This is a genomic window from Pseudomonas sp. CC120222-01a (assembly GCF_003097235.1).
Taxonomy (GTDB): domain Bacteria; phylum Pseudomonadota; class Gammaproteobacteria; order Pseudomonadales; family Pseudomonadaceae; genus Aquipseudomonas.
In genome coordinates, this window is the sequence record NZ_QEQQ01000023.1 from 1 (window position 1) to 85934 (window position 85934).

The 85934-nt window shown below is 62.8% G+C and carries 75 protein-coding genes, 1 tRNA gene and 1 pseudogene; 36 read left to right on the forward strand and 41 right to left on the reverse strand.

Annotated features, from left to right (window positions below):
- Positions 1–198: pseudogene (locus N430_RS23425) on the forward strand (IS110 family transposase); the annotation flags it as partial.
- A 225-nt stretch (positions 199–423) separates the two neighbouring features.
- On the opposite strand, the gene N430_RS23430 reads toward N430_RS23425, so the two are convergent.
- Both N430_RS23430 and N430_RS23435 read right to left on the reverse strand, forming a co-directional pair.
- On the reverse strand, positions 424–1188 hold the full coding sequence (locus N430_RS23430; RefSeq protein ID WP_110639219.1) for a TOBE domain-containing protein: 765 nt from the start codon (positions 1186–1188) through the stop codon (positions 424–426).
- Between the two features lie 27 nt (positions 1189–1215).
- Entirely contained in the window at positions 1216–1953 is a 738-nt protein-coding gene (locus N430_RS23435; protein WP_110639220.1) for a ComF family protein, read from the reverse strand.
- An 89-nt stretch (positions 1954–2042) separates the two neighbouring features.
- Here N430_RS23435 and bioB point away from each other — a divergent pair, with 89 nt between their 5' ends.
- From bioB to N430_RS23495, 10 genes are all read left to right on the forward strand, one after another.
- A complete protein-coding gene (bioB, locus tag N430_RS23440; protein WP_110639221.1) occupies positions 2043–3101 on the forward strand; it encodes a biotin synthase BioB in 1059 nt (352 codons plus the stop codon).
- A gap of 1 nt (position 3102) precedes the next feature.
- On the forward strand, positions 3103–4275 hold the full coding sequence (gene bioF, locus N430_RS23445; protein WP_110639222.1) for an 8-amino-7-oxononanoate synthase: 1173 nt from the start codon (positions 3103–3105) through the stop codon (positions 4273–4275).
- A complete protein-coding gene (locus N430_RS23450; protein WP_103448694.1) occupies positions 4268–4999 on the forward strand; it encodes an alpha/beta fold hydrolase in 732 nt (243 codons plus the stop codon). The genes bioF and N430_RS23450 overlap by 8 nt, the downstream gene beginning before the upstream one ends.
- On the forward strand, positions 4992–5810 hold the full coding sequence (bioC, locus tag N430_RS23455) for a malonyl-ACP O-methyltransferase BioC (protein ID WP_110639223.1): 819 nt from the start codon (positions 4992–4994) through the stop codon (positions 5808–5810). The genes N430_RS23450 and bioC overlap by 8 nt, the downstream gene beginning before the upstream one ends.
- A 10-nt stretch (positions 5811–5820) precedes the next feature.
- Positions 5821–6501, forward strand: coding sequence for a dethiobiotin synthase (gene bioD, locus N430_RS23460; protein ID WP_110639224.1), 681 nt, complete (start codon positions 5821–5823; stop codon positions 6499–6501).
- Positions 6502–6625: 124 nt separating this feature from the next.
- Positions 6626–6922: a pyrroloquinoline quinone biosynthesis protein PqqE gene (locus tag N430_RS23465; RefSeq protein WP_103448697.1), complete on the forward strand. Its 297-nt coding sequence runs from the start codon at positions 6626–6628 to the stop codon at positions 6920–6922.
- A gap of 302 nt (positions 6923–7224) precedes the next feature.
- Positions 7225–9030 carry a phenylacyl-CoA dehydrogenase gene (locus N430_RS23475; RefSeq protein ID WP_110639226.1) on the forward strand — a complete coding sequence of 602 codons (1806 nt, stop codon included), beginning with the start codon at positions 7225–7227 and terminating at the stop codon, positions 9028–9030.
- Positions 9031–9561: 531 nt separating this feature from the next.
- The gene (locus N430_RS23480) at positions 9562–11691 is read left to right on the forward strand and encodes a cytochrome-c peroxidase (RefSeq protein WP_110639227.1); all 2130 of its coding nucleotides are present in this window, start codon (positions 9562–9564) and stop codon (positions 11689–11691) included.
- 276 nt (positions 11692–11967) lie between these two features.
- The gene (locus tag N430_RS23490; RefSeq protein ID WP_110639228.1) at positions 11968–13251 is read left to right on the forward strand and encodes a diguanylate cyclase; all 1284 of its coding nucleotides are present in this window, start codon (positions 11968–11970) and stop codon (positions 13249–13251) included.
- A 123-nt stretch (positions 13252–13374) separates the two neighbouring features.
- Positions 13375–15153 (forward strand): acyl-CoA dehydrogenase C-terminal domain-containing protein, encoded by a 1779-nt coding sequence (locus N430_RS23495; RefSeq protein WP_110639229.1) that lies wholly within the window; start codon positions 13375–13377, stop codon positions 15151–15153.
- Positions 15154–15391: 238 nt separating this feature from the next.
- Here N430_RS23495 and N430_RS23500 read toward each other — a convergent pair whose 3' ends face one another.
- Positions 15392–16315: a LysR family transcriptional regulator gene (locus tag N430_RS23500; protein ID WP_110639230.1), complete on the reverse strand. Its 924-nt coding sequence runs from the start codon at positions 16313–16315 to the stop codon at positions 15392–15394.
- 212 nt (positions 16316–16527) lie between these two features.
- On the opposite strand from N430_RS23500, the gene N430_RS23505 reads away from it, so the two are divergent.
- Together N430_RS23505 and N430_RS23510 are read left to right on the forward strand one after the other, a co-directional pair.
- Entirely contained in the window at positions 16528–17808 is a 1281-nt protein-coding gene (locus N430_RS23505; protein WP_110639231.1) for an aspartate aminotransferase family protein, read from the forward strand.
- A 140-nt stretch (positions 17809–17948) separates the two neighbouring features.
- Complete coding sequence (locus tag N430_RS23510; protein WP_009681539.1) at positions 17949–18107, forward strand: YqaE/Pmp3 family membrane protein; 159 nt, start codon at positions 17949–17951, stop codon at positions 18105–18107.
- 32 nt (positions 18108–18139) lie between these two features.
- Here the strand turns inward: N430_RS23510 and N430_RS23515 are convergent, their stop codons facing one another.
- From N430_RS23515 to rpsU, 15 genes are all read right to left on the reverse strand, one after another.
- Positions 18140–19963, reverse strand: coding sequence for a S9 family peptidase (locus tag N430_RS23515; RefSeq protein WP_110639232.1), 1824 nt, complete (start codon positions 19961–19963; stop codon positions 18140–18142).
- A complete protein-coding gene (pqqE, locus tag N430_RS23520; RefSeq protein WP_110639233.1) occupies positions 19929–21077 on the reverse strand; it encodes a pyrroloquinoline quinone biosynthesis protein PqqE in 1149 nt (382 codons plus the stop codon). Before pqqE ends, N430_RS23515 begins: the two co-directional genes overlap by 35 nt.
- On the reverse strand, positions 21049–21324 hold the full coding sequence (gene pqqD / locus N430_RS23525) for a pyrroloquinoline quinone biosynthesis peptide chaperone PqqD (RefSeq protein ID WP_110639234.1): 276 nt from the start codon (positions 21322–21324) through the stop codon (positions 21049–21051). The genes pqqE and pqqD overlap by 29 nt, the downstream gene beginning before the upstream one ends.
- Positions 21321–22058, reverse strand: a complete 738-nt coding sequence (pqqC, locus tag N430_RS23530; RefSeq protein WP_178083405.1) for a pyrroloquinoline-quinone synthase PqqC — start codon at positions 22056–22058, stop codon at positions 21321–21323. Before pqqC ends, pqqD begins: the two co-directional genes overlap by 4 nt.
- A 27-nt stretch (positions 22059–22085) precedes the next feature.
- On the reverse strand, positions 22086–22997 hold the full coding sequence (gene pqqB / locus N430_RS23535) for a pyrroloquinoline quinone biosynthesis protein PqqB (RefSeq protein WP_110639236.1): 912 nt from the start codon (positions 22995–22997) through the stop codon (positions 22086–22088).
- An 80-nt stretch (positions 22998–23077) separates the two neighbouring features.
- Positions 23078–23149 carry a pyrroloquinoline quinone precursor peptide PqqA gene (pqqA, locus tag N430_RS23540; protein WP_008365141.1) on the reverse strand — a complete coding sequence of 24 codons (72 nt, stop codon included), beginning with the start codon at positions 23147–23149 and terminating at the stop codon, positions 23078–23080.
- A 169-nt stretch (positions 23150–23318) separates the two neighbouring features.
- Positions 23319–25598 carry a pyrroloquinoline quinone biosynthesis protein PqqF gene (gene pqqF, locus N430_RS23545; protein WP_110639237.1) on the reverse strand — a complete coding sequence of 760 codons (2280 nt, stop codon included), beginning with the start codon at positions 25596–25598 and terminating at the stop codon, positions 23319–23321.
- 157 nt (positions 25599–25755) lie between these two features.
- Positions 25756–26550, reverse strand: a complete 795-nt coding sequence (locus N430_RS23550; protein WP_110639238.1) for a carbon-nitrogen hydrolase family protein — start codon at positions 26548–26550, stop codon at positions 25756–25758.
- A gap of 15 nt (positions 26551–26565) precedes the next feature.
- Entirely contained in the window at positions 26566–28248 is a 1683-nt protein-coding gene (locus N430_RS23555; protein WP_110639239.1) for an NAD(P)/FAD-dependent oxidoreductase, read from the reverse strand.
- Between the two features lie 172 nt (positions 28249–28420).
- The gene (locus N430_RS23560; protein WP_110639240.1) at positions 28421–28882 is read right to left on the reverse strand and encodes an Lrp/AsnC family transcriptional regulator; all 462 of its coding nucleotides are present in this window, start codon (positions 28880–28882) and stop codon (positions 28421–28423) included.
- A gap of 119 nt (positions 28883–29001) precedes the next feature.
- A tRNA-Ile gene (locus N430_RS23565) sits at positions 29002–29078 on the reverse strand.
- Between the two features lie 16 nt (positions 29079–29094).
- Complete coding sequence (locus tag N430_RS23570; protein ID WP_110639241.1) at positions 29095–32838, reverse strand: bifunctional diguanylate cyclase/phosphodiesterase; 3744 nt, start codon at positions 32836–32838, stop codon at positions 29095–29097.
- Between the two features lie 118 nt (positions 32839–32956).
- On the reverse strand, positions 32957–34807 hold the full coding sequence (rpoD, locus tag N430_RS23575; protein ID WP_110639242.1) for an RNA polymerase sigma factor RpoD: 1851 nt from the start codon (positions 34805–34807) through the stop codon (positions 32957–32959).
- Between the two features lie 67 nt (positions 34808–34874).
- Positions 34875–36857: a DNA primase gene (dnaG, locus tag N430_RS23580; RefSeq protein WP_110639243.1), complete on the reverse strand. Its 1983-nt coding sequence runs from the start codon at positions 36855–36857 to the stop codon at positions 34875–34877.
- A gap of 288 nt (positions 36858–37145) precedes the next feature.
- Positions 37146–37361, reverse strand: coding sequence for a 30S ribosomal protein S21 (gene rpsU, locus N430_RS23585; protein WP_003255575.1), 216 nt, complete (start codon positions 37359–37361; stop codon positions 37146–37148).
- Positions 37362–37566: 205 nt separating this feature from the next.
- Between rpsU and tsaD the strand changes: the two genes are divergently transcribed.
- Positions 37567–38592, forward strand: coding sequence for a tRNA (adenosine(37)-N6)-threonylcarbamoyltransferase complex transferase subunit TsaD (tsaD, locus tag N430_RS23590; RefSeq protein WP_110639244.1), 1026 nt, complete (start codon positions 37567–37569; stop codon positions 38590–38592).
- A gap of 15 nt (positions 38593–38607) precedes the next feature.
- Here tsaD and plsY read toward each other — a convergent pair whose 3' ends face one another.
- Positions 38608–39177, reverse strand: coding sequence for a glycerol-3-phosphate 1-O-acyltransferase PlsY (plsY, locus tag N430_RS23595; protein ID WP_054885227.1), 570 nt, complete (start codon positions 39175–39177; stop codon positions 38608–38610).
- Between the two features lie 74 nt (positions 39178–39251).
- On the opposite strand from plsY, the gene folB reads away from it, so the two are divergent.
- Together folB and folK are read left to right on the forward strand one after the other, a co-directional pair.
- Positions 39252–39608 (forward strand): dihydroneopterin aldolase, encoded by a 357-nt coding sequence (gene folB, locus N430_RS23600; protein ID WP_027917471.1) that lies wholly within the window; start codon positions 39252–39254, stop codon positions 39606–39608.
- Positions 39599–40108, forward strand: a complete 510-nt coding sequence (gene folK, locus N430_RS23605; RefSeq protein WP_110639245.1) for a 2-amino-4-hydroxy-6-hydroxymethyldihydropteridine diphosphokinase — start codon at positions 39599–39601, stop codon at positions 40106–40108. The genes folB and folK overlap by 10 nt, the downstream gene beginning before the upstream one ends.
- Before the next feature lie 48 nt (positions 40109–40156).
- On the opposite strand, the gene N430_RS23610 is transcribed toward folK, so the two are convergent.
- From N430_RS23610 to N430_RS23660, 11 genes are all read right to left on the reverse strand, one after another.
- The gene (locus tag N430_RS23610; RefSeq protein WP_110639246.1) at positions 40157–41251 is read right to left on the reverse strand and encodes a multifunctional CCA addition/repair protein; all 1095 of its coding nucleotides are present in this window, start codon (positions 41249–41251) and stop codon (positions 40157–40159) included.
- Between the two features lie 54 nt (positions 41252–41305).
- A complete protein-coding gene (locus tag N430_RS23615) occupies positions 41306–42874 on the reverse strand; it encodes a SpoVR family protein (RefSeq protein WP_110639247.1) in 1569 nt (522 codons plus the stop codon).
- Complete coding sequence (locus tag N430_RS23620; RefSeq protein ID WP_110639248.1) at positions 42871–44142, reverse strand: YeaH/YhbH family protein; 1272 nt, start codon at positions 44140–44142, stop codon at positions 42871–42873. Before N430_RS23620 ends, N430_RS23615 begins: the two co-directional genes overlap by 4 nt.
- 141 nt (positions 44143–44283) lie before the next feature.
- Positions 44284–46206 carry a PrkA family serine protein kinase gene (locus N430_RS23625; protein ID WP_085676236.1) on the reverse strand — a complete coding sequence of 641 codons (1923 nt, stop codon included), beginning with the start codon at positions 46204–46206 and terminating at the stop codon, positions 44284–44286.
- A gap of 284 nt (positions 46207–46490) precedes the next feature.
- Positions 46491–46820 carry a thiosulfate sulfurtransferase GlpE gene (glpE, locus tag N430_RS23630; protein ID WP_110639249.1) on the reverse strand — a complete coding sequence of 110 codons (330 nt, stop codon included), beginning with the start codon at positions 46818–46820 and terminating at the stop codon, positions 46491–46493.
- A 14-nt stretch (positions 46821–46834) separates the two neighbouring features.
- Positions 46835–47701 (reverse strand): symmetrical bis(5'-nucleosyl)-tetraphosphatase, encoded by an 867-nt coding sequence (locus N430_RS23635; protein ID WP_110639250.1) that lies wholly within the window; start codon positions 47699–47701, stop codon positions 46835–46837.
- Positions 47701–48081 carry a Co2+/Mg2+ efflux protein ApaG gene (gene apaG, locus N430_RS23640; RefSeq protein ID WP_110639251.1) on the reverse strand — a complete coding sequence of 127 codons (381 nt, stop codon included), beginning with the start codon at positions 48079–48081 and terminating at the stop codon, positions 47701–47703. The genes N430_RS23635 and apaG overlap by 1 nt, the downstream gene beginning before the upstream one ends.
- 208 nt (positions 48082–48289) lie before the next feature.
- The gene (gene rsmA, locus N430_RS23645) at positions 48290–49090 is read right to left on the reverse strand and encodes a 16S rRNA (adenine(1518)-N(6)/adenine(1519)-N(6))-dimethyltransferase RsmA (RefSeq protein ID WP_110639252.1); all 801 of its coding nucleotides are present in this window, start codon (positions 49088–49090) and stop codon (positions 48290–48292) included.
- Positions 49087–50076, reverse strand: a complete 990-nt coding sequence (pdxA, locus tag N430_RS23650; protein ID WP_110639253.1) for a 4-hydroxythreonine-4-phosphate dehydrogenase PdxA — start codon at positions 50074–50076, stop codon at positions 49087–49089. Before pdxA ends, rsmA begins: the two co-directional genes overlap by 4 nt.
- Positions 50073–51392: a peptidylprolyl isomerase gene (locus N430_RS23655; RefSeq protein WP_110639254.1), complete on the reverse strand. Its 1320-nt coding sequence runs from the start codon at positions 51390–51392 to the stop codon at positions 50073–50075. The genes pdxA and N430_RS23655 overlap by 4 nt, the downstream gene beginning before the upstream one ends.
- Positions 51373–54171 carry an LPS-assembly protein LptD gene (locus N430_RS23660; RefSeq protein WP_110639255.1) on the reverse strand — a complete coding sequence of 933 codons (2799 nt, stop codon included), beginning with the start codon at positions 54169–54171 and terminating at the stop codon, positions 51373–51375. Before N430_RS23660 ends, N430_RS23655 begins: the two co-directional genes overlap by 20 nt.
- A gap of 130 nt (positions 54172–54301) precedes the next feature.
- Here N430_RS23660 and N430_RS23665 point away from each other — a divergent pair, with 130 nt between their 5' ends.
- The 3 genes from N430_RS23665 to N430_RS23675 are packed head-to-tail and all read left to right on the forward strand — an operon-like array spanning position 54302 to position 56755.
- Complete coding sequence (locus tag N430_RS23665; protein WP_110639256.1) at positions 54302–55321, forward strand: aminoglycoside phosphotransferase family protein; 1020 nt, start codon at positions 54302–54304, stop codon at positions 55319–55321.
- Positions 55318–55989: an N-acetylmuramate alpha-1-phosphate uridylyltransferase MurU gene (gene murU, locus N430_RS23670; protein WP_110639257.1), complete on the forward strand. Its 672-nt coding sequence runs from the start codon at positions 55318–55320 to the stop codon at positions 55987–55989. The genes N430_RS23665 and murU overlap by 4 nt, the downstream gene beginning before the upstream one ends.
- A gap of 1 nt (position 55990) precedes the next feature.
- Entirely contained in the window at positions 55991–56755 is a 765-nt protein-coding gene (locus N430_RS23675; RefSeq protein ID WP_110639258.1) for a TerB family tellurite resistance protein, read from the forward strand.
- Positions 56756–56787: 32 nt separating this feature from the next.
- Here N430_RS23675 and N430_RS23680 read toward each other — a convergent pair whose 3' ends face one another.
- Positions 56788–57786 carry an alpha/beta hydrolase family protein gene (locus tag N430_RS23680; protein ID WP_110639259.1) on the reverse strand — a complete coding sequence of 333 codons (999 nt, stop codon included), beginning with the start codon at positions 57784–57786 and terminating at the stop codon, positions 56788–56790.
- Between the two features lie 95 nt (positions 57787–57881).
- Here N430_RS23680 and N430_RS23685 point away from each other — a divergent pair, with 95 nt between their 5' ends.
- The 9 genes from N430_RS23685 (at position 57882) to trpE (ending at position 68614) form a co-directional block, all read left to right on the forward strand.
- The gene (locus N430_RS23685; protein WP_110639260.1) at positions 57882–60269 is read left to right on the forward strand and encodes a PAS domain S-box protein; all 2388 of its coding nucleotides are present in this window, start codon (positions 57882–57884) and stop codon (positions 60267–60269) included.
- A 10-nt stretch (positions 60270–60279) separates the two neighbouring features.
- A complete protein-coding gene (locus tag N430_RS23690; protein WP_103448734.1) occupies positions 60280–60909 on the forward strand; it encodes a response regulator transcription factor in 630 nt (209 codons plus the stop codon).
- Positions 60910–61049: 140 nt separating this feature from the next.
- Positions 61050–62174 (forward strand): ABC transporter ATP-binding protein, encoded by a 1125-nt coding sequence (locus tag N430_RS23695; RefSeq protein WP_110639261.1) that lies wholly within the window; start codon positions 61050–61052, stop codon positions 62172–62174.
- Between the two features lie 40 nt (positions 62175–62214).
- Positions 62215–63249, forward strand: a complete 1035-nt coding sequence (locus tag N430_RS23700) for an ABC transporter substrate-binding protein (protein ID WP_110639262.1) — start codon at positions 62215–62217, stop codon at positions 63247–63249.
- A gap of 60 nt (positions 63250–63309) precedes the next feature.
- Positions 63310–64557 (forward strand): ABC transporter permease, encoded by a 1248-nt coding sequence (locus N430_RS23705; RefSeq protein WP_103448737.1) that lies wholly within the window; start codon positions 63310–63312, stop codon positions 64555–64557.
- A gap of 11 nt (positions 64558–64568) precedes the next feature.
- Entirely contained in the window at positions 64569–65396 is an 828-nt protein-coding gene (locus N430_RS23710; RefSeq protein WP_079226329.1) for an ABC transporter permease, read from the forward strand.
- Positions 65397–65572: 176 nt separating this feature from the next.
- Positions 65573–66247: a ribulose-phosphate 3-epimerase gene (gene rpe, locus N430_RS23715; RefSeq protein WP_027917448.1), complete on the forward strand. Its 675-nt coding sequence runs from the start codon at positions 65573–65575 to the stop codon at positions 66245–66247.
- Entirely contained in the window at positions 66244–67062 is an 819-nt protein-coding gene (locus N430_RS23720; RefSeq protein ID WP_110639263.1) for a phosphoglycolate phosphatase, read from the forward strand. The genes rpe and N430_RS23720 overlap by 4 nt, the downstream gene beginning before the upstream one ends.
- A gap of 70 nt (positions 67063–67132) precedes the next feature.
- A complete protein-coding gene (gene trpE / locus N430_RS23725; RefSeq protein WP_110639264.1) occupies positions 67133–68614 on the forward strand; it encodes an anthranilate synthase component I in 1482 nt (493 codons plus the stop codon).
- 131 nt (positions 68615–68745) lie between these two features.
- Here trpE and estP read toward each other — a convergent pair whose 3' ends face one another.
- Positions 68746–70626, reverse strand: coding sequence for an esterase EstP (gene estP, locus N430_RS23735; protein ID WP_110639265.1), 1881 nt, complete (start codon positions 70624–70626; stop codon positions 68746–68748).
- 375 nt (positions 70627–71001) lie between these two features.
- On the opposite strand from estP, the gene N430_RS23740 reads away from it, so the two are divergent.
- The 4 genes from N430_RS23740 (at position 71002) to N430_RS23755 (ending at position 74356) form a co-directional block, all read left to right on the forward strand.
- Complete coding sequence (locus N430_RS23740; protein WP_054885201.1) at positions 71002–71595, forward strand: aminodeoxychorismate/anthranilate synthase component II; 594 nt, start codon at positions 71002–71004, stop codon at positions 71593–71595.
- Between the two features lie 9 nt (positions 71596–71604).
- Positions 71605–72654: an anthranilate phosphoribosyltransferase gene (trpD, locus tag N430_RS23745; RefSeq protein ID WP_110639266.1), complete on the forward strand. Its 1050-nt coding sequence runs from the start codon at positions 71605–71607 to the stop codon at positions 72652–72654.
- Complete coding sequence (trpC, locus tag N430_RS23750) at positions 72651–73484, forward strand: indole-3-glycerol phosphate synthase TrpC (protein WP_110639267.1); 834 nt, start codon at positions 72651–72653, stop codon at positions 73482–73484. Before trpD ends, trpC begins: the two co-directional genes overlap by 4 nt.
- Positions 73485–73651: 167 nt before the next feature.
- On the forward strand, positions 73652–74356 hold the full coding sequence (locus N430_RS23755; RefSeq protein ID WP_110639268.1) for a lipoate--protein ligase family protein: 705 nt from the start codon (positions 73652–73654) through the stop codon (positions 74354–74356).
- On the opposite strand, the gene crp is transcribed toward N430_RS23755, so the two are convergent.
- The gene (crp, locus tag N430_RS23760; RefSeq protein ID WP_054885258.1) at positions 74353–74997 is read right to left on the reverse strand and encodes a cAMP-activated global transcriptional regulator CRP; all 645 of its coding nucleotides are present in this window, start codon (positions 74995–74997) and stop codon (positions 74353–74355) included. The genes N430_RS23755 and crp overlap by 4 nt on opposite strands.
- A 191-nt stretch (positions 74998–75188) precedes the next feature.
- Between crp and N430_RS23765 the strand changes: the two genes are divergently transcribed.
- Entirely contained in the window at positions 75189–75611 is a 423-nt protein-coding gene (locus tag N430_RS23765) for an OsmC family protein (protein WP_004376171.1), read from the forward strand.
- 43 nt (positions 75612–75654) lie between these two features.
- On the opposite strand, the gene N430_RS23770 is transcribed toward N430_RS23765, so the two are convergent.
- From N430_RS23770 to hemJ, 6 genes are all read right to left on the reverse strand, one after another.
- Entirely contained in the window at positions 75655–76695 is a 1041-nt protein-coding gene (locus N430_RS23770; RefSeq protein WP_110639269.1) for a DUF2157 domain-containing protein, read from the reverse strand.
- Positions 76696–76708: 13 nt separating this feature from the next.
- The gene (gene coq7, locus N430_RS23775) at positions 76709–77356 is read right to left on the reverse strand and encodes a 2-polyprenyl-3-methyl-6-methoxy-1,4-benzoquinone monooxygenase (protein WP_110639270.1); all 648 of its coding nucleotides are present in this window, start codon (positions 77354–77356) and stop codon (positions 76709–76711) included.
- A gap of 66 nt (positions 77357–77422) precedes the next feature.
- Complete coding sequence (locus N430_RS23780) at positions 77423–77761, reverse strand: histidine triad nucleotide-binding protein (RefSeq protein WP_003255518.1); 339 nt, start codon at positions 77759–77761, stop codon at positions 77423–77425.
- A gap of 62 nt (positions 77762–77823) precedes the next feature.
- The gene (locus tag N430_RS23785; RefSeq protein ID WP_110639271.1) at positions 77824–78606 is read right to left on the reverse strand and encodes an SDR family oxidoreductase; all 783 of its coding nucleotides are present in this window, start codon (positions 78604–78606) and stop codon (positions 77824–77826) included.
- Between the two features lie 67 nt (positions 78607–78673).
- Positions 78674–79630 (reverse strand): nitronate monooxygenase family protein, encoded by a 957-nt coding sequence (locus N430_RS23790; protein WP_110639272.1) that lies wholly within the window; start codon positions 79628–79630, stop codon positions 78674–78676.
- Positions 79631–79653: 23 nt separating this feature from the next.
- Positions 79654–80079, reverse strand: a complete 426-nt coding sequence (gene hemJ / locus N430_RS23795) for a protoporphyrinogen oxidase HemJ (protein ID WP_054885191.1) — start codon at positions 80077–80079, stop codon at positions 79654–79656.
- Between the two features lie 142 nt (positions 80080–80221).
- On the opposite strand from hemJ, the gene argC reads away from it, so the two are divergent.
- Both argC and erpA read left to right on the forward strand, forming a co-directional pair.
- A complete protein-coding gene (gene argC / locus N430_RS23800; protein ID WP_060484764.1) occupies positions 80222–81256 on the forward strand; it encodes an N-acetyl-gamma-glutamyl-phosphate reductase in 1035 nt (344 codons plus the stop codon).
- Between the two features lie 145 nt (positions 81257–81401).
- Complete coding sequence (gene erpA / locus N430_RS23805) at positions 81402–81752, forward strand: iron-sulfur cluster insertion protein ErpA (RefSeq protein WP_027917433.1); 351 nt, start codon at positions 81402–81404, stop codon at positions 81750–81752.
- A 58-nt stretch (positions 81753–81810) separates the two neighbouring features.
- On the opposite strand, the gene N430_RS23810 is transcribed toward erpA, so the two are convergent.
- Positions 81811–82902 (reverse strand): anhydro-N-acetylmuramic acid kinase, encoded by a 1092-nt coding sequence (locus N430_RS23810; protein ID WP_110639273.1) that lies wholly within the window; start codon positions 82900–82902, stop codon positions 81811–81813.
- A gap of 3 nt (positions 82903–82905) precedes the next feature.
- The gene (locus tag N430_RS23815; protein ID WP_110639274.1) at positions 82906–84324 is read right to left on the reverse strand and encodes a peptidoglycan DD-metalloendopeptidase family protein; all 1419 of its coding nucleotides are present in this window, start codon (positions 84322–84324) and stop codon (positions 82906–82908) included.
- 215 nt (positions 84325–84539) lie between these two features.
- On the opposite strand from N430_RS23815, the gene tyrS reads away from it, so the two are divergent.
- Positions 84540–85739 carry a tyrosine--tRNA ligase gene (gene tyrS, locus N430_RS23820; protein WP_110639275.1) on the forward strand — a complete coding sequence of 400 codons (1200 nt, stop codon included), beginning with the start codon at positions 84540–84542 and terminating at the stop codon, positions 85737–85739.
- Positions 85740–85934: the final 195 nt, after the last annotated feature.

Genomic DNA, 85934 nt, shown 5'->3' on the forward strand with positions numbered 1-85934 from the left:
TACAACGCCTCGATGAGCGGAAGCCGAACCAAGACTTGGTCGCAGTTTTACGCCCATCATCAAGCACGCGGGAAGAAAACCACCCAAGCCTTGGTGATCCTTGCGCGTCGCTTGGCTCGGCTGGCCTTCGGCCTGATGAGGCATCAGGCCGACTGGAAGCCCGAGGTATATACCGGAGGTGCTAAGCCGGCCAACTGAGGCCGGGGCTGCTGCGCAGCCCAACCAAACTGACGGATAGCACCCAACGCCGAAGAGAAATTCTCTGGCGCACTGACTTGTGCCTGGAGATTGCTGAAAGAGGCCGAAGGCGGTTCAACTGAGAAATTGCCTTCGGCCATAGAATCTCCCACAGGATTTGTACAACACCTGAGTAGGGTGCAGTACCTGTGGGAGCGGGTTCACCCGCGAAGAGGCCGGCACAGGTTAAACTGGTACCCCGAGCAGTACGTAGGAAGGATGAAACTGCACCCGCAGTCTGCTCCCTTCATCGACAGCCTTTCCGGCCAGCCATTGCGCTCCGGCAAACGCACACAACGTCTGCCCGTTGCCCAGTGCCAGGCGCACTTCGCTGTCACCCTGTGCATCCGCCAGTACTTCTTCCACGGTGACGTTCAGCACATTGCTGCCGGCCTCGGCTTCATCCTCGGCGCCGAGCAACTGCACCCACCCGGCCTTGAGCAGCGCCATCACTGTGGTCCCCAAGGTCAGCTCCAGCCGCGCCGTGCTGTCATGGGTGATCAACGCATCGATCTCCAGCCCGCCGCCCAACACCAGGCTGACCCGATCATGCCGGCCCTCCCTGCGCAGCCCGCTGACCTGCCCCTGCAGCTGATTGCGCGCGCTGGTGCGCAGCATCAGGCGCCCGAGCAGATCCAGGTCGCTGGACTCTTCTGCAGCTTCGAGAATCTGTGCCTGCAGTGCCTGCACTTTCTGGTAAAGGCGCAGCACTCGCTCACCTTCTACCGAAAGCCTTGCGCCGCCACCGCCACGTCCGCCGGTGCTGCGCTCGACCAAGGGCTGGCTGGCGAGGTTGTTGAGTTCATCGATTGCGTCCCAGGCAGCCTTGTAGCTGATACCGGCTGCCTTGGCCGCGCGGGTGATCGAGCCTTGCTCGGCGATGTGCTGGAGCAGGGTGATGCGCTGCGGGCGGCGGGCGATGTGCTGGGTGAGGAGTGCGGGCAGGGACATGGGTGGCGCCTATCGGGAACTGACCCGTCAAGCTTGCCCCGGTTTTGCCGTGCGTGCCAGGCAATACACATCGATCCTGCGTGCACCGGCCTGTCGCAGCAGTTGCGCGATGGCCTGCGTGGTAGCGCCGGTGGTCAGCACATCATCGACCACGGCAATGTGGCAGCCCTTGAGTGATGGCTCGCTGGCCAGTGCGAACGCCTGGCGCAGATTGCGCCGGCGAGCTCGGGCATCCAGGCTCTGTTGTGCCGGTGTTTCACGGGTGCGCAGCAACTGCCGCTCATCGCATTCGATGACCAGTGCTTTCGACAGCCAGCGCCCGAGCATGCCGGCCTGGTTGAAGCCGCGCTCGCGCAGCCGACGCCGGGCCAGCGGTACCGGCAACAGCAGATCTGGCCTGGGCAGGCCCTCCTGATAGCGATGGTGCACGTTGAGGGCGAGCATTTCGGCCATCAGCCGGCCCAGTGGCCATTGGCTGTTGTGCTTGAAGCGGCTGATCAGCGTGTCCAGCGGAAACCCATAGTGCCAGGGCGCTACGACCTGGTCGAAGGCGGGTGGGCGGCGACTGCACTGGCCGCAAGTCAGGCCGGCCATCGGCAAGGGTAGTGCGCAGCGCAGGCAATGCTCATCGAGCCAGGGCAGTTCCTGCTCGCAGGCGACACACAACGGATAGCGCTGTTCGGCCGGTTCGCTGCAGAGCAAGCAGGCGTGATTAGTATTTGTACAGTTGTAAACCAGTGCTTTTAACCAAGGTTGACAGTTCATAGGCCTTCCATGACTATGCGAGCTATCCGTGATGCGCTGGCGGGCACTTGTGCCTCGGCGCCAGCTACAGCCTAAACAAGGAAACGCCGATGAGCGCCAGCACAACTGCAACAACACGTCACGACTGGTCCCTGCCTGAGGTCAAGGCACTGTTCCAGCAGCCCTTCAATGACCTGCTGTTCCAGGCGCAGACCGTGCACCGCGCGCATTTCGACCCCAACCGTGTACAGGTTTCGACGCTGCTGTCGATCAAGACCGGCGCCTGCCCGGAAGATTGCAAATATTGTCCGCAGTCCGGCCACTACAACACCGGGCTGGAAAAACAGAAGCTGATGGAAGTGCAGAAGGTGCTCGAGGAAGCTGCTCGCGCCAAAGCCATCGGTTCCACCCGCTTCTGCATGGGGGCGGCCTGGAAGCACCCGTCGGCCAAAGACATGCCCTATGTGCTGGAGATGGTCAAAGGCGTGAAGGCCATGGGCCTGGAAACCTGCATGACCCTCGGCAAGCTCGACCAGGATCAGACCGTGGCCTTGGCCCAGGCCGGTCTGGACTACTACAACCACAACCTCGACACCTCGCCAGAGTTCTACGGCAGCATCATCACCACCCGCACCTACAGCGAGCGCCTGCAGACCCTGGCCTACGTGCGCGATGCCGGCATGAAGATCTGCTCTGGCGGCATCCTCGGCATGGGCGAGTCGTTGGACGACCGCGCTGGCCTGTTGATCCAGCTGGCCAACCTGCCCGAGCACCCGGAGTCGGTGCCGATCAACATGCTGGTCAAGGTTGCTGGCACCCCACTGGCCGAAGAAGAAGACGTCGACCCGTTCGACTTTATCCGCATGCTGGCCGTCGCCCGTATTCTCATGCCCAAGTCGCACGTGCGCTTGTCCGCCGGCCGTGAGCAGATGAACGAGCAGATGCAGGCCCTGGCCTTCATGGCTGGCGCCAACTCGATCTTCTACGGCGAGAAACTGCTGACCACCGCCAACCCGCAGGCCGACAAGGACATGCAACTGTTCGCCCGCCTGGGCATCCAGCCTGAAGCGCGCGAAGAGCATGCCGACGAAGTGCACCAGGCGGCCATCGAGCAGGCCTTGGTCGAGCAACGCAGCAGCGAGCTGTTCTACGACGCCGCGTCGGCCTGAGATGGCCTTTGACTTGGCGGCGCGCCTGGCCGAACGGCGCGCCGCAGACCTGTATCGGCAGCGGCCATTGCTGGAAAGCCCGCAGGGGCCGGAAGTCGTGGTCGATGGCCAGCGCCTGCTGGCCTTCTGCAGCAATGACTACCTGGGGCTGGCCAACCACCCTGAAGTGATCGCCGCCTGGCAGGCTGGCGCCGAGCGCTGGGGTGTCGGTGGCGGAGCTTCGCACCTGGTGATTGGCCACAGCGCGCCACATCATGCCGTCGAAGAGGCGCTGGCCGAATTGACCGGCCGCCCGCGCGCGCTGCTGTTTTCCACAGGCTACATGGCCAACCTTGGTGCCATTACCGCGCTGGTGGGGCAAGGCGACACCGTGCTGCAGGACCGCCTCAACCATGCGTCGCTGCTCGACGGTGGGCTGCTCAGTGGTGCCCGTTTCAGCCGCTACTTGCATAACGACGCTGCCAGCCTGGCCAGCCGCCTGGGCAAGGCCACCGGCAATGCCCTGGTGGTCACCGACGGCGTGTTCAGCATGGACGGTGACCTTGCCGACCTCCCGGCGTTGGCCGCCGTGGCCCGCGCCCGCGGTGCCTGGCTGATGGTCGATGATGCCCATGGCCTGGGCACCTTGGGTGAGCAGGGCGGCGGCATCGTCGAGCACTTCGGCCTGGGCATCGACGACGTGCCGGTGCTGATCGGCACCTTGGGCAAGGCCTGCGGCACGGCTGGCGCTTTTGTCGCCGGCAGCGAAGAATTGATTGAGGCGTTGGTACAGTTCGCCAGGCCCTACATCTACACCACCAGCCAGCCACCAGCCCTGGCCTGCGCCACGCTCAAGAGCCTGGAGTTGCTGCGCCGCGAAACCTGGCGCCGCGAGCACCTGGCCGCGCTGATCCGCCAGTTCCGCCGGGGCGCCGAGCAAATCGGCCTGCAGCTGATGGACAGCCCGACGCCGATTCAGCCGATCCTGATCGGTGACAGTGCCCAGGCCCTCAAGCTGTCGCGCATGCTGCGTGACCGCGGCCTGTTGGTGACTGCCATTCGCCCACCAACCGTGCCTGCCGGCAGTGCCCGCCTGCGGGTCACCCTGAGCGCGGCACACAGCGAGGCGCAGGTACAGCTATTGTTGAATGCATTGGCCGAGTGTTATCCACAGCTGGAGGCCGCCGATGCGTAACCGTTTGATCCTTCTTCCCGGCTGGGGGCTGGGCACCGCCGCCCTAGAGCCGCTCGCCGCCAGCCTGCGGGCCCAGGACGCACGCCTGCAGGTTGAACTGATGCCCCTGCCCGAACTGGCCGATGCCGATGTGCAGGCGTGGGTGGACTACCTCGACCGCAAGTTGCCCAGCGATACCTGGCTGGGTGGCTGGTCGCTGGGCGGCATGCTCGCCAGCGAACTGGCGCGCAAGCGTGGCGATCACTGCTGCGGCTTGCTGACGTTGGGCAGCAACCCCAGTTTCGTGGCCCGCGCCGATTGGCCACATGGCATGGCCGAGGACACCTTCGGCACGTTTCTCGATGGTTGCCGCAGCCATACTTCGGTGACCCTCAAGCGCTTTCGCACCCTGTGCAGCGACGGCGCCCTGCAACCTCGCACGCTGCTGCGCCAACTGGGTGTCGGTGTGCCGGATACCGACCCGCTGTACCTGGCCACCGGCCTGGAAGTGCTGGCCAGGCTCGATACCCGTGAGGCCTTGCAGGCCTATGGTGGCCCGCAGTTGCACCTGTTCGCCGGCAGCGATGCGCTGGTGCCGGCCGAAGCGGCCAAAGCGCTGAGCGAGCTGCTGCCCGACGTCGAAGTCGGCCTGGTCGAAGACAGTTCCCACGCCTTCCTGCTGGAATATCCACAGGAGCTGGCGGCGGGCATCAAGAGTTTCCTGCATGAGAGTGGCGATGACTGACCTTTCCCGTCCAACCCTGCCCGGCGCGCTGCCGGACAAGCGCCAGGTGGCCGCCTCGTTCTCCCGTGCGGCGGCCAGCTACGACAGCGTCGCGGCGCTGCAGCGTGCGGTGGGCGTGAGCCTGCTGGACCAGTTGCCGGATGACGTGGCGCCGACGCGCTGGCTGGACCTTGGCAGTGGCACGGGGCATTTCAGCCGGGTGTTGGGCGAGCGTTTTGCCCAGGCCACCGGCGTGGCGGTGGATATCGCCGAAGGCATGCTGTGCCACGCACGTGGCGAACAGGGCGGGGCGCATTTCCATGTAGCCGGCGATGCCGAACGCCTGCCGCTGCGTGATGACTGTGTCGACCTGGTGTTCACCAGCCTGGCGGTGCAGTGGTGCGGTCAGTTCGCCAGTGTGCTGGACGAGGCTCGGCGAGTATTGCGCCCGGGTGGGGTGCTGGCCTTCAGCAGCCTGTGCGTCGGTACCCTCGATGAGTTGCGCGCCAGCTGGCAGGCCGTTGATGGCATGGTGCATGTCAATCGCTTCCGCCGGTTCGAAGATTACCAGCGCTTGTGTGCAGCCAGTGGCCTCGCCCAGGTCAGCCTGCAGCGCCAGGCCCACGTGCTGCACTACCCCGATGTGCGTAGCCTGACCCATGAACTCAAGGCGCTTGGGGCGCACAACCTCAACCCCGGGAGGCCTTCCGGCCTGACCGGTCGTGCGCGCATGCAAGGCCTGTTGCAGGCCTACGAAGCGTATCGCCAGCCCCAGGGGCTGCCCGCCACCTATCAGGTGGTCTATGGTGTGTTGCGCAAGCCACAGGCATGAGAGGAGCGACATGAGCCAGGCCTATTTCATTGCCGGGACCGACACCGATGTCGGCAAGACCACCATCGCCGCCGGGCTGCTGCATGCGGCACGGTTGCAGGGGCTGAGTACCTTGGGCGCGAAGCCGGTGGCTTCGGGTTGCACGATGACGCCCAAAGGCCTGCGCAACAGTGATGCCCAGGCGCTGATCGACGAAAGCTCCATCAAGCTCGCCTACGAAGAGGTCAATCCGTTTGCCTTCGAACCGGCCATTGCGCCGCATGTGGCGGCCCGGGAGGCGGGTGTAGCGCTGGAAGTGCCCGTACTCGCAAAGGCCATGCGCAACGTGCTGGACCAGGGGGCAGACTTCACCCTGGTCGAAGGTGCGGGCGGTTGGCGCGTGCCATTGTCCGACCACGCCAACCTGTCGGACCTGGCGATTGCCCTCAAGCTGCCGGTGATTCTGGTCGTCGGGGTGCGCCTGGGTTGCATCAACCATGCGCTGCTCAGTGCCGAAGCCATTGCCCGGGACGGGCTGCAGCTGGCAGGTTGGGTGGCGAACATCATCGAACCGCGGACTTCGCGGCTGGAGGAAAACCTGGCCAGCCTGGCGGAGCGTTTGCCAGCGCCGTGCCTGGGGCGGGTGCCGAAGCTCAAGCAGGCAACGGCGGATGCGGTGGCGGAGCATTTGCAGCTCGACTTGCTGGATTGAGCGTTGCCAGGTATGCCCATGGCCTATCAAGTAGCACTGGGCCATTAGGGATTTAAACGGGCCTTTTCGCGCCCGGCCTGCTTTAATTGGCCCTGTTCATATCCAGCGTCATTGGAGTTCTGACATGGAAATCACCGGCAGCACCGCGTACTACGCGGGCCTCAACGCCATCTACAACGGCCAGAACCGCGTCGATCAGGCCGCCGGCCAGATCGCCAATGCTTCGGTCGAGCGCGCCGCTACCAGCCAGTCCAGCGACTTCCAGGCCGAGCGCCTGCGCGGGGTCGACCGCAGCCAGCAGATGGACCTGGCAACCAGCACCGTGCAATTGAACCTGGGCAAGACCGAGGTCGAACTGGGTGCAAAGGTGGCCAAGGCGTCCGACGAAATGCTCGGGCGGTTCATCGATACCTACGCCTGATCGGCCACTTTCTCCGAGTTATACACAGCCCCTGTGGGAGCGGGCGTGCCCGCGAATGCGTTGGATCAGGCAGCTCTGTTGCCTGCCCTGGCCCTTTCGCGGGCACGCCCGCTCCCACAGGGGCATTGTTTTTTCTGGGGTTGGCATAAACGCCATCTTTCGCGGCGTAAATGGCACTATAGTCCCTCCTTGACATCGGGCGGTCCTAAACGTAAGTTTCAAACAACTGTTTGACCGAAAGCCGACAAGAGCTGGTCGGTATCAGCGGTCCCCTACCGAACTCATCACAGAGGTTCATCGCAATGCCTGATTACAAAGCCCCCTTGCGTGATATTCGTTTCGTCCGCGACGAGCTGCTCGGCTACGAGGCGCACTATCAGAGCCTGCCGGGTTGCCAGGACGCAACGCCTGACATGGTCGACGCGATCCTGGAAGAAGGCGCGAAGTTCTGTGAGCAGGTGCTGTCGCCGCTGAACCGTGTCGGTGACCAGGAAGGCTGTACCTGGAGCGAGTCGGGCGTGAAGACCCCGACCGGCTTCAAGGCGGCCTACGAGCAGTTCGTGGAAGGTGGCTGGCCGAGCCTGGCGCACGACGTCGAGCACGGCGGCCAGGGCCTGCCAGAGTCGCTGGGCCTGGCGCTGAGCGAAATGGTCGGTGGTTCCAACTGGTCGTGGGGCATGTACCCAGGCCTGTCCCACGGCGCGATGAACACCATCTCCGCCCACGGCACCGCCGAGCAGCAGCACACCTACCTGACCAAGCTGGTATCCGGCGAGTGGACCGGCACCATGTGCCTGACCGAGCCACACTGCGGTACCGACCTGGGCATGCTGCGCACCAAGGCCGAGCCACAGGCCGATGGCAGCTACAAAGTCTCCGGCACCAAGATCTTCATCTCGGCCGGCGAACACGACATGGCCGACAACATCGTCCACATCGTGCTGGCACGTCTGCCAGATGCTCCGGCGGGCACCAAAGGTATCTCGCTGTTCATCGTGCCGAAGTTCCTGCCCAACGCCGAAGGCGGCGTGGGTGAGCGCAACGGCGTGAGCTGTGGTTCGATCGAACACAAGATGGGCATCCACGGCAACGCCACCTGCGTGATGAACTTCGACGCTGCCACCGGCTACCTGATCGGCCCGGCCAACAAAGGCCTGAACTGCATGTTCACCTTCATGAACACCGCACGCCTGGGCACCGCGCTGCAGGGCCTGGCCCACGCCGAAGTGGCCTTCCAGGGCGGCCTGAAATACGCCCGTGAGCGCCTGCAGATGCGTTCCCTGACCGGCCCGAAAGCACCGGACAAAGCCGCTGACCCGATCATCGTCCATCCGGACGTGCGTCGCATGCTGCTGACCATGAAGGCCTTCGCGGAAGGCAACCGCGCGATGGTGTACTTCACCGCCAAGCAGGTGGACATCGTCAAGTACAGCCAGGACGAGGAAGAGCGCAAGAAGGCCGACGCCCTGCTGGCCTTCCTGACCCCGATCGCCAAGGCGTTCATGACCGAAGTCGGCTTCGAAGCCGCCAACCATGGCGTGCAGATCTACGGTGGCCACGGCTTCATCGCCGAGTGGGGCATGGAGCAGAACGTGCGCGACAGCCGCATCTCCATGCTGTACGAAGGCACCACCGGCATCCAGGCTCTCGACCTGCTGGGCCGCAAGGTGCTGATGACCCAGGGCGAAGCGCTCAAGGGCTTCACCAAGATCGTGCACAAGTTCTGCCAGGCGCAGGAAGGCAATGACGCGGTCAAGGAGTTCGTCGAGCCATTGGCTGCGCTGAACAAGGAGTGGGGCGAGCTGACCATGAAAGTGGGCATGGCCGCGATGAAGGACCGCGAGGAAGTCGGTGCTGCGTCGGTGGATTACCTGATGTATTCCGGCTATGCGTGCCTGGCCTACTTCTGGGCTGACATCGCCCGCCTGGCGGCTGAAAAGCTGGCAGCCGGCACCAGCGAAGAAGGCTTCTACACCGCCAAGCTGCAGACCGCGCGCTTCTACTTCCAGCGCATCCTGCCGCGAACCCGTGCTCACGTGGCCACCATGCTGTCGGGTGCCAACAACCTGATGGACATGAAGGAAGAAGACTTCTCGCTGGGTTACTAAGCCCGGGTGAGGTACTGAAGAAAGCGCCGCTCCTAGTGAGCGGCGTTTTTTTTGGCGTTAAATTTTAATTAGACCTCTTCGGGCCTATCTGCATTGTTTCAATGCTTTTAAATAAGCATGGCTGGCGCAGCGCAACTTACGTGCGCGTGCTGCTCTAATGTTTTTTCAAATTTCAGTTGGGTCTTGTTCCGCACTTCTCCAACTATTGGTCAGCAGTTGAATACGAAATAGCAAATACGTTGCCAGGTTTTACCTAAGCGCAGGATGCCGGTTGGCTTGGCGTTTCTGGGCGCCTGTGAACACTTCGTGAAGGCAGTGTGGGGAATGCCACCCACTAGTGGGGGCGAATTTACACCGGAACTGAGTAAGTTGGGTGATCAGTATTTATTGGTATGAGTGCCTAAATAAACCGGTATAAAAAATCACTGAATGTTTTCTACCGAAATACTTTGTTACAGCTATGGTGGCATTAAGCGCACTTAGTTGCGTGAACGATCAGCCTGAAAAACCTGAGCCGTCGGGAAGTCCATCATGGTCGACTATCTGAGTAACTTGCGAATCCCCCGTCTGGCCTGTGCGATAGCGATGACGTTCGCCGCCGGCCTCCCTTTGACCAGCGCTCGGGCTGCAGACCCGGCCGGGACCGCTCCGGTGGTACCGGATGTGCCCAGCCTGCAGTCTCTGCGTGGCATGACGCCACCGGACCCCTCCGGTACCGAAGGTGGCCGCAAGGTCGACCTGATGTCCGATTACGTAATCAATCGCGGGGCGGTGGTGCTGTTGGGCAAGGCCCTGTTCTGGGACATGGCGATCGGCAGTGACGGCGCCACCGCCTGCGCTTCCTGCCATTACCACGCAGGTGTCGATCACCGGGTCACCAACCAGATCAACCCCGGCCAGGCCAATACCAATGCCAACGTCGCCTCGATCTTCAACAAACCGTTTACGGCTGGCGACATCCCCGGCGACGTGCCGAGCTACGCCACACGCTCTGGTGGCAAGGGCGGCCCGAACTACACGTTGAAAAAAGGCGACTTCCCGACCCACGTGCTGGCCAACCCTCTGGATCGCAACTCGGCGATCGTCTATTCGAGCGATGACGTCATCGGCTCGCAAGGTGTGTTCGACGCCAACTTCGTCAAACCCCGCCAATCGCGCTTCGACAAGTGCACCCAGCAAGCGGACGGCATCTTCCAGGTAGGCGGCATCAACGTGCGCCGCGCCACCGGGCGCAATGCACCGTCGGTGATCAACGCGGCTTTCAACGTGCGCAACTTCTGGGATGGCCGGGCCAACAACGTGTTCAACGGCCTTTCACCGTTCGGTAACCGCGACCCTGACGCGGGGATCTTCGTGACCAAGGATGCCAGTGGCGTGGCGGTCAAGGTGCGGCTGGCCCTCAAGGATGCCTCGGCCGCCTCGCAAGCCGTCGGGCCTCCCGGCAGTGCAGTGGAAATGTCCTGTGGCGGGCGTACCTTCGCCGACATTGGCCGGCGCATGCTCGACACCATGATGCTCAAGGGGCAGAAGATCTCGCCGACCGACTCGGTACTCGGGCCTGTCTCCAGCGCCCGTCGGCCGACCTATCGCGAACTCATCAAGAACGCCTTCCAGCCCCGCCTGTGGAATGCCACGCAGCAGGTTCTGCTGGGCAGTGAGCCCTACACCCAGATGGAAGCGAACTTCCCGTTGTTCTTCGGGCTGGCGATCCAGATGTACGAGTCCACGCTGATCTCCGACCAGGCGCCCCTGGATGCCTATCTGCAGGGCGACCACACCGCCATGAACGCTCAGCAGGTACAAGGCATGGAGCTGTTCCTGGGCAAGGGCAAGTGCGTCGCCTGCCATGGGGGCGCGGAGTTGACCAACGCCGGCAGCCGGTTGCTGTTCCAGCCTCGGGAGCGCATCGAGCGCATGATCATGGCCGACGGCCTGACCACGCTCTACGACAACGGCTTCTACAACACCGGTGTGCGCCCGACCTCTGAGGACCTGGCGCTGGGGGGCTCGGACGCCTGGGGCAACCCTCTGTCCTTCACCCGTCAGTACAACACCCAGCTGCAAGGCGGGAATATTCCTGACCCACTGGATGTCGATGTGTGCACCTTCGAAGTGCCGCTGAGCGCAGCGGTCCCCTGCGACCCGACACTCAAGCCCAGTGTCGGTTTCCGCGACTCGGTCGATGGCGCCTTCAAAACCCCGACCCTGCGCAACATCGCCTTGACCGGGCCGTACTTCCACAACGGCAGCCGGGCAACGCTGCAGCAGGTGATGGAGTTCTACAACCGCGGCGGCGACCGGCGTGGCGAGGACGCCAGCAACACCAGCGGCTTCGAGCACCCGGCCGTCAATCAGCACAACGGCTCCAACCTCGATCCGGACATGACCGCGCTGAACCTGACCCCGGATGAAGTCGATGCCCTGGTCAAGTTCATGGAAGTCGGCTTGACCGACCCGCGCGTCGCCTGGGAGCGGGCACCGTTCGATCACCCTTCACTGGTGCTGCCACAGGGTGAGAAGGGCGATGAAAACGCGGTTACGCAAAAGCCAGGCAATAGCTCACGGCAAGCATTGGACGCCGAGTTCCAGCTCAATGCTGTGGGTGCCTCAGGGCGCTCCACTGCGCAGGGGCCACTGCTGCCATTCAACAACGACCTGTAACGCTACCTCCTGTGGGAGCGGCCTTGTGTCGCGAAAGGGCCGCGTGGCGGCCCCACCAATATCTGCCTAAATGCAGAAATCCTGGGGCTGCTTCGCAGCCCTTTCGCGACACAAGGCCGCTCCCACACTGATCGCGGTGGCTTTCAGTTACAAGAAAAGCTCAAGCCTTCCACCCCCGCTGCCGTTAACCCCACCGGTGTACTCATCTATTCACGTGTGCTGCCGATGAAGTAGAGGCACAATGCTATTATTGATCTGCCGGGTCGGAGATTGCCCTTGTTTCGTCTAAACGCTGTTCGCGCGAGCCATTTCCTGCCTTCGCTGTTTTTGCTGCTGGCCGGGCTTGCGGCGGCTTATGTAAGAGACCTCAGCGTCTTCTTCACCTCACTGTTCAACGTCCTCCCCACCTTGGTCCTGCTGCTGGGCGGTGCCTACTGCGCCGTATATCGCCGCCAGCGTGAGCTGTTCCTGATGGTCACGGTGTACATCGCCTATTTCCTGCTCGACACGCAGACCGACTTCTATCGTGACAACGGCCGCGTGCGCGAGGACGCGGCGGTGATCTTCCACTTGGTGTGCCTGCTGTTGCCCGCCTTGTACGGGCTGTTCGGGGCCTGGCAGGAGCGTACCCACCTGGCCCAGGACCTGCTGGCCCGCTTCGCCGTGCTGTTCGCCGTCGGCAGCGTGGCCGTGGCCCTGGAACAAAGCTTCCCACAGGCGCTGCTGGCCTGGTTGGCGGAGATCCGCTGGCCGTCGCTGCATGGCCAGTGGATGAGCCTGATCCAGATGGTCTACCCAGTGTTCTTCGTGGTGTTCGTCCTGCTGGTCGTGCAATACCTGCGCGAGCCCCGGCCCTTGCATGCGGCGCAGCTGATCGGCCTGGTTGGTATCTTCTGGATGCTGCCCAAGACCTTCATCCTGCCCTTCACCCTGAACATCATGTGCAGCCAGGTGATGCTGATGATTGCCGCCGCGGTATCGCACGAGGCTTACCAGATGGCCTTCCGTGACGAACTGACCGGTTTGCCTGGGCGCCGAGCGTTGAACGAGCGCATGCAGCGTCTGGGTCGCAATTACGTCATCGCGATGACCGACGTCGACCACTTCAAGAAATTCAACGACACCCACGGCCATGATGTTGGTGACCAGGTGCTGCGGCTGGTCGCCAGCCGGTTGTCCAAGGTCACCGGCGGTGGCCGCGCCTATCGCTATGGTGGCGAGGAATTCGCCCTGGTGTTTGCCGGCAAGACCGCTGAAGAGTGCGTGCCGCACGTGGAAGCGGTACGCGAAATGATCGCCAACTACACCATGCACCTGCGTGACCAGAACAGCCGCCCGCAGGACGATTCCGCCGGGCGGCAACGCCGCAGTGGCAGCGCTGGCGGCACGGTTTCGGTAACCATCAGCATCGGTGTCGCCGAGCGGCTGGTCGACCATCGCAACCCGGAAGAAGTGCTCAAGTCCGCCGACCAGGCGCTTTACAGTGCCAAAGGAGCCGGGCGTAACTGTGTCATGGTCTATGGTCAACAATCCCAGCGCGGGGCAGTGCGGATGGCGTGACCAAAATAGACTATATGGTCGCGTGATGACCCTATGTCTCGCAAAAGTTGTTCGGTTACACTGGATTCATCCCCGGGTTGCTTTTTTTACGAGCCGCCCCGACCCGACCAGCGAGAGGTTGTCATGGCTGACTATAAAGCGCCCCTGCGCGACATGCGCTTCGTACTGAATGAAGTCTTCAACGTGGCCGAGCTGTGGGCGCAATTGCCCGAACTGGCCGAGGCGGTCGACGCGGACACTGCCATGGCTGTGCTGGAAGAAGCCGGCAAGGTCACCAGCAAGACCATTGCCCCCCTCAGCCGCGCCGCCGACGAAGAAGGCTGCCACTGGGACAACGGCGCCGTGCGTACGCCAGCCGGCTTCATCGAGGCCTACAACACCTACGCCGAAGGCGGTTGGGTGGGCGTGGGTGGTGATCCGCAATTCGGTGGCATGGGCATGCCCAAGGCGATCTCGGCCCAGGTCGAGGAAATGGTCAACGCCTCGAGCCTGGCCTTCGGCCTGTACCCGATGCTGACCGCTGGCGCCTGCCTGTCGATCAACGCCCATGCCAGTGAAGCGCTGAAGGAAAAGTACCTGCCGAACATGTACGCCGGTGTCTGGGCCGGCTCCATGTGCCTGACCGAACCGCATGCCGGTACCGACCTGGGCATCATCCGCACCAAGGCCGAGCCCCAAGCCGATGGCAGCTACAAGGTCAGCGGCACCAAGATCTTCATTACCGGCGGCGAGCATGACCTGACCGAGAACATCATCCACCTGGTGCTGGCCAAGCTGCCGGATGCACCGGCGGGGCCGAAAGGCATCTCGCTGTTCCTGGTGCCGAAGTTTCTGGTCAACGAAGACGGCAGCCTCGGCGCACGCAACCCGGCCACCTGCGGCTCGATCGAGCACAAGATGGGTATCCAGGCTTCGGCGACTTGCGTGATGAACTTCGATGAGGCCGTCGGCTATATCGTCGGCGAGCCGAACAAGGGCCTGGCGGCCATGTTCACCATGATGAACTACGAACGCCTGGGCGTAGGTATCCAGGGCCTGGCGTCGGCCGAGCGTTCCTACCAGAACGCTGTGGAGTACGCCCGTGATCGCCTGCAGAGCCGCGCCCCGACCGGGCCGCAGGCCAAGGACAAGGCCGCCGACCCGATCATCGTCCACCCGGATGTGCGGCGCATGCTGCTGACCATGAAGGCGCTGATCGAGGGCGGTCGTGCCTTCTCCACTTATGTGGCGATGCAGCTCGACAGCGCCAAGTACAGCGAAGACCCGGTCACGCGCAAACGCAGCGAAGAGCTGGTGGCGCTGCTGACTCCGGTGGCCAAGGCCTTCCTCACCGACCTCGGCCTTGAGTGCACGGTGCACGGCCAGCAGGTCTTCGGTGGCCACGGCTACATTCGCGAGTGGGGCCAGGAGCAACTGGTGCGCGATGTGCGTATCACCCAGATCTACGAAGGCACCAACGGTATCCAGGCGCTGGACCTCATGGGGCGCAAGGTGGTGGCCAGCGGTGGTGCGTACTACAAGCTCTTCTCTGACGAGATTCGCCAGTTCATTGCCAGTGCTGATGGCCAGCTGGGCGAATTTACCAAGCCGCTGGGCGCCTACCTGGATCAGCTCGACGGGCTGACCGAGTGGGTAATGGAGCAGGCCAAGGGCAATCCGAATGAGATCGGTGCCGCGTCGGTCGAGTACCTCCAGGCCTTCGGCTATGTAGCCTATGCCTACATGTGGGCACTGATGGCGCGGGCAGCCAAGGCCGGTGAGGGCGACGAGGCCTTCTATGCAGCCAAGCTGGGCACGGCGCGGTTCTACTTTGCGCGCTTGCTGCCACGGGTTAATTCGTTGGTGGCCTCGGTGAAGGCGGGCAGTGAATCGCTGTACCTGCTGGATGCCGAACAGTTTTGAAGTGTTTGCGAAAGATTACTTCTTGTAAGCCTTTTCCTACATGACGTGGTGACTTTTCGCCACTGGTGTCAGATTGGATCCACGGTTAATCTTTCTACATGGACGTTGCGCAGGAAGCGCAAAGGACAGAACAGGGACAACGAAGGATTTCCTGCCAGGATGGCGGGGCGATAGGGATGTCACAGGGAAACAGTCTAGAGAACCCCGCTTCGGCGGGGTTTTCTTTGTCTGCGTTTTTTCAGCCGAGCACATCCAGCGGCGTGGCACCCAATTGCCGGGCGTCAGCCTCCCCCTCCAGCAACGTGCGCAGCAGTTCCACCGACGCCTGTTGGCGCTGGGCATCACGGAACACCAGGCCGACCTTGAGCGGCACGCGCGGCTCGCTCAGCGGCTTCCACAGCAAACCCTGGTCATCCTCGGCAGCATCCTTGGCCCGCCCAGGCAGGATGGTCGCCAGCGAAGTGTGTGCCAGGCTGTCGAGAATCCCCGCCATGTTGTTCATCTCGGCTTGCACCTGCGGCCGGCGGCCCTGTGCGGCCAGTTGTTCCTTCCAGATCTGGCGGATCTGGAACTCCTCACCGAGCATCAGCATGGGCAGTTCGGCGGCCTGCTTGATCGAGACTTTCTTGAAGTCCTTCAAAGGGTGGGTATCCGGGATGACAACCTGCAACTCGTCTTCGTACAGCAGTGAGCCGTGCAGCCCTGGCTGGCGCGGTGGCAAGTAGCTGATGCCGATGTCCAGGTTGCCATTGAGCAGCCGCCGTTCGATCTCCAGCCCCGACAACTCGTAGATCTGTACCACGAGATGCGGCTGGGCCTTTCGCACCCGCTCCAGCAACTGTGGCACCAGGCTTGGTCGCACGGTCTGCAGCACGCCGATGGCCAGGGTGCGCAGCGACTGGCCCTTGAAGTTGCGCATGGCCTCATGGGCCCGCTGCAGGCCATCGAGCAGTGGCAGGGCATGGTTGTACAGGGTGTGTGCAGCCAGGGTCGGCAGCAGGCGCTTGTTGCTGCGTTCGAACAGGCTCAGGTCGAGACTGTGCTCAAGCTGGCGAATCTGTTGTGACAGTGCCGGTTGCGACAGTGACAGGCGTTCGGCGGCGCGGCCGACATGGCCCTCTTCATACACCGCGACGAAATAACGCAGTTGGCGAAAATCCATAAGTAACACTTATCGAAAAAGCTGGGAAAACGAAATGGCCGCAAACGCTGCCGAAGCCTAGTCTATCGCCGTATTCCAACGGGTTACAGCGATCAATCAGCTCATTGTTACCGCGTTTGAAAAACACTTTTGATAGGCAAGGCAAAATTATCCAGTGCCGGCAGCAAGACCGGACCCCTGGCCGCCCTTTACCGTGATTGGTTGGAGCCCCGATGAACCTGTTCAACCTGCGCCGTTCGGCCCCTGCCGCAGTTGCCGAGCCCAAGCGTGCGCCGGTGATCGTGGCGGATGCGCCGCAGCTGTCCCGCGAGCGTCTGATGCCGAGCACCGAGCGTGCGACGCAAGTGTTCGTGCGTGGCCAAGGCTCGTGGTTATGGGACAACGAAGGGCATGCCTACCTGGACTTCACCCAGGGCGGCGCGGTCAACAGCCTCGGGCACAGCCCGACGGCGCTGGTCAAGGCGCTGGGCAACCAGGCCCAGGCGCTGATCAACCCGGGTGCGGGCTACCACAGCCGGGGTCTGCTGGCGCTGGTCAACCGCCTGTGCCAGAGCACTGGCAGCGACCAGGCCTACCTGCTAAACAGCGGTGCCGAGGCCTGCGAAGGGGCGATCAAGCTGGCGCGCAAGTGGGGCCAGCTGAACCGTAACGGCGCCTACCACATCATCACCGCCAGCCAGGCTTGCCATGGCCGCAGCCTGGGCGCCCTGTCGGCCTCCGACCCGTTGCCGTGCAACCGCTGCGAACCGGGCCTGCCGGGGTTCAGCAAGGTGCCGTTCAACGACCTGGCGGCGCTGCATGCCGAGGTCGATTCGCGCACCGTGGCGATCATGCTCGAGCCGATCCAGGGCGAGGCGGGGGTGATCCCGGCAACGCGTGAATACCTGCAGGGCGTGGAAAAGCTCTGTCGGGAACTGGGCATCCTGCTGATTCTCGATGAAGTGCAGACGGGTATTGGCCGCTGTGGGGCATTGCTGGCAGAACAGACTTACGGTGTGCGCGCCGACATCATCACCCTCGGCAAGGGCCTGGGCGGTGGGGTACCACTGGCAGCCTTGCTGGCTCGCGGAACAGCCTGCTGCGCGGAACCTGGCGAACTGGAGGGTAGCCATCACGGCAATGCGCTGATGAGCGCCGCCGGCCTGGCCGTACTGGAGACCGTGCTGGAGCCTGGCTTCTTCGAGCAGGTGCAAGACAGCGGTCGCCACCTGCGCGACGGCCTGAGCCGCCTGGCTGGCCGCTATGGCCAGGGCGAAGTGCGTGGCCAGGGCCTGCTGTGGGCCTTGCAGCTGCAGGAAAGCCTGGCCAGGGAACTGGTCGAGGCGGCCTTGCACGAAGGTTTGCTGCTGAACGCGCCGCAGGCCGATGTCGTGCGCTTCTCGCCAGCGCTGACCGTGAGCAAGGGCAACATCGACGAAATGCTCCTGCGCCTGGCTCGGGCCTTTGCCCGCCTGCATGCGCAACAACAGGCCCGCCGCGAAATGCCGGCCTGATCAAGAATTCTACGAACCGTCTGGCGTTCCTGCGCATCGCCCCGTGCCTGTTTCATTTGGCCCGGGGCGTTTTTTTTGGCCTGTGGAACCTCCAGCAAGCGCAACGGGTCTTCCTTGTAACCCCTTCAGGAGATACCCGCATGGACTTCATTCGCATCATCATCGCCATCATCTTGCCGCCGCTGGGTGTGTTTCTGCAGGTGGGGTTTGGCGGGGCGTTCTGGCTGAACATACTGCTGACGCTGTTGGGCTACATTCCTGGGATCGTGCATGCGGTGTATATCATCGCCAAGCGTTGAGGATGCTGGGGCCGCCAAGCGGCCCCAGGCCTTCAGCTCTCCAACACTCGGCAATAGAACTTCCACTCTTCCTCCAGCGCATGCGCCAGGTTCTCGGCCTTGCGAAAGCCGTGCCGTTCGCCTGCATAGAAATGCCCTTCAGCCTCGATGCCATTGGCCTGCAACGCGGCCAGCATCGAGCGCGTCTGCTCCGGCACCACCACTGCATCCAGCTCGCCCTGGAAGAAGATCACCGGCACCTTGATTTGTGAGGCATGCAGCAGTGGTGTGCGCTGGCGATAACGCTCGGCATCCTGCTGCGGGTCACCGATCAGCCAGTCCAGGTAATCACCTTCGAACTTGTGCGTGGCCTGGCCCAGGGCAATCGGATCGCTGACCCCGTAAAGGCTGGCCCCGGCGCGGAATACGTCGTTGAACGCCAGGGCGCACAGCGTGGTGTAGCCACCGGCACTGCCGCCACGAATGAAGGCCTTGGCAGGGTCGATCAGCCCTTTTTCCGCCAGATGCTCGACAGCGGCACAGGCATCCTGCACATCGCTTTCGCCCCAACGCAGATGCAGCGCCTGGCGGTACTCCCGGCCATAGCCCGTGCTGCCCCGGTAATTCAGGTCGGCCACGGCGAAACCGCGTTGGGTCCAGTACTGGATACGTGGGTCGAGCACCGGGTAGCAGGCCGAAGTCGGGCCACCGTGGATAAATACCAGCAATGGGGCAGGGCCATTGGTGCCGTTTGCCGGGTAGAAGAAGCCATGGGCAAACGCGCCGCCACTCTTGTAATGGATCGATTGCGGCAGGCTGATGTGCGCTGCAGGCAGCACTTCGGCGCCGCCGGCCAGCACGCTGACCTCATGGTTGGCACGGGCAATGGCGATCACTGCTGGCGGGCTGATCGGTGAGGCTGCCACGGCATAGAGGTAGTTGGCATCCATGGCCAGGTTGCGGAACCGGGTATAGGCGCTGGCGAAGTGTTCCATGTGCCCCAGTTCATCGTGCAGGCCGAGTTGCCCAATACCCCCTTCGAACCAGGTGGCCAGATAGCGTTGCGCAGTTACCGGTAACCAGGTGCAGGTGCCCAGCTGCCATGGGGCGGCGGCATGGTCGGCGGGCTCGGCCGGCAGTGCCTGCCAGTGGCCATCGACCTCGCCCCACGGTTGCCAGAAGCCATTGCGGTCAGACAAACAGTACAAGCGGCCTTCGGCGTCGAAGCGCGGTTGTTGCAGTGATTCATCCTCGGCAGCGATACAGCGCGCCAGCCCCCAGTCGCCGTGGGTGTCGCGTTCGCGGCACAACAGCCGGGTAACGGTCCAGGGCTGTGCCGGGCGGTCCCATTCGACCCAGGCCAGGCGTTGGCCATCAGCGCTGACCGTCGGCGAGGCATAGAAGTCAGCACCCTCGGCGAGCACCTCGCGGGAGGTTTCGGCCAAGGCCACCAGGCGATGTTCGACGCTTTCGCCATGGCGCTCTTCGACTGCCAGCACCTTGCCGTCGTGCCACTGCACATCGCCATAGCGGCAATCGGCCTCGGCGGTCAGGGCGCGTGGTGCAGTGCCGTCGAGGCGCTGGGTATAGACTTGCTGGTCCTTTTCGTTGACGAACAGCAGCCCGTCACCGCCCAGGCAGAAGCTACCGCCACCGTATTCGTAGACCCGGCTGCGCACGCTGAAACCATCGGGCGTGAGGCAGCGTGCCTGATGGTCACGCCACTGCCAGATACGGCAGGCGCCATCGGCCGGGCGGAACTCGTTCCAGAACAGCCCCTCGGCGCTGACCTTGAGTTCGGCAAAGTCGGTGCCGGCAGCGACGGCCTGGGCGGCACTGAAGTCAGCCGCGGACGATGACACGGGAGTTGCGCTCATTGCGGAAGGTCATCTCTTCGATGGCGAGTTGGGCGGTTTCCGCCTCCTCGCGGGCCTTGAGGATGATGCCGTGGTCGGCCGACTTGGCACACACCGGGTCGGCCTTGCTGGCATCGCCGGTCAGCATGAAGGCCTGGCAACGGCAGCCGCCGAAGTCCTTTTCCTTTTCGTCGCACGAACGGCACGGCTCGGGCATCCAGTCGTAACCGCGGAAGCGGTTGAAGCCGAACGAGTCGTACCAGATGTGGTGCAGGTCATGGTCGCGCACGTTGGGGAACTGCACCGGCAATTGCCGGGCACCGTGGCAGGGCAGGGCAGTGCCGTCCGGGGTGATGGTCAGGAACAGGCTGCCCCAACCGTTCATGCAGGCCTTGGGGCGTTCTTCGTAATAGTCCGGAGTGACGAAGATCAGCTTGCACGGGCTGCCCGCGGCCTTGAGCTTTGCCCGGTACTCGTTGGTGATGCGTTCGGCACGTTCGAGCTGCGCGCGGGTCGGCAGCAGGCCCAGGCGGTTGAGGTGCGCCCAGCCGTAGAACTGGCAGGTGGCAAGCTCGACGAAGTCGGCTTCAAGGGCGATGCACAGCTCGATGATGCGGTCGATCTTGTCGATGTTGTGCCGATGGGTAACGAAGTTGAGCACCATCGGATAACCGTGGGCCTTCACCGCACGGGCCATTTCCAGCTTCTGCGCGAAGGCCTTCTTCGAGCCGGCCAGCAGGTTGTTGACCTGCTCGTCACTGGCCTGGAAGCTGATCTGGATATGGTCCAGCCCGGCCTCTTTGAAGGCGGCGATGCGCGCTTCGGTCAGGCCGATGCCGGAGGTGATCAGGTTGGTGTAGTAGCCCAGCCGACGGGCCTCGCCGATCAGCTCGGCGAGGTCTTGGCGCACCAGTGGTTCACCCCCGGAGAAGCCGATCTGCGCAGCGCCCATCTCGCGGGCTTCGGCCATCACCTTGAACCACTGCGCGGTGCTCAGCTCCTGACCTTGGGCGGCGAAGTCCAGCGGGTTGGAGCAGTACGGGCACTGCAGCGGGCAGCGGTAGGTCAGTTCGGCCAGCAGCCACAGCGGCAGGCCGACCGGCACCTCAGGCGAGGGTGATCCAGTGTTCGCCACGGGCCACCTCCATGAATTGCTCGATATCGTCGGCGACTTCGGGCACACCAGGGAACTGTTGTTCAAGGTCGGCGATGATCGTCGCCACGTCACGTTTGCCGTCGATCAGCCCGCCGATCAGGCCGGCGCTGTCGTTGAGCTTGATCATGCCTTCGGGGTACAGCAGTACATGGCCTTTCTGCGCTGGCTCGTACTGGAAGCGGTAGCCGGGGCGCCAGCTCGGCACTTGCTTGCGGTCGAAACTCATAGGGCAATCCCCTTGTGCCAGACACGTTGCTGGGTGACGGTGTGGTAAGGCGGGCGGTTCAGCTCGTAGGCCATGCTCATGGCGTCGAGCATGCTCCAGAGGATATCCAGCTTGAACTGCAGGATTTCCAGCATACGCTCCTGGCCCGCACGGCTGGTGTAGTGCTGCAAGGTGATCGCCAGGCCGTGTTCCACGTCGCGCCGAGCCTGGCCCAGGCGAGTACGGAAGTACTCGTAGCCGGCGGGGTCGATCCACGGGTAGTGCTGCGGCCAGCTGTCCAGGCGCGACTGGTGGATCTGCGGGGCGAACAGCTCGGTCAGCGAGCTGCTGGCCGCTTCCTGCCAGCTGGCGCGGCGGGCGAAGTTGACGTAGGCATCGACGGCGAAACGCACGCCGGGCAGCACCAGTTCCTGGGAACGCAGCTGGTCGGGGTCGAGGCCGACCGCCTGACCCAGGCGCAGCCAGGCTTCGATACCTCCGTCCTCGCCGGGCGCGCCGTCATGGTCGAGCAGGCGCTGGATCCACTCACGGCGAATTTCGCGGTCCGGGCAATTGGCCAGGATCGCGGCATCCTTCATCGGGATGTTGACCTGGTAATAGAAGCGGTTGGCCACCCAGCCCTGGATCTGTTCGCGGCTGGCACGGCCTTCATACATCGCCACGTGGTACGGGTGGTGGATGTGGTAGTAGGCGCCCTTGGCGCGCAGGGCCTGCTCGAACTCGGCAGGTGACATTGGCAGTGCGTCGCTCACGGGGCCTCCTTACAACTCGATGCTCATGCCATCGAAGGCGACTTCGACGCCGCGGCGCTGGACTTCGGCGCGCTCGGGGGAATCTTCGTCGAGGATCGGGTTGGTGTTATTGATGTGGATAAGCACCTTGCGCTGGCGCGGGAAGCCGTCGAGCACTTCGAGCATGCCGCCCGGGCCATTTTGCGCCAGGTGGCCCATCTCGCGGCCAGTGCGGGTGCCAACACCGCGGCGCTGCATTTCATCATCCTCCCACAGCGTGCCGTCGACCAGCAGGCAGTCGGCGCCGTGCATCATCTGCAGCAGCTTGGCATCGACCTGGCCGAGGCCGGGAGCGTAGAACAGCTTGCCGCCGGTGCGCGTGTCCTCGACCAGCAGGCCGAGGTTGTCGCCCGGGTGCGGGTCGAAGCGGTGCGGCGAGTAGGGCGGCGCGGCGCTGCGCAGGGGGAAGGGGGTGAACGTGAGGTTGGGGCAGGCGTCGATGACGAAACTGCCTTCAAGCTCGATGCGGTTCCACTGCAGGCCACCGTTCCAGTGGCTGAGCATGTTGAACAGCGGGAAGCCGGTGGTCAGGTCCTGATGGACCATGTCGGTGCACCAGACTTGATGCGGGCAGCCTTCGCGCAGGCTGAGCAGGCCGGTGGTGTGGTCGATCTGGCTGTCGAGCAGGACGATGGCGTTGATGCCGGTGTCGCGCAGGGCACGCGCCGGCTGCATCGGCGTGAAGGCCTGGAGCTGGGCGCGGATGTCGGGTGAGGCATTGCACAGGATCCAGTGCTCACCGTCGTCGGACAGGGCGATGGACGACTGGGTGCGCGCCGTGGCGCGCAGGCTGCCGTCGCGATAGCCCTTGCAGTTGACGCAGTTGCAGTTCCACTGCGGGAAACCACCGCCGGCGGCGGAACCGAGAATCTGGATGTACATGGCCACTCCTTCTGCGAAAAGCCGTATCCGGAAAACGACGACGCCCCGGCGGGCCGAGGCGTCATGCCGCAAAGCAGGGCTTAGCGGCTGGCGAAGTACATGGTCACTTCGAAGCCGATACGCAGGTCAGTGTATGCAGGTTTGGTCCACATGGGCGTTCTCCTTCCGGATGGGGTTGGGGTGCTTCAGCTACTCATTGGGTGCCACCTGGAGCTGGAGGTTCCATTCGCTGAGATAGCGTTATCTTACAAGAAAACGTTGTACTGAAAGGTTAATTCTTTGATAAGCGCCCTTGCAGTAAACGTAACAATCCCCGCGAGATCAGTGCCAGGACGCATCGGGCGCGGCGCTGTTGGCCAGGCAAAGCCAGGGCCAATCGGAGCCGAGCAGGCCGCGTAGCAGGTCGTCCAGATCCGCTTGTTGCGTCATCAGAATAGACCGCTGCAGCGCAAGCAGGTCGCCGGGTTGTGTGGCCAGGTGTGTCTGCCATGCCCATTCGGCGACCTCGGCGTTGGCCATGGCAGGCTCGTCGAACTGCTCCGCCAGTGCCTGGCGGGCATGGCTGTCGAGGGTGACGCCCTGGCCCAGAAGCTCGCGCAGGTGATCGAGGATTTCGCCCTGGCTGGCATGTGGCGACTGCACACCGAACAGCAGGCCACCGATGCCTTCGATCTGACGGAAGGTACTGAAAACGGCATAGCCAAGTTGCAGCTCGACCCGCAGTCGTTGATACACCGCGCCTTGCAGCAGCTGGGCCAGCAGACGACCACTGGCTTGCTGCGCGGCTGATAGTGGGCAGAACAGCAGCAGGGCATGTTCACTGCCCGGCACCTCGGCATGCTGCCAGCGATGGCCGGTCCAGAGGGCGGCAGGCGTGGGCACCGTGCCTTGTCCTGGGCAGCCTTGCAGCACTGCGCCTAATGCCTGAGCGGCGCTGGTGCCGAAGCCGACGGCCAGGCCTTGCCAGTGGCTGTGCTTCCAGGCGTCGTCGAGCAGCGCCTGATCGAGGGTGCAGGGCGGCGTTTCGGCGGGGCGAGTACAGAGCACGGCGTCAGGTAGCTGATTGATCAATGCCCTGATCGGTATCAGGGCGGGCGCCTCAGGTGGCGAGGGTTGCCAGTTGGAGGGCACTTGCATCAGCGCCAGTGCCTGGCCTGCGGCGCTTACCACGGCTGTCGGATGGCCAGCGCAACGTAGCTGCCAGTATTCGCCTGAAGCGTTGAACTGCAGTTGCACGCAGGCCTGCTCGCAACGTGCCTGCAGGGGGTGCAGGGCGCGTTCAAGTACACCTTGTAGAGGCTGGCGCACTGCCGACGGCATGTGCCAGCGCAGATACAGTGCAGCGTATTGCCTGGCGGGGGGCAGCAGGTCGCTGATGGCCAGCGCAGGTGGCAGCTCTGCAATTCGAGCAGTGGGCAATTCATCGAGCAACAGGGGCTCGGCCACCGGCAGTTGCCATTGCCCGTAAGTGTGACGTGGCAGCTGTTCAATCAGCGCTTCGAACGCAATCAGCGCCAGTGTATCCAAGGCGGCAAACGGCTGGTCGGCGCTGTCGCGGCGGGCCAGTTCCAGTGCGCTGGCGCCGCGTTCACGACGTTGTTGCAGGCGGCCGAAGGCATTGTTGAGTTGGGCGAGGTCTGTGTGGCGGATGAAGTCGAACCAGCCGTGCAACAGCTTCAGCGCTTCATCGGTGTCGGCATCCGCGCCGAGCTTCAGATCGATGTGCCAGAGCAGTTGCCCGGCAAAGGCATACAGCTTCTCGGCCTTGAACCCCTTGAGCCAGCCCCGTCTCTCCAGTGCATCCAGCCAACTGCCGGGGCGGTTGTCGACGAGGTTGGCGATCAGCATTTCCAGCGCCTGCTCTGCACCTGAGGGCAGGCTCTCGTGGGCGAACAGCAGCGGCTTATTGGCGGCCAAGGCGGGTGGCAAGGCTTGTGGCACAAGGTCTCCCGTTTCGAAGACCCCGGCGTATTGCCTGCCGAGTTGTTCCAGTTCATCCAGTGGCTGCGGGCCGCAGAGACTCAGGGTGATCTGGCCGCCCTGGTAGAAGCGCTGGTGGAAGCCCGAGAGCGCTTGCTGGAAAGCAATATTGCGCAAAACGAGGGAATAGCGGTTGCCTGCATGAAAGCCGACCAGCGGATGATTGCCAACCACCGATTGCAGCAAGGCAAATTGCTGCTGCGCCTGCGGGTTGCGTGACCAGGCAATGAACTCGGCGTGGATGACTTCCCGCTCGCGGCGTTGCCGTTCGATGCCCAGGTCCGGTTCGGCAAGCATCTGGCACAGGCGCTCCAGGCCACCGGCCAATGCGGCGGGTGGGACTTCGAAGAAGAAGTCGGTGGTGCGCTCGCGGGTGCTGGCGTTGACTTGGCCACCCAGAGCCTGGACATAGCGCATCAGGCCGTCTTCCAGAGGGAAGCGTGCGCTGCCGAGGAAGAACAGGTGTTCCAGGAAGTGGGCCAGGCCCGGCCATGCGGCTGGGGCGTCGTGGCTGCCCGCATGTACCCTCAAGGCGGCCGCCGAGCGCTTCAGGCGTGGTGCATGGCGCAGGGTCAGCTGCAAGCCGTTGGCGAGGGTGAGGTGGCGGGTGGTGTCAGGCATGGGAACTCCGGGGCAGGTGTTCATGCTAACCCATTTGCAAGGCAGGCCCGGCCCATTCGCGGGCGTGCCTGCTCCCACAGGAGTAGCGTTGACCACACGATCACGCGGTCCCTGTGGGAGCGGGCACGCCCGCGAATGGGCCGCAAAACGGCCCCTGTCAGCCCTGACGCAGGTGCAACTCCTGACGCAGATCGGTCAGGTAGGGAAACGCCTCGCGCCCCCGCACCACCCGCTCATGCTCCAGCTCGGCCAGCAACTGGCACTCATCGCGCCCGGCCATGGCCAGCAGGCTGCCATCGGGCCCGATGATGCTGCTCTGCCCGCAATACTGGATCTCGTCCTCGGCCCCGCAGTAGTTGGCATACACCAGGTAGCACTGGTTCTCCTGCGCCCGCGAGCGCACGGTCACCTGACAGACGAAATCGTATGGCGTCATGTTCGCCGTCGGCACCAGGATCAGCTCGGCACCTGCCAGCGCCAGGCGCCGGGCGTTCTCCGGGAACTCGATGTCGTAACAGATCAGCATGCCGACCTTCCAGCCCTCCAGCTCGACTACCGGGAAATGGTCGGCGCCGGGGCTGAACATCGCCCGGTCCAGCTCGCCGAACAAGTGAGTCTTGCGGTAATTGCACAGGCTGCGGCCATGGGCATCGATCAACTGCACACTGTTGTAGATTGCCCCGTCATCGGCGCGCTCCGGGTAGCCGTAGACGATGGCGATGCGGTGCGCCTGGGCAATCTCCACCACCTCCATGGCCGAGGGGCCATCGTTGGCTTCGGCCAGCCGTTCGACCTGCGCCAGGCCGATGTTGTAGCCGCTCAGGAACATCTCCGGGCACACCAGCAATTGCGCGCCACGCTCGGCCGCCAGCTGCGCCTGGTGACGCAGCCGTTGCAGGTTGCCGGGCACGTCCAGCGGGTTGGGTGCGCCCTGGAACAGAGCGATGCGCATGCTGCCTCCTTGGTTTCAGTCAGCCAGGGCGATCGGCCCGATCTCGTCGAACACGTCGCCGGGGCCTGGGTTGTCTGGGTGGGTGCGGCCACCGAAGTGGTTCATGATACCCCACACCGCATTCAGCGACGTCTGCACCGCGCCTTCGACCCAGGCCGGGGTCCACGACACATCGTCACCGGCAATGAACATGCCGCGCTGTTCGGCGGGCATGTCCTGCTGCATGAAGTGCGCATACATGCGCTGGTTGTAGCGGTAGTGGCCCGGCAGCGCGCCCTTGAAGGCGCCGAGGAAATGCGGGTCGGCCTCCCAGGAAATGGTGATCGGGTCGCCGATGATGTGCCCGGCGATGTCGGTCTTGGGGTAGATCTTCTTCAGTGCGTCGAGGGCCAACTGCACGCGCTTTTCCACCGGGTGCGGGAGCATCTTCAGGGCATCGCTCATCCAGGCGTAGGACAGGCAGATCACGCCCGGCTTGTCGTCACCGTTGTCGAACAGGTAGGTGCCGCGGGTGAGGCGGTCGGTGAGGGTCATGCTCATCAGGTCGCGGCCGGTCTGCGGGTCCTTGTCCTTCCAGAATGGCCGGTCGACCATGACGAAGGTCTTCGACGATTGCATGTAGCGGGTGCGGTCCAGGGCCATCCACATCTTCTGCGAGAACAGCGACTCTTCGCAGTCGATCTGGGTGGTCAGCAGCCAGCTCTGACAGGTGGCGAGCACTGCACCGTAGTGGCGGGTGTCACCCCAGTTGTCGGTGACCGCCAGGCGCCCGTCGGCAGCGCGGGCGATGCGTTTTACCCCGGTGCGCGGTGCGCCGCCATGCAGCGAACTGAGGCTGGTGCCTTCCGGCCAATGGGCGCAGCGCTCCGGTACATGGCGCCAGATGCCCTGCGGCACCTGTTCCACACCACCGACGATCAGGTGCTGATGGTCGTCGCAGTTGGTCATTACCACGCGGAAGATTTCCAGCATCGAGTTGGGGAAGTCCGAGTCCCAGCCGCCAGTGCCGAAACCGACCTGGCCGAATACTTCGCGGTGCTGGAAACTCAACTGGGCGAACGAGCGCGAGGTGGCGACGAAGTCGTAGAAGGTGCGGTCGTCCCACAGCGGTACCAGCTTGTTCCACAGCGCTTTGAGCCGAGGTACGTCGCGGTCACGGATCGCCTGCTGGATATCGGCAAACTGCGCACCGCTTTCCAGCGCATCCGCCCAGGCGTCGGCCACTTCATGGAACAGTTTCGGCAGGTCACTGGCTTTTTCGGCGTAGTAGGTCTGGCCTTCGAGGTCGATCACCGTGCTGCCCGATGCGGACGTCAGCGGGTTGGGGAAGGGCTTGGTTTCCAGGCCCAGCTTGTCGACGTAGTGGTAGAAGGCGGTGGAGGACACCGGAAAGCGCATGCCGCCGAGCTCGGCGATGATGCCGTCGGTGCCGTTGAAGGCCTGCGAACGCAGCCGCCCGCCAAGCTTCGAAGCCTCGTACACCACCGGCTTGAGGCCCAGCTTCATCAATTCGTAGGCCGCGACCAGGCCGGCGATGCCTGCGCCAACGATGGCGACTTCTTCACCATGGCGTTCGGCTGGGATGCTGCCCAGGCCAGCCGGGTGTTCCAGCCAGTCATCGAAGGCGAAGGGGAAGTCCGGGCCGAAGATGGTGATGGGCTGTTTGCCGTCGGCGGGGTGGCGGTTTTTCTTGTTCATGAAGTGACCTTGCCAGAGCGGCTGCGCGGGGGGGCGGAGCCTGAGTATAGGAGATGGCTGGTGGTCATTTTATGAAGCGGGGTATTCGTAATTAAGATGCAGAATGATGGCGAAATTGATGTTTAATTGTCATTACGTCGACAGCTACATGAATTATGACGCCAATCCGGCTTTAGTCAGGCTGCCCGCGATCGACCTTGCTGCTGAGGATGATCGACGTGGTGGTCTTCTCCACCCCCTCGACGCTGCCAATCTGGTCCAGCAGCTGGTCGAGTTGCTCCGGCGAATCGCTGCGCAGCCAGGCCACGTAATCGAACTCGCCACTCACTGCGCATAGCTGCTGTACCTGCCCCATGGCACTCAGGCGACGCACCACTTCCTTGCCGGAGCGTGGCTGCACCTTGATTCCGACATAGGCCTGCAGGCCGCCGCCAATCAGGCGCTGACCAAGGCGCACGCCGTAGCCGGTGATGACCTTGTTCTTTTCCAGCCGTTCCAGGCGCGAGTTGACCGTGGTGCGGGCGATGCCGAGCTGGCGGGCGAGGGTGGCGACGCTTTCGCGGGCGTTGATCTGCAGCAGTGCGATCAGCTGGCGGTCGATTGCGTCGAGGGTGATGGGGCGGGAGTCCGACATGGTAAGTCTCTACGGAGGGTCCGTTAGCCTAGCTAGCTGCAGATGAGCAGGGCAAGCCCCTGAACTGTTACCAATCGAGCACAAAAAAGCCGCGCATCAGCGCGGCTTTTCGTCGTATCTGGTGGGCCCACACGGACTCGAACCGTGGACCAAAGGATTATGAGTCCTCTGCTCTAACCAACTGAGCTATAGGCCCTCAGTAAGTGCCCGGATTATAACGAGGGTTTTGAAAGCGTGCCATCCGAAAGATCGGATAGTGCTATACGAAGAAACGTCGCTGCGAATTCATCCGGCGGCAGTGGCAGGCTGACGATGTAGCCTTGGATCTGCTCGCAACCCTCGGCTGCAAGGAAGCGTTGCTGCGCCTGGTTCTCCACACCCTCGGCAATGATCGTCAGTTGCATGCTGCGCCCCAGCGCGATGATCGCACGGGCGATGGCGGCGTCGTGCGGGTCGTCCGGCAGGCCGCGGATGAACGACTTGTCGATCTTGAGAATGTCCAGCGGCAGGCGTTTCAGGTAGCTCAGTGACGAGTAGCCAGTGCCGAAGTCGTCGATTGCCAGCTGCACACCCAGCTGCTTGAGCTGGTGCAACACGGCCAGGGCCTCTTCAGCCTGGCTCATGATGAAGTTCTCGGTGATTTCCAGCTGCAGGTCGCCCGCTTTCAGCTGGTAGACCTTCAACAGGTGCTCAATGCGCTTGGCCAGGTTGGGGTGGCGCAGCTGTGCACCAGCCAGGTTGATCGACAGCGGCCCAAAGGGCTCGAAATCCTTTTTCCAACGGTGCATCTGCTGGCAAGCCTGTTCCAGCACCCAGTCGCCCAGTTGGAGAATGGTGCCGTTCTCTTCGGCCAGGTGGATGAAATGCTCGGGTGGTACTTCGCCGAACGTTGGGTGGCTCCAACGGATCAGCGCCTCGGCGCCGACCAGGGCCTGGGTCTTGAGGCTCAGCTTGGGCTGGAAGCTCAGGCTCATCTCGTTACGCTCGATGGCACGACGCAGTTCGTGCTCCATGGCGATGCGTTCGCTGGCCTGTACGGTCAGGTCTCGGGTGTAGGCCTCCACGCGGTTGCGGCCTTTGGCCTTGGAGCGGTACATGGCGGCGTCAGCGTTGCGGATCAGTGTGGCAACGTCGGTACCGTCCTGTGGATAGAGGCTGATGCCGATGCTCGCACTGGTGAAGAATTCGTGCTCGCCTGCCTGGAACGGCGCAACGAAGCAGGCCAGCAATTTGTTGGCGATGGCATGGGCGTCGCTGGGTTTGTGCAGGCCGGGCAGCAGGATGATGAACTCGTCGCCACCCAGACGGGCCACGGTGTCGACGTCGCGTACCTGCTCCTTGAGGCGCTGGGCGATACCTTTGAGCAGCAGGTCGCCGACCGGGTGGCCGAGGCTGTCGTTGATATGTTTGAAACGGTCCAGGTCGAGGAACAGCACCGCGCCCTGGCGGTTGGAGACCTGCGAGCAGGTCAGCACGGCCTGCAGCCGGTTTTCGAAGAGGGCGCGGTTGGGCAGGCCGGTCAGTGGGTCGTGGTGGGCCTGGTAATCGAGTTTGGCCTGGGCATGCTTGAGGCTGGAAATGTCGGCGAACACGGCGACGAAATGGGTGACTTCGCGCTCGCTGTTGCGTACGGCGCTGATGGTCAGCCAGCCGGGATACAGCTCGCCATTCTTGCGCTTGTTGTAGATTTCGCCCTGCCAGTGACCTTCAGCCGTGAGCTGGTGCCACATGGCAGCGTAGAAAGCGCTGTCATGCTGACCGGAGGCGAGCAGGCGCGGGGTCTGGCCGAGTGCTTCGATCTCGCTGTAGCCGGTGATCTCGCTGAAGGCACGGTTGACTGCGCTGATGCGCTGGTCGGTGTCGGTAATCAGCACGCCTTCAGCGGTATTCTCGAACACGGTGGCAGCCAGTTGCAGTTTTTCCTGCATCAGGTGGCGTTCGGTGATGTCGCGGGCGATGGTCAGCATGCAGTCGACACCACCGATCGGCAGTGGACGAGCCGACAGCTCACAGAGGCGAATCTGCCCATCGCTGCGGCGCAGGTGGCAGCTGAAGTCACGCACGAAGCCATCGCGGCCAAGCTGGTCGATCAAGCGCTTTCGTTCGTTGAGGTCGACCCAGATCCCCAGGTCGAACGAGGTCTGGTCGATAGGCGGGTTGAATTCGTAACCGGTCAGGCGGCAGAAACCCTCGTTGACCTCCAGCAGCAGGCCATCGCTCTGGCGCGACAACAGCAGGCCGTCAGGTGAGGCGTGGAAGGCCTTGGCGAACTTTTCCTCGGAGGTCTGCAACTGTTGCTGGGTTTCCTTGAGCTGGTTGATGTCGCGAACGGCCACGACAATCGCCAGGGTGCCATCAAGCTCGAAGGTTTCGGCTGAGGTCAGGCCGGTGAACAACTGGCCGTTGCTGCGGCGGAAGGTCATTTCGATGTTGCGGATGCCGCCTTGGTGCAGGCGTTCGAGCAGCCTCGGGCCCATGCCTTCGATGCCCCACAAGTTGAGCTCGGTGGCGGTGCGGCCGATCACTTCGCCCGGCGTCAGGCCAATCTGCTCTTCAAAGGCTTCATTGACCTCGAGCAGCACGCCATCGCTGTGCCGTGCAATCAGCAGAATGTCCGGGCACTGCTCGAACACCGAGGCAAACTTCTGTTCCGACAGGCGCAGGGCGTCTTCAGTGCGCTTGGTCTCGCTGATGTCGATCATCAGGCCGCGCATCACGGGCCGGTGGCCGTGTTCGATCATGCTGACGATGTTGCGTATCCAAAGCGGTTGGCCGTCGGCGCGCATCACGCGGTAATCAAGGCTGTGATCACGCCCTGCGGCGGTTTCACTCTCGCAGAAGGCCTGGGCCCAGAGCGCATCGTCGGGATGCAGGATGCTGCGCCAGAAACCGGGCTTGAGCCAGTCGTGCAGGGGGTAGCCCAACAGGTCTTCGGCGTGCGGCGAGACATAGCTGTAGGTGAAGTCGTTGGCGTCGGCCTCCCAGGCGATTGCTGACAGGCTCTCGATCAGGCCGCGGTAATGGTATTCGCTGCTGCGCAGCTCCTGCTCCAGGGCGATGCGCCGGGAAATTTCCGAGCTGAGCCGGCGATTGATACGGATGACCACGGCGAGAATGGCGATCAGCAGCAGGACGGCGGGCAGACCATAGAGCAGCGTGTCGCGCCAGAAACTGCGCTGGTCGACCACGTTGCCGACCCAGCGCTGCTGGATATGGCTGATTTCATCGCTGGACATGTCGGCCATCACCTTGTCGAGGATACCGACCAATACCTGCTGGTCACGGGGCGCGGCCATTGCCAATTGATAGCGATAGGGCGTTTCGCCGCTCACATACAGCCCTTCGAGCTTGAGTTGGCGCAGGCTCCAGATGCTTGAGGCGAGGTCGCCGACCACGGCGTCCACCGCATCGGTGGCCAGCGCCTGCAGGGTCGAGCTGACATTCGGCATCGCCACCAGGTTGAGATCCGGGTGATGGGTGCGCAGCAGTTCATGGGGCGCGTAGTTCTCGACGACGGCGATCTTCAGCCCGTACAAGTCCTTGAGCGTGCGCGGTTGCGGGCCGCCTTCATGGGCCAGGATGACGATGGGGAAATCGAGGTAGGGGCGGGTGAACGCCAGGTAGCCCTGGCGTTCCGGCGTCGACATGATGCCGGGCAGCAGGTCTATGTGGCCTTCGCGCGCCTGCTGCAGCACTTCGGTCCAGCTGCTGGGCTCGACCGGTTTCAGTGATACTCCCAGGCGATCCTGGAGCAAGGCGATGTAATCGGCGGCCAATCCCTGGTACCGGCCCTCCTGGTCACGAAACTCGAATGGTGGCCAGGAAGCGTCGACGCCCAGTCTCAACTGCGGGTGGGCAGCGAGCCAGGTTTTTTCCTCGTCTGTCAGGGTCAGGGCGCCGGCCGTTGTGTTCCACAGCATCAGGAGCAACAACAGAATGGCCGGCATCGGCAGCATAGCGGCCTCGCATTCAGTTGGTCTGAATTCGAGTGTAGACGGGCATTCAGCCAGCCGAGTAGCCGATCACAACTATTTGTCGGATAAGAAAAACCCCGGCCTGGGCCGGGGTTTGTCATCACTCGTCGAGGAAGGAGCGCAGGTGCTCGCTGCGAGTCGGGTGGCGCAGTTTGCGCAACGCCTTCGCTTCGATCTGACGGATCCGCTCACGGGTCACGTCGAACTGCTTGCCCACCTCTTCGAGGGTGTGGTCGGTGTTCATGTCGATACCGAAGCGCATGCGCAGCACCTTGGCTTCGCGTGCGGTCAGGCCCGAGAGCACGTCACGGGTCGCTTCCTTGAGGCTTTCGACCGTGGCCACGTCGATCGGGGACTGCATGGTCGAGTCCTCGATGAAGTCGCCCAGGTGCGAGTCTTCGTCGTCACCGATCGGGGTTTCCATGGAGATCGGCTCTTTGGCGATCTTCAATACCTTGCGGATCTTGTCCTCAGGCATTTCCATGCGCTCACCGAGCTCTTCCGGGGTCGGTTCACGGCCCATTTCCTGCAGCATCTGGCGGGAAATACGGTTGAGCTTGTTGATCGTCTCGATCATGTGCACCGGAATACGGATGGTGCGCGCCTGGTCGGCGATCGAGCGGGTGATCGCCTGGCGGATCCACCAGGTAGCGTACGTCGAGAACTTGTAGCCGCGACGGTATTCGAACTTGTCCACCGCCTTCATCAAGCCGATGTTGCCTTCCTGGATCAGGTCGAGGAACTGCAGGCCACGGTTGGTGTACTTCTTGGCGATGGAGATCACCAGACGCAGGTTCGCCTCGACCATTTCTTTCTTGGCGCGGCGGGCTTTCGCCTCACCGATGGACATGCGGCGGTTGATTTCCTTGATCTCGGCGACAGTCAGGCCGGTCTCGGTTTCAAGGTCGATCAGCTTCTGCTGGCAGGCAACGATGGCGGCGTCCTTTTCACCCAGGGCAGCAGCCCACTTGGTGCTGCGCTTGGCCAGGTCACCAGACCAGGTCTGGTCGGTTTCGTTGCTCGGGAACAGGCGCAGGAAGTCGGCACGCGGCATGCGGGCGTCACGCACACACAGCTGCATGATCGCACGCTCTTGCTGACGCAGGCGGTTCAGGGCATCGCGCACGCGCTCGACCAGAACGTCGAACTGCTTTGGCACCAGCTTGATCGGCATGAACAGATCAGCCAGGGCCTGCAGGGCCTCGATGCTTTCCTTGACGTTGCGGCCGCCCTTCTTCAGGACCTTGTTGGTGGCCTGAAGCTGATCGGCAACGGCGCCGAAGCGCTGGGCTGCGACGACCGGATCTGGACCGCTTTCGGTCTCTTCCTCGTCGTCACCGCCTTCACTTTCTTCGTCTTCGTCGTCCGACTCTTCCTTGGCCGCAGGGGCCTTGGCACCAGGAACTGGCACTTCGTCGGTCGGCGCGGCAATGTTGTCGTCAGGGTCGATGTAACCGCTGAGAACGTCGGACAGGCGGCCGCCTTCGGCGGTGACGCGGTCGTATTCGCCGAGGATGTAGTCGACAGTACCCGGGAAGTGGGCTATGGCGCCCATGACTTCACGGATGCCTTCCTCGATCCGCTTGGCGATTTCGATCTCGCCTTCACGGGTCAGCAGCTCGACGGTACCCATTTCGCGCATGTACATGCGCACCGGGTCGGTCGTGCGGCCGATATCGGTTTCAACTGCCGCCAACGCAGCAGCGGCTTCTTCGGCCGCGGCTTCGTCGGTGTCGGCTTCCGCCAACAGAAGGGCATCCGCATCCGGAGCACTCTCGAATACGTTGATCCCCATGTCGTTGATCATGCGGATGATGTCTTCCACCTGTTCCGGATCTGAAATATCCTCAGGCAGGTGGTCGTTGACCTCCGCGTAAGTCAGGTAGCCCTGCTCACGACCGCGGGTGATCAACTCTTTGATACGAGACTGCTGTTGCGCTTTTCCGGACATAACACCCTATCCACTGAAGGTCTTGGCGGGCAAAAAACAAGCCGAGGATTATACCCGAGCATGGGCCTCACGCGCCAGATGAGGTCGGCGTTTGTGCGGGAACATTCCGGCTCAGCAGGGCGAGGAGCTGTGATTTTTCCTCGCTGGTCAATTCGCTTTGACGTGATTTCCTGAGCAGTTGTTCCAGGCTGCGCTCGCGTTGGCGGGCGGACAAGCTAGTTATAGTGTCGAAAAACTGTTGTTCAAGGTTGTCAGCCACGATCAACCATTCCTTTTCGGCCAGGGCCCGCAGCAGGCGGCCTTGTTCAGTGCCGTGCCAACGTGCGATCAGCTGCATTGAGCTTAGCCCAGGATTCTTCTGCGCAGCTTCGATCAGGGCCACCAGCAGCTGGCTGTACAGGTGTTCTTCGTCGGCGAAGTGGCTGGCGTCCTCGACCTTGCCGGCCAGCAGCGGGTGGTGCAGCAAGGTGCGCAGGGCAGCCAGGGTCGGTGGTTCTACCGGTGCCGGTACCCGCGGCGGCGCTTCGTCGCGCTGCTGCCATGGCTTGCCGCCCTTGCGATTCTTGTCCCAGGGCTTGTCGCTCCACTGCTTTTTGCCCCCGCCTTTGTTCGGCTTCCACTCCGGTTCCTGATGAACGGGGGCGTAGTCGTGCTGTGGCATGTCGCCGTAGTCGGGGGTGAAGCTGGCCATGGCATCGTAGTCATAGCCAGGGTCGTAGTCCGGCACACTGCTGGCCGCCGGAGCCTGTTGCGCCAGTTGCTCGACCTGCTGCGGGTCAAGGCCGGTGATTTCCTTCAGGCGGTTGCGCATCAGCTGGCGCAGGTTGGCGCCTGGGATCTTTTCGATCAACGGCGCGGCCAAGGTCGCCATGTGTGCCTTGCCTTCCAGCGATCGCGGGTCTGCTTCGTTGCTCAGCTGTTCGAAGAAATAGTCGGCCAGTGGCTGCGCGTGCTGGTTGATCCGGGCCATGAAGGCATCGGTGCCTTCGGCGCGCACCAGGCTGTCCGGGTCTTCGCCTTCGGGCAGGAACAGGAAACGCGCGCGGCGGCCATCCTGCAGGGCCGAGAGGGTCGATTCGAGTGCGCGCCAGGCGGCCTTGCGCCCGGCCTGGTCGCCGTCGAAGCAGAACAGCACGCTGGGTACCACGCGGAACAGGCGCTTGAGGTGCTCTTCGCTGGTGGCGGTGCCAAGGGTGGCCACGGCGTTGCGCAGGCCCTGCTGGGCCAGGGCGATCACGTCCATGTAGCCCTCGACGACGATGATCTCGTCGAGGTTGCGGTTGTGCTTGCGTGCCTCGTACAGCCCGTAGAGTTCCTGGCCTTTGTGGAAGACCGGGGTTTCCGGGGAGTTGAGGTACTTGGGCTTGTCGTCGCCCAATACCCGGCCGCCAAAGGCAATGATTCGCCCGCGGCTGTCACGGATCGGGAACATCACCCGGTCGCGGAAGCGGTCGTAGCGTTTGCCGCTTTCGGCGTTCTCGATCAGCAGGCCGGCGTCGATCATCACCTTTTGTTGCAGGGTGTCGGCGCCCAGGTGCTTGAGCAGGTTGTCCCAGCCAGGTGGCGCGAAGCCCAGGCCAAAGTCGCGGGCGATTTCGCCCGACAGGCCGCGGCCCTTGAGGTAGTCCACTGCCGCCTTGCGCGTTGGGTGGCCGCGCAGGGCCTGGCGGTAGAACTCCGAGGCGGCATCCAGTAATGGGTACAGCGGCGAATCGGTCGGCTGGCGCGGCTTGTTGTCGCGACGCCCTTGTTCCCTGGGCACTTCCATGCCGGCCGCGCGGGCCAGCTCCTCGACAGCCTGCGGGAAGTCCAGGTTGTCGTGGTCCATGACGAAGCCAAGGGCGTTACCGCCGGCGCCGCAGCCGAAGCAGTAGTAGAACTGCTTGTCAGGGCTGACCGTGAAGGAAGGGGTCTTTTCCTTGTGGAACGGGCAGCAGGCGGAGTAGTTCTTGCCGGTTTTTTTCAGCTGAACGCGCGAACTCACCACGTCGACAATGTCGAGGCGGTTGATCAGGTCGTCGATGAAGCTTTGGGGAATCAGCCCGGCCATGGCAGTCTCGTCATCTGGCAACTGGCAAGTCTAATCGCTAACGCGCCACAGAGGGGCGAATGCTGAGTAGGGGAAGTGCGAGGGAGTGTGTGCTCGTCGGTAGCCGCTAGGGCCCGTCAGTCATGACGTGCACGCCTGGCCGAAGCCAGATCTGACGCTTTGATGCATTTGCCCACTGCAGGTTGCGACGGGCGCCTTGGGCTAGCTGCTCAAGGTTTGAAACAAGCCGCTGCCATCGGCCCGGCGGTGAGCCGGGCAGGGCAGAAGCTCTAGCGTAGAACGTCTGTATTAGTACAGACGAACGGCGCGGCGCTGTTCGCGCTGAACTTTCTTGGCGTGACGCTTAACAGCAGCAGCTGCTTTGCGCTTACGCTCGGCGGTCGGCTTCTCGTAAAACTCGCGGCTACGAACTTCAGCCAGTACACCGGCTTTTTCGCAGGAGCGCTTGAAACGACGCAGAGCTACGTCGAAGGGTTCGTTCTCTTTAACTTTGACGGCTGGCATCCAGGGCTACCTTAATTCATTACCGGGGTAGACGTGCTCCTGGCAAAACAAAAGGTGTGCTGGAGAACGTCGGTTTTCAAGGGTTGCGGATGTTAACCCTTAGTACGCCGGAATGCAAAGCCTCTGATCGAAAACCGCTGGTCGGCACCCGGCACGGGGACTATCATGCGCGGCTTCGAATTCAGCCCCCACAAGGGACGAGCCCATGCTAGTACTGGGATTGGAAACATCCTGCGACGAAACCGGCGTCGCATTATACGACAGTGAGCGCGGTTTGTTAGCCGACGCGCTGTTCAGTCAGATCGACCTGCATCGCGTGTTCGGTGGCGTGGTGCCCGAGCTTGCCTCGCGTGACCACGTCAAGCGCATGCTGCCGCTCATCCGCCAGGTGCTGGAGGAGGCTGGCTGCGTCGCCACCGAGATCGACGCCATCGCCTACACCGCGGGTCCTGGCCTGGTCGGTGCGCTGCTGGTCGGTGCCTCGTGCGCCCAGGCCCTGGCCTTCGCCTGGGATATTCCAGCGATCGGTGTGCACCATATGGAAGGCCACCTGCTGGCGCCGATGCTGGAGGAAAACCCGCCCGAGTTTCCGTTCGTCGCTTTGTTGGTTTCCGGCGGCCATACCCAGCTGGTGCGGGTGGATGGCATCGGCCAATACGAACTGCTGGGCGAGAGCCTCGACGATGCTGCTGGCGAAGCGTTCGACAAGACTGCCAAGCTGATTGGCCTCAACTACCCAGGGGGCCCGGAAATCGCGCGCCTGGCTGAGCGGGGCGTGCCTGGACGCTTCGTGTTCCCGCGGCCGATGACCGATCGGCCGGGCCTGGAGTTCAGCTTCAGCGGCCTCAAGACCTTCGCCTTGAACACCTGGCAGCAATGCAAGAATGCTGGCGACGACAACGAGCAAACCCGTTGCGACGTATCCCTGGCGTTCCAGCAGGCGGTGGTGGAGACTCTGACCATCAAGTGCAAGCGCGCCCTCAAGCAGACCGGCCTCAAGCGCTTGGTCATCGCCGGTGGCGTGAGTGCCAACAAGGCGTTGCGCGCCTCGCTGGAAGACATGCTGGCCGGTCTCAAGGGCAACGTGTACTACGCGCGTCCGCAGTTCTGCACCGACAACGGCGCGATGATCGCCTATGCCGGTTGCCAGCGCCTGTTGGCCGGGCAGCAGCAGGACCTGGCGATCAGCGTGCAGGCGCGCTGGCCGATGGAGCAGTTGCCGCCGGTGTGAAGGCTTGCGGGCGTGTCAGAAATGCCTCTCGCGCCCGGCAAACAAGTCGCGCAGATTGTTGCGGTGGCGCCAGACGATCATCACTGTGAGCACGGCGATCGGCAGCAGCGCCTCCGGCTCGCGCCAGGCCAGCAGTGGCAAGGTCAGCGGGGTTGCGACAAGCGCTGCCAGCGAGCTGGTGCGGGTGAGGTAGAAGGTCAGCAGCCAGGCGCCGATGGCCAGCAATGCGGCCGGGAAATACAGGCCCATGAGCATGCCGGCGGCGGTGGCGACGCCTTTGCCGCCGCGAAAGCGGAAGTACAGCGGGAACAGGTGGCCGAGCACTGCGCAGACACCGACCCAGGCTTGCTCCTGCAGGCCAAGGCCGGCTGCGCGGGCGAGCAAAACCGGCAGCAGGCCCTTGCACAGGTCGCCAAGCAGGGTCAGGATCGCCAGTTTACGGCCCGCCAGGCGTAGCATGTTGGTGGCGCCGGCATTGCCCGAACCGCTGGAACGCGGGTCCGGGCTGCCCGAAAGGCGGCTGAGGACGATGGCGAAGGACAGCGAGCCGAGCAGGTAGGCGAGCAGCGCCAATAACCAAAACATGCTAACTATTCCGGGCGAGGACGCCCTGATTCTAACGGCGCCAGTCGCCCTTGTCGTGCTGTGGAGAGAAGTGCTTGGACAGAGTGTTCATCGAAGGCCTGGAAGTCGATACCGTCATCGGTGCCTATGACTGGGAACGGGATATTCGCCAGTGCCTGCGCCTGGACCTGAGTTTCGCCTGGGACAACCGCCCGGCGGCGGCGGGTGATGACCTGAACCTGGCGCTCGACTACGCCAGCGTCTCGGCACGGGTGCAGGCCTTTGCCGAGCAGGCGCGTTTCGAACTGGTGGAAACCTTTGCCGAACGCCTGGTGGCGACGCTGATGGAAGAGTTCCACATTCCCTGGGTGCGGTTGAAGCTGACCAAGCCGGGTGCTGTTCCCGCCGCCCGGGGCGGTGTTGGCGTGGAGATCGAGCGCGGATGTCTCTGAGCACGGTTTACCTGGGCCTTGGCAGCAACATCGGTCGCCACCAGCACCTGTGTGCGGGGCTCGATGCACTGGCGGCCATTCTCAGCGACATGCAATGTTCCCCGGCGTTCGAGAGCCAGGCGGTGGGGATCAAGAGCGGGCCGTTCATCAACTTCGTGGTCACCGGCAAGACCGAGCTGCCCCTGATGGAGCTGGATCGCCGGCTCAAGTTCATCGAGGCGGACAACGGCCGCTATGCGCCGGACCGCAAGGGCCTGCCGCTGGATATCGATGTGCTCATGTATGACGACTTGCATGGCACGTTCGATGGTCTGGTACTGCCCCGGGCAGAGATCCTGAAGAATGCCTTCGTACTGTGGCCGTTGTCGCTGCTGGCGCCTGAGCTTGTGCATCCAGGTGCGGGCAAGAGCATGGCGCAGTTGTGGCAGGAGGCGCAGATCGACCAGGTGCTGGCGCCTGTTGCCTTCGACTGGCGCGGTTTGCAGCTGACTCAGGCGTGAGCCTGTAACGGCCCTTTCGCGGCTAAAGCCGCGAAAGGGCCGGTGTGGTCAGCCCGGCTTGTAAGCCTCGAGCGCTTTTAGCCGCTCACCTTTGAGGGCCTCGCCCAGGCCTTGCCCGGTCAGCCCGGCTTCAACCAGCGGCTTGACATCTACCCCCCGGGCCGCTGCCGCCGCTCCACGCAGATAATCGCCCTGTGGATAACCTTCACAGGTGGCCATCTCACACGCCGCGATGAAATACTCAAAACGCTCTGGCCGGCGATAAACGTCGAACTTCTGCAGCATTTCCAGCAAGTTTGCAGGCGTTAACCGCAACGCGTCATCAGCGTGCCCGGCAAACTCACCCACCAGCACAGCCAGTTCCTGGCATTCACGCGGCGCCTTGAAACGCTGGTTGAGCGCCTTGATCGCCACTGGCTCCAGCCCTCGCAGCAAGCACGCCCAGCGCACAGCCAATGGCTGTTGGTGCTCTGCCGAACGCTGCAGTGCTGCCAGCGTATCCACGCTGTTTTCCAGTTCCGGCATCAACTCCTTCAGAGCGCCACATGCGTCCAGTACCCGGATGAACACGTGCGGCTGGTTTTCCATCAGCGCCCGCTCGATCTCCTTCCAGCTACGTTCGGCTGTCAGCGCCTGCAACTCGCCCGATTCGGCGATCTGGCGCATCAGAGCCAGTGTTTCATCGGCGACCTGAAAACCCAGTGGGGCATAGCGCGCGGCAAAGCGGGCTACGCGCAGTACGCGCAGTGGGTCTTCGGCGAACGCGGGGGAGACATGGCGCAGGATGCGTTGTTCAAGGTCGGACTGGCCGTGGTAGGGGTCGTAGACCACACCCTGTTCATCTTCGGCCATCGCATTGATGGTCAGGTCGCGGCGGATCAGGTCTTCTTCCAGCGTCACGTCGGGGCTAGCGTGAAAAGTGAACCCGCCATAACCGCGCCCGCTCTTGCGCTCGGTGCGCGCCAGGGCATATTCCTCGCCCGTCTTCGGATGCAGGAAAACCGGGAAGTCAGCGCCGACCGGGCGAAAACCCTGGGCGTGCATTTCCTCGACCGTGGCGCCGACCACCAGCCAGTCGATATCGCTGACCGGGCGCCCGAGCAGGCGGTCGCGTACTGCGCCGCCGACTTTGTAGATGTGCATGTGCAGCCTCCATTACTGCCCACAGGATACCCTGTCGGCAGCAATGGCGGTGCATCAGAGGTGGTGGATGACGGCGAGGTCCATGCGCCCGTAGTCGCCGCTCTCGGCATGCTCCCCACGCGGCGGCATGTGATGGGTCTTGACCACCTGGTCGCCCTGTACGGTCTCCAGATGGATATCGAAGCCCCACAGCCGGTGCAGGTGCTTGAGCACTTCCTCGGTGGAGTCGCCCAGCGGTTTGCGGTTGTGCTGCTGGTGGCGCAAGGTCAGCGAGCGATCGCCACGGCGGTCGATGCTCCATATCTGCACGTTGGGCTCGCGATTGCCGAGGTTGTACTGCGCTGCCAGTTGCTCGCGAATGATCCGGTAGCCGGCCTCGTCATGGATGGCCGGCACCAGCAGGTCATCGCGCTGGTCGTCATCGAGGATGCTGAACAACTTCAGGTCACGCATCACCTTGGGTGACAGATACTGCAGGATGAAACTCTCGTCCTTGAAGCTGCTCATGGCGAACTTGATGGTAGAAAGCCAGTCGCTGCCGGCAATGTCGGGGAACCAGCGGCGATCTTCCTCCGTCGGGTTTTCGCACATGCGGCGGATGTCGGTGTACATGGCAAAGCCCAGTGCATACGGGTTGATGCCGCTGTAGTACGGGCTGTCGAAGCCGGGCTGGAACACCACGCTGGTGTGCGACTGCAGGAACTCCATCATGAAGCCTTCGGTAATCAGGCCTTCGTCGTACAGGTCGTTCATCAGGGTGTAGTGCCAGAAGGTAGCCCAACCTTCGTTCATCACCTGGGTCTGGCGCTGCGGGTAGAAGTACTGGGCAATCTTACGCACGATGCGCACCACCTCGCGTTGCCAGGGTTCGAGCAGCGGGGCGTTCTTCTCGATGAAGTAAAGGATGTTTTCCTGCGGTTCGGAGGGGAAGCGTGCATCGTCGCGCTCGCCGCCTTTTTCGGCACTCTTGGGAATCGTGCGCCACAGGTCGTTGATCTGCCGCTGCAGGTGTTCTTCACGGTCCTTCTGGCGCCTGCGTTCTTCTTCGGCAGAGATCGGATAGGGGCGTTTGTAGCGATCCACGCCGTAGTTCATCAATGCGTGGCAGGAGTCGATCAAGTCTTCCACGGCATCGATGCCGTGGCGTTCCTCGCACTGGGCGATGTACTGCTTGGCGAACACCAGGTAGTCGATGATCGACGTGGCGTCGGTCCAGGTGCGGAACAGGTAGTTGCCCTTGAAGAAGCTATTGTGGCCATAGCAGGCGTGGGCGATCACCAGTGCCTGCATGCACATGGTGTTTTCTTCCATCAGGTAGGCGATGCACGGATCAGAGTTGATCACGATCTCGTAGGCCAGGCCCATCTGGCCCCGGCTGTAGGACTTCTCGGTACTGAGGAACTGCTTGCCGTAGGACCAGTGGTGATAACCCAGCGGCATGCCGACGGAAGCGTAGGCATCCATCATCTGCTCGGCGGTGATCACCTCGATCTGGTTGGGGTAGGTGTCCAGGGCGTAACGCTCGGCCAGCCGGCTGATTTCCCGATCGTAGGTCTGGATCAGCTCGAACGTCCACTCGGACCCGGTGGAAATGGGTTGGCGTCTCTGTGCTCTGGCGGTCATGTGGCTAACCTGCGCTGGAAGAGTTCACGGAAGACCGGGTAGATATCGCCGGCCGATACCAACTGCTGCTGGGCGAATGTGTCAGGGAATGCCTCGCCGATTCGCTCGTACTCGTACCACAACGCCTGGTGCTCACGTGGGGTGATCTCAACGTAAGTGTAGTACTGCACATGCGGCATGATCTGCTTGGAGAGGATCTCGCGGCAGATCGGCGAGTCGTCGTTCCAGTTGTCCCCGTCGGAGGCCTGGGCGGCATAGATGTTCCAGTCAGCGGCCGGGTAACGCTCGGCCATGATCTCCTGCATCATCTTCAGCGCGCTGGAGACGATGGTGCCGCCGGTTTCCCGGGAGTAGAAGAACTCTTCCTCGTCGACTTCGCGGGCGCTGGTGTGGTGGCGGATGAACACCACCTCGATGCGGTCGTAGTTACGCTTGAGGAACAGGTACAGCAGGATGAAGAAGCGTTTGGCGATGTCCTTGGTGGCCTGGGTCATTGAGCCGGACACGTCCATCAGGCAGAACATCACCGCCTTGGAACTGGGGTTGGGCTGCTTGACCAGCAGGTTGTACTTGAGGTCGAAGGTGTCGAGGAAGGGCAGGCGGTTGATGCGCGCCTTGAGTCGATCGATTTCCTGTTCGACTTCCTGGATGTCGGTGAAGTTGTCGGGTTCCTCGACTTTCAGCCGGTCCAGTTCCTTTTGTGCTTCGCGCAGCAGCGCACGGCTGCTGCCGGTCAGGGCGATGCGCCGGGCGTGGGCCGAGCGCAGGGTGCGGACAATGTTGATGCGTGACGGGTTGCCTTCGTTGGCGATACCGGCTCGTACGGTCTTGAAGGTGTCGGCGCCGGTCAGGTGACGTTTGACCAGATTGGGCAGTTCGAGGTCTTCGAACATGAATTCGAGGAACTCTTCCTGGGTAATCTGGAAGACGAAATCGTCCATGCCCTCGCCGGAGTTGCCGGCCTTGCCGCGACCACTGCCGCCTCCGCCGCCTTGCGGCCGAGGGATGTGCTCGCCAGCGGTGAACTCCTTGTTGCCTGGGTGCACGATGGTCTGCTTGCCGCCACGACCATGGTGCAGCACGGGTTCATCGATGTCCCGTCCCGGAATGCTGATCTGTTCACCGTGTTCCATGTCCATGATGGAACGGCGGCTCACGGCCTCTTCGACCGCCTTCTTGATGTGTTCACGGTAACGCCGCAGGAAACGCTGGCGGTTGACCGTGCTCTTGTTCTTGCCGTTCAGGCGTCGGTCGATAACGTAGCTCATGGTCCCTCCGGTAGCTGGGAGCAGCTGCAAGCCACAAGCTTCAGGCTGCAGGAAAGAGCAGCCACCGCTGCTGCAAGCTACGGCGCCGGGCTTGCGCCCGGCGCTGGGCAGCTTGAAGCGTGCGGCTTGTAGCTTGCCGCTTTATTGCGATTTCCTGACCCGCAGGTACCATTCCGACAGCAGGCGCACCTGTTTGTCGGTGTAGCCACGCTCCACCATCCGCGTGACGAAGTCGTTGTGCTTCTGTTGGTCCTCCTTGCTGGCCTTGGCGTTGAAGCTGATGACCGGCAGCAGGTCCTCGGTGTTGGAGAACATTTTCTTCTCGATCACCACCCGCAGCTTCTCGTAGCTGAGCCAGCTCGGGTTCTTGCCATTGTTGTTGGCACGGGCGCGCAGCACGAAGTTGACGATTTCGTTGCGGAAGTCCTTCGGATTGCTGATGCCTGCCGGTTTCTCGATCTTTTCCAGCTCTTCGTTGAGGGCGATGCGGTTGAGGATCTCGCCGGTCTCCGGGTCGCGGTATTCCTGGTCCTGGATCCAGAAGTCGGCGTACAGCACATAGCGGTCGAAGATGTTCTGGCCGTATTCGCTGTAGGACTCGAGGTAGGCAGTCTGGATCTCCTTGCCGATGAACTCGATGTAGCGCGGTGCCAGGTACTCCTTCAGGTAGCGCAGGTAGCGCTCGCGCACTTCGGCCGGGAACTGTTCCTGCTCGATCTGCTGTTCCAGCACATACAGCAGGTGCACCGGGTTGGCTGCCACTTCATGTGGGTCGAAGTTGAACACCTTGGAGAGGATCTTGAAGGCGAAGCGGGTCGACAGGCCGTTCATGCCTTCGTCGACGCCGGCCGCATCGCGGTACTCCTGGATCGACTTGGCTTTCGGGTCGGTGTCCTTGAGATTTTCGCCGTCGTAGACGCGCATCTTCGAGTAGATGTTGGAGTTTTCCGGCTCTTTGAGGCGCGACAGCACGGTGAACTGGGCAAGCATCTTCAGTGTGTCGGGCGCGCAATGGGCCTTGGCCAGCGAGCTGTTGACCAGCAACTTGTCGTAGATCTTGATCTCATCGCTGACGCGCAGGCAGTACGGTACCTTGACGATGTAGATCCGGTCGATGAACGCCTCGTTGTTCTTGTTGTTGCGGAAGGTGTGCCACTCCGATTCGTTGGAGTGGGCCAGCAGGATACCGGTGTAGGGAATGGCCCCAAGGCCCTCGGTGCTGTTGTAGTTGCCTTCCTGGGTAGCGGTGAGCAAGGGGTGCAAGACCTTGATCGGCGCCTTGAACATTTCGACGAACTCCATCAGGCCCTGGTTGGCCCGGCACAGTGCGCCCGAGTAGCTGTAGGCATCGGCGTCGTTCTGCGGGAATTCTTCGAGCTTGCGGATATCGACCTTACCGACCAGCGCAGAGATGTCCTGGTTGTTCTCGTCACCTGGTTCGGTCTTGGCGATGGCAATCTGGTTGAGGATCGAGGGGTACAGCTTCACTACCCTGAACTTGCTGATATCACCGCCGAATTCCTGCAGGCGCTTGGTGGCCCAGGGCGACATGATGGTGTTCAGGTAGCGCCGCGAGATGCCGTACTCTTCCTCGAGAATGGCCCCGTCTTCAGTGGCATTGAACAAGCCCAAGGGTGACTCGAATACCGGCGAGCCCTTGATGGCGTAGAAAGGTACCTTCTCCATCAGCTGCTTGAGTTTCTCGGCCAGCGACGATTTACCGCCGCCTACCGGGCCCAGCAGATAGAGGATCTGTTTCTTCTCTTCCAGGCCTTGGGCGGCATGGCGGAAGTACGAAACGATCTGGTCGATGCACTCTTCCATGCCATGGAAGTCGGCAAAGGCCGGATACCGGCGAATGACCTTGTTGGAGAATATTCGCGACAGCCTGGAGTTGGTAGAGGTGTCGATCAGTTCTGGCTCACCGATGGCCAGCAACAGCCGTTCAGCCGCCGATGCGTAGGCACTGCGATCCTCTTTGCACAGCTCGAGGTACTCCTGCAGCGAGAGTTCTTCCTGGCGCGTAGACTCGAAGCGTTGTTGGAAGTGGCTAAAAATACTCATGACGTCACCTCGCTCGATACGTGGAGACGACGCCGGATCAGTCAGCTGATGCTGGCATGCAACCGGGTTCGCCGATTGCTGTATACCCCCCAGAACACCCTGTAACGCTACCGATGACCCGCACGCCGGTGTACCGGCTCTCCCCTTTTTCTGGATGGCCTGCGCTTAAGAATAGTTGGTTATCCGCAAGATCAAGGGCGGGCGGCGGAGAAGTTGCGAACGACCGTTCGTCAGGTGGGGTGCGAGCCCGCGTGGGGCGCGGGCTGCAGTAAAAATGAAAAAAATTATTCGGCGGTGCCCTGGGCGGTCTCGGCCGGGTAGGTGGTACGCCACAGTTCGAAGCCGCCATCGACGCTGTACACGTCGGAGAAGCCCTGGCCGACCAGGTAGGCGGCTGCGCTCTGGCTGGAATTGCCGTGGTAGCAGACCACCAGGGTCGGGGCATCCAGGTCGGCATTGCGGATGAACTCGGCGACCGAGTGGTTATCCAGATGCTTGGCGCCGGTGATGTGGCCGGCGGCGAAGGCTTGCGAGTCGCGAATGTCGACGACTACCGCACCTTGCGCGCGCAGGGCCAGGGCCTGCTCGGGAGGGATGCGCTTGAATTCGCTCATGGGTACGGTTCTCTTCAGGGTTGATCGATCAGTGTAGTGGCTTGTGGCGGCGGGCGGACATGACCGTCGTCGGTGCAGTCACAGCGGTGGTATTCGCCGCTATCGACGTTGTACAGGGTCATGGCACCGCCCCACACGCAGCCGGTGTCGAGGGCGATGATGCCGGGTTCGTTGACCTGGCCTTGGAGAGCAGCCCAGTGGCCGAAGATGATCTTCACGTGGCGCGAGCGGCGGTCCTTGTGTGCATACCAGGGCTTGTAGCCTTTGGGTGCGGTGTCCAGGCCTTCCTTGCTCTTGAGGTCGAGCTTGCCTGCCGCGGTGCAGAAGCGCATGCGCGTGAGGTAGTTGGTGATCACTCGCAAACGTTCCACGCCAGTGAGGCTCTTGCTCCACTTGTTCGGCTCGTTGCCGTACATGCCATCCAGAAAAGGTTGCAGGCGATTGTCGTCACGCAGTACCTGTTCGACTTCGCCGGCCAGCTGGAGTGCTTGGCCAAGGGTCCACTGAGGCGGAATGCCGGCATGGACCAGGGCGATGCCACGAGGCTCGTCGTAATGCAGCAGCTTCTGCTGGCGCAGCCAGTCGAACAGTTGGTCAGCATCCGGTGCTTCGATGATCTCGCGCAGCGTGTCGCTTTTCTTCAGACGCTCGACGTTGTGCCAGACGGCCAGCAGGTGCAGGTCGTGGTTACCCAGCACGCACACCAGCGATTGGCGGATCGAATAGAGGTAACGCAGCGTTTCCAGCGACTCGGGGCCACGGTTGACCAGGTCGCCGACCAGCCACAGGCGGTCGACCGCCGGGTTGAAGTTGACTCGTTCGAGCAGGCACTTGAGCGGCCCCAGGCAGCCTTGCAGGTCTCCGACGGCATAGGTGGCCATCAGTGCAGCGCTCCAGGGACCGCAAGGCGGAAGGGTGCGATGTCGGCGTCGAAACGCTTGCCGTCTTCGGCGAACATTTCGTAGCTGCCCTGCATGGTGCCGACGCGTGTGCTGATCACCGCGCCGCTGCTGTAGGTATGGCTCTGGCCGGGCTCGATGGTCGGCTGCTGGCCAACTACGCCGGCACCGCGCACTTCCTCGACTTCGCCATCACCGTTGGTGATCAACCAGTGGCGTGACAGCAGCTTGGCTTTGACCGAGCCATTGTTTTGCACGGTGATGGTGTAGGCGAAGGCGAAGCGACTGCTTTCTGGGTCGGATTGGTCTTTCAGGTAACGGGTCACGACGCTGACGTCGATCTGATAGCGAGGGTCGGACATGCAAGGGCCTTGGGCGAACTGACGCAATAATGCAGTCTAGGCCATTGGGAGGGGGGAGGGCCAGCGGTGTGGGGGATCGGGAGATTTGTGCTGTCAGTGCCGGCCCCTTCGCGAGCAAGCCCGCTCCCACAAGGACCGCACAGATTTCTGGGGTTGTGCAATTTCTGTGGGAGCGAGCTTGCCCGCGAAAGGGCCAGTGCAGGCGAAATCAGGCTTGCTGGTCGGCCAGCTTATCAGCCAGGCGCACGAAGGCCGCGAGGTCGAGCTGTTCAGGGCGCAGGCTGCCATCCACGCCAGCGGCTTCGATGGCGGCGCTGTCGAGCAGCCCCTTCATCGTGTTGCGCAGGGTCTTGCGACGCTGGTTGAACGCTTCGCGCACTACCTGCTCCAGCAACCGTGCATCCTTGGCCGGGTGCGGTAGCACTTCGTGCGGCACCAGGCGCACGATCGCCGAGTCGACCTTCGGTGGCGGGTTGAACGCGCCCGGGCCGACGTTGAACAGGTGTTCCACACGGCAGTGGTACTGCACCATGATCGACAGGCGACCCCAATCACCACCGCCTGGGCCTGCCGCCATGCGCTCGACCACTTCCTTCTGCAGCATGAAGTGCATGTCCCGGATCAGCCCGGCGTGGCTGAGCAGGTGGAAGATCAGCGGGGTGGAGATGTTGTAAGGCAGGTTGCCGACCACCTTCAGGCTGCGCGGCGGTACGCCCAGCTGGTTGAAGTCGAATTTCAGCGCATCACCCTGGTGCAGGCGGAAATTGCTGCGGCCAGCGAACTTGTGCTGGAGGATCGGTACCAGGTCCTTGTCCAGTTCGACGACGTCCAGTTGTGCGCCGCTGCCCAGCAGGCCCTCGGTGAGGGCGCCCTGGCCCGGGCCGATTTCCAGCAGGTGTTCGCCAGCCTTGGCGTTGATGGCGCGCAGGATGCGGTCGATGATGCCCGCATCGTGCAGGAAGTTCTGGCCGAAGCGCTTGCGCGCCCGGTGTTGGTATTGCTCGTTCATGGTCGGTTCTCGGCCATCTGGTAGGCGGTTTCCAGGGCGACGCGCAGGCTGCCGGTGTCGACCTTGCCGCTGCCGGCCAGGTCAAGGGCGGTGCCGTGGTCGACCGATGTGCGGATGATCGGCAGGCCCAGGGTCACGTTGACGGCAGCGCCAAAGCCTTTGTACTTGAGTACGGGCAGGCCCTGGTCATGGTACATCGCCAGCACCGCGTCGCAGTGCTCCAGATATTTGGGGGTAAACAGGGTATCGGCCGGCAGCGGGCCGCGCAGGTCCATGCCTTCGTTACGCAGGCGGGCCAGCGTTGGCTCGATGATGTCGATTTCTTCGCGGCCAAGATGGCCGCCTTCTCCGGCATGCGGGTTAAGGCCGCAGACCAGGATGCGCGGGTTGGCGATGCCGAACTTGTCGCGCATGTCGGCGTGCAGGATACGGGTGACCCGCTCTACGCGCTCGGCAGTGATGGCGTCGGCAATGTCCCGCAGCGGCAGGTGCGTGGTCACCAAGGCTACGCGCAGGCCACGGGTGGCCAGCATCATCACGACTTGGGCGGTGCTGGTCAGGTCGGCAAGGAATTCGGTATGGCCGGAGAAGGCGATACCGCTTTCGTTGATCACACCCTTGTGCACCGGCGCGGTGATCATCCCGGCAAATTGCCCGTCGAGGCAGCCTTGGCCGGCACGGGTCAGCGTTTCCAGCACGAATGCCGCATTGTCCTTGTCCAGCTGGCCTGGCACCACTGGCGCGGCCAAGGGGGTATCCCAGACGTACAGGCTGCCGGCAGGCGCAGGCTGGTCGGGCCATTGGCCTGGCATAACCGGCAGCAGGCTGACGGCCAGCCCCAGCTGCGTGGCCCGCTCGGCGAGCAGGTCACGGCTGGTGATGGCAATCAGGGGATGGGGCTGGGCGTCGGCGGCGAGCAGCAGGCACAGGTCGGGGCCTATGCCGGCTGGTTCGCCGGGGGTGACGGCGAAGCGCAGGGGCTTCACTGTGCGGCCTGGTCAGCGCCAGGCAGCTTGATTTCAACGTAGGCTTCGTCGCGGATCTGGCGCAGCCAGGTCTGCAGCTCTTCGTCGTACTTGCGGTTGCGCAGCACGTTCATGGCCTGTTGCTCACGCGCCTGCTCGGTGCTGTCGGTGGCACGGCGGCCCAGCACTTCAAGGACGTGCCAGCCGTACTGGGTCTTGAACGGTTTGGTCACCACACCTTGCTGGGCGTTGGCCATCTGCTCGCGGAACTCCGGTACCAGGCTGTTCGGGTCGACCCAGTTGAGGTCGCCGCCGTTGAGTGCAGAACCTGGGTCTTCCGAGAAGCTCTTCGCCAGCTCGCCGAAGTCTTCGCCGTTCTGGATGCGGTCGTACAGGCGCTCGGCCAGCTGTTTGGTGGCTGCTTCGCTGCGAATTTCGCTCGGCTTGATCAGGATGTGGCGGACATGCACTTCGTCACGCAGCACGTTCTCGCCGCCACCGCGCTTCTCCTCGAGCTTGAGGAGGATGAAGCCGTTGGGGATGCGAATTGGCTGGGTGATGTCGCCGACTGCCATGCTGCTGAGCATCTTGGCGAAGTCTGGTGGCAGCTGGGCCGCTTTACGCCAGCCCATTTCACCACCCTCAAGGGCGTTTTCGCTGGCCGAGTTGGCAATCGCTACCTGGCCGAAGTCGGCACCCTGGCGCAGTTGCTGGTACAGGTCGCCGACCTTGCGCGCAGCTTTCTGGATGTCGTCCGAGTTGGCGGCTTCCGGGGTCGGGATGAGGATGTTGGCCAGGCGGTACTCTTCCGACATCTGCATCTTGCCCATGTCCGAGGCGAGGAAGTTCTTCACTTCCTGCTCGGAAACCTGGATGCGCTCGGCAACGCGGCGCTGACGCACGCGGCTGATGATCATCTCGCGCTTGACCTGCTCACGGGCGTCGTCGAACGACAGGCCATCATGGGCGAGGGCGGCGCGGAACTGCTCCAGGGACATGCCATTGCGCTGGGCAATGGTGCCGATGGCCTGGTTCAGCTCTTCGTCGGTGATGCGGATGCCCGAACGTTCGCCAATCTGCAGCTGCAGGTTCTCGACGATCAGGCGTTCCAGTACCTGCTGCTCCAGCGCGCCGGACGGCGGCACACCGCCGCCGCGCTTGGCGATGGTCTGCTGCACCTCGTGGACACGCTGGTCCAGTTGGCTCTGCATGACCACGTCGTTGTCGACGATGGCCACCACGCGGTCGATGGGTTGTACCGCGGCATGCACCGCGCCACTCAGCAATGCAGCGCCCAGCAACACCGGGCGCAGTCGATCAATAAGCTTGGTCTTCACGTGTACGGTAACCTTGGATGCCTTGGTCGAGGAACGATTCCACCTTGTTGCCCACTACGCCGCCGAGGCCTTTCAGGACGATTTGCAGGAAGATGCCGTGGTCGCCTTTTTCGTTTGCAGGGGTAGCCTGGCTGAAGTCGTCGTAGTCGATCCAGTAACGGTTGATCAGGCGCAGCTTCCAGCAGCAGTTGTCGTACTCGAAACCGCCCATGGCTTCCAGGGTACGGTTGCGGTTGTAGTCATGCTGCCAGCGGGCAATCACGTTCCATTGCGGTACGACTGGCCAGATGACCGAGAAGTCGTGCTGCTGGATCTTGTAGTAATCCTTGATGTAGTTGTCGGTGCCCGGGGTGCCATAGTCGCCGCCACCCACTTTCCAGGTACCGGTAGTGGAGTCGTAGGCGATCGTGTCGTTGCGGTAGCGATAACCGAAGTTGACGATCTTGTTCGGGTTGTCTTCAGGCTGGTAGTGGAACATCGCGCTGCCCGAGCGGGTGCTGCGGCTGTCCGGGTCCCAGTTGAAGTCCGAATTGAAGCGCCAGTCGCGGTTGAAGTAGTAGTTGTACAGCAACGCGTACGGCGACACATCCGACTGCGAGTCTTTGCGGGTACGGTAGTCGATGCCTGGCAGCTGGACCTTGCGGTCCTTGAAGTAGTAAGCCTGGCCGATGCTGAAATTCTGACGCTCGAAGCCGTTGTCCTCGATCCAGCGGGTGGTCACGCCCAGCGACAGTTTGTTCTCGTCACCGATACGGTCGGTGCCGGAGAAGCGGTTGTCGCGGAACAGCGAGTCGTAGCTGAACAAGGTTTCACCCGTATCGAACAGCGGGATGTCCTTCTGGTCCTTGTACGGGACGTAGAGGTAGTACATGCGCGGTTCGAGGGTCTGCCGGTAGTTGGTACCGAACAGCGACGTGTTGCGGTCGAAATACAGGCCGCTGTCGACCGAGGCGATCGGAATGTCCCGGTTCAGCGTGCTGTTGTAGCTGCCGTATGCCGGGTTGGCCGATTGCGCAATCGCTTGTGCCTGGCCTTGACTGTCCAGATCGAGGTCATAGTGCGTGTACGCATACTTCAGCTTGGGCGTGATGTAGCCATAGCTGGCTTGCATCGGCAGGCTGATCGACGGCGCGACATTCAGGCGTGTGCCGTTGGCCCGCGCAATACCACTGATGTTCTGGTCCAGGCGGCGACCATCGGGACCGGCGGTTGTGTCGAGGTTGCCGTCCTTGTCGAATACCGTGTCGTTCTTCAGGTCACGGTCGAAGCGTACCGCTTCGGTTTCGTAACCCATGTCCAGGCCACCTGGATGGAACGGCAGCGCACCGTTGAGGGTGATCTGCGGCAGCTTGTTGTACGGCGTGATCTGCGACAATGTCGCCATTTCGTAGGCTTGCGCATTCAGGCGAGCGGTGTAGCTGTCGCCACGCCAGGTCAGGGCACCCTGCTGGTTGACCACGTCGCGGCTTTCTACGCCAATCTGGTCAGATTCCAAGTCCTGGAAATAGAACGGATCGCTGATATCGGTGTAGTCCACTTCAGCCAACAGGCGCTCATCCAAGCCACCTTTGTGCTGCCAGTTGATCATCCAGCGTTCTTTCTTGTAGTCCGTCTGCAGCTTGCGATCGTCGTTCTCGTCGTTGAGGTACGCGCCACCGAACTGCCCTTCGCTGGACTTGGTCAGGTAGCGGAACTCGCCTTCCATCAGCAGGCCGCGCTTGGCCATGTAGCGCGGGTACAACGTGGCGTCATAGTTGGGCGCCAGGTTGAAGTAGTAAGGCGTGACCAGCATGAAGCCGGTGTCGCTGGTGCTGCTGAACGACGGCGGCAGGAAGCCGGACTGGCGACGGTCGTCGATCGGGAAGTAGATGTACGGTGTGTAGAGCACCGGGAAATCTTTGACCCGCAGGGTAACGTTGGTCGCGGTACCGAAACCGGTCGCCGGGTTCAGGGTGATGTTGTTGCCCTTCAACTGCCAGGCGTTGCTGCCGGGTTCGCACGTGGTGTACGTACCGTCCTTGAGACGGATGATGGCGTTTTCGCCACGCTTGGCGTACAGGGCGTTGCCGCGAATGTGCGACTTGTGCATCACGTATTCGGCGTTGTCGACCTGGGCTTCGCCGGTATCGAGCTGAATCTGGGCCTCGTCACCGACCACCAGCGAGCCGTTGTCGCGGATCTTGACGTTACCCTTGAGCTCGCCACGGTTCTCGGCCTGGTACAGGTTGGCCTCGTCGGCTTCGGCCTGCATGCTGCCCTGGCGCATGACCACGTCACCGGCGAGGGTAGCAATCTGCTGCTCCTGCTGGTATTTGGAGACCTTGGCGTTGATGTAGGTCGGCGACTCGTCCTTCGGCGTGGAGTCAGCCATGCCTGGGCGAGTGGGCTCGATATACGCGCCACCGCAGTACGGGCCGGTTTCGGCCAGCTGGGCGGCAGTGAGCTTCTCGCGTGGAACCCAGTCGAGGTGGCTGTAGTCTTCACTGCGCGACTTCAGGCCACGGCCTTTGGCCTCGGTGACCAGCATCGGCTTGTCAGCGGACTCGGTCGGCTCGGCTTCGGTGCCCGAAGTGAGCGCGGCGCCTTCATGCACTGGGCGCGGAGGCAGGTTGTTGGCTGGGGTCTTGGGCTTGCAGTCCCAACCACCGGAGGCGGACACTTGGCAGTCGAACTGCTCGGCAGCCACCGCATAGGAGGTGGCCAGAGGTTGCATGGCCAGCAGACCGCCGGTCACCAGCAACGGAAACTTTCTACGAAACGCGGGGGATTTCAATGCCATCTTATTAGTCCGGGCTTCCTGCGTGCCATCTGCCCGCGTGTGGGGCCGCACGCCTCTCGATGGTCTGAAAAAGATGCTGGATAATAAAGCATGACCCGCTTGACGGCTAGGGCCGTCGGAGACCCTTGTAATGCCTGAACACGATGTACGCCTGCAACAACTGACTGTCTGGCTCCATGAGCAGCTCGATCAGCTTTTCCGCGACAACGCCTGGGGCGAGGTGCCCGAGGGCAGCCTGACCGCTGCCAGCAGCGATGCCAGCTTCCGCCGCTACTTCCGCTGGCAGGGCGCAGGCCACAGCTTCGTGATCATGGACGCGCCACCACCACAGGAAAACTGCCGGCCATTCGTCGCCATTGACCATCTGCTGGCCAGCGCAGGCGTGCATGTGCCGCAGATTCATGCGCAGGACCTGGAGCGCGGTTTCCTGTTGCTGGGTGATCTGGGCCACCAGACATACCTGGACATCATTCAGGCCGACAACGCCGATGCACTGTTCGCGGATGCCATCGACGCGCTCTTGGCCTTCCAACGCCTGCCGATGGACGCACCGTTGCCCAGCTACGACGACGCCTTGCTACGCCGTGAAGTCGAACTGTTCCCGGAATGGTACGTAGGCCGTGAGCTCGGCCTGGCCTTCACTGAAGCGCAGAGGGCCAGCTGGCAGCGTATCAGCCAGCAGCTGATCGACAGCGCCCTGGCCCAGCCCAAGGTACTGGTGCACCGTGACTACATGCCGCGCAACCTGATGCAGAGCACCCCGAACCCAGGGGTACTGGACTTCCAGGACGCGGTTTATGGCCCGGTCACCTACGATATCACCTGCCTGTTCAAGGATGCGTTCCTCAGCTGGCCGCAGGCGCAGGTCGAAGGCTGGCTGCGCAACTACTGGAACCAGGCGCAGGCTGCGGGCATTCCGGTGCAGCCGGCATTCGACGATTTCCAGCGCGCCAGCGACCTGATGGGCGTGCAGCGCCACCTCAAGGTGATCGGTATCTTCGCGCGAATCTGCCATCGTGACGGAAAACCGCGTTATCTGGCCGACGTCCCGCGATTCTTCGCCTATATAGATGAAGTGGTCAGCCGTCGCCCGGAGCTTGCCGAACTGGGCCAGCTGATCGCCGAGTTGCAAGCCGGAGCGCGTGCATGAAGGCGATGATTCTTGCAGCAGGCAAAGGCGAGCGCATGCGCCCGCTGACCCTGCATACCCCCAAACCGCTGGTGCCAGTCGCGGGTCAGCCACTGATCGAGTATCACCTGCGCGCGCTGGCAGCGGCCGGGTTTACCGAGGTGGTGATCAACCACGCCTGGCTTGGCCAGCAGATCGAAGACCATCTGGGCGATGGCAGCCGGTTCGGCCTGCGCATCCGCTACTCGGCCGAAGGTGAGCCGCTGGAAACCGGCGGCGGAATCTTCAAGGCTCTGCCATTGCTGGGGAATGAACCGTTCGCCTTGATCAACGGCGATGTCTGGACCGACTATGACTTCAGCCTCTTGCGCGCTCCGCTGCGCGGGCTGGCGCACCTGGTGCTGGTCGACAACCCCGGCCATCACGGGATTGGTGACTTCCGTCTGAGCGAGGGTCGGGTGGTCGATGGTGACGACGCCCCAGGTACGCTGACTTTCAGCGGCCTCTCGGTGCTGCACCCGGCCTTGTTCGAAGGCTGTCAGGCGGGCGCCTTCAAACTGGCACCGTTGCTGCGCCAGGCGATGGCGTCAGGCCAGGTGAGCGGTGAGCATTTCCGCGGCCACTGGGTGGATGTCGGTACCTTGGAGCGCCTGGCCGAGGTCGAGCGCTTGATCGGCGAGCGCGCCTGACATGTGGTGGCCAGGCACGGTGATCGGGCTGGGTGCAGGCTTTGCGGTCGCCAGTATTCCGGGCGCGCTACTCGGTGCCTTGCTGGGCCAGGCGATGGACCGGCGCATCCGCTTGCAGGGCTGGGATGACATGCGCGAGCGGCTGGGCGGTCGCCCGGTCCTGCAAGACGATGAGTTGCTGTTCGTGCTGCTCGGGCGTCTAGCCAAGAGCGATGGCCGTGTAGCTGAGCAGCATATCCAGCAGGCGCGGCAGGAAATGGTCCGCCTGGACATGGCCGAGGCGGCGCGGTTGCGGGCGATAGCCGCGTTCAACCGGGGCAAGACAGGCAAAGACCGGCTGTCCAGCCACCTGCGGCGCATCCGCCTGCAACCGCATGCCGCGGAGGGCACCTTGCGGGCCTGCTGGCGCATGGCCTGGGCCGACGGCAAGGCTGGGCGGCACGAGCGTGAGCTGCTGCTGGAGTGGGGGCACAAGCTAGGCCTGAGCCGGCGCCAGGTGCAGGCAATGTCGCTGGAGTACGAGCCGCGCAAGGCGCCGGTGTCAGCCGGTGTGATGAACTACGCGGCAGCACTGCGCTTGCTGGGCGTCGAGGCCGACACTGAAGGCGACCAGGTCAAGCAGGCTTACCGGCGCCTGGTCAGCAAGCATCATCCGGACAAACTGGCGGGCAGCGGGGCAAGCGAGGCGCAAGTACGCGAAGCGACCGAGCGGACCCGCGAACTGCACCAGGCCTATGCGATCGTTCGCAAGCGGGGCGGGTTCTAGAAGGGGCGCACAGCGCCCCTGGCAACCTGGAACTACTGTTGCGGGCTCATCCAGCCCCGAACCCTGCGGAACAGCTGCTCCTGCTCGCCGTCCTTGTTGGCCGGCATGGCAATCAGCGACAGTTGCTTGTATTGGCTGCCCTTCTGCCGCTTGCTGGCCTGCAAACGCTGCACTGCAGCATTGCGGTCGCCGGTACGGGTGGCGTAGTAGAGGTCGGCCGTCGGCACCTTGAGGGTAGGCGTCAGGCTTTCCAGGTCGTGCTCGACCCTGGCCGGCGTCTGTGCGGCTACCATCACCAGTTTCTGCACCTGCGGCGGTTGCTTCTCGCTCAGGTAGCGCGCTGCCCAATAGGCGCCGCTGCCGTGGCCGATCAGCACGATGCTGCGCGAATTGTGTTGCTGGGCATAGGCCACGGCAGCATCCAGCCGGGCGAAGATGCGTTCGGCGTCGGCCACGTCGTTCTGTTCGCTGGCTTGCTCGGCATCGGTGCTTTCTGCAGTATCGGCGTCGCCGGCGGTGGCCTGGGCGACGTTGGCGTTGGCGTCGGCGGGGGTATCCTTGGCCGGTGCGCTTTCGCCTGCTTTCTTCTCAGGCGCTGGCGCTGGCTTGGCCTCGACCCGCGCCTGCGGGGCGTCGGCGAGCAAGTCGGGCAGGCTCACGCTCAGGCTGTGCCAGCCTATATCCGGGAACTTGCGCCGCAGCGGGCCGACAGCGTCGGGCCAGTCGGCATTCTCGCCAGCGCCGGGGACGATGATTACGGCACCCTTCGGATCACTGTCGTTGGCCGGCTTCCACAGGGCCAGGAAGCTGTCCGCTCCGGCCTGCAGGGTCTGTTGTTCGGCTTTCGGTACCAGGCGCTCCAGGGCTTGCGCGTCTTCCTGGCTACGCTCCAGCAGCGGCGGGCGTGGCGCCGGGGCGGCGGGCGCCTCGGCTGCTGCCTCCGGCTTGGCGGCGTCAGCGGCCAGGGCGCCGAGTGGTAGGAGCGAGGCCAGGCAGCACATTGCCAGCGTCGTGCGATAAAGTGTGGACATGAATCAACCCAAGGCCAGAATGATACCGGCAGCCTAATAGTATTTGCCCGCGGCGGCCATGCTGTATGGTCGCCCTTGCCAAGACGAGCGTGTAGATGAAGCGATTGCATCGCCTGTTGGTTATCGGCTGGTTGTGCCTGCCCTTGATCGCCTTGGCGCGGCCGCAAGTGCCGCCAACGGTGACGTTGGAGCCGGCCCAGCAGCAATGGCTCGATAGCCATCGCAACTTGCGTGTCGGCCTGGTGCTGCAGGCGCCTTACGCGCAATTCGACCGCCGCCTGCAGCAGCTTTATGGCGCCAATGTCGAGCTGGTGAATTGGCTGGGGCAAGCACTCGGCCTGGACCTCACCTGGCGCAACTTCACCGACCAGGGCAGCCTGGAGCATGCCTTGCAAGCGGGGGAGATCGATTTCGCCCCGGGTCTGACGCAAACACCGGCCAGCCTGCGCCTGTGGCTGTTCAGCGACCCTTACATGCGCGTACCGCAGTTGGTGGTGGGGCCGCGTACTGGGGCGATGGCGGTAGAGCTGGAAAAGCTCGATGCGCAAACCCGCGTCGCGGTGCGCATGCCCAGTGCCCTTGCCGACTATTTGCGCGGCAATTACAGCGGCCTCAATCTGCAGGGCGTGCCCAGCGAGCGCGAGGCCTTGCAACTGGTAGTCGGTGGCCAGTCCAGTTACGCCGTGCTAGATGAGGCACAGCTGAGTCGGCTGTCACGGGAAAGTGAGTTCGCCGAGCTGGTGGTGGTGGGTGATATCGGCTTGCCGCAATTGCTGCGGGTGGGTTCGCGACGCGATTGGCCGGTGCTTGCCGATGTGCTCGAACGCGGGCTGCAGGCCATGCCGGCCAAGGAGCTGGAGCAACTTCACCAGCGTTGGTTGCAGCCCAAATACCCACGCTTGAGCGAGTCGCCGGGCTTCTGGCAGAACCTGGCCTTGCTGTTCGGCATGTTGCTGCTGTGTGCCCTGGCCACGCTGGTGTGGCAGCGTCGGCAGCAACGCCAGCTGGAACGCAGCCTCCTGGCCACGCGGGAAAGCCTGACCGAGCGGCAGGGGCGCGAAGAGGCGCTGCGCCTGAGCCAGTTCGCCATCGATCAAAGCACGGTGGGTATTCTCTGGGTCAACTGGGACAGCCATGTGCGCTACGCCAACCATGCGGTAGAGGGCATGCTTGGCTATGCCGAGGCCGAGCTGCTGGAGCGCCCGCTGATCGACTTCGAGCCGAACCTGACCATGGACCGCTGGCTCGAACTGTGGAAGGGCGCCCGTGCTGGCGATGGCGGTGCTCGGCAATTCGAAACCCAATGTCGGCGCGCCGATGGCAGCTTGCTCCCGGTGGAACTGTCGCTCAGCTTCCTGCGTTTTCGCGATGCCGAATACCTGGTGGTGTACCTCGCCGATGTCACCGAACGCCATCGCGCCCTGGCGGCCTTGCGCGAAAGCGAGGCGCGGCTCAAGGGCATCGCCGGCAACGTCCCGGGCCTGGTGTTCCGCCTTGAACCGGCGCCTGCAGAAGGTGAACCGGAATTTCCCTACATCAGCGAGGGCAGCGAGGCACTGGTCGGCTACACGCCCGCGCAGATCCAGCACCCGCTGATGGGTTTGCGCAATCTCGTTCACCCAGACGATCGGGCCGACTATCACCAGGTGCAGGATCTGGCCATTGCCAGCGATCAGGACTGGTCGTGGCAAGGGCGCATCCTTACCCGCCAGGGTGAGCAACGCTGGGCCGACATCAAGGCCAGTGCCCGGCGTTTGCCCAATGGCCGGGTGGCCTGGGACGGTATCGTCTGGGACATCACCCAAGGCAAGCGCGCCGAGCTGGCGTTGGCCCAGTCGCAGGAGCAACTGCGCGAGCTGTCGGCACACCTGGAGAGCGTGCGCGAAGAAGAAAAGGCCCGCATCGCCCGCGAAGTGCACGATGAACTGGGGCAGATGCTGACCGTGCTCAAACTGGAAGTGTCGATGTGCGAGCTGGCCTTTGCCGAGCTGGATCCTGGCCTGCACGAGCGCCTGGGCAGCATGAAGCGCCTGATCGCCCAGCTGTTCCAGCTGGTGCGCGACGTTGCCACCGCGCTGCGTCCACCGATCCTCGACGCGGGCATCGCCTCGGCCATCGAATGGCAGGCGCGGCGCTTCGAAGCGCGCACGCAGATACCCTGTCTGGTACAGGTACCGGATAATCTGCCAGCATTGAGCGATGCCAAGGCCACCGGCCTGTTCCGCATCCTGCAGGAGGCGTTGACCAACGTGATGCGCCATGCGCAGGCGCACAGCGTGGAGATCGAGCTGGTGCGTGAGGACGGGCAACTGCGCATGACCGTCAGCGACGATGGCAGCGGATTTTGCCGGGACCAGCCCAGGCCCACATCATTCGGCCTGGTCGGCGTGCGTGAGCGGGTGCTGATGCTCGGTGGCAGCATGGCGTTGGACAGTGAACCAGGCGAGGGCACCAGCCTGAGCGTGGCCATTCCCTTGGAGTAGGAGAGCGAGCGTGATTCGAGTGCTGGTGGCCGAAGACCACACCATTGTCCGGGAAGGCATCAAGCAGTTGATCGGCCTGGCCAAGGACATGCAGGTGGCGGGGGAGGCCGGGAATGGCGAGCAATTGCTCGAGACCTTGCGCCATACACCTTGCGAGGTGGTGTTGCTGGATATCTCCATGCCGGGGGTGAATGGCCTGGAGGCGATCCCGCGCATACGCGCGCTGAACGATGCCCCGGCGATCCTGATGCTGTCGATGCACGATGAGGCGCAGATGGCGGCCCGTGCGCTGAAAGCTGGCGCTGCGGGCTATGCGACCAAGGACAGCGACCCGGCCCTGTTGCTCACGGCGATTCGCCGGGTGGCAGGTGGCGGGCGCTATATCGACCCGGCACTGGCCGACCGCATGGTTTTCGAGGTGGGCCTGACCGAGAGCCGGCCACTGCACACGCTGCTGTCGGAACGCGAGTTCTCGGTGTTCGAGCGCCTGGCCCAGGGCGCCAACGTCAACGACATCGCCCAACAGCTGGCACTGTCGAGCAAGACCATCAGCACCCACAAGGCCAGGCTGATGCAGAAGCTCAAGGTCAATTCGCTGGCGGAGCTGGTGAAGTACGCCATGGAGCACAAGCTGGTCTGATTGCGACATCCTTGTAGGGATTGCCCTACAACAAATCTTCCAGCGGGATGATGGCATTCTCTCAGCACTGCCGATTTCCGGGCGCTTGCGGCTCTTCTACTCTTTTGCCTACGCAGTCATTCCAACAAGAAGGTGCAGGCATGAGCGAGGCGAATACGAACGCTGCCACCAGCGAGACGCTGGTCAGCTTCCGTGGTGTGCAGAAGAGCTACGACGGCGAATCGCTGATCGTCAAAGACCTCAACCTGGATATTCGCAAGGGTGAATTCCTCACCCTGCTCGGCCCCTCCGGCTCGGGCAAGACCACCAGCCTGATGATGCTGGCAGGCTTCGAAACTCCCACCGCCGGTGAGATCCAGCTGGCCGGGCGCTCGATCAACAACGTGCCGCCGCACAAACGCGACATCGGCATGGTGTTCCAGAACTACGCGCTGTTCCCGCACATGACCGTGGCCGAGAACCTGGCATTCCCGCTGACCGTACGCGGCCTGAGCAAGACCGACATCAGCGAGCGGGTCAAGCGGGTGCTGAACATGGTCCAGCTCGATGCCTTCGCCAAGCGCTACCCTGGCCAGCTTTCCGGTGGCCAGCAGCAGCGTGTGGCCCTGGCACGGGCACTGGTGTTCGAACCTCAGCTGGTGCTGATGGACGAACCGCTGGGCGCCCTCGACAAGCAGCTGCGTGAACACATGCAGATGGAGATCAAGCACATCCACCAGCGCCTGGGGGTGACCGTGGTCTACGTGACCCACGACCAGGGCGAGGCGCTGACCATGTCCGACCGCGTGGCGGTGTTCCACCAGGGCGAGATCCAGCAGATCGCCGACCCGCGCACCCTCTATGAAGAACCCTGCAACACCTTCGTCGCCAACTTCATCGGCGAGAACAACCGCATCAACGGCACCCTGCTGGCCAGCGATGGCAAGCGTTGCCAGGTGCAACTGGCCCGCGGCGAGCGGGTCGAGGCGCTGGCAGTGAACGTCGGCCAGGCCGGCGAGCCGGTGACCCTGTCGGTGCGCCCCGAGCGCGTGCGCCTCAACGGCCATAGCGAAAGCTGCGTCAACCGCTTCTCCGGCCGCGTGGCCGAGTTCATCTACCTGGGCGACCACGTACGGGTTCGCCTGGAAGTCTGCGGCAAGGCTGACTTCTTCGTGAAGCAGCCGATCGCCGAGCTCGATCCGGCGCTGGCCGTGGGCGATGTGGTACCGCTGGGCTGGGAGGTGGAGCACGCCCGCGCGCTCGATCCGATTGCCGAAGCCCACTGATGGATTGCTTCACCAACCCTGTACTGTGGAGAGAATAATAATGCGCAAGCAGTTGAAACTGACCGCCCTGGCCCTCGGCCTGTGCGTCGCTGGCCAGGCCATGGCGGCGGACCTGACCGTGGTTTCCTTCGGCGGTGCCAACAAGGCGGCCCAGGTCAAGGCGTTCTACGAACCATGGGAGAAGGCCGGCAAGGGCAAGATCGTCGCTGGCGAGTACAACGGTGAAATGGCCAAGGTCAAAGCCATGGTCGACACCAACAGCGTGTCGTGGAACCTGGTGGAGGTGGAGTCGCCAGAGCTGGCACGTGGTTGCGACGAAGGCATGTTCGAAGAGCTCGACCCGGCGCTGTTCGGCAACGAGTCCGATTACGTGAAGGGCGCCATCCAGCCATGCGGCGTGGGTTTCTTCGTCTGGTCCACGGTATTGGCCTACAACGCCGACAAGCTCAACACTGCACCCACCAGCTGGGCTGACTTCTGGGACACCAAGAAATTCCCGGGCAAGCGTGGCCTGCGCAAGGGCGCCAAGTACACCCTGGAGTTCGCCCTGATGGCCGACGGCGTTGCGCCGAAGGATGTGTATCAGGTGCTGGGCACCAAGGAGGGCGTGGACCGCGCCTTCAAGAAGCTCGACGAACTCAAGCCGAGCATCCAGTGGTGGGAAGCCGGCGCCCAGCCGCCACAGTACCTGGCCTCGGGTGACGTGGTCATGAGCTCGGCCTACAACGGCCGCATCGCTGCAGTGCAGAAAGAGAGCAACCTCAAGGTGGTTTGGAACGGCGGTATCTACGACTTCGACGCCTGGGCGATCCCGAAAGGCGCCAAGGATGTGGAAGAAGCGAAGAAGTTCATCGCCTACACCGTGCAGCCGGAGCAACAGAAGACCTACTCCGAGAACATCGCCTACGGCCCGGCCAACTCCAAGGCCGTACCGCTGCTGGCCGATGCGGTGAAGAAGGACATGCCGACCACGCCTGAGAACATCGCCAACCAGGTGCAGATCGACGTGGCCTTCTGGGCCGACAACAGCGAGCAGCTGGAGCAACGCTTCAACGCCTGGGCGGCGAAGAAGTAAGAAACCGGGAAGCGGGGCCGCCATGCGGCCCCAATTTCAGCCTGTATCGCGGAGTTCGCCATGGCCATTGCAGTGCCCCTCAACGAAGGCGCAGGTCCAAGCCTCAAGCAGCGCCTCAAGCATGCCGAGCGGGTCAACCGCTGGAAGGCGCAGGCGTTGATCGCGCCGCTGGCGCTGTTTCTTCTGCTGGTATTCCTGGTGCCGATCGCGGCGCTGCTGTACAAGAGCGTCGGCAACCCGGAAGTGGTCGGCGGTTTGCCGCGCACGGTCGAGGTGATCAGCCAGTGGGACGGCAAGAGCCTGCCCGGCGAAGACGTCTACAAGGCGTTGAGCCAGGACCTGGCCGAATCGCGCAAGAACCAGACCCTCGGCGACCTCTCCAAGCGCCTGAACATGGAGCTGGCCGGCTACCGCAGCCTGTTGGCCAAGACTGCACGTGCGTTGCCGTTCAAGGCCGAGCCTGCTTCTTATAAAGATGCCTTGCAGGCACTCGACGAGCGTTGGGGCGACCCGGCCTACTGGCAGGCGATCCGCCGCAATACCAGTTCGGTGACCTCGTTCTACCTGCTGGCTTCGCTCGACCACCGTATCGATGACCTCGGCGAGCTGGCCAAGGCCACCCCCGACCAGGCCATCTACCTGGATATCTTTGCCCGCACCCTGTGGATGGGTGTGGTGATCACCGCCATCTGCCTGGTACTGGCCTATCCGTTGGCCTACCTGCTGGCCAACCTGCCGACCCGGCAGAGCAACCTGCTGATGATCCTGGTGCTGTTGCCGTTCTGGACCTCGATCCTGGTGCGGGTGGCCGCATGGATCGTGCTGCTGCAGTCCGGCGGTTTGATCAACAGCGCGCTGATGGCGATGGGCATCATCGACCAGCCGCTGGAGCTGGTGTTCAACCGCACCGGCGTGTACATCTCGATGGTGCACATCCTGCTGCCGTTCATGATCCTGCCGCTGTACAGCGTGATGAAAGGCATTTCGCCGAGTTACATGCGTGCGGCGATCTCGCTGGGCTGCCACCCGTTCGCCAGCTTCTGGCGGGTGTACTTCCCGCAGACCTACGCCGGTGTGGGTGCCGGTTGCCTGCTGGTGTTCATCCTGGCCATCGGCTACTACATCACCCCGGCGCTGCTCGGCAGCCCGAACGACCAGATGGTCAGCTACTTCGTCGCCTTCTACACCAACACCAGCATCAACTGGGGCATGGCAACCGCCCTGGGTGGGCTGCTGCTGCTGGCGACCGTGCTGCTGTACCTGATCTATAGCTGGCTGGTCGGCGCCAGCCGCCTGCGCCTGAGCTGAGGAGCCTTGAGATGCTGAGCCCCTACATGTCGCCCGTCGAGCGGGTGTGGTTCTACACCCTGCGCATCCTCTGCGGTCTGATCCTGCTGTTCCTGGTATTGCCGGTGCTGGTGATCGTGCCGTTGTCGTTCAACAGTGGCAGCTTCCTGGTGTACCCGCTGCAGGGCTTTTCGCTGCAGTGGTACCACGACTTCTTCGCCTCGGCCGAGTGGATGCGGGCGCTGAAGAACAGCATCATCGTCGCCCCGGCGGCCACGGTACTGGCCATGGTGTTTGGCACTCTGGCGTCGATCGGCCTGACCCGTGGTGATTTCCCGGGCAAGTCGCTGGTGATGGCGCTGGTGATTTCGCCGATGGTGGTGCCGGTGGTGATCATCGGTGTGGCCAGCTACCTGTTCTTCGCCCCGCTGGGCCTGGGCAACAGCTTCATCTCGCTGATCCTGGTGCATGCGGTGCTGGGTGTGCCGTTCGTCATCATCACCGTGTCGGCGACCTTGCAGGGCTTCAACTACAACCTGGTACGTGCGGCGGCCAGCCTGGGTGCCTCGCCGTTGCTGACCTTCCGTCGGGTGACCTTGCCGCTGATTGCCCCCGGGGTAATCTCGGGGGCGCTGTTCGCCTTCGCCACGTCGTTCGACGAAGTGGTGGTGACGCTGTTCCTTGCCGGCCCGGAGCAGGCGACCCTGCCGCGGCAGATGTTCAGCGGCATTCGCGAGAACCTCAGCCCGACCATTGCGGCTGCGGCAACCTTGCTGATTGCCTTCTCTGTTGTGTTGTTGCTGACCCTGGAGTGGCTGCGCGGGCGTAGTGAGAAACTCAGGACTCAACAGCCTGCCTGATGCTGTGTTGTCTGTACCGGCCTCTTCGCGGCTAAAGCCGCTCCCACAGGAATTGCATACCCCTTGTGGGAGCGGCTTTAACCGCGAAGAGGCCGGAACAGGTTGATGCTAATCAGCCCCGATCCGCTTCCCTGAGTTACAATGCGCGCCACCGTGATTCTGCCAACAGGTGCGCCATGCAGCCCTACGCTATTGCCCCCTCCATTCTCTCTGCCGATTTCGCCCGTCTGGGCGAGGACGTCGACAAGGTTTTGGCCGCGGGTGCCGACATCGTCCACTTCGATGTCATGGACAACCACTACGTACCCAACCTGACCATTGGCCCGATGGTCTGCACCGCGCTGCGCAAGTACGGCGTGACCGCGCCGATCGACGTGCACCTGATGGTCAGCCCGGTCGACCGCATCATCGGCGACTTCATCGAGGCCGGCGCCACCTACATCACCTTCCACCCGGAAGCCTCGCAGCACATCGACCGTTCGCTGCAACTGATCAAGGACGGCGGCTGCAAGGCCGGCCTGGTGTTCAACCCGGCCACCAGCCTGGACGCCCTGAAGTATGTGATGGACAAGGTCGACATGGTCCTGCTGATGAGCGTCAACCCAGGCTTCGGCGGGCAGAAGTTCATCCCTGGTACTCTGGACAAGCTGCGTGAAGCCCGTGCACTGATCGATGCCAGCGGCCGTGACATCCGTCTGGAGATCGACGGCGGCGTCAACGTCAACAACATCCGCGAAATCGCCGCCGCTGGCGCTGACACCTTCGTGGCTGGCTCGGCGATCTTCAACGCCCCGGACTACCAGGAAGTCATCGCCAAGATGCGCGCCGAACTGGCCCAGGCCCGCCCATGAGTGGCTTCGAGCAGCTGTTCCCGGGGACGCTGCCCAGGCTGGTGATGTTCGATCTGGACGGTACCCTGATCGACTCGGTACCCGACCTGGCTGTCGCCGTGGACCGCATGCTGCTCGAACTGGGGCGCCCACCCGCTGGCCTTGAAGCGGTGCGCCACTGGGTTGGCAACGGCGCCCAGGTGCTGGTGCGCCGCGCTCTGGCCGGTGGCATCGAGCATGATGCCGTGGACGACGCGCTGGCCGAAAAAGGTCTGGCGCTGTTCATGGATGCCTATGCCGAAAGCCACGCGCTCACCGTGCTCTACCCCGGTGTGAAAGACACCCTGCGCTGGCTACAGAAGCAGGGCGTGGAAATGGCGCTGATCACCAACAAGCCGGAGCGCTTCGTTGCGCCGTTGCTGGACCAGATGAAGATCGGCCGCTATTTCCGCTGGATCATCGGCGGCGATACCTTGCCGCAGAAAAAGCCTGACCCGGCAGCGCTGTTGTTCGTCATGCAGATGGCCGGTGTCAGCCCGCAACAGTCGCTGTTCGTCGGCGATTCGCGCAGCGATGTGCTGGCGGCCAAGGCGGCCGGCGTGCAATGTGTGGGCCTCACCTATGGCTATAACCATGGCCGGCCGATCACCGAGGAGTCCCCCAGCCTGGTGGTCGACGACCTGCGGGCGCTGCTGCCCGGTTGCGCAGACCCGGCCACTGGGATAACGTTGGCGGACCTTCAAGCCTCCCAAGACAGAGAGTCCACCGTGGCGGTCACTGGCAAATTCTGGATGAAAGTCATCAAGGCCCTGGCCCGTTGGCGCTGGCGCGCCTGACTTATGCCCGCCGGCGCCTGCCGGCCCGTCCGCTTGCCCGACCCCATTGCTGCTTGCCACGAGGCTACCCATGACCCGCGAAGAATTCCTGCGCCTGGCCGCTACCGGCTATAACCGCATCCCTTTGGCCTGTGAAACCCTGGCCGACTTCGACACGCCGCTGTCTATCTATCTGAAACTGGCCGACCAAGCCAACTCCTACCTGCTCGAGTCCGTGCAGGGTGGCGAGAAGTGGGGCCGTTACTCGATGATCGGCCTGCCGTCGCGTACCGTGATGCGCGTGCATGGCTACCACGTGAGCATCCTGCAGGATGGCGTGGAAGTGGAAAGCCACGACGTAGAGGACCCGCTGGCCTTCGTCGAAAGCTTCAAGGACCGCTACAAGGTCGCCGACATCCCTGGCCTGCCGCGTTTCAATGGCGGCCTGGTCGGCTACTTCGGCTATGACTGCGTGCGCTATGTCGAGAAGCGCCTGGGTGCCAGCCCGAACCCGGACCCGCTGGGCGTACCGGACATCCTGTTGATGGTCTCCGACGCGGTGGTGGTGTTCGACAACCTGGCGGGCAAGATGCACGCCATCGTGCTGGTCGACCCGGCAGAAGAGCAGGCCTTCGAGCAAGGCCAGGCACGCCTGCAAGGCCTGCTGGAGAAACTGCGCCAGCCTATCACCCCTCGCCGTGGTCTGGACCTGAGCGGGCCGATGGCTGCCGAACCGGAATTCCGTTCCAGCTACACCCGTGATGATTACGAGAATGCGGTCGGCCGTATCAAGGAATACATCCTCGCCGGCGACTGCATGCAGGTCGTGCCGTCGCAGCGCATGTCGATCGACTTCAAGGCAGCTCCCATCGACCTGTACCGCGCGCTGCGCTGCTTCAACCCGACGCCGTACATGTACTTCTTCAACTTCGGCGACTTCCATGTGGTCGGCAGCTCGCCAGAAGTACTGGTGCGGGTGGAAGACAACCTGGTCACTGTGCGCCCGATCGCCGGTACCCGCCCGCGTGGAGCTACCGAAGAAGCCGACCGTGCGCTGGAAGACGACCTGCTGTCGGACGACAAAGAGATCGCCGAGCACCTGATGCTGATCGATCTGGGTCGCAACGATGTGGGCCGGGTATCTTCGACCGGTAGCGTGCGCCTGACCGAGAAGATGGTGATCGAGCGCTACTCGAACGTGATGCACATTGTGTCCAACGTGACCGGCCAACTTCGTGAAGGCCTGACTGCGATGGATGCGCTGCGGGCAATCTTGCCGGCGGGCACCTTGTCGGGTGCGCCGAAGATCCGCGCCATGGAGATCATCGACGAGCTGGAGCCAGTCAAGCGTGGCGTTTACGGTGGTGCGGTCGGTTACTTCGCCTGGAACGGCAACATGGATACCGCGATTGCCATCCGCACTGCGGTGATCAAGGACGGCGAACTGCACGTGCAGGCCGGTGGCGGCATCGTTGCCGACTCGGTGCCGGCGCTGGAGTGGGAAGAGACCATCAACAAGCGCCGGGCAATGTTCCGTGCCGTGGCGCTGGCTGAGCAGACTACCGCCAAGTAAATCGATTGGGGCTGCCTTGCAGCCCTTCGCGGGCAAGCCCGCTCCCACAGTGATTGCATATGCCTCAAGGCTTGCGCAAATCCTGTGGGAGCGGGCTTGCCCGCGAAGGGGCGCAAAGCGGCCCCAATGATTTAGAAGTCCACGCTGACTCCAAGGCTGACACCTTGCTGAGTCAACTCATCACTCTTGCGCCAGTTGTAGTTACCGCGCAGATGCACCCCCGCCACCAGTTCATGAGTCACCCCCAGGCTCGCCCGAGTCAGATCACTGTGCGGTGTATACCCGGTCAACGTGAAGTCATTCGCCGGCAACGTCGTCAGGTGCAGGGTCACATCCTGCTGGTCATCCTCGAACTCATGCTCCTGCGCCACCTCGGCGAACAGCCGGGTGCTCGGCAGTACCTGCACGCTACCTAGCAGCCCAACGCCCAGGCGCCGTGAAGTCCGCTCCTGATCATCGAAGCCCAGTGCCGTCGAGCGCCCGCTTTTCTCGTTATAGCCATCGACCTTCACCCGCGCATAATCCGCACTGATAAACGGTGCCAGTTGCCAGCGACTTTTGTCGGCCGCCAGGTTGTAGCCCAGCCGGGCCGTCACGGCCCAGGCCTCGCCGTCGGTGTCGCCCTTCTCGCTGCGGTCGTTGACGCCAAGCGCGAAGGTGCGCTTGAGGTCGTGGTAATCCAGATGACCGGCGCTCAGTGCGGCGTCGGCCCACCAGCGGTCCTGACGGAACTGGGCGAAGGCACTGGCCAGGTAACTGTCGAGCTTGTAGTCCGAGTCCTGTTCACCGGCCTCCAGCTTCTGCCGGTACACACCGCCGGCCAGACCCAGGCGCCAGGCATCATTGAGCCGGTAGCTGCCGCCCAGGGTCAGGTTGTAGCCGTGGCCATCAGCGCTGGCAGCACTGCGCTGGTCATCGAAGTCCAGATCCTGCCCACCGGTGCTGACGAAGGCCTGCCATTGGCCGACGGCCTGCCAGGGTGTCTGCCACTGGTTGCGCAGTTCGTCCTGGTGCGCACGCAGGCTGGCGTGGGCCATTTCTGGCAGCAGCGTCAGCTCCCAGGGGGCAGAGATGATCGAGTAGGCGTAGTCGGCAATCAGTTGCTGGCCAGCAATGGTCGGGTGTACCGAGTCATTGAACAGCAGTTTGGTCGGATCTGGCGTTATGCCGTTGATGCCGTAGATCGGGTTTTCCACGCACCCTTCGCCGCTGTAGCAGGTGCCAACCAGGTTCTGGCCGGTAGCCAGGCCGAACTGATTGGGGCTGGACAATGCCTCGCTCAGTAGCACGGGAATGTTCAGGGGGATGATTTCGGCATCGATCTGCCTCAGTTGGCTGAGCAGCGACTGGTTGAATGCGCCGGACAGCAGCGACAGGGGACCCTGCTGTGGTGTGCCGCTGAAGTTCGGGGTTTGCCCGAGGTCGGGCAGCAGCCAGACCACGATGTAGCGGGCGCCGCCTTGCTGCAGGGCCTGAGCACTGGCGGCCAGGCGGGCGCCGGCTGCCACGGCGTCGGCCGGACTATTTACCAGGCCTTGCAGGAAATCGTTTCCGCCACCGGTCAGGTAATACAGGGCATTGGGGTCGGCGCGCAGGCCGTTGGCCAGATAGCCCGGCTTTTCACGCAATACCTGCCCGGCACCGGGGCGCCCCGGCGGGATGATCGTCTCGGACGTGCTGGTAATCGAATCCAGGATCTGCTGGGTGGTGTAGCCGCCGACCGCCCAGTTGTTGCCATCGGCAATCCCCAACAACGGGTTGACGGGTGAGGTGGAGGGGCCGAGCGCTGTTGGGTCTACGCCTAGCCGACCGCCGAGGATCATCGGCGACACCGGGGCATAGTCGCCATTGGCATCGCGGTTGGTGAAGCGTGCGCCACCAAACTGCCCGGCATCACTGAGGCTGTCGCCAAACACGATCAACGTGGAGTAAGGGGAAGGGGCGGCGAAGGCCTGGCTGCAGGCCAAGGCCAGAGAGGCGAGGGTAAACCTCACCCAGGGTGCTTTTCGCATCGTTGAACATCCTATTCATTGTTTTTATGAGGAGTAGCTGCTCGACCTTAGCAAATCGCTTTGCATCCCTCCCAAGTCCATTCGTTTCCCCGTGTTTACGGGCATATTGCGCCCGCCGCCCCGGTAGGCTACTGTGCGTGCAAGTATGAGCGAGACCTATCCTGTGTTGATCGTCAGCAAACTCTTGATGCGCGTTATCAAGGCCCACGCCCGTTGGCGTTGGCGCGCCTGACTTTATCTCCTGCCGGCCCGTCCGGCCCGCCCCCGTTTGCCTTCCTGTCCGTTTAGCGACCGCCCTTTGTGGTCAAACCGTGCCTGTGGCTGGTGTAGGAAGGTTCGTTTTTTGAAGTCAGTAGATTCAAGAGGTTTAGCCCGATGTTACTGATGATCGACAATTACGACTCATTCACTTACAACGTCGTTCAGTACCTTGGCGAGCTGGGTGCCGAGGTCAAGGTCATTCGCAATGACGAAATGACCATCGCCGAAATCGAAGCCCTCAACCCCGAGCGCATCGTCGTTTCCCCTGGCCCGTGCACGCCGAGCGAAGCAGGCGTGTCCATCGAAGCCATCCTGCATTTTGCCGGCAAGCTGCCGATCCTCGGCGTATGCCTGGGGCACCAGTCGATCGGCCAGGCCTTTGGCGGTGATGTGGTGCGTGCCCGTCAGGTCATGCACGGCAAGACCAGCCCGGTGCATCACCGCGACCTCGGGGTGTTCGCCGAGCTCAACAACCCGCTCACGGTGACCCGCTACCACTCCCTGGTGGTCAAGCGCGAAACCCTGCCGGATTGCCTGGAAGTCACCGCCTGGACTGCCCATGAAGACGGTTCGGTCGACGAGATCATGGGCCTGCGCCACAAGACCTTGAACATCGAAGGGGTGCAGTTCCACCCCGAGTCCATCCTCACCGAGCAGGGCCACGAGCTGTTCGCCAACTTCCTCAAGCAGACCGGCGGCCGCCGCTAAGGATCGATCATGGATATCAAGAGTGCGTTGAGCCGCATCGTCGGCCACCTGGACCTCAGCACCGATGAAATGCGCGATGTCATGCGCCAGATCATGACCGGCCAGTGCAGCGAAGCGCAGATCGGCGCCTTCCTGATGGGCATGCGCATGAAGAGCGAGAGCATCGACGAGATCGTCGGCGCGGTCTCGGTGATGCGCGAGCTGGCCGACAAGGTCGAACTGAAAAATCTTGATGGCGTGGTCGACATCGTCGGTACGGGGGGGGATGGCGCCAACATCTTCAACGTTTCCACCGCGTCGTCGTTCGTCCTCGCTGCCGCTGGCTGCACTGTGGCCAAGCATGGCAACCGCGCGGTATCGGGCAAGAGCGGCAGCGCCGACCTGCTGGAAGCCGCAGGCATCTACCTGAACCTGACCCCGACCCAGGTCGCCCGCTGCATCGACAGCCTGGGGATTGGCTTCATGTTCGCCCAGAGCCATCACAGCGCCATGAAGCACGCCGCTGGCCCGCGTCGTGATCTGGGGCTGCGTACCCTGTTCAACATGCTCGGCCCGCTTACGAATCCGGCCGGTGTGAAGCACCAGGTAGTCGGCGTGTTCACTCAGGCGCTGTGCCGTCCACTGGCCGAGGTGCTGCAGCGCCTGGGCAGCAAGCATGTACTGGTGGTGCATTCGAAGGATGGCCTGGACGAGTTCAGCCTGGCTGCGCCAACCTTTGTCGCCGAGCTGAAGAACGACGAGATCACTGAGTATTGGGTCGAACCCGAAGACCTCGGCATGAAGAGCCAGAGCCTGCATGGCCTGGCGGTTGAAAACCCACAGGCGTCGCTGGAGTTGATCCGCGATGCCCTGGGCCGGCGCAAGACCGAAAACGGCCAGAAGGCCGCCGAAATGATCGTGCTCAATGCCGGCGCGGCGCTGTATGCCGCTGACCATGCCATGAGCCTGAAGGCTGGCGTGGAACTGGCCCACGATGTACTGCACACCGGGCTGGCCTGGGAGAAGCTGCAGGAACTGGGCGCCTTTACTGCAGTATTCAAGGTGGAGAACGAAGCATGAGTGTGCCGACGGTGCTGGAAAGGATCATCGCCCGCAAGTTCCAGGAAGTGGCCGAGCGCAGCGCACGCATCAGCCTTGCCGAACTGGAGCGCCTGGCCAAGGTAGCCGATGCCCCGCGTGGCTTTGCCAATGCGCTGATCGAGCAGGCCAAGCGCAAGCAGCCGGCGGTGATCGCCGAAATCAAGAAGGCTTCGCCAAGTAAAGGCGTGATCCGCGAGAACTTCGTGCCGGCGGACATCGCCGTCAGCTACGAGAAAGGCGGGGCGACCTGCCTGTCGGTGCTGACCGATGTCGATTACTTCCAGGGCGCAGACGAGTACCTGCAGCAGGCCCGCGCGGCGGTTTCGCTGCCGGTGATCCGCAAGGACTTCATGGTCGACCCATACCAGATCGTCGAAGCTCGCGCCTTGGGTGCTGACTGCGTGTTGCTGATCGTATCGGCGCTGGATGATGTGAAAATGGCGGAACTGGCCTCGGTGGCCAAGGATGTCGGCCTCGACGTGCTGGTCGAGGTGCATGACGGCGATGAGCTGGAGCGTGCGCTGAAGACCCTCGATACGCCGCTGGTGGGGGTGAACAACCGCAACCTGCACACCTTCGAAGTCAGCCTGGAAACCACCCTCGACCTGCTGCCACGCATTCCACGTGACCGCCTGGCGATTACCGAGAGCGGAATTCTCAACCGCGCCGATGTCGAGCTGATGGAGATCAACGAGGTCTACTCGTTCCTGGTCGGTGAGGCGTTCATGCGCGCCCCGCAGCCGGGGCTGGAACTGCAGCGGTTGTTCTTCCCGGATCAGGTGAAGAAGACTGTTCAGCCTCTGGACTGATCGAAAACCAAGCCGGCTTTATGCCGGCTTTTTTGTATGCCTGTTCTGGCCTCTTCGCGGGCACGCCCGTTCCCACAGGGAACCCACAATCTTCAGGGCTGCGCTGTACCTGTGGGAGCGGGCTTGCCCGCGAAGAGGCCGGTCAACCCAACATCAAAGGTGGATCAATGACCGATCAACCCCTGGCCCTCACCGTTGAACAGGGCCTGCATGCCGAGCAGGAGCTGCTGGCTGCCGTCTGCCGCGGCGAGCGTGATTGCGGCGTACTGTTCTGGCGCCCCACCGATCACGCCCTGGTCATGCCGCGCCGCATGAGCCGCCTGGACAACTTCGAAGCCGCCTGTTCGGAGCTGGCGATTGCCGGCTGGCCGGTCCTGCTGCGTGAAACCGGTGGTGAGCCGGTGCCGCAGTCGCACGCGACGGTGAACGTTGCGCTGGTCTACGTGGCCCCGCGCAGTGAAGGCGACCATGGCCGTATCGAAAGCGCCTACGAACGCCTGTGCCTGCCATTGTGCGATGTGCTGCGCGAGTGGGGCGGCGTTGCGTCGGTGGGTGAAATCGACGGTGCCTTCTGCGATGGCCGTTACAACGTCAACCTCAATGGCCGCAAGCTGGTCGGCACGGCCCAGCGCTGGCGCCAGGGCCTGGGTGGTAAACGCCCGGTGGTGTTGGTGCATGGCGCGCTGCTGCTGGACAACGAGCGCGAGTCGATGGTCGCGGCGGTCAACCGCTTCAATGAATGTTGTGACCTGGAGCAGCGCTGTCGCGCCGACAGCCATATCGCCCTGCACGAAGTGGCGCCCGAGGCGCCCTGGTTCGAGCGCCTGTCCCTGGCTTACCGCGACGTGCTGGCAACGCTGCCCAAGGATTAACGGGTGCCGTAGACCACCATGGTCTTGCCCTTGACCTGTACCAGGCTGCGTTCTTCGAGGTCCTTTAGGACGCGGCCGACCATTTCCCGCGAGCAACCGACGATACGGCCGATTTCCTGACGGGTGATCTTGATCTGCATGCCGTCCGGGTGGGTCATGGCGTCCGGTTGCTTGCACAGGTCGAGCAGGCAACGGGCCACGCGGCCGGTCACGTCGAAGAAGGCCAGGTCGCCGACCTTGCGCGTGGTGTTGCGCAGCCGCTGGGCCATCTGGCTGCCCAGGGCGTAGAGAATCTCCGGGTCCTGGCGGGCCAGTTCGCGGAATTTGTCGTAGCTGATCTCTGCCACTTCGCACTCGGTCTTGGCGCGTACCCAGGCGCTGCGCTGCTGCTCGCCACCGGCCGGCTCGAACAGGCCCAACTCGCCGAAGAAGTCGCCATTGTTGAGGTAGGCGATGATCATCTCGTGGCCTTCGTCGTCTTCGATCAGGATGGTGACCGAGCCCTTGATGATGAACGACAGCGTTTCGGCACGGTCACCGGCGCAGATGATGTTGCTTTTGGCGGTGTAGCGGCGGCGCTGGCAGTGAACCAGCAGCTTGTCGATGTTCTTGATCTTGGCGGGTAGGGCTGAGGCAACCATCACGAAATCCTGTTCGATGCGAGGCATAGGCTCTTGTTAGACCTTGGCTGGCGCGACGCGCCAGTCAATTGGCGCCAGCTTATCAGACAGCGCCGGAAGTTTTGACACTAAAGCGACTCGCATTGAGCTTTTCCGACAGGCATACAAGGCTTAAGCTGACACCCTTTTGCGAATTCCAGGAGTACGGACAGATGAAGGCACGCATCCAGTGGGCCGGTGAAGCGATGTTCCTCGGTGAGTCGGGGAGCGGCCACGTGGTGGTGATGGACGGCCCGCCCGAAGCCGGTGGCCGCAACCTGGGCGTGCGCCCGATGGAAATGCTCCTGCTCGGCCTCGGTGGCTGCAGCAGCTTCGACGTGGTGAGCATCCTGAAGAAGTCGCGCCAGGCAGTGGAAAGCTGCGAAGCGTTCCTGGAAGCCGAGCGTGCCAGTGAAGACCCGAAGGTGTTCACCAAGATCCACATGAACTTCGTGGTCAAAGGGCGTGGGCTGAAAGAGGCTCAGGTCAAGCGTGCGGTGGAGCTATCGGCTGAGAAGTACTGTTCGGCGTCGATCATGCTTGAACGTGCCGGGGTTGAAATCACCCATGGCTATGAAATCGTAGAGCTGGGCTGAGTCCGGGATTCTGGGGCTGCCGTGCAGCCCCGGCGATCTCCTGTCAGTTGCGCAGGGCAGGCAGGGCAGCCAGCAACCATTCCGGCAAGCTGCTTCTGACTGCCTTGCTCAATTGCTCACGCCGCTTCTGATACCCCAACCCCAAGCCGATCACCCCCAGCCCGATCAAGGTCAGCACCACCGGGAACAGCAGCGATTCGGCAAACACCTCGTAAGACAGATACCCCAGATACGCCGCCACCCCCAGCGCCCCGAAGACCATGAACACCGGCCGGCGCAACAGCACCGCCATGCCCATCAGCCCCAGGTTGATCAGGCAATACAGCGCTTTGCCCAGTTCGCTGTCGCTGTCCATCATCGTCAGCCCACCCCAGAATGCCGCCAGGCCGGCCAGGTAGCCCCAATGGGCATAGTCCTCGCGGGTACGACCGTCGATGACCAGGAACACCAGCAGCAAACCGAGCCCGAACCACAGTGACACCGTACGCCGCTGTTCCCAGGAGAAGGGCGAGCCAAACACCCATTCGCTCAGGTCCATCGACATGAACCACAGGGCTACGGCAATTGGCATCACCACGAAGGGGTAGGGGATCAGGCGCAGCATCAGCAGCCCGGCAACCACCGTGGCGGCCTCCATCAGCAGCCAACCGCCCTGCACGTAGGTGTAGTACTGGTGATAGTCCGCTTGCGCATCATCCAGTGGCCACCAGCCCGTCAGACGTTCGATGGCGAACACGACCAACGGTACGATGCTGACCGCGACGGCGGCCAGTACACCGGCGGCAACCGGTTGCTTGCGCCCTTGCAGGTTGAGGGCGAACGACGTGAGCAGGACGATATAAAGCGTGGCGACTGCCAGCAAGGCCCCATCGCCGATACTCATCCAGGCTTCGGTGAGCAGCCAGCCCATCGCCCCCATGATCAGCAAGGCGCCGAAATAGAAGGCTACATGGGCAAGCTGAAAACTGCCCCGGGCAGCTGGCTGCTGGCGTAGAAACTCCAGCAAGGCCAGGTCCTGGCCCGGCTGGAGAATGCCGGCTTGCACAGCGCGCGCCAGGTCCTTGGCGTCGATACGGTCCGTCATGTGTGCGCCCTTGTCAGATACGGTAGGTGCTCTTGGTCATGACCTTGGCCAGCAGGCTCATGCCGAAACGCACCGGCATCGGGAAGCGATAGCCGCCAGCTTCGAGTGCGGATTCGGCGTGCTGCTCTTCATCCACACGCATCTGTTCGAGGATGGCGCGGGATTTCTCGTCTTCCTGCGGCAGCTGTTCCAGGTGTTCGTCCAGGTGCTTGCACACCTGATGCTCGGTGGCAGCGACGAAACCCAGGCTGACTTTGTCGCTGACCAGGCCGGCGAGGGCGCCGATGCCGAACGACATGCCGTAGAACAGCGGGTTGAGCACGCTCGGGTGGCTGCCCAGCTGGCGAATGCGTTGTTCACACCAGGCCAGATGGTCGACTTCTTCCTCGGCGGCATGCTCCATGGCCTTGCGCACTTGCGGCAGCTTGGCGGTCAGGGCCTGGCCCTGATACAGCGCCTGGGCGCAGACTTCGCCGGTGTGGTTGATACGCATGAGCCCGGCAATGTGGCGGGTCTGGTCGTCGTCCAGCTCCGTATCCGGTTGGATGATCGCCGGCGATGGGCGGGAGGGTTGGCCGCTGAAGGGCAGCAAGGTGCGCATGGCGGTATCGGCCTGCAGCAACAAGCGGTCGAGCGGCGAGTAGTGACGTTCGGTGGCCATCGGGCACCTCCGCTGAAGTGATGCCCGACAGTTTACCTCAATCGCTTGGGAGGAGCTTGCCTTGGGTCAGCCCGGCGGCCAGTTCATCTGGCGCTGGCCAAGCACGTGCATATGGATGTGGTAGACAGTCTGGCCGCCTTTCGGGTTGCAGTTCATGACCACGCGGAAACCTTCTTCGCAACCTTGCTCGACCGCCAGGCGCTGGGCGGTGAACAGGATATGGCCGGCCAGGGCCTTGTCCTCTTCGGTCAGGTCGTTGAGGGTGCGGATGTGTTTCTTCGGGATGACCAGAAAATGTACCGGCGCCGCTGGGGCGATGTCCTTGAAGGCCAGGATCTGGTCATCTTCATAGATGATATCCGCCGGGATTTCCCGGTTGATGATTTTGAGGAATAGATCGTCCACAGCACGTGCTCCATGGTGAGTGTCGGCCGAGTGTACTCAGCCGGGCGCCACTCGCCCAGAGGCTATTCCATGCCGACCGGGCAGTAGCGGCGGTGGATGAAGCCGGCCAGCTTGCGTGTCAGCCAGCGCGGCAGCAGGCGCGGAGCGAAGGCCAACCAGCGATTGCGGCGTACCGGCATGATCACTGCGCGGTTCTTGGCCAATGCGCGGACTGTGTACAGCGCCACTTCTTCAGGGCTCAGGCAACGGCTGTTGCCTTCAAGCCTGGGGATGCGTCGGCGCGACGAGCGCACCGGGCCGGGGCAAAGTACCGACACCTTGATGCCGGCGGGCTTGAGCTCTTCACGCAGCGCTTCGGTGAAGTTCATCACATAGGCCTTGCTGGCGGCATAGGTGGCCATGCCCGGCCCCGGCGCGACGGCGGCCAGGCCGGCGACGTTGAGGATCTGCCCGCCACCTTGCACCGCCATCAGGTTGCCAATGGCGTGGCACAGGCGGCTCAAGGCGAGGATATTGACCTCCAGCAGGTCCTGCTCGTCGGCCCATTCGTGGGCCAGAAACGGGCCATAGGTGCGTTGGCCGGCGCAGTTGACCAACAGGTCGATGCGTCGTTCGCCTTCTTCCAGTTCCAGCACGAAACCTGACAGCCGCAGGGGCTGGCTGAGGTCGCAGGCGCGCAGTAGCACTTCGACGCCGAAGCGTTGGGCCAGTTCGAGCGCTACCGGCTCCAGTGTTTCTCGATGACGTGCCACCAGAATCAGGTTTCGCCCGCGCCGTGCCAGGGCTTCCGCCAGGGCCAGGCCCAGGCCGCTGGAAGCTCCGGTGATCATGGCGTAACGGGTCATGCAAGGCTCCTGGGGGCTGAAGAGGGCGCCTAGTGTACAGCCTGGCCAGGCGAGTTGTTGCCTTTTGCTACAAGGCCTTGACGCGCAAGGCTTGGGTACGCTCGAGAGCGGTGCGGTACTCGCCGTGCAAGCGCTCGATCAGTGTGGCGGCAGCGGGCAGGTCATGGATGTCGCCGACGCCCTGGCCGGCCGACCAGACGGTTTTCCAGGCCTTGGCTTCATCGTCGATCGGCTTGAGCTTGCCCTGCTCGTGCCCGGACTTCAGTGCAGCCATGTCATAGCCTGCCTGTTCCAGGCTGGGGCGCAGGAAGCTGGCCGGGATGCCGGACACGGCGGGGGTGTGGATGATGTCTGCGGCTTGGGCGTCGAGCAGCATCTGCTTGTAGGCCGCTTGGGCATGGCTTTCGTGGGTGGCAATGAAACGTGTGCCCATGTAGGCGAGGTCGGCACCGAGCAGCTGCGCGGCGAGAATCTCGTGGCCGTGGTTTATGCAACCGGCCAGCAGCAGGGTCTTGTCGAAGAACTGGCGGATTTCGGCCGCCAGGGCGAACGGGCTCCAGGTACCGGCATGGCCGCCAGCGCCTGCTGCCACGGCAATCAGCCCATCGACCCCAGCTTCGGCGGCTTTCTCCGCGTGGCGCCGGGTGGTGACATCATGAAACACCAGGCCGCCGTAGCCATGCACCGCATCCACCACTTCCTTCACGGCGCCGAGGCTGGTGATGACAATGGGTACGCGGTGCTCGACGCACAGTGCGAGATCGGCCTGTAGCCGTGGGTTGGTCGGGTGGACGATCAGGTTCACCGCATAGGGCGCTGGCGCCTGCAACTGTGCCAGGCCTGCCTCGATTTCTTCCAGCCAGGCCTTGAAGCCGGCACTGTCACGCTGGTTCAGTGCCGGGAAGCTTCCTACCACGCCGCTGCCACAGCAGGCCAACACCAGTTGGGGATTGGAGATCAGGAACATCGGCGCCGCTACCACAGGCAAGCGCAGGCGTTGTTCGAGCGAAGCGGGCAGTGACATGGGTGAGGCTCCATCGGGTTATGTCAGAACGGTTTGACCACCACGAGAATCACGATGCCCAGCAGGAACAGCACAGGCACCTCGTTGAACCAGCGGTAGTAGACGTGACTGCGGGTATTGTTGCCTGCGGCAAAGCGTTTGCGCTGGGCACCACAGATGTGATGGTAGCCGGTCAGCAGGATCACCAGGGTGAGTTTGGCATGCAGCCAGCCTTGGCTCAGCCAGCCAGGGGTAAGGTAGAGCATCCAGGCACCGAACACGTAGGTGGCGATCATTGCCGGGTTCATAATGCCGCGGTACAGCTTGCGCTCCATGGTGACGAAACGTTCCTGGCTGATGCTGTCCTGGCTCTGGGCGTGGTAGACGAACAGCCTGGGAAGGTAGAACAGGCCGGCGAACCAGCAGACCACGCTGACGATATGCAGCGCTTTGATCCATAGGTAAAGCATGGAGGGAGTTCCTTCAGGTAATCACGGTCGTCAGATAGTAGAGCCCAAGCGCCCGAAGGGGCACCCCAAGAGTTGTTACAGACGCTTTGCGCCCCTATTATCGTGCCCTTTCCAGACGGTTCGTTGATAAGGGGCAAGCGTTATGATCAAGGTCGGTATCGTCGGCGGCACGGGTTACACCGGGGTCGAACTGTTGCGTCTGCTGGCGCAGCATCCACAGGCCGAAGTGGCGGTCATCACTTCGCGCTCCGAAGCGGGCGTGGCGGTCGCCGACATGTATCCGAACCTGCGCGGTCACTATGACGGCCTGGCTTTCAGTGTGCCGGACAGCAAGACCCTGGCCGCCTGCGACGTGGTGTTCTTCGCTACCCCGCACGGTGTCGCCCATGCCCTGGCTGGCGAGCTGCTGGCTGCCGGAACCAAGGTCATCGACCTGTCTGCAGACTTCCGCCTGCAGGACGCGACCGAATGGGGCAAATGGTATGGCCAGCCCCATGGCGCCCCAGAGTTGCTCAAGGACGCCGTATACGGCCTGCCTGAAGTCAACCGTGAGAAGATCCGCCAGGCGCGCCTGATTGCGGTGCCGGGTTGCTACCCAACCGCCACCCAGCTGGGCTTCCTGCCGCTGCTGGAAGCCGGCCTGGCCGACCCGTCGCGCCTGATTGCCGACTGCAAGTCGGGCGTCAGCGGCGCTGGCCGTGGTGCAGCGGTCGGCTCGCTGTTCTGTGAGGCTGGCGAAAGCATGAAGGCCTACGCGGTCAAGGGGCACCGTCACCTGCCCGAGATCAGTCAGGGCCTGCGCCTGGCCGCTGGCAAGGACATCGGTCTGACCTTCGTGCCGCACCTGACCCCGATGATCCGTGGTATCCACGCCACCCTGTACGCGACCGTTGCCGACAAGTCGGTAGACCTGCAGGCGCTGTTCGAGAAACGCTATGCCGATGAGCCGTTCGTCGACGTGATGCCGGCCGGCAGTCACCCGGAAACCCGCAGCGTGCGCGGTGCCAACGTCTGTCGCATCGCCGTTCATCGCCCACAAGGTGGTGACCTGGTGGTGGTGCTGTCGGTGATCGACAACCTGGTCAAGGGCGCGTCGGGCCAGGCAGTGCAGAACCTCAACATCCTGTTCGGCCTGGATGAGCGCATGGGCCTGTCCCATGCCGGCCTGCTGCCGTAAGCGCTTGTTGATGGAAAGGCCCGCCATGTGCGGGCCTTTTTGTTTGTCGCGACTAAAGCCGCACAATTCTTGACCGATTTTCTCGGAGAAGCGGATAATGCGCGTCATCGAGTTTTATGGCGGCTACTGCGCCGGGAGAATCAACATGAGCGTCGAAACCTTCACCCCTACGGCTTTGGAATTCACCCACGGCGCCGCGCAAAAGGTGAAGAACCTGGTTTCCGAGGAAGGCAATGACCGCCTGAAGCTGCGCGTGTTCGTCACCGGTGGCGGCTGCTCGGGCTTCCAGTACGGTTTCACCTTCGATGAAGATGTGGCCGAAGATGACACCATTGTCGAGCGTGAAGGTGTTTCGCTGGTGGTCGACCCGATGAGCTACCAGTATCTGGCCGGTGCCGAAGTGGACTATCAGGAAGGCTTGGAAGGTTCGCGTTTCGTGATCAAGAATCCGAATGCCGCGACTACCTGCGGTTGTGGCTCCTCGTTCTCGATCTGAGGCCAGGCTGTACGAAAACGCCGCGCAATTGCGCGGCGTTTTGCATTCTGGCTTGGGATCAGGCCGGGTAGATCGCGCCGAGTACGCGTAGCCCCTTGGCCGCCGTCACGCTTGGACGATTGGCGGCTATGCCTTCAAGGCAGCAGTGGGCGAGCCAGGCAAAGGCCATCGCCTCGACCCAGTCCGGGTCCACGCCATAGGCACCGGTACTGGTAACCCGGGCCTTTGGCAGCAGTTCGGCAAGCCGAGCCATCAGGGCACCATTGCGAGCACCGCCGCCGCAGACCAGCAGCGCCTCGGTACCTTGCTGGGCGTTTTGCAGTGATTCGATGATGCTGCGCGCGGTCAGCTCCAGCAGGGTGGCCTGGACGTCTTCGTCACGGAACGCAGGCAGGCCAGTCAGGTGGCCATCCAGCCAAGGCAGGTTGAACACCTCGCGGCCGGTGCTTTTCGGGCCACTGCCGGCGAAGAACGGGTCACTCAGCAGGCTGCTGAGCAAATCGCCTTGTACCTTGCCACTGGCAGCCCAGGCACCATCGGCATCATAGGCCTGGCCTCGCTTTCGCTCGATCCAGGCGTCCAGCAATACGTTGCCTGGCCCGCAGTCGAAGCCATGCACGGGCTTGTCGCGTTCGATCAGGCTCAGGTTGCTGAAACCACCCACATTGAGCACCGCCAGGCGTTGGCCGAGGTGACTGAACAGGGATTCATGGAAGGCCGGCACCAGTGGCGCGCCCTGGCCCCCTGCCGCCACATCGCGACGGCGGAAGTCGGCGACCACGCTGATGCCGGTAAGCTCGGCGAGCAGCGCCGGGTTGCCGATCTGCACAGTGAAGCCGCGAGCCGGCTCATGGCGGATGGTCTGGCCATGGCTGCCAATGGCGCGGATGGCGTCAGCCTGCAGCCCTTGCTTGGCCAGCAATTGCCGAACACCTTCACCTGCCAGGCTGGCCCAGCGGTTTTCTGCCAGGGCGGCGCGGGCAATCTCGTCAGGGCCGCTGCTGCAGAGGCTGAGCAGTTGCTGGCGCAGGTCGGTCGGCATGGGGAGGTAGTGAGTGGCGAGCAACTGAAGCTGCTCGCCTTGATCGATCAAGGCGATGTCCAGGCCATCGAGGCTGGTGCCGGACATCACCCCCAGATATAGCGCCATGGGTCAGCGCTTGTTCGCTGCGAGCATGGTGGCCTTTTCCTGGTCCATGCGGGCGATCAGTGGTTGGCTCTGCTGCAGGAAGCGCTGGCGTTCGTTCTTGGCGATCGGGTCAGCCATCGGCACCTTCTGGCTCAGCGGGTCGACGTGTACGCCGTTGACCTGGAACTCGTAGTGCAGGTGCGGGCCTGTCGACAGGCCAGTAGTACCGATGTAGCCGATGATCTGGCCCTGCTTCACGTTGCTGCCGGTCTTGATGCCCTTGGCGAAGCCCTGCATGTGACCGTAAAGGGTCTTGTAGCTGTTGCCGTGGGCGATGATCACGGTGTTGCCGTAACCACCGCGGCGGCCAGCCAGTTCGATGCGACCATCACCGGCTGCCTTGATCGGCGTGCCACGCGGGGCGGCGTAGTCCACGCCCTTGTGCGCGCGGATCTTGTTCAGGATGGGGTGCTTGCGGCCGGCGGAGAAGCGCGAGCTGATGCGGGCGAAGTCCACCGGGGTACGGATGAACGCCTTGCGCAGGCTGTTGCCGTCGGCAGTGTAGTAGCTGGTATTGCCCTGCTTGTTGGTGTAGCGCACGGCGGTGTAGGTCTTGCCGCGGTTGGTGAAGCGTGCGGACAGGATGTTGCCGGTACCGACCACCTTGCCGTCCATCACCTTTTGCTCGTAGACCACGTCGAACTCGTCACCCGGGCGAATATCCTGGGCGAAATCGATGTCGTAGCCCAGGACCTTGGCCATGTCCATGGTCATGCTATGGGACAGGCCGGCGCGCTGGGCCGAGGCCGACAACGAGCTCTTGATCACGCCATGGGCGTAAGCGGTGCGGACCACAGGCTTGCTGATCTCGCGATCGAAGGTATAGCCCTTGGCAGTCTTGGTCAGGCGGATGGTTTCGAGGTTGCTGACCTTGCTGTGCAGGCTGGCCAGTTGGCCATCCTTGTCGAGTTCAAACTGCAGTACCTGGCCATGCTTGAGCTGGCTGAACTGCTTGGCTTGCTTGTTGCTGGCCAGCAGGTCGTGCACTGCATTGGCCGGCAGGCCGACCTTGGCGAACAGCGTAGACAGGGTATCGCCACGCGCTACGGTCACTTCGCGGTGCCCTGGCTCTTTGGCTTCAGGCTTTTTCTCGGTGGCAGGTGCTTCTTGTGCTGCCTGCTCGGTATTGGTCTCGGCGCCATCGATCTGGGCGAAGGGGGAGGCCTGATCGCCTTGAGTCTGTACCAGCGGGGCGGCGTTGGACTCGTCCTTCAACTGCTCGGCCGGGCTTTCCAGCTCCAGGCTGAGGGTGGTCTTCTTGGCTTCTACTTCGCTGGAGGGAAATACCAGCAGCGCCAGGCTGAGCAGGGCGGCAATGCCGCTGGCGGCCAACAGATGGCTTTTCGGATAAAGCGGGGGCGCTTTAGGCGTTTCGTTGGTCATAGGTAAGGTGACTTTGAAGAAAAATGAATATGGAAAAGATGAATGACATGATGAAGATGAAATAACTGTATAAAATATAACCAAATCTACTTTCGCGCAAGGGCGCGTAGACGCCGTGACGCGTCGGTCAGGTCACATTTCATTTCGAAACTTGTAATTGATGGCCGATCTTGTATGGTTGGCTCCCTTTGAATCTGAGCCTTGCGGGTCTGTCTATGAAGTCGGTTGAAGAGCAGCTGGCGCTTATCAAGCGCGGTGCGGAAGAGGTATTGGTCGAGTCGGAACTGGTCGAGAAGCTCAAGCGCGGCCAGCCTCTGCGTATCAAGGCAGGCTTCGACCCGACAGCGCCTGACCTGCATCTGGGGCACACGGTACTGATCAACAAGCTGCGCCAGTTCCAGGAGCTGGGGCACCAGGTCATTTTCCTGATCGGTGACTTCACCGGCATGATCGGTGACCCGAGCGGCAAGAGTGCCACCCGTCCGCCGCTGACCCGCGAGCAGGTGCTGGAAAACGCCGAGACCTACAAGCAGCAAGTCTTCAAGATTCTCGATCCGGCCAAGACTGAGGTCGCGTTCAACTCCACCTGGATGGACAAGCTGACGCCGGCCGACTTCATTCGCCTGGCATCGCAGTACACCGTTGCGCGCATGCTCGAGCGTGACGACTTCGACAAGCGCTACACCACCAATCAGCCAATCGCCATCCACGAGTTCCTCTACCCGCTGGTGCAGGGCTATGACTCCGTTGCGCTGAAGGCTGATGTGGAGCTGGGTGGTACCGACCAGAAGTTCAACCTGTTGATGGGGCGTGAGTTGCAGCGTTCCTATGGGCAGGAAGCACAAAACATCGTGACCATGCCATTGCTCGAAGGGCTTGATGGCGTGAAGAAGATGTCCAAATCGCTGGGTAACTATGTCGGCATCCAGGAAGCGCCGGGCGTAATGTACAGCAAGCTGGTGTCGATCCCGGACACCCTGATGTGGCGCTACTTCGAGCTGCTGAGCTTCCGCTCGATGGAAGAGATCGATCAGTTCCGGGCCGACGTTGCCAATGGTGCGAACCCGCGTGACGTCAAGATCAAGCTGGCCGAAGAGATCGTTGCGCGCTTCCATGGTGAAGAGGCTGCGGCCAATGCCCATCGTGCGGCAGGTAACCGCATGAAGGAAGGCGAGCTGCCGGAGGATCTGCCAGAGATTGAAGTGGCTGCAGCTGAGGACTTGCCAATCGCTGCCGTGCTGAACCGTGCGGGCCTGGTGAAGAACTCGGCGCAGGCGCGTGACCTGCTCAGTGGTGGAGCGGTGAAGGTCGATGGTGCGGTGGTCGACAAGGACTTCATGTTTGCCCTCGGCGCGACCCATGTGTGCCAGGCGGGTAAGAAGTCGTTTGGCCGGGTTACCCTCAAGGCTGAGTGATCGCCTGGTGGTGTAGCTATATAGAAGCGGGGAGGCCGACAGGCCTCCCCGCTTTGTTTTCAGCGATTTTAAAGTTTCTTGAAATTAAAGGTTGACGCGCTTTCGAATCCCCTTATAATGCGCCCCACTTCCAGCGACATCGGAACGACAAACTCCTTGAAATTCAATGAGTTAGGTGGTTAAGGTGGTGTTGGA

Excerpts from the sequence above, each read along its gene's own strand:
- crp (WP_054885258.1), bottom strand. The coding sequence starts at position 74,997 with ATGGTTGCCTCAGCCCTACCCGCCAAGATCAAGAACATCGACAAGCTG.
- pqqD (WP_110639234.1), bottom strand. The coding sequence starts at position 21,324 with ATGAGTTTCGACCGCAAGCAAGTGCCGAGCTGGCGCCCCGGCTACCGC.
- bioC (WP_110639223.1), top strand. The coding sequence starts at position 4,992 with ATGACTGACCTTTCCCGTCCAACCCTGCCCGGCGCGCTGCCGGACAAG.
- N430_RS23785 (WP_110639271.1), bottom strand. The coding sequence starts at position 78,606 with ATGACCCGTTACGCCATGATCACCGGAGCTTCCAGCGGCCTGGGCCTG.
- N430_RS23700 (WP_110639262.1), top strand. The coding sequence starts at position 62,215 with ATGCGCAAGCAGTTGAAACTGACCGCCCTGGCCCTCGGCCTGTGCGTC.
- N430_RS23555 (WP_110639239.1), bottom strand. The coding sequence starts at position 28,248 with ATGAACAAGAAAAACCGCCACCCCGCCGACGGCAAACAGCCCATCACC.
- N430_RS23810 (WP_110639273.1), bottom strand. The coding sequence starts at position 82,902 with ATGGCGCTATATCTGGGGGTGATGTCCGGCACCAGCCTCGATGGCCTG.
- N430_RS23615 (WP_110639247.1), bottom strand. The coding sequence starts at position 42,874 with ATGACCGCCAGAGCACAGAGACGCCAACCCATTTCCACCGGGTCCGAG.
- bioB (WP_110639221.1), top strand. The coding sequence starts at position 2,043 with ATGAGCGCCAGCACAACTGCAACAACACGTCACGACTGGTCCCTGCCT.
- tsaD (WP_110639244.1), top strand. The coding sequence starts at position 37,567 with ATGCTAGTACTGGGATTGGAAACATCCTGCGACGAAACCGGCGTCGCA.
- rpe (WP_027917448.1), top strand. The coding sequence starts at position 65,573 with ATGCAGCCCTACGCTATTGCCCCCTCCATTCTCTCTGCCGATTTCGCC.
- N430_RS23720 (WP_110639263.1), top strand. The coding sequence starts at position 66,244 with ATGAGTGGCTTCGAGCAGCTGTTCCCGGGGACGCTGCCCAGGCTGGTG.
- N430_RS23790 (WP_110639272.1), bottom strand. The coding sequence starts at position 79,630 with ATGTCACTGCCCGCTTCGCTCGAACAACGCCTGCGCTTGCCTGTGGTA.
- plsY (WP_054885227.1), bottom strand. The coding sequence starts at position 39,177 with ATGTTTTGGTTATTGGCGCTGCTCGCCTACCTGCTCGGCTCGCTGTCC.
- N430_RS23465 (WP_103448697.1), top strand. The coding sequence starts at position 6,626 with ATGGAAATCACCGGCAGCACCGCGTACTACGCGGGCCTCAACGCCATC.
- N430_RS23620 (WP_110639248.1), bottom strand. The coding sequence starts at position 44,142 with ATGAGCTACGTTATCGACCGACGCCTGAACGGCAAGAACAAGAGCACG.
- bioD (WP_110639224.1), top strand. The coding sequence starts at position 5,821 with ATGAGCCAGGCCTATTTCATTGCCGGGACCGACACCGATGTCGGCAAG.
- N430_RS23770 (WP_110639269.1), bottom strand. The coding sequence starts at position 76,695 with ATGACGGACCGTATCGACGCCAAGGACCTGGCGCGCGCTGTGCAAGCC.
- N430_RS23430 (WP_110639219.1), bottom strand. The coding sequence starts at position 1,188 with ATGTCCCTGCCCGCACTCCTCACCCAGCACATCGCCCGCCGCCCGCAG.
- estP (WP_110639265.1), bottom strand. The coding sequence starts at position 70,626 with ATGCGAAAAGCACCCTGGGTGAGGTTTACCCTCGCCTCTCTGGCCTTG.
- N430_RS23680 (WP_110639259.1), bottom strand. The coding sequence starts at position 57,786 with ATGTCCACACTTTATCGCACGACGCTGGCAATGTGCTGCCTGGCCTCG.
- N430_RS23815 (WP_110639274.1), bottom strand. The coding sequence starts at position 84,324 with ATGACCAACGAAACGCCTAAAGCGCCCCCGCTTTATCCGAAAAGCCAT.
- N430_RS23610 (WP_110639246.1), bottom strand. The coding sequence starts at position 41,251 with ATGCACATCTACAAAGTCGGCGGCGCAGTACGCGACCGCCTGCTCGGG.
- N430_RS23625 (WP_085676236.1), bottom strand. The coding sequence starts at position 46,206 with ATGAGTATTTTTAGCCACTTCCAACAACGCTTCGAGTCTACGCGCCAG.
- trpE (WP_110639264.1), top strand. The coding sequence starts at position 67,133 with ATGACCCGCGAAGAATTCCTGCGCCTGGCCGCTACCGGCTATAACCGC.
- N430_RS23675 (WP_110639258.1), top strand. The coding sequence starts at position 55,991 with ATGTGGTGGCCAGGCACGGTGATCGGGCTGGGTGCAGGCTTTGCGGTC.
- rsmA (WP_110639252.1), bottom strand. The coding sequence starts at position 49,090 with ATGAACGAGCAATACCAACACCGGGCGCGCAAGCGCTTCGGCCAGAAC.
- pqqB (WP_110639236.1), bottom strand. The coding sequence starts at position 22,997 with ATGTACATCCAGATTCTCGGTTCCGCCGCCGGCGGTGGTTTCCCGCAG.
- N430_RS23695 (WP_110639261.1), top strand. The coding sequence starts at position 61,050 with ATGAGCGAGGCGAATACGAACGCTGCCACCAGCGAGACGCTGGTCAGC.
- N430_RS23560 (WP_110639240.1), bottom strand. The coding sequence starts at position 28,882 with ATGTCGGACTCCCGCCCCATCACCCTCGACGCAATCGACCGCCAGCTG.
- N430_RS23755 (WP_110639268.1), top strand. The coding sequence starts at position 73,652 with ATGACCGATCAACCCCTGGCCCTCACCGTTGAACAGGGCCTGCATGCC.
- dnaG (WP_110639243.1), bottom strand. The coding sequence starts at position 36,857 with ATGGCCGGGCTGATTCCCCAAAGCTTCATCGACGACCTGATCAACCGC.
- erpA (WP_027917433.1), top strand. The coding sequence starts at position 81,402 with ATGAGCGTCGAAACCTTCACCCCTACGGCTTTGGAATTCACCCACGGC.
- hemJ (WP_054885191.1), bottom strand. The coding sequence starts at position 80,079 with ATGCTTTACCTATGGATCAAAGCGCTGCATATCGTCAGCGTGGTCTGC.
- murU (WP_110639257.1), top strand. The coding sequence starts at position 55,318 with ATGAAGGCGATGATTCTTGCAGCAGGCAAAGGCGAGCGCATGCGCCCG.
- N430_RS23500 (WP_110639230.1), bottom strand. The coding sequence starts at position 16,315 with ATGGATTTTCGCCAACTGCGTTATTTCGTCGCGGTGTATGAAGAGGGC.
- N430_RS23495 (WP_110639229.1), top strand. The coding sequence starts at position 13,375 with ATGGCTGACTATAAAGCGCCCCTGCGCGACATGCGCTTCGTACTGAAT.
- tyrS (WP_110639275.1), top strand. The coding sequence starts at position 84,540 with ATGAAGTCGGTTGAAGAGCAGCTGGCGCTTATCAAGCGCGGTGCGGAA.
- trpD (WP_110639266.1), top strand. The coding sequence starts at position 71,605 with ATGGATATCAAGAGTGCGTTGAGCCGCATCGTCGGCCACCTGGACCTC.
- N430_RS23480 (WP_110639227.1), top strand. The coding sequence starts at position 9,562 with ATGGTCGACTATCTGAGTAACTTGCGAATCCCCCGTCTGGCCTGTGCG.
- N430_RS23665 (WP_110639256.1), top strand. The coding sequence starts at position 54,302 with ATGCCTGAACACGATGTACGCCTGCAACAACTGACTGTCTGGCTCCAT.
- N430_RS23550 (WP_110639238.1), bottom strand. The coding sequence starts at position 26,550 with ATGCGCATCGCTCTGTTCCAGGGCGCACCCAACCCGCTGGACGTGCCC.
- N430_RS23635 (WP_110639250.1), bottom strand. The coding sequence starts at position 47,701 with ATGGCCACCTATGCCGTCGGAGACCTGCAAGGCTGCCTGGGGCCGCTC.
- N430_RS23765 (WP_004376171.1), top strand. The coding sequence starts at position 75,189 with ATGAAGGCACGCATCCAGTGGGCCGGTGAAGCGATGTTCCTCGGTGAG.
- rpoD (WP_110639242.1), bottom strand. The coding sequence starts at position 34,807 with ATGTCCGGAAAAGCGCAACAGCAGTCTCGTATCAAAGAGTTGATCACC.
- bioF (WP_110639222.1), top strand. The coding sequence starts at position 3,103 with ATGGCCTTTGACTTGGCGGCGCGCCTGGCCGAACGGCGCGCCGCAGAC.
- N430_RS23450 (WP_103448694.1), top strand. The coding sequence starts at position 4,268 with ATGCGTAACCGTTTGATCCTTCTTCCCGGCTGGGGGCTGGGCACCGCC.
- N430_RS23505 (WP_110639231.1), top strand. The coding sequence starts at position 16,528 with ATGAACCTGTTCAACCTGCGCCGTTCGGCCCCTGCCGCAGTTGCCGAG.
- trpC (WP_110639267.1), top strand. The coding sequence starts at position 72,651 with ATGAGTGTGCCGACGGTGCTGGAAAGGATCATCGCCCGCAAGTTCCAG.
- N430_RS23475 (WP_110639226.1), top strand. The coding sequence starts at position 7,225 with ATGCCTGATTACAAAGCCCCCTTGCGTGATATTCGTTTCGTCCGCGAC.
- N430_RS23685 (WP_110639260.1), top strand. The coding sequence starts at position 57,882 with ATGAAGCGATTGCATCGCCTGTTGGTTATCGGCTGGTTGTGCCTGCCC.
- N430_RS23510 (WP_009681539.1), top strand. The coding sequence starts at position 17,949 with ATGGACTTCATTCGCATCATCATCGCCATCATCTTGCCGCCGCTGGGT.
- apaG (WP_110639251.1), bottom strand. The coding sequence starts at position 48,081 with ATGTCCGACCCTCGCTATCAGATCGACGTCAGCGTCGTGACCCGTTAC.
- rpsU (WP_003255575.1), bottom strand. The coding sequence starts at position 37,361 with ATGCCAGCCGTCAAAGTTAAAGAGAACGAACCCTTCGACGTAGCTCTG.
- pqqC (WP_178083405.1), bottom strand. The coding sequence starts at position 22,058 with ATGTCACCTGCCGAGTTCGAGCAGGCCCTGCGCGCCAAGGGCGCCTAC.
- N430_RS23515 (WP_110639232.1), bottom strand. The coding sequence starts at position 19,963 with ATGAGCGCAACTCCCGTGTCATCGTCCGCGGCTGACTTCAGTGCCGCC.
- pqqF (WP_110639237.1), bottom strand. The coding sequence starts at position 25,598 with ATGCCTGACACCACCCGCCACCTCACCCTCGCCAACGGCTTGCAGCTG.
- N430_RS23570 (WP_110639241.1), bottom strand. The coding sequence starts at position 32,838 with ATGCTGCCGATGCCGGCCATTCTGTTGTTGCTCCTGATGCTGTGGAAC.
- glpE (WP_110639249.1), bottom strand. The coding sequence starts at position 46,820 with ATGAGCGAATTCAAGCGCATCCCTCCCGAGCAGGCCCTGGCCCTGCGC.
- folK (WP_110639245.1), top strand. The coding sequence starts at position 39,599 with ATGTCTCTGAGCACGGTTTACCTGGGCCTTGGCAGCAACATCGGTCGC.
- N430_RS23740 (WP_054885201.1), top strand. The coding sequence starts at position 71,002 with ATGTTACTGATGATCGACAATTACGACTCATTCACTTACAACGTCGTT.
- N430_RS23710 (WP_079226329.1), top strand. The coding sequence starts at position 64,569 with ATGCTGAGCCCCTACATGTCGCCCGTCGAGCGGGTGTGGTTCTACACC.
- argC (WP_060484764.1), top strand. The coding sequence starts at position 80,222 with ATGATCAAGGTCGGTATCGTCGGCGGCACGGGTTACACCGGGGTCGAA.
- N430_RS23660 (WP_110639255.1), bottom strand. The coding sequence starts at position 54,171 with ATGGCATTGAAATCCCCCGCGTTTCGTAGAAAGTTTCCGTTGCTGGTG.
- coq7 (WP_110639270.1), bottom strand. The coding sequence starts at position 77,356 with ATGGCCACCGAACGTCACTACTCGCCGCTCGACCGCTTGTTGCTGCAG.
- N430_RS23705 (WP_103448737.1), top strand. The coding sequence starts at position 63,310 with ATGGCCATTGCAGTGCCCCTCAACGAAGGCGCAGGTCCAAGCCTCAAG.
- N430_RS23435 (WP_110639220.1), bottom strand. The coding sequence starts at position 1,953 with ATGAACTGTCAACCTTGGTTAAAAGCACTGGTTTACAACTGTACAAAT.